Origin of the sequence: Aquimarina sp. RZ0, from assembly GCF_008370685.1 — a bacterium.
Classification (GTDB): Bacteria; Bacteroidota; Bacteroidia; order Flavobacteriales; family Flavobacteriaceae; genus Aquimarina.
Map to the genome: position 1 here is coordinate 173,014 of NZ_VTZU01000001.1, position 81,198 is coordinate 254,211.

Genomic DNA, 81,198 nt, shown 5'->3' on the forward strand with positions numbered 1-81,198 from the left:
AGAAAATACGGTAGCAGCCTGGGATAAGAGAATGGTACAGGTAGATACTATGTACGCTACTGATGATATATTAATGAATTTCACCTCTAATCACGATGAAAACTCTTGGAATGGTACTGTTCAGGAAAGAATGGGAGATGCCAAAGAGATGTTTGCCGCATTATCCTATCTGAGCCCGGGAATGCCATTGATTTATTCCGGGCAGGAATATGATATGGATAAACGTTTACTTTTCTTTGAAAAAGACACGATCATAAAAAAGAAAGGAGTATTTTTTTCTTTATATGAAAAACTAGGAAAACTTAAAAATGAAAACCCGGCATTACACGGAGGTAAAAATGCAGCAGCATATACACGTATTAAAACTTCTCAGGATGAAAAAATAGTAGCATTTCTAAGAGAAAAAGAAGGAAATAAAATACTATTTGTTGCTAATATGACAAAAGAATCAGTAAAATTTACGGCAGAATATGAAGGCAAATTCAGAGACTATCTTTCTGGAGAATATATTAAAGGGTTAAGGGATCAAGAATGTATACTTGATCCATGGCAGTACTTAATTTTGATTGAAGAATAGAAACCATTTATGGATTTATGTAAGAGTGGCTTATGTATATAAGCTGCTTTTTTTTAGAAATCTCCAATTTATCAGGCATGGATGGTATGTGAAAAACATATTTTTAAACAGGGAAATATCTCTATTTTTTACGGGTAAATCGCATCTGAGTATCTAGGTTTTTTAGTACATTAGAGATATATTTTTTTTTGTATAAGTAATTGAAAATTAATGTATTTTAAAACCAGGTAAATATGAATTCTCTTAAAACTTTTTTGTCGATTTTTTTTATTGCTTTTAGTATAATTATATCAAATGCTCAAGTAAAAATAGGTCAGGGGGTGACCTCTCCAGAAGATTGGATTAATTATAATACTACAGGTATCTATGTCGATGTAGATACAAAGTCTTGTGGATTTACGACAACACCACATTACCTGATAACATTAGAATCGGTCACTAATAAGGGGAGTCATTGGTATATATCCGGTGTTCCATCTCTATATAATGTAACACCTACAGGGTTTAGAGTATATATAAGATGGACAGATGCTCCTTCTGACCTTCCTACTGTTGGACCTTATCCTAATCCATTAAGAGCTAGTACTGCAAAGGATAGAGATTGGGTAATACGATGGACTGGTATAGAAATGAGGGATTGTAACCCATCTAGGGAAACATTAAGGACGGTAAACCAAATATTCTCAGGACCTAATGGACCCGAAGGTGATATAACATCTAAAGATATAGAATCAGAAACGTCTACTGTAAATAACCTAAAAATATACCCTAATCCTAGTCAGGATAGATTGATTATACAATATTCAGGTGCTGTTGAAAAAAGTGAAATATATGATTTAAACTCCAGGTTACTCAACGTTTCTAAAACAAACTCGATTGATATCAAAAAATTACCGAAGGGAAATTACCTTGTAAAAATTTATGATATTGATGGCACCATAATTACCAAGCAGTTTATGAAATAACTTAAAGAATTCATCTTGATTTTTCTATTTCCTAAAAAATGGCTAAAATTATTCGTCCATAGTCGTCACTTTTTTGGTTTGTAGACGAAAAAAAGTGCCTTATCTGGTAAAATTTCAACTCATTTTCAGTTAAAAATAAAAAGCCAAGATGAGCTCAAATAGTGATTCTCGATAATTTTTCACGAAGAATATAACTTTTAATACACTTTCAGAAATAAGATATCTATTCTTATTTCTGAAAGTTATTTTTTTAATTTTAAATATTCCCCAAAATAGATTTACTTACGATTATTCCTAAAAAGGAAAATGTGAGTACTTAGATCTATTGCTTTACTAATTGAGATTTGTATTTTCCTAAGACGGATACAATATAAACTCCTGGATTTATTTTACTAATATCAATAGTTTGCTGACTGTCTTTGCTTTTAACCTTTTGTTCTATTACTTTTTTACCAGTAATGTCATAAATAGATATGATATCATTCAATACAACCTTATTTATTAGTAGAGTATTTTGTGCAGGGTTAGGATAGGTAGTAATATCCGAACCTGTATCATTAGCTCTGGAATTTTCAATAGGTCTAATTGCCCATTTTTGATTATTGTTACTAGGATTAAATGACCATAACTGGACATCAGCATTGATTTGTCCATTTTTTATATCCAAACCTCTATGGAGGCAGTAATCTGGCTTAATAGCATATATGCCTTCGCTATTTTGTTCTATCTTCCATCGTAGTGCATTCGCTGTCGTATGCGCCATAGATCCATTATTACAGGCATTATTTACAATGCGTAAATAACGTTTTGTTCCTACATTTTTGATTGTATAAAAGTTATTACCCTTGTGCTCAAAACTCCATTGTTGATCCTTAAATTTTTTTGCATTGTACATTTTTACCTTATGATCATTCCAGGAGGGAGCGATTAAATTTTGACTGGTTTTACTGGAAACGATATTATAAATACCATCAGGTATAAGTTGGGAGTTTGGAGGTGGAGGAGGATTGTTTCCAAATTCAAATGCCCCTACGTCAATGGATGAATCTCTTACATTACCGTCAAAATCTAAATTTGGAGCATTCATTCTTGTACCTGCGTCGATAGCTGGTGAATTCGGCTTTAATCTAAAATTACCATCATCAGCATTTATAAATAGTGGGTTTACGCCAACCAAATTGTTTGAAGCAGTTCTTCTTCCATGTTGAAGTTTTAAATCACCATTTTTATTTTTGTAAAGAAGATTATTTCTAAAAACCATATTGTAAGATCTTGGAAAACTTAATAAAATCCCAAAACGGTTATTGTTATAGCAAGTGTTATTAGATATTCGTACGTCACGTATGACACCATTTCCAGCAGGGTGATCATATACCATTAATCCGTCTTCAGTGTTATTATAAAAAACATTATTGTAAATGTCTATGTCAAAAATATCTCCTTTACCTTCTGTCATTAATGCCATTCCCTGTCCTACACAATTTCTAACAATGTTATTAAAGACCTTAATTTTTTTTGCAAAGGGTTTAGAGAAATTTAAAATGCCAGCAGCATCAATATAAATACCTCTTCTGGTTAAATCGTGTAAATAGTTATCGGATATAACACCATTTTGTACTCCTAATTTTACATCAATTCCTTCTCCACCATTTATAGGGTCTCCGCCATTAAAAATTTCATTTCCAGAAATCACAAATCCGTTAACACCATTTGATAATGTAATACATTCATTGTATCCTCCATTACAAGCTTTTTCTACCTTGTTATTTAGGATTTTCAAATCTCTAATGTTATTAAAATCTCCGGGATTAGACCTCCATGGTACTCCCCATGCAGAAATTCCTGAAGCTAATGTATTAAACGTATGATTATTTTTGATAATAATATCTGATGCAGGTCCTTCTACATAAATTCCTTCACCACGACCATTTCCCTGGACGTTTTGTATTCTTAAACCAGAAATCTCTATATGACTACTTTTTAATATGAGGAGAGAATTACCGTCAATAATTGCTTTATGTTCATCTCCTCGAAATGCTTTGAATACAATTTTCTTTGCGCTGGTTCCGCTTCGTTTAATTGTTGTTTTATTCCTATAGATTCCTCTTTTAATAAAGACAATGTCACCTGGATTAACAATATTTGCGGCTTTTTGAATTGTTTTGAATGGTCGAATTGCTGTTCCTGGATTTTGGTCAGATCCATTTGGTGAGACATAATAATTTTTGGCGAATAATACTGGGGAGAATCCCAAAATCAGAAGAATTAGTAATAATCTCTTGGTGTTTTTTTTAATTTTCATTTTTGTGAGTTTGTTGGTAGTTTGGGTTAAAAGTTTAGTTTTTGGGTATTATAATTTTGATATAATAAGATTTAAATTTAGTAAAAATTTATTCTTGTCTTTTTAGTAATATAGGATAGTAATATGTTTAACTAGTATTCGTATGTCTTTTGGTAGAGTTCGTTTTTTTAAATGTTTTTTTTTGGGGTAAAATCCCGTATTTTTTGATTTTATTCGTGGCAAAATTATCATGAAAAATCTAATATTTTACTATGAATGTAATGATCATTTTGTTTGCAATACGAATTGCTGTGAAAAAAAATTTTAGGAGGTCAAGTTGGTTTTTGAGCCTGAGAATTGAGTTTGAAAGATTTATAAGAAAAATAACAGTGAATACTGATATGTCATAGCGCAAAGGATCCTGCACATTTATTTTGCGTTAGTTTCTGATGGATTTGAATATTAAATCTAAAGGAAAAACATATTTTTATAAATAGAAACATCAATTTTAGGATCTTATTATACGAATGTTTTTCTATGTATTAGAAATTAAGATATTAGGGGATTTTTCTTTTTAGATGCGAATTACAAATTTAGTAAGAGGCGATCTAAAAAGATCACCTCTCTTGTTCATGGAGCTTAGGGCGTCTAGGATACTACTATCCACAGCATAAAAATCGTATCAAATCGTATTTTGAGGATACTAAAATTTAATAATTTTTTCCTGAAAGTTTATTGACTTTCCTTTGATATTCAAAAAATAAATGCCAGATCTGAAATCATACAAATCCAGCACAAATTGATCAGATAAGACTACTTTTTTGTTAAGGATTATTTTGCCATTGATAGCTGTTATTGTGATGGAGACATCTCCAAGGTTATGATTTGTCTTAATCGTCAGGATATTCTCTGTAGGATTAGGAAATATTTTGAAATCTTCAATTTCGCTAAAATCATCTACGCTAAGTGTTTGGCAATTCGCTAAAGTTGGATCTGTATTAGGGGGGAAGGTAAAATCTTCTACCTGATCATATCTGCTATCACTAGTACCCTGAGAAGCATTTAGTCCTACACCTCTTGCAGCAAAAACTTCCCAAATCATACATTGATCAACTCCTCCTGTTAATGCCTGATCTGATGCCAAAATAGCATTCCTGCCATCTACAAAACCTGGGTCGCAGGATAAAAGTTTAACACCATCCGTAACTACCTGGATTACTTTATTATTTCCACCTGTACCATTGTACAAATCAGAATCAAAACCATATTTTTCAATATATTTCCAGGTTAAATCCCATAAAATTGAAGACCAGATGGATCCAATACCATGAGGGATAGAAAAAGTATCTTCATCATTAGTATCTGCATAGGTAACTGGATTCAACGTTGTATTAGTTGTGTATGGAAAAGGACGAATTCCTTTAGCATCTGCATCCTGTCCAAGAATAAAAGTTCCCACCCCTCTCACCATTTCTGGGGTATCTGTAGGTGTCATAGTTAACATCAGTCCGTACCAGTCAGACCATCCTTCGCCCATCTGCTCCGGACCACTTAAACACTCTGAATTGGATGCGCCTCCTGTTAAACGAATTGTTAATCCGTGAACATATTCATGAACTAATACCAGATTGTCTAAACCGCTATCAAATAAGTTATCTTTCGGTAAGGTCATATTAATTGTTTCTCCATTAATAAGAGCATCAATAATGGCTTCACCTTGAGTCTGATTTATTAAGAAAGAGGGAATAACAGTAGTAACCCCCAGAAAAACAGCTTCTTGAGAAGAAGGTTGTCCTGGAGTGTCGTTTACCACTATGGCAGCAATTGCTCCGGCTTGCTCAACGGCATATACTTTTGCATCAAATTCACATGCAGAAGTTTCGCGGATAACGGCTATTTTACCAGTAAGTTCTGCAGTGTTTACAAGGGTGTCACAAGCATCATGTGTGTCAGTAGAGTTGCCTTGATCGTTAGTATCTTCTACTAATACCAGATCAGCCGTAATGTCTGTAGAAAAAGACAGTCCAAAATTAGAAGGAGCAACTGAGTAGGTGCCAGATAAACTTCCTGAGTTTATAACCACCTCATCTTTTCTTTTATACCAGGAACTTAATATAATATCTGGGCTTGTGCCATCTGGTGGAACCCGAATCGAAGCACCATTTTCTGCGATACCTAAAGCATTTATTGCAAGTACAAAATCATTATCAGCACCTCCATTTCCGTAATTATTTTCCTGAAAATTACCACTTGCCTCATCAAAACCATATTGGTATAAAATATCGTGAGCTATATTTACAGCATAGAATGTATTTGTAATAGATGCATTAGCGTCATTTGTTAGATCTTCACTTCCAGAGTATGGAAAATTAAAATTTAGTGTAGCTCCTCCATCTGGAGAAAAGTCATTATCATCCATAGCATGTGCATTGTTCCCTCTGGTTATAGTAAATTCAGCTCCGTCGACCCATTAGTATCGTGCCATCCAAAGGGTGATGCGATATTGTTTGAAGGATCAGAAACTAACTGTGTGCTGCCGTGATTGGGACTTTCAGTAGGAAAAGGAAAAACATTATATTGTGATCCATTCCCAAAAGTATAAACAGGTTTTTTAGGTAATTCACGGTTCTTTTTGACTGAGGCAGGCACAAATTTTACATGGTTATCAAAATCGCAATGCAAAGTCCAGTTCTTTACATCGATTACCTCTCCAGAGATCGCATCTACACGTATGCTATACCAATTTTCTGTTTTAGAAGAATGAATACTAAAATCCCAGGCTAGTTGCAAGCTGTTATTGATTTTCTGAAAAACTAATTTTACAGGGATCTCCTTTTTAGAAATTTTTCCATTCGAAAATATATATTGATTTTTGCTTTTTGATGTCTGCATTTTTAGATCAGAAACCTCGCCTAATTTAAGATGTACTGCGGCATTTTTTATAGCAGATATCGGTTGAATTTGAGGAGTAAAATTTGTACCTTTTGCAGCGATATCAGATACAAAGCTATTCGAAAAATAAAAAATTGAAGTATCCTTAATAGCTATCCCGGATATCGCATTTTTAATTTCGATACCTTTATAGGTTTGTTGCAGATAAACGTGGGTTAAGTTTGTTTTTTTTGAATAATATGATTCATTAATTCTAACATCTTTAATATCCTGATCTGTAAATTGGTATTTGTTTTTATTCTGAAGCAGCCATTCCTGAATTAATGATTGGTATTTGTTTTCTGAAGAATTGTCTTGTGATGATACCAGAATAGGTATCATAATGAAAACAAAAAGCAGTAGTTTTAAAACGTTATTTTTTTTCATATTGAGTCAGATTTATGTGATGTTATGACAGCGCAACAAACAATTATATAAGAACGTTTTGAGCGTATAAGTTTTAAACCTTTAATGATGTTAGTTAAATTTAAAAAACATAGACCATCAACTGATATCAATACATAGTTTATAAACACTGTCTTTAGAAGTATTTGTTAATTAAATAACTAAAAATCATTTTTTTGATTTTAAACAGTTTGTAATGGGAAACTAATACGATTTGTGATTAAAAAATTCGTATAAATTCATTGAATTATTTTTTCTTTATGCAAGGCAAAAAAATCAAGCATAGCCATAGCTACGGTTTATTTTTTAAACGAAGTAGAAAGGAAAAAGAAACGATGAATATGCGAAATTTTTAGTTATAAATCGTATAAATAATTCTTACAATTTTTAAAAATGATATTACAAAACACTATACTGCAAACAATCACCTTGTAAGCATTGTTGAGTTCTAAAATCATCTGATAGTAAGATACCACCATTTTTTACGATTAATCCTACCGTAGGTCTGGCAAACTCTTCGAGATATCTAGGGAGATCTAAATGATTAAGATTTACTATAAGGTAATGCGCTCTGTCAATAGAATCATCAAAAACCCCTGGTATTTGGAAAGATGCGCCAGAGTGATAGGCTAAATCAGAAGTAGCTCTGCATGCAAGGTATTTCAATTTTTGATAAGACTCAAAGAACATTTCTCCTAGTTTTTCGTTAGGAAATTCAATTACAATATTAATGTCTTTACACGTTCTTTCTAAGCATTCTTCGGGGATACCTAATGTTAAAATTTTTCCACCTTTTGCGGAGACTAGATTTTTTAATGCATTAATATATGCATCATACTTCACTTCATTGTTGATATTAAATCGAATGAAATGATACCGTCTTTTTAAAGGATCTGTATTGTTTTTATAAGCTTTTGTATGAGTGAGGTTCTCTGATTTCTCATTGAAATTGTTTTCAGTAGTACAGGAAATTTGCAAAAAAAATACCAGTGCAAGTACTAAGATGTTTTTAGAATTTTTTAATAACATGTTTATAGGTTTTAAAATTAATATTGGTAAAGGTTCTAAAAATGCGAAGTCGATTGAATTGTTACGTTTAACTTTTTTTATTTCCTAAAAAATGGCTGAAATTCGTCTATATTTCGTTACTTTTTTTGTCTGTAGTGCTACTATAGACTATAAAAAGCACCTCATCTGATCAGATTTCAACTCATTTTCGGTTAAAATAAAAAGTCAAGATGAGTTCGTATATTTCTATTTTAAATTAAGTAATTAAAACCGCTTTTTTTTCCTTATTCTGCAAAAATCTTAACTAAAATATAGTAGGATCGTATATTTTTTGTCGGTAATACTCGAATTTATCAACCGAAAACGTTTTAGTTTTTAGTTAGATTAGGTTATTAAAGCCAATAACGATAGCTTTGATTCCAATGACAAAGAAGGTTAAAAATATCGCCGTACTTACATCTGGAGGAGATGCTCCCGGAATGAATGCTGCAATTCGGGCAGTTGTAAGAGCTTGCAGCTATTACAAGGTAAATTGTTTTGGAATCTATAAAGGGTACGAAGGTCTGATACATAATGAGATTGAAGAACTAAATGCACGTTCAGTAAGGAATATAATCAATAAAGGAGGTACTTTTCTTAAATCTGCTCGTTCTAAGGAATTTAGAACTGAAGAAGGAAGGAAAAAAGCGTTTGATAATCTAGTTAAAAATAATATTGATGCCCTTATTGTAATAGGTGGAGATGGTAGTTTTACTGGCGCATTAAAATTATCAGAAGAGTATGGTTTTCCTGTTGTAGGGATTCCGGGTACTATTGATAATGATATTAATGGTACTGATTATACCATTGGTTATGATACCGCTCTAAATACTGTAGTAGAAGCTATTGATAAAATTAGAGATACAGCGAGTTCTCATAACCGATTATTTTTGATAGAAGTAATGGGCAGAGATGCAGGAGATATTGCTCTCAACTCAGGGATTGGCGCAGGAGCAGAAGAGATATTAATCCCAGAAGAAGATATGGGAGTAGATAGGCTTATAGAATCTCTTAGGAAGAGTAAAAAAACGGGTAAAACCTCTAGTATAATTGTCATTGCTGAAGGTGATAAGTCAGGTAAAAATATTTTTGAACTTGGAGAATATGTAGAAGAAAATCTTGAAGAAGATTATGAGGTGAGAGTATCTGTTCTCGGACATATACAAAGAGGAGGATCCCCTAGTTGTTATGACAGAGTATTAGCAAGTAAATTAGGAGTAGGGGCAGTAGAGGCATTGCTAGAGGGCAAAAGTGAGGTAATGGTAGGCATTGTACATAAAACAGTTACCATCGTGCCATTAACAACAGCGCTGGAAAAAAGGATTCATAAGCACGATCAATTAATTAAAGTTGCTGATATAACTTCAGTATAATTATAACCACGTTTTTTTTAAATCAAAAAACAACTAAATTATTAAATATGAGTACGTTAAAAATTGGAATTAACGGTTTCGGTAGAATTGGAAGAATTGCATTTAGAATCGCTTCTAAACGTGAGAATGTAGAAATAGTAGCAATTAATGATTTGTTAGATGTAGAGCATTTGGCATATTTGTTAGAATATGATTCCGTACACGGAAAATATGATGGTACGATCGAGGTAAAAAATGGAAACCTTATCGTAAATGGAAAAGAAATTCGTATTACTGCAGAACGTAATCCGGAAGAATTAAAATGGGATGCAGCAGGTGTTGATGTAGTAATGGATTGTACAGGTATCTTTACTACGCTGGATAAAGCAGATGCACATATCAAAGCAGGAGCAAAAAAAGTAGTAATCTCAGCACCTTCTGCTGATGCTCCTATGTTTGTTATGGGAGTTAACCATACGGAAGCAAAAGCAACGGATACAATTGTATCTAATGCCTCTTGTACGACAAACTGCCTAGCTCCAATCGCTAAAGTTATTAATGATAATTTTGGGATTGAAGAAGGATTAATGACAACAGTACACGCTGCTACTGCTACGCAAGCTGTTGTAGATGCTCCATCCAAAAAAGATTTTAGAGGAGGACGATCTGCCTTAAATAATATCATTCCATCATCTACAGGAGCGGCTAAAGCTGTTGGTAAAGTAATTCCTGAATTGAATGGTAAGCTTACGGGTATGGCTTTTAGAGTACCTACGGCGGATGTTTCTGTGGTTGATCTTACTGTAAGAACCAAGAAATCAGTTTCTTATGATGAATTAAAAGCAGTTGTTAAAAAAGCATCAGAAAATGAACTAAAAGGAGTTTTGGCATATACAGAAGAAGCTGTAGTATCTCAAGATTTTGTTGGAGAAGCGCATACATCAACTTTTGATGCTAATGCAGGTATTGCACTTAATGATAATTTCTTCAAACTCGTATCTTGGTATGATAATGAGTATGGATATTCTTCTAAGTTAGTAGATCTATCTACTTATGTAGGAAATCTATAAGAGATATAAAACAATATGCCTCGATGTTTTTATCGAGGCTTTTTTCTTTGTAACACTCACACATAAATAATTTTCAAATGATTTTATTAGCTGACGGCGGTTCTACTAAATGTGATTGGATTCTTCTGGATAACGCAGGAGAGATTGTGTTTAAAACTCGTACAGAAGGTTTAAATCCAGCTGTATTTAGTAAACCTTTATTAGAAGAGAGATTGCGAGATAATAAAGAACTCGCTTCTTATAAAACCAAGATAGATACAGTGCATTTTTATGGAGCTGGTTGTGGGACAGATAAACCTACTGAAATGCTCACAAAGGTTTTTGAAAATTATTTTCCTAATGCAGCAGTAGTTGTGAAAGAAGATATGGTTGCTGCAGTATATGCTGCGACAACAGAGCCAGGAATTGTTTGTATTCTGGGAACTGGATCAAATAGTTGTTATTTTAATGGAGATGAAATAGAAATGACTGTGGATTCTTTGGGTTATATCCTTATGGATGAAGCAAGTGGTAATTATTTCGGGAAAAGACTGATACGAGATTATTATTATAAAAGAATGCCTCCAGAAGTTGCGGCAGAATTTGAGAAGCGTTTTGATTTATCTTCTGATACCATAAAAGAAAATCTATACAAGAAGGAAAATCCAAATACATATTTAGCTTCTTTTGCAGAATTTATTTTTACAAGTGAGCGGAATGGATATTTTTATAAGATTATAACAGAAGGTATCCAGGAATTTGTAGAAACCAGAGTTTTATGCTTTCCAGAAGCACAAAATGTACCTGTTCATTTTATAGGATCGATTGCATATTTTAGTGAAGATATTATCAGAGCAGCTGTATGGCCTTATCACCTTACCGTGGGTAATATAGTAAGAAGACCAATTGATGGTATTATTGATTATTACCGAAATGATGTGATTAATAAAAAACCGAATAAAGTCTGATTTTAGCGTTATATAGATTGAAATATAATGTTTTATAAGAAAGACGTCTTGTCTTTATCAATGATAATATTCAAGAATTATAATTTTTTTTGTGTCTTTTGATTTCCATAAGCTGGGTACAAAAAAATAGGCTCCTTTAAAATCATTATAGTCACACCCAATGTAGAAATCATCATCATCTTCAATAATATTTTCGCAAATATGATGTTGCATTCTTGCATTCCAAAAATCTTGATTCTCTTCTTTTTCTAACCAATCAATCGTATCACGCTCCGAGATAACTCCGATTTGGATGTCTTCTTTTTCTAATAATTCTGAGACTTCAGTTTCTTTAAGGTGTTTGATGAACTTTTGACTAATGATTTCTTCTTTCCATATTTTCTTGGAATTCCAATTCATTAGATATTTTATATTTTTTTTGTTTTCTTTCAATGTTGATAATTTTAGGGAGGTTATTAGTAAGAATTATGATTCGTTGATTGTGTAATTAAGTGTAACTCTGGTGCCTTTTTGAGGAACTGAACTGATAAAAATTCTACCGTTGATGTAATTCATGCGTTCCTTCATAAAAAATAAACCCATTCCTCCTTCAGCATTATTTTTAGGTTTTGATGGAATTTTAGAGATATCAAACCCTTTGCCATTATCATCTATGACAATACTGAGCACAGATTCTGAAATTTGTACTGAAACAAATATGTAACCGGATTTAGCATACTTTATTGCGTTGTTTACAGCTTCTTGTGTTACTCTGTATAAATTTGTTTCTACAAGAGAATTGAGTCTCAATTCAGAGTTTGTTTTGTTTTCGAAAAGAACATTTTTACCAGTTAACTTAGAAAGTTCCTGGACCATTTTCTGGAGTGCGATACAGATGCCATAATCTTTTAATTCTGGAGGGGTAAGATTAAATGTAGCCATCCTAATACCCTGAATAAGATCTTTGGACAGCTGCTTCAAGCCATCAATTTTTTGTTTTGTTTTTTCTATATTATCGGTGTTTATAGATTCTATATTGAATTTTAAGGCAGTAAGCATCTGACCAATACTATCATGAATTTCTTTTGCAATTCGTTTTCGTTCCTCTTCTTGTGCCTCTACAATCAGGCTGGCATTGGATTTCTGTAATTCCTCTTTCTGCTGATACTTAATAGCAGTCAGTCGTTCTACTTCCTGTTGTGCTTCTTTTCTTGTAGAGATATCAGAGCAAAGTACAAGCCTTTCTGAAGTATTAGATTCTCTAAAAACAGTAAGAATAGAAACATCAAGCCAAACTTTTTTGCCAGAAATAAATTCAAATTCAAACTCTTCATTAAATACTCCACCTTTATTCTGAGCAATTAATTGAAGTAGTCTATTTTTCTGAACTTCATTTAGATCCATTAATTCTGCCAGGTTTTTTTGTGTATATCCCTGATTGATATTTAGTAATTTACCAAAACGCTCTCCGAGACTCCTTACCGTTCCACGCTCGTCTACTCGTGCATATAATAGAGTTTGATCAATAGCCTTGGTGAGTGATATTAACTCTTGCACATTTTCATTTTGAGCTTTTCTTAGCATTTCTGCATGAGCAGCCATATCATTTGCATTTTGCTGGGATATTAAAAGATTAGAGATTGTTTTTTTTATACTTAGGGCAATTGGTCTAAAAAGAAGAAAGAACTCAGAAATAAGAATAAGAATAATAAGACTAAATACAAAATATTCTATTTTTTTAAGGCTTGATATTTTTTCTTTCGCTTCTTTCTCATACCGAAATACAATCGCATCCATCTGATCAAGAAAAAGAGGTTCTGTAGCGATTACAGATGTAAGATGGGGTCTTAGAAGCTCAGGATTTATAGAATCCTTTTTTGTTAATCTGAGGACTTGTAAACTATTTTTGTATATGGTTTCAAAATAAGGCTGTAAGACAAGAAACATTCTCTTAATTTCTGTGCTATCATTTCTTCCTTTTTGTATAGAATCATTGTAGTTTTTAAGATTTCTATGAGAACTCTTCCATAGCTTAATAGTATTTTCTAATGCCGCTAGATATTGCGCTTTTGATTTTTGATTTTTTACATAAGAAAGTAACAAGATTTCTTTGGATAATTTCTGACTGAGCATCCGCTGTCTGCCAGATATATTGATAATTTTAGAATCATCGATTTGAGAATTCAGATACCTTTGTATAAAAAATTGCCCTCCAATTGTAAACAATCCAATTGCGCCAAGCGCAATAATATAAATCTTACTGAGACGGTTAAAAGTTTGATGATCTAGAGATTCCCTTTTATTCAATATATTAAGATTAAGATAATGCTTGTTGAATTAAATGTAACCCTTTTTCTGAATATGGAAGTGCCAACGCAGCGGCATGCCCTTTTTCTGACATTTTATTCCAGGTTTTTTGTAAAATAGAGATTACTTTTTCTTCTGTATGTTTCCCTATAAAATCTTGATAATAAAATTGTAGAAAAACAAGACAAATTACGTCTTCTAGTGTTTGAGTATCCGTATCTTTTTTGAGTTTCTTTTTTTGTAGTAAAAAAGATACCCGATCAATAGTTTCTGTATCATAGCCTACTTCTTCTAGTATTTCTGAAGCTTTTGAAGCGTGAAATTTTTTGAGTTCTTTTCTCCATGTGAGATACCCTATACGATCCATGGGGTAACTGTCACGTGGTATTTCCCATCTGCATATATGTTGAGAACGTGCAGCAAGTCTTAAAGCATCAGGAGCATCGGGAAGAAAACTATCTAGTATCTGACTCATGCGTTGCCCGTAGATCAATTCTTTGGAAATCGATTTTTCATTCACAATTTCCTGATTGGGATCGTTACTATTAGCTTTGTCAAAAAGTTGAAAAGCTTGTTCTAGTTTTGTAGCTGGCATAAAAATGGTTGATTTAGCTACAAAGTTAAAAATAAAAAGATGTGTTTGAGGAAAGTTTATTATTTCATTTAATAAATATCAACATGTTTTTCTTCTATCATAAAGAACATATCCAGAGTAGTGCCTAAATCTTTAGAAATTCCGGAAAACGACAAGATTAATGAAGATTCCTGAGTTATACTACTGCTGTTTTAAAAAAAACAAATAAAAAGTGGGGATAGCCCTGCTTACAAAATTCTTAGTTTGTTACACATACCTTAACCAAAACCAACTAGAGAATATCTACAGGAGAAATCTCCGGATCCGGTAAACGGAAAAGCAATAAGACAATCTCTTCTGGTTCTGCAGGGTTGTGCAAAGCCTCCACGGTTGATTTTTTTTTGATTTTTAGTCAATGGCGTTCCTAGGTTTTTAAGTTTTGTTACCATAATGAATTATATGACATAAATATGACATTTTTTTTTAAAAGCAGATAAATCATCGATCCAAAAACGATTGATGGCAGCACCACAAGGTTCACAAGGACAGTCCTTATATGACCAACAAGGCTGAAACACCGGGCATCCACTTGAACGACCCCCATGAATAGATTGTTGCGTTTTTTTAGAGATTAGTGTAAGCCCTTCTAAGTTTAAAATGTTTTTTTTCATTGTGTAATTATTTAATAATAGTATAGAATATAGGTTGTTAAAGAATAGGAAAAAACAATTTTATGGAGTTTGGGTATGAATATGTATATGAATGAATTAATTACAGTGATCGCTGGTGATTCATAAGTTAGTTGTATGCTTGTATGAAGATTTATTATATATTCACCTGCCTTTAAACATAGGTGTTAAGGAATCTCATAGAGATTAATTTTTTTCTAAAAGTAGTGATTAAAAAAGGCTATATTATTTTGTAAGAAAGCTGGTTTTTTACGACTACTTTTGCTAATCCATCATAAAAACCATTACAATGAAAAAAACAACCTTATTAGTAGTATGTACAGTATTGATTTCTGTAATAGGAACAGCACAAAAAGCAACAGATTTAATAAATGAGTCTATAGTGGCAATAGGAGGTAAACAGAATTTTTATAATCTGGCAAATGTAAATTATGATCTAGAATATCGTACACCACCAGGAGATAATGCCATTACACTGCTAGCACATGAAACCTATGCTTTTGATGGAGAACTCTCCCACTCAATTTATAAAGAACACAGTTTAACCGGAGCAAACGGAAAAGTAATAGAAGGGTATGATGGGACGGATGCCTGGGTAACTTTTGACGGGGTGATTTCTGCCGATGAGAAAGCAAATGGAGTGGCGCGTTTTTTAAGAAAAACGAATTACTACTGGTTTGCTATGTTTTTTAAATTAGCAGATCAAGGTGTAAATCACGAATTGTTAGAAGATCAAAAAGTTAATGGAGTTGATTATCATCGTGTAAAAATTACTTTTGGAGATAAAGTAGGGGATGCACAGGATACGTATGTAGTATATATTAACAAAGAAACAAAGGTAATAGATCAGTTTTTATTTACAGTTGTAGGTTTTGGAATAACAGACCCATTCCTAATGACCTTTGAATATGAAACAATAGATGGCATTAAAATACCATCAAAAAGAAAATATATCCAGGCAGATTGGGAAGGAAAAGTACTTGGAAAAGAATATACGCATACTAATTGGACGAATATTAAATTTAATACAGCGATAGATAAAAGTATTTTTAAAAAACCTGCTCAATAAGGTTTTTTATATGTTTTATAATTAGTAGTATACAATACTATTTTTTTAAGCCTTAGCAGTTGATAATTGTTAAGGTTTTTTTATCAAGATTAGCGAGTGACTACATGTGGATTTGTGCTCGGGATATGTTTGTATATTGTTAAAATTAAAGGATCGTGTTAGATCTAATATTTGTAAAAAAGTAGTACTGTTTAAAAAAAAATTAAATATTAAAAAAACTATTGTCATCATTCGGTGGTTTTGGTTTTTTGACGGTAGTAGAAGTATTGGTTATTGTTTTGGGTTTTGATGTAGTAGGAGGTGGGGTTACTTTTTTATTAGTAGGTTTTTCAATTGTTTTTTGAGCGTGAACAGGCGTTGTTTTAGCTGGAAATTCTTTTTTAGAGGTCGCTACTGTTTTTGAAGCAGTATTGCTCTCATTTTGATTAGGATCCTCACCACGTAGCATCATTTCGTCTTCTTTTTTAAAGGCTAGCATCTCGTCCAAAGTAAAATGACGGATAGGGACATCTATAAAGTCTTTTAGTGACTCGATATCATATTTTTGGTATATTTTTTCTAATAAATGTAAAGCTTCTTGTTTAGTAGCATAGCGTTGTTTATGAACTTTTTGAGGTTCTATTGGATAATCAATTTTCCATTTATTACGAGATATCCATGAGAAATTAACAATGTATGCATTAGTATCATCTTGTTGAATTTTTATGTAGTTTCCTAAGATTGGAGACATATGATCTAAAAAACCTAATAATTCTTTTGAATTATATTCTTTAACTATAGCGTCTATTTCTTTATTTTTATCTAAAACGATTGCTTTCATAATAATTGTTTTAAATTTCTGTGTTTGGAGCGTTTTCTGGTAAAACCAAAGCCTTTTTTAAAAAATCTTTTGCATAAGAAGACATAAAGGTTCTGCTTAAGTTATGTGATTTTAGAGATAAATAACCAATACTGCCAGGGATTTCGATCAGGTTTTTTATCAAACTACCTATACCATTATATTTACTTAAATCTTGCTCATCCATTAAATTTTTGTTGTTTTTGTCAATTAACAAATAATGCCGATTGATACTTTGAATAAAATCACTCAGTTTAGACCTTAATTCAATAAATTCAATAACTCCTATACCAAATGTGTGAATATGACTTTGAAAAGATGCATTAAAATCGTTAATGTAAGAAATGTTCTTTTTTATTACATTGTTTTTATCTAATTGTATAAGTTGACTTAATAATAACAAAAGAATTTCAGGGTAATTGGTTTGAGTATTTGTAGATGTATTTCCACTGATTATAAGGTTTTCTAATTTAGAGATAAAGCTATTATAGTTTTTGGAACTATTTCTACTGTTATACGGATCATTACTAGTAATAACTTCTGATTTTTTAACATTATTCTCAAACTTTTTAAATTGTTTAAATTTTCTGTTATTAGGCTCTAACTCAGTATTTTCAATATTTTTAAGAATTTTAATATCGCTTACAAGGAAAGCTTCAAGAATGTTGAGTAAATAACTACTACTAGGCGTATGTCCTGTATAAAAAATGTCGAGAATTGAATTAACCCAATCAAAACCTATCTCTATTCCTAAATCATCATATAGTTTTTTAAACCAATATAGTGCACTATTTTCAACTAAGTCTTCAAAAAAATTCCTATCAGGATCTTGTTGTATTTCATTTAGTTGATTTGCTATTCTACTTTCTAGTTTAACATATACTGGTGTGGAAAAGTCTTTGACGTTAATTAATTTTCTTTTAAAATTATGAAGCACTGAAGAATTTGATTTATTTATAACAGAAATACTCAATTTTGAAGATAGACTTATGACTCTAAAAATATTTGCTAATTGTCTCCAAATTTTAATTAAATCTTCAATATTAAATTTATCATCCTTTAACTTTTTAAAGCTTTCAAGAAAAGTTTCAAAATCTAAATCATTAAAATATTGTTTAGCTTTTTTAAAATATATTCTTTTTTTAAACTTTTCTATTTGTTCTGCAAGTTTTATAACAGAATGATCGGCAATAACTCTTGCCGTTAAATCGTAATCATTATAAACGTTATAAATCTCGCAATCGTCATGGAGTTTACTTTCATCAACTTGATGAGAATCATTAAAAAAAGGAGTGTTTAAATACATAATACTTTTAATAGACCAACTATCTGGAAAATTAGATCTGTTATTAATCACCTTTGTAAACTCATTAATAACATTACCTCCATGAGAATGACCAATTAGATGAATGTATACATCTCTAGAATGCCAATTTAGAAATGTCTTGTCTTCTTTTAGTATTAAATCCGCCAATATATTAGCAGCTTTTGTCCTTTCTTCATCACTATTATCTCCAGACCAAGTAAATTTACTATCTTCTACATAGACTAAATTGTCATACTCTATTGAAGGGAATTGTAATTGTATATTTTTCTTTATATCTATGACTTCTTTATAAAACCCATTCCCCGTTTCTCTGTCGTTATAATAATCTCCACTATTAGCATTAACATTAGAGGTGAAATGAAGATTAATAGGGTCAGTAGTACCTGGTACTAATAAAATTAAATTGATAGGGTTTAATGCATTAACAAGAGGCAAGGAAAAAGATACTTCTTGTCCTGTCTCTAAAAGAGTTCCTTTTGGAGATTGAGTGATTGGAGAATTTGTAGTATCGATATCCATTTATTTGCTTGTTTTATAGAGATTTATAAGAGTTCTACTTATTATTTATCAAATTATACAATTGAACTGTTTTCTTCTTCCTCTTCTATAGAATGGGTAATAGCTTTAATCTTTACATAGGTTTTATCATTTAAATTACCTCCAGTAGATATTAGGTCTTGACCAGTATATGGTAAACCATCATTTACATAGGTTTCTCCATTTTCAAAATTTGGACTAGCACCTTTAATATTAGTAATTACATAAATCCCATCTCCATTTTCTTTATAATTATCTATCATCTCATAATGATTTATTTGATCGGCTAAATCTAATTCTACTGTTTTTGTGTTAGCTTTGGCATTGGCTTGAATTACAATATATAATTCGGTATCAATGTCTACTGCACTTTCCATAAATTCTTTTTTATCAGTATCTGCTACAAAGATTCTCAGTATTCGAGGTTCTAGATTTGTATCATCCCTTGGATCGCTACGACCAGTACCAGAATTGATTCCTGCACCTGTAAGATTACTATTTTCATCGTTTTCATCATCTTCTTCCTTAATTTCTCTAATCACATTCGTAAAAACCTCTCCTTTAGGACCCCCATCAGCTACATAACTTAACCCATCCATTGATGTGTTTAGAGTTGTTAGGTTATTGGATAGTTTATTTAGAGATCCACTGTACTTAGCGCCAATTTTTCCCAAATATTTATTTTTTAAACCATCTATAAAACCTCCAAAATCTCCAACTGATTTTAATGTTAATGATGCCTTATCAATATCTTTCTGAAGATCGGTAGATTCTTCTTCGTATTTTTTTAATTTTTCGTAATACCCTAATTCTGTAAGTTCTTCATCTATTTTAGTTTGTAGTTGACCATTTAAACTCGATCTTACATTTTTAACCGAAACCTTGGCTTTATCTTTTGCACTATTCTTTACCCCAGTCGCCATTACAGTACCTACAGTATCTAGCAATCGTAATGCATTTTGAGCATTTTCATTTTTGTCTAGTCCTATTGTTTTACTTGTATTGGCTAATGTTTCTAGATGTTCTTTGGCAGTTAGTACTGCCTTACTGTTTGTGTTTTTTGTACCTACTTGATTTTGGCCAGAAGCAGTATTACTTACCGAAGGCGTTACTTGGGGAGTATTACTTTTAGGAATTGGTACTTCTCTAATCGTAACTGTGGGTGTGATCTCTGCATTGATAAAATCTTCATAGGCTTTAATAGCATCATTGGTTGCTTGGTCGTAGAGAACAGCATTTCGTTTTTCCTCTTCTGCATTTTGCAGGTCTATTTCATCTTTATCCAGATTTATTACAGTTGCTGTTTCTACTTCCTCCTTGGGCGGTTTATATGTTGTGCCAGTAATTTTAGCGTCTATTTTTTTTCTGAGTTCGGTAATTTCCTCTTCTAGGTCTTCAACTGTATTGTCAGTTTCTTTTTTTAATTGGTTTAGTTTTTGAACCTGGGTATCTAATGTAGTCGCAAGATTTGCGGCTTGTGTATTTTCTAATACAGGTTTTAATCCATCGAATGCCGCTGTCATTCCTTCTGTTACATCTTTTAGGGTTTCAGTAGTTTTTTTCACCACACTATTGACAGCGCTATTAATTTTTGCTTTTGCTTTATCTACAATATTTGGTTTTTTGTTTGCTGGTGGAACTGTTTTAACCGGATCAAACTTAAAAGCGATTTTGCCACCATGTGTACATTGTAGAAAGCTATCTTCTACAAGTGGGGTTTTTTTTTCAGTATTAATCGTTTTTTCTGCTGTTAGCTCCCATTCGCTTGCAATTACAGGAACGCATACCCCACACATTTTACCAACATCACAACTAGGGAAGGGTACTATGTTTGCTCCTGAGATTTTATCTGCTTTTGTAGTAACAGGATTCCCATCAATAAACACACTTTTGGTCATAGATTGGATAACAGAGGGAGTTTCTCCACCACCAGATTTGTCACACACAATAGAAATCCCTGTGTGCGCAACCCGTACTTCTTTTGTCTCTGTAGCCATGATCTTAGCTTTTATTTATAATTAAGAGGTATTCTTGTTATATCTGTAAATAATTATCTGATTCTGGATTCTTCTTTACAGCATCTATAGGTTCTTTTTTTATGGGTGCTTTTTTTTGGATTTCTACTTTTGTTTCTGATTGTTTTATGAGTTCCTTTTTTTCTTGAGGAGCCGCTGTTTCTTTAGTTAGGCCTTCATTTTCTTCTTCTACAAAAGGATCTTCACCTCTAAGCATCATTTCTTCTTCTTTTTTGAATTCGATCATTTCATCCAAGGTAAAATCTTGAATAGGAACTTCTGTAAATCCTAGAACATTGTCAATATGTCCAACTTCATATAATTCTCTAATGATGGCAACACATTGTCCTTTGGTGGCGTAGCATTGTTTGTGAATTTCTCTTAATTTTATTGGATAATCTATTTTCCATAAGAAAGGACTAATTGGATATAAGTATATTTTATATTTAGAAATAATGTTTTCGTAAAGTTTGATTTCTGTGTATTTATTATTAGATAAATAATTTAATGTATCATCTAATTCTTCATAAGTTTTTTTTTTATCCTTAATGTTAATATTATTAGCAATATCCTTAATAAATACTTTCATTTTTAATATCTATTTGAATTAGGAGATAAAGTAATTAAAATTTGAAGTCCTTTTACTGTTTGTTTTTCAATTTCAAAGAATTTGTCTTCATATTCATTGTATAATTGATTTATTTTATCATAGTCGTCTAATGTTTTTTGTAATTTCTTTAATTTTACCCAAGAGACAGGATCACTTTCAGATAAACTTCTAAAAGGATGAACCGTCCTTTCATTCCATATTTTTTGCTTTTTTGCTTTTAATTCTTCAATTTCTTTTTTTTTAGCAGGATGTTGAGGGTTAAATTTAAACTCAATTACAAACCAGGATCTAAAACCATTTTTATATCTATTAGGTTTGTAAGTATTAAAATAAACTATCAAATCAGAAAGCTCTTCTTTAAAAAATCTATGATTGTTTCTGTCGTTCACCCATTTTTTGAAAAGATCTGTTGTTACTGCATCTTGTAGTTTGCCTTTTGAGTAATTTTTGAAAAAATTAAAAAAAGATTTTTTAAGAAAAGATTCTGTAGCATTTAATATGTGCCCTGCATAGCTTATAAGCTTTTCTATCGGTTCTAATATTTCTCTAACAGTTAAGTGGTAGTCATAAAATATTTGAGGGACTAAACCATCTGCTTGTAAGATTTTATAAATATCTTCGGGGTCTACTGGGTCATATCTTCGAATTTTTCGTTGCTCTTGATTTTTTAAATGAATAACAGGCTCTCTAAAGCCTTGAACAAAACTTATTTTTATTCCTGCTTTGCAAAACCATTTAATGAAATAGTCTATATCTAATGGTTTGCTTTTAATAGTAGTAACCCCATTTTTTGTAAATCTTGATTCTTCATAAAGTATTTGAGAAGTAGCTAGACCGTTATGTACTTCTGGGGTGACACGATCAACTTTAAATAATATTTTTCCTCCAATATCTAAATTAGAGTTTTCATAGAACTCCGCACAAGCTATTAAAGGATTATTGCCATAAGTGTGCGCGATACTATTATCTCCTCCCTCCCAATAAACATTTAGGTTTGCACCTCCTCTTTTTATAATTAGGATTTGATCTTTACAAGGAATTCTCTCACCAGAAAAGGAAACATCAAAAGCTAACCTTATTTCTTCTTCATCTTTGTCAAACCAAGAAAATTTTGGTTTTAATGTCTCATTAGAATTAAATATTCCTCCTGGCGACCTTCCTTTAAAGATTAATTCTTTTTTACCATCTAAAGTGGGTTTACCATCTAGTCGGTATACATAAAATGTACAGCTACGTATGGTTGGGTCATCATAATAGCATATCAAAGTTTTTTCTTTTCCAACTTCTATAATTGTCTCCTTAGGTGGAGCAGAGTTTGTTATTACAGATTTAACAGAATTTGACATTTAATTGATTTTATAGATGTTATTCCCAATAGGCTCTAAGTGTATATTTTTTATCTTCATCTTTTCCATCTCCAGTTCCACCAGCTCCTCCAGTACCACCTTCACCATTTTTATCATCATCATTCTCATCTTCTTTTTTATTCTTCTTTGGTTTCTTCGGTTTTACATTGGTGACCACGTCACCAGGAGGCAAACCATCTGCCACAAAGCTCATACCATCCATAGATACATTTAGCAATCCTAAGTTTTGACCTGCTTTTGCTATAGCAGCATCATATTTACCACCGATTTTACCAGCGTACTTTTCCTTTAAACCGTCAATATACCCACCAAAATCATCCATTCTTCCTAGATATTTTTCGGCTTTGTCCATATCTTCCTGTAATTCTGTAGATTCAGCTTGGACTTTGTCGATTTTCTTTTGCGCTTTATCATATCCTAGTTTTTGTAATTTCTCATCAAATTCGTTCTGGATTTTGGTGTTTACTTTGACTTTGGAGCGATTAATATTTTTGTCAATAGCACCTTGTGCTTTATCCTTAGCAGTATTTGTTAGGATTTTGGAGACTTCTCCTTTATCAGGAATAGGAGCAGGTCCAGCTTGAGATGGAATATATAGACTATATAATAGCGATAATGCTTTTTTACTATCTTCTCCGTTATCAAAACTAGCATCTTTATTTATGGTAGTCACCTGTTCTGTCATACTGCCGTATTCTGTAGCAGCGATATTTTCTAGATTTTCTTGTTCGATTTTTTTCTGATCCAACCAATTTTCAAGCGGCCCTTTATCCGACATCATAGGAATACCCATTTCCCCACTAGGCTCTGCATCCAGATTCATAAGACTCGCTGTGTTAATCTCGGTATTAAAATGACTTTCTAGCGCATTTATAGAATCCTGAATCCCTTGCCCTATAAAGGCTTGATCTTCTGGGTTTATATCGGCAGTAGCAACGCCAAAAATTCCTGTGTCTTCTAAACTGGGGATTTCAATTCCGTTAATCGTATCAGAAATTTTGGATTTAAGCTCAGGTACTTTTTGTTCTAAAGAGGCTAGTTGCTCGTCTAGCTGTTCTTTAGAAAGATTTGCCTGATCGAGTGCTCCTTTTGCTCCGGTAATCATATTTTGCATAGCAGGAGTATCAAATAGTTGCCCTATAGGTTTTAAGCCATCCAGTGCTGTTCCAATTTCTGTTGAAATACCTTCCGTTACCTTTTTCGCCATATTAGCGGCTTTATTGGCAACTCCATTTATTTTTGCCTTAGCCTTATCCACCATATTAGGCTTTTTAGGTCCCATAATTTCAGATTTCGCCGCAGGAGGCTCAAAGGATACGATTCCTCCACCTGTGGTACATACAAAATCACTATGTTCTACTAACGGAATAAATTTCTCAGAATTCACGGTAGGCTCCGCTATGTCAACCCAATTGGTTAATGCTGGAACACAAGCGCTAATTAAGGGATTGTCGCATTTAGAAAATGGTGGGATATTTGTGACAGGTATTTTATCCATTTCAGTTAGGATCGGTTTACCTCCAATCGTAACCGTTTTAGTAGTTGATTTCATTGCAATCAACTCTTTGCCCGCTTTACACTTATCACATTTTATAGTAAACCCTTCGTGTGAGATCCGTTTCTCTATCATAGCTGGTTCAGCTCCTTGTGGAGGTGGTGTTGGCTTCTGTGACATACTTACATAGCTTTTAATTTGCTGATTTGCCGATAGCTATAGATTCCTGGTATTTCTATATTTAATAATAATGTAGCCTCTTCTACAATATTATGATCATTTAAATCGATAGCTTCAAAATAGTCGCCTTCTATTTTTATATTATACCTATGAACATCAAAAAGATTACTGATCAGTGCTGATGCGCTTTTTTCATCAAACCGTGGAGTATCTATATTTCCGGATCTTACTATTTGATACCCCAGCGTTTCTTCATTCATTGCTATAACCTTAGTATCCATGCGAAATGGTAATGCTGTAGTATCAAAAAAATCATATAGTACTTTTTGTTGTTTAATGGAATTCTCTGCCAATAAGTTATATTGATATATCGGTGGGAATAATAAGGAGGCAACTTCAGATTTCTTTACCAGGTTTAAAAATTCTACATGATCATTAATAATGGAATCTACTCCTTCAATAAATTCATCAACATTCTCAAGACTGTCTTTGTTAGTCTTTTTGAAAATAGTCTTATGATCATACCATTCTTCAGAAATTTCTCCACGGTTTACAATAGAAATGATATCTCCGTGCGCATCTGTATATAGTACTAATTTGTTTTGCAAGTTTGCAAGTTGATCTTCTATATCTAGGATATCTTCTTTATTGCTTTGCTCTCTTTCGAGAACCTCTATTGAAAAAAGATACCCAACAGGGTCTTTTCTTATAAATGATTTTTTGATTTTAGTCTGAATTCTATTTTCTATAGGTTCTTCGGGAGATTTTATATATCTATATGTATCGATTTCATATAGTACAGAATATTCATTCTTATAAAAGTCAATATCTTTTTTTGGTATAGTATTCATAATTAGTTAATATTTACCTTACCTCCTAGTACTTTAACTCTGGCACCGTTTAACAAACTGGTAGCTGCCCCCGTTAAATTAAGAACTCCTGCAGTAATTACGGTTAGAATTGCACCGCTTTGGATGTTTGTCATAACGGAACCGGTTATAGCTACTCTTTTTCCGAAAATGCTAACGCTTTTAGATCCATTTATAGTTGCTTTAGATCCAGCTTTGACTTTTAGATCATTACCAGCATCCATTTTGATATTAGCGCCTGCGCTAGAGGTAATATTTGTCGCTGCGGTAGAGGAGATGTTATTCCCTGCATTGACTGTAAGATCATTACTGGCTTCCATTACAATATCTGTAGAGTTAAAGGTAATCTTATTAGGAGCATTAATTGTAATTTCGCCATTACCACCCATAACAATCGTATTACCGCTAGGATCAGCAATGGTGACGCTACCATCAGCGTCATTAAGTGTTACCTGATTGCCACTACGGGTTTTAATAGCTTTAAGGTGGTTATTACCACTCTTAAAACTTTCTGGTACAGAAGAGGCATTCGTTACGCTCCCTTGTACGATAGGTGATTCTGCATTTCCTCCTTCATGACCCACAATGACTTCATCTCCTTTTTCTGGTACAAAATACATTCCTTGTCCTGGTCCACCGGCAAGACTCGCTTGTCTGATCCAGGGAGAAGTTTCTCCTGTTTCTTTTTGCCATGCATATTGTATTTTAACGCGTCCCATCCCTTCCGGATCTACATTGTCTACAACAACAGCGGTTTGTGATTTACTTTTAGGAAAAGCTTTTACAGAAGTTTTAGGATATATATCTGTATCTGCTGTTACTGCTTCAAAAGTATTTTCATAACGCCCATTTTCACTGCAGGTATGTGTTATTTTAGTAACTCTGTATTTGCCATAAGAGGATGCTTCTCCTTCAATAATAATAGTACTTCCCAGGCTAATAGCCGGATTACTACTTTTTCCTTTAATTTTTACCTGATTGACTTCATTTGCCAGTTTTTGTTTGATTACTTGTTCGTCTATCCTGGATTTCATCTGTGGATCATCGTGAGCACTGACAAAAACCTGCGTTTCTTTTTGGTATAACCGATTACTTTTTTGGTTGACTACAGAAATCAATCCCTTATTCCCAGAAGCTAACTCTTTGGTTTTAACTTCATGAAATGAATCATTTAGGTAATCATTAGTGAAATACTTAAAATTATTGGGGATCGCTTCCATATTCATGGATAACTCTAATAGATCATATCCATAGCGCAGGGTAACCGATTCCTTGTCTTCGGGTTTGCCAAATATCAGTTGGGTTCCGTTATAATAAAACCACTCTCCATATTGAGCCGCTAATCGACTGGCATATTGAAAAGAACTTTCTTCTTGCTGTACGCTATAATGAATTGGGACAGATAATTTAGGTGTAAATTGACAGTGTAGCGCTCCCTTGTCATAGCCTGTAAATGTTTTTTCTAAAATTTCGGAGATCCCAATATCTTTATGAGAAGCGTAATGAGGGCCGTCATCTGCAATAATACTGCAACTTTTCCCAATAATATGAACGAGATCTCCGGTGCTTTGATAGAATCCTTTTACAGTATTGATTGTAGTAACAATACCTTTAAATTCTAATATTTCGTTATCATCAAAACCATTGACGGACTGAATCTTTAATAAAAAGATTTCTCCTAAAAAATTAATACTTTCTCCTGAGATGTCTGAAGACGAGGTTTCCAAAACATCTTTTCTGCAAATAAGCTCAAAATTATGATGATCATCGATTTCCTGATATAATCTCAGATTTTTAAAAGCAGGTATGAATTCACTGCCTATATAAATCTGTATGTGTGTATCTGTAGCCATATCTTAGAATTACGAATTAAGTAGTTGTATGTTGATTCTAATTGCGAATCAATTACTGTCTTGTGCCAATTAAACTACTACTGTAATAGGTATTATAATTCTAAAAGTGGAAGAATGGGAGTAGTATGTGGATTAATGTTGTTTTAAGAGGGATGTTTGTAAAAAAATATGTTGATGCCATACTATATTCGAATTCTCCCAGTAAGGAAGTGCCTTTTTACTCAATCCCTTAAAATAAAAGCGATACTATTACCCATTAAAGTTTGTTCTTTTTCGTTAATATTTCAAAATGAAAAGAAGTTGTAGACTATGGTTATCATAATTTTGTTTAAGGCGTTTTTTCGTTTTATTATGAGCTAATTCAGATCAGAATGTAGTTAGAGAAAATTGATATTCCTCAAAAAAAAAATCTGCTTTTTATAACAAAAGCAGACGTTAATTATAGTTTTATATGTTGAATTCATTTTGCGTAGTGGTTTTCAACCGAAAAGTTTGACTTTTTACAATAATGAAGTAGTTTTTTTAGCATAACCATGCTACGGTTAAAAGAACCAGCAAAATTAGCGCGCAAAATGTAAATTTTGTAGGTCAAATCATTACTCAATATGAGTTCGTTGTATATCATTCGGCAAAACCGACATACACAAAATCATCTTCAATTTTTACAGGGTAGGTAGCAATAGGAGGGAGGTCACCATTTAGGTTTTCTCCACTTTCCAGAGAGAATGTTTTTTTATGGAGAGGACAGGCAACCTTAGGTATTCCATTGTGATCACCAATCATTCCTCTGCTAAGTACCATTTCATTTTTTTCAGGTGATAAGTTTTGGCAAGCATACCATGTGTTTAATCTGCTAAAATTAAATATGGCAATTTGTAAATCTTTGTATTTAACACAAGCTCCTCCATCTTTTGGAAAGGCATTAACTGATGCAGCCTTAAACCAAATTTTCACATCATCTAATTTGATAGTTTTATATTTTTTTAGAATTTCTTCCATTTTATTTTAAATTATAAACTGTTTTGTTATTTCCAAGGTTCTGGCATTTTTTGTTCTCTCAGAGGAACAAAAACAATGTTATCATCTTCTTCTTCACTATTAACAAAATGGTTAAACCGTTTCATTATTTCAGGATCATTGATTGCTTGAGTCCACTCACATTTAAACTTATTAACTAAAGTTTTCATTTCTTTTTCTAAATCTTCGGCAATACCGAGCTTATCATCGATGATCACTTCTTTTAAATAATCCAATCCCCCTTCCAGACGTTCTTGCCAGGCTGCTGTTCTTTGTAATGGTTTTGCTGTACGCATGTAGAACATTAAGTAACGATCTAAGTATTTAATTACAGTTTCGTTGTCAATTTGTTCAGCAAACAATTCTGCATGTCGTGGTGTCGCTCCACCGTTTCCACCAACATATAGATTCCATCCGCCTTCAACAGCGATTAAACCAAAATCTTTTCCACGGGCTTCAGCACATTCACGGATACATCCTGAGACTCCTCCTTTAATTTTATGAGGTGCGCGAATTCCCCGATAACGATTCTCTAGTTCAATTCCAAAACTTACACTTTCATCCATTCCATAACGACACCATGTTGAACCAACACATGTTTTTACGGTTCTTAATGATTTGCCATACGCGTGACCACTTTCAAAACCATGGTTAATCAGATCTTTCCAAATTAGTGGTAATTGTTTTATGGTAGCACCAAATAAATCGATACGTACACCACCAGTTACTTTAGTATATAAATCATATTTTTTAGCAATTTCTCCAAGGGCAATAAGTTTTTCCGGAGTAATTTCTCCACCCGGAACACGAGGAACAACAGAATAGGTTCCATTGCGCTGAATATTTGCTAAGAAGCGATCGTTAGAATCTTGAATGGCATATTCTTCATTTGCAGTATCAGCATTAATTGTAGCCATTAGAGAAGCTATAAGTGGTTTGCACAATTCGCATCCGTGACCTCCATTTCCATGATTATCTAATACTTCATCGAATTTGGTGTATCCTTTTACCTGAATAATTTTATATAAATCTTGTCTGCTTAGCTCAAAATGCTCACAAACACCATCTTTGATCTCAATACCTAAGGATTTTAGCGTGGCATTAGTTAAATCGGTAATCATGGGTTTACAACCACCACATCCTGTTCCAGCCTTAGTACAACTAATAACTCCGGCAACATCGGTAGCTTCTCCGCTTTCGATAGCACCACAAATTTGGCCTTTAGTTACACTTTCACAAGAACAAATTTGAGCTCCGTCAGGTAAATCCATAACATCACCTAACAAGCCTCCATCATCACCTCCGCGGCTACCAAGAATTAGATCTTCTGGTTGTTCGGGAAGTTTCATCCCGTTGATATAAATTTGGAATAAAGAATTATAATCTGAGGAATCACCAATTAAAATTCCACCCAAAAGTTTTTTACCGTCTTTAGAAACATTTATTTTTTTATAAATTCCGCTACGTTTATTTTCGAATGTAATTTCATCAATTTCTTCTTTCGCTTCATTAAGTGCATCGCCAAAACTAGCTACTTCGGTACCAATTAGTTTTAATTGAGTTGACATATCAATAGTGCCTGGCATTTCTGCATCACCACCGATAATTTGTTGTACTGCAACTTCTGCCATGTCATAGCCCGGAGCAACTAAACCATAAATCATGCTATTGAGCAGAGCACATTCACCGATAGCAAATATACTTTTATCAGAAGTTTGCATTTGTTGATTTACAAGTATACCTCCACGAGTTCCAACGTCTAATCCACATTCTCTTGCTACCTCATCGCGAGGGCGAATCCCGGCAGAAACGACAAGCATATCTACTTTTAACTCTGTATTATCAATATATTGTAAACCTTCTATAGCATTATCTCCCTGAATGAATTGAGTTTGTTTTGAAAGATGAACTTGTAAACCTAAGTTTTCGATTTTAGCTTGTAACATATCACTAGCACCTTTATCCAATTGTCTCGGCATTAATCTTGGTGCAAATTCTACAACGTGAGCGTTTAACCCCAGGTTTTTAACTGCATTTGCAGCTTCTAGGCCTAATAAACCTCCTCCAAGCACTGCAGCTTCTGTTTTTCCCTGCGCTTTTAGCTTTTTGGCATATGCTTCTGTAGCTTCCAGATCTTCAATAGTTCTATATACAAAAACCCCCTCTTTGTCCACTCCTTGTATAGGCGGAACAAATGCTGATGAACCCGTAGCAAATATTAAATAATCATATTGATATATGTCTCCGCGATGATTTGCAACCGTTTTTTGTACTCTGTTAATCTCAGTAATCATTTCTGATGTATGAAGTTCTATGTTATTTTCTTCATACCAGTTCGCAGAAGACATACTTAAATCTTCTGCTGTTTTCCCTGCATAAAATTCACTTAAATGAACACGGTCATAAGCTCTTCTGGGCTCTTCTCCAAAAACAGTAAGCTTGTATTCACTAAATTTTTCTGTGGCTGCAAATTTTTCGCAAAATTTATAACCTACCATCCCGTTACCGATAACTATTACCTTCTTCATGAGTTACGTATTTAGACTTCAAAATTAAGTATAAATACGTATTTAAGTAATAAGAATTATGTAATTATTGGGGTTTCAAATTATGAATTTCAGAATAATACATATAAAAGCCTGCAAAATTATTTTTGCAGGCTTTTAGGGTAACATATATGTAAATGAGTGTGGGTGTATTTGCTTATTCGGTTGGTTTAGGACTCCATTTTAAGAAGTTAGGCTTTACAACCAGCATTGCCCACCCCCAATTTTGCAGACCACTTGGGTTTGTAACTCCTTTAAGAACTTCCATGCTGTCTGAAGCAAACATTTGAGAATATCCTATTTTTAAGGTAGCATATGGTAGTATTTTTTGGGTAAATACTAAGTCAAGTTCTGTACCAAGATATTTATCATCTGTGGTTGCTATATCTTCTGCAGCAGAGAAATAGTGAATTTTAGCTAATAAACTGGATTTAGCTCCGGTTTTTACAACTGCTTTGGCATAGATGTCCTGTAGACCAACACTATTCGCATGATTGCCTACAAAAAAGTAATCCATATATCCATTAAATTTATGGTTTGTTCCAAAAATTGGGAAGAAAGATTTTATTTCTCCATCACTACCTCCATTATCATCACCACTTAAAATTTCCCCTCCAAGACCAAATAGTGTCTTGCCAGGTTTATAAGTAACTTCTAGTGAAGCATTATAGGCTGATAAATCGACAGTTTCTGTAAATTTACCAGTTTGACCGTATAGGTTAACGGCAAATTTTAGACCTTTTGCAGGTTTAGCTACCAAATGCGTTCCAAAAGTTTGTCGGTTTACAGTACCATCAATGGGTGTTTGTCCAGCGTCACCCCCTAAGTTTTGGTATGAATTATTTACAAAAAGTAAACTACCTGAAAATTTCTCCCAGTCTTTATGCAACCAGGCATATGCCATTCCTTTATAGTCAAATACGGCTCTTGCATTGCCTCCGTTGTTAGGGTCAAAAAGAGTATTCACTCTGCTTACACCATTTTGATTAAAAGAGAGACCTACATCAAGTTTTAAACCGCTGTCATTATTATATTGTATAAGAGCGGCATCATGAAATCTTCCCTGCATCGCCCAATCTAATCCGCCCAGAATTCTCTGATCATCATAAGAAAGAGCTTGTCGTCCTATCTTTGTAGACCATCCACTGGCAAATTTAAAATTAATCCAGGTCTGTGCTAATGAGAAGCTATTATTGACGTCAGCAGCTGCTATTTGCGGAGTATCTCCCCAAACACTTACGTCCTGTACGCTAAAATATGCTGAAAATTTTTCAGCTTTGTATCCAAATTTTAATCTAGAACGTTGCTGAACAAATAAAGAACCGTCTGCTCCCGAAGGAATCAAGTTTCCGAAACCGTGAGAATATTCTAAACGTGGTCTGATATCAGCATCAATACTTAATTCCTGAGCTTTTCCCTTAAAAAATAATACAGATAGTAGTATTAATAGTTGTAACTTATTTTTCATCTCTTAAATTTTGTTTTTCATATAAGTGTTGTACTTATTTTTGTTCTGAAATTCTTTTTCAATTAATCCTATTAGCCTTTGGAATAATTTATGACACAAAACTAAGTATTAATACGTATTATTTGTGTTTTTTTTAAGCAAAAATACGTAAATTTACTTGGAGAATTATTAAATTTATATGTGTATTTTTGAAGTATTCATATCTTTGACCGTTGAAAGGTCTGATTTGTATGTGTTTCTATAAAATAATACGTAGTAAGATAAATATATGATAAGTATAGTATTAGTAGATGATCACTTTTTAGTGAGAGATGGTATTAGATCTCTTTTGGAAGATGAAGAGCAATATAAGGTTATTGGGGAAGCATCAGATGGAAAAGAGGCAATTAAAGTAATAGAATCATTACAACCAGATATTATAATTTGTGATATCAGAATGCCCGAAATGTCTGGTATAGAAACTGTTCAGAAATTAACAGCTTTGTCTGTTTCTTCTAAAAAGATTATGCTTTCTATGCATGATTCTGACGAATACATATTGCAATCTATCAATGCTGGTGCTGATGGCTATTTGCTAAAAGATGCGGGCAAAGAAGAGTTTCTGAAAGCTTTGGCTACTGTAAGTAAAGGAGGAAAGTATTTTAGTGGTGATGTGTCGTCGATACTAGTGAAAAAATTGTTGAAGGAAGGTGGCTCTAGTATAGTCCAAGATGAGGTTGTGAAAGCTAAAAGTAATGGAATTACTCCAAAATCTAACCCTTTTGATCTTACAAAAAGAGAGATTCAAATACTAAAGTTGGCGGTTTCTGGAATGACAAATAAAGATATAGCAACAGAATTAGATATTAGCAAACGTACAACAGAGGTGCATCGTTTTAATCTAATGAAAAAGATGAAAGTTAAGAATGTTTTGGAGCTTAGTAATAAGGCTAGAGAATCAGGATTGATTCCCTAGCGGCCTTTTTTAGTGCTGATAAGTGTTTCAGTTATTTGATATGCCTTCGTATAAACCTGTTATTTTATTAAAGGATTTGGTAAGTTGATTTGTGGTATTAAATACTTCTTGTAACTGAAAACCATTATTCAATAATTTGTTTTGATTTGTTTGAAACCTTTCCCACAAAGACATTACTGTGCCAAGCTCTTCTTCAATATCAGTAGAGTTGTGATTGCTTATTAATAGACTACCTATTGCGGTATCAAATTCTTTGTAGACCGTATTCAAAGTTTTTTTAAAAACTTCATTTTCTTGTGTAAACATAGCAGAAGCTGTATAATAAAGACATAACCGTTGAGAAAGCATTCGTTGCCTGCCAGAAACATTAATTATGTTGACCAGGTCTTTGTTTTTGTTTTTGAAGAATTGATTGTTGTAATTAAAGTTGTTTTCAATATTAGAAACCACTTCATTACAGGCTTTTAGTAAAGGAGTATTTAGTTTTATAATTTGTGAGGCGTTAGGAAAATCCGGAGTAGTATTAATTAAGGTTTTGAATTCAGTCCATAATTTCTCTACTTTTTTTAGAGATAGTTTTACTGTGGTGCTCGATGCGTTTGTTGATAAAATTTGTAATTGCTTTTCAAAAATGAACTTACTCGAATTTAATTCTTTTTTAATTTCAGGGTCATTAATCCCTTTAGTAATCAATAGATAAGCCTTAGACATTTTTTGAGATAGCATCCGTTGCTTTCCGGATATGTTTATCGCTTTTCCGTAGGTTATGGAGCCAAATTGTTGTGTTTGGCAGTGTGTCTTTTTAGGACTAAATGCAATAAATAAAATAATTGAAACAAAGGAAATTTTCTTTTTCATAGCTGCGTAATTTCAAATTTGTTAAAAAAATATTCAGGGGATCCTTCTTTTATTAATACCAATGATAGATTGATGCTAAAGTTAGATGTGGGTTTACGATAAAAAAGGGTGTTGTAAGTAAAAATACTTATTTATTTTAGATATCCAAATGATCATAGATAGTAAACTTCTTTATGAAAAGTATTTTTTGACGTTTTATCTAGCTGGCAACAACAGTGATCGAATTATGGTTATTTTTTATTTTTATTGTTAAATAATTGATAATTAGATATTTGTTAATTTTTTGTTACGAAATTTTCAAATTTACAAGGCTTATTTTCTTAAATATTCAATTTATATTAAGAGATATTTGTTAGAATGTAATTCAACTTAAAAATAAGTATTTAATTTTAAAAACTAAGTATTATTACTTATTTTTGCTTTGTTCTATTAGCGGAATTGTATAAAAAATTAAATTATGAAAACAATGAATTTTAAAATATGGTTAGTCTTTCTTGCTGTTATTACAATATCATGTGGAGGAGAAAAGAAAAAAGAATTAGCGTCTAGTAATAAGGAATCAAAGGATGAGAGTTCAAAGTTGCTTATCGAAAAACCACAATTGACTTTTGGTTTTATAAAATTAACAGATATGGCTCCGTTAGCGATCGCAAAAGAAAAAGGTTTTTTTGAAGATGAAGGGCTTTTTGTTTCTGTAGAAGCGCAATCAAACTGGAAAAATGTATTAGACCGAGTGATTGATGGTCAGCTAGATGGTTCTCATATGTTGGCAGGGCAGCCTATCGCAGCAGGAGCAGGTTTTGGAAGGCAGGCAGAATTGGTGACTCCATTCTCGATGGATTTGAATGGTAATGGGATTACTGTTTCTAATGATGTGTGGTCAAAAATGAAACCCAATGTAGCTAAGGGAGCAGATGGAAAACCAATACATCCGATATCTGCAAAAGCACTTAAGCCAGTCATAGAATCTTATAAAAATGAAGGTAAGGCTTTTAAGATGGGTATGGTTTTTCCGGTTTCTACTCATAATTATGAAATAAGATACTGGTTAGCAGCAGCAGGAATCAATCCGGGGATGTATTCTAAAGATAATATTCAAGGTCAGATTGATGCAGAAGTGTTATTGTCTGTAACACCACCACCTCAAATGCCGGCAACCCTGGAAGCAGGAACTATATATGGGTATTGTGTAGGAGAGCCTTGGAATCAGCAAGCCGTGTTCAAAGGTATTGGTGTTCCTGTAACTACGAATTATGATATCTGGAAAAACAATCCGGAAAAAGTATTTGTAATGACTAAGAAATTTGTAGAACAATATCCTAATACTGCAACTGCTGTAACTAAAGCATTGATACGAGCAGGAAAATGGCTGGATACTCCGGGAAATCGTCCTGAGGCTGTAAAGATATTGTCTATGCCAGAGTATGTGGGTGCCGATGAGGTAGTAATAGCAAATTCAATGACCGGAACATTCGAATTTGAAAAAGGAGATAAAAGAGAAATGCCAGATTTTAATGTGTTTTATAGATATGATGCAACATATCCGTTTTACTCTGATGGGATTTGGTTTTTGACGCAGATGAGACGTTGGGGACAAATTCCAGATAGTAAACCTGCGGCTTGGTATGATAAAACAATTAAGGATATATATAGACCAGATATCTGGACCAAAGCAGCAAATATGCTTGTAGAAGAAGGACATTTAGAAGCATCAGAATTACCAAAAACCGACGGTTATAAGCCGGCAACTACAGATTTTATAGATGGTAATAAATATGATGCCAAGGATCCGGTGGGATATATTAATAGTTTTAGTATTGGAAATAAGGAAAATGCAGAAGGAGTTTCTAGCATTGAGTAATAAAAGGTAAAGGTTTTTTTATTACGCTTTGGCTTAAAAAAATAACTTAATAGTATTCGATAGTTATATATAGCTACAATCATAGGTGTGTATGCAATTGAAGAAGAATAAATGTAAACATGAAAGATAAATCTATACATATTCTCAATTTTGTAGGATTGGGTTTTTTTGAACCGGCTATTAGATTAGCTGCTGGTGAAGAAGTGAAAAAGAATTTAATTGCACTATTTAGAAAGGTGTTATTACCTGTTTTATCTGTGGGGTTATTTTTATTGTTGTGGCACTCTGGAGCCATGGTTTTATATACAATAGAAAAAGATGCAAGAATCGAAAAAGCGTTGACCGAAAGAGGTCAGGAAGCTGCTGATTTAGAAAGAGCTTGTATCGAATCTAATGGTAAAGACTGTAAGATATCTACACTGCCAACACCTTCTCAGGTTTGGTCTGCGTATCAGTCTTTGCTGGCAGATCACTCTATTATTAGTGGGAAAAAAGCAGCGTTTTTGGAGAAAGTATCTGCTACAAATGAAAAACGGATAGCAGATGGGTTAGATCCGATTACATATACAGGAAGACCTTCATTTGTGGATCAGATATGGACAAGTCTTAAAACAGTTTTTGCCGGATTTTTGTTAGCACTCTTTATTGCAGTTCCCATTGGTATCATGTTGGGACTAAGCGATACACTAAGATCCTCTGTTAATTGGTTGATACAGATATTTAAACCAGTTTCTCCTGTAGTTTGGTTATTATTAGTTACTATGATTGTAGTGACAGTTAGTAAAGGTTCTGATGGTGATAGTGCATTTACAATATCATTTATTAGTGTTGGTCTTTGTTCAATGTGGGCAACATTGGTTAATACTACAATGGGCGTGTCTAGCGTGGATAAAGATTACATTAATGTGGCCAAAGTTTTAAACCTTAGCATGAGTCAAAAAGTGTTTAAGATAATTTTGCCATCATCTTTTCCTTTGATATTTACTGGATTAAGAATTACGCTTTCTGTGGCCTGGATGGTATTAATTGCAATAGAATTATTGGCGCAGAGCCCTGGACTAGGTTCTTTTGTATGGGAAGAATTTCAAAATGGTTCAAGTGAATCTAATTCTAAAATAATTGTCGCCATGTTTGTTATCGGTATTATTGGATTCTTATTAGATAGAATTATGCTAACAATACAGAAGTTTGTAACATTTACAGAGGAAACAGTATAAAAATATATAGGATTATGGCGTATATCGAATTAAGAAATGTATCTAAATCTTTTGGAAGCGGAAAAGATAAAACTCAGGTTTTGTCTAATATAAATCTGAAAATTGAAGAAGGAGAATTTGTAGCTATCGTAGGATTCACCGGTAGCGGTAAAACTACTTTGGTCAATCTTATATCGGGTTTATTGATGCCAGATGAAGGACAGGTGTTATTCAAAGGGGAGCCTGTTACGGGGCCTAGCCACGAACGCGGGGTGATTTTTCAGAATTATTCATTATTACCTTGGCTTAATGTTAGGAATAATGTAGGGATGGCAGTAAAAGAAGCTTTTAAGAAAATGTCAAAAAAGGAAAGAAATAAACGAGTTGAAGATTATGTAGAAATGGTGAATCTTTCTCCGGCAATAGGAAAGCTGCCAAAAGAGCTTTCTGGAGGTATGCGTCAGCGGGTTTCTGTGACCAGAGCCTTGTCTATGAGTCCTGATGTCATTTTGATGGATGAACCACTAAGTGCTTTGGATGCTTTGACCAGAGGTAATCTGCAACAGGAGATTTTAAAGATTTGGGAAAAGGATAAGAAAACGGCCTTACTTATTACCAATGATGTAGACGAAGGGATTTTAATGGCAGATCGTATTATTCCTTTAAAACCAGGACCTAAAGCTACGCTTGGACCAGAGTATGAAATAAGTTTAGAAAGACCTAGAGATAAGACTGCTTTAAATCATAATGATGAGTACAAGAAATTAAGGAATAGTATCATAGAATACCTTATACAGATAGGAGAGCAAAGAGCTTCTAAAAAGGAAACTGCATATATATTGCCAGAGATCAAACCTCGGATTAAACCAACTCCTTTTAAAAGATTTAGTTTTAGTTAAAAATATGCATATGGAAACAACAACAGAGAAACCAAAATTAAGAAGATCGGATAATGGGTTATTTGCGGATAAATACATGTTGGATATTTCTCAATTAACTAAAATCTATCCAACGCCAAAAGGTGATTATGTAGTTTTAGATGATCTTGATCTAAAGGTAAAACATGAAGAGTTTATCTCTATTATTGGGCATTCTGGTTGTGGTAAGTCTACATTACTTACAATGATAGCAGGTCTTAATCCTATTTCCAGAGGAACTATTGTGGTAAATAATCAAACTATAAAAGGACCTGGACCAGATCGGGGAGTTATATTTCAATCTCCCAGTTTATTACCCTGGATGAGTGCTTATGATAATGTAATGCTAGGTGTGAAGCAAGTATTTGCACACGGAACTAAAAAAGACAGGGATGATATTGTAAAATATTATTTGTCTAAGGTTGGTCTGGAAGATGCTATGCATAAAAAGGCAAAAGAATTATCTCAAGGTATGCAGCAACGTGTCGGTATTGCGAGAGCTTTTGCATTAAAACCAAAGGTTTTGTTGTTAGATGAGCCCTTTGGTATGTTGGATTCTTTAACGCGAGGAGAATTACAGGATGTTCTTATAGAGGTCTGGAATCAAGAGAAGATTACAGCGATAATGATAACCCATGATGTAGATGAATCTATATTTCTTGCTGATAGAGTGATTATGATGACTAGTGGACCGCGAGCCAGGGTAGGAGACATTTTGGAAATTGATTTTGAACGCCCTCGATTGCGAAAAGATGTGTTAGATCATCCGGATTATTATAAATATAGAGAACATTTAATTAATTTTCTTGAGCATTAACAATCCAATATAAAATTAAATTTACTCGATAATCGAGATTTAAATGCTCTGAGGCTTGCCTCGAAATCAAAACGTTTTTTCAATAAATGCCTCGGGCTTGTCCCAGGTAGTTTACTTTGTGAACAAAAAAAACGATGCTATTAAAAAATAGCATCGTTTTTTTTTTTTTTTTTGTTAGATATATTTTAGTCTTAATAAGTGTCTGTTATGGTAAGTTTGGAGGTTATTATTATAGGTAAAAATATGCTAATGATTATACTCTTTATAGAATCTAAATTATTAAATATTCAATTTGATTAAAGATTTTTTTGCTATAGTATAAATTTTAATCGTGAAATGGATTTTTTTAGGGGTATAATGTCATTTTTATATGTTTTATACATAAATTTGTATCGTTTTATAGGGGTAAAATGTTTGTTATGTTATTTTTTTTGATCAAATACCCTATAAAATTAGGGGTTTGGTTTTTTTTAAAAATTTTAATAAAACAAAGAAAAGTTATGAATATAGAAGAATTAATAACTGTATCGATTACAGAATTTTTAGATATAGAGGTGCATAGAGATACAGGGAATCTTGATTTTTCATCTAAAATTGAAATAGTAAAAAAACGTATTATTAATAAAGTAAAAAATAGTCCAGATTCTTATGGAATGGTAAAGGACACTAATGGATATGAATATGAAATGTTTTTTAGCAGTAATCCTAATGATATGATTAAAATTGATGGTTGGATTCCTATAGATACTAGTAGAATAGAGCAGGCTGATAAGATTGATGAATATATAGAAATAGGATTATTAAGAAAGATAGGAAGTTCATTAAGCTAACAAACATTAGTTATTGATTTTTTTCAATATAAATCTAATCTAATTAGATTTATTTAAATAAGAGTATAAGGTATAACCCAAAACAAATATGATAATGAAAGTAGATGAATTAATTACCGAAGCTATTACAGAATTTTTAGATGTAGAAATAAACCGAGATAGTAGTGAGCTTAATTTTGCTTCCAAAATAGGAATTGTACAAAAAAGAATGGCTCAGAAAGTTAAGAACAACCCTAAATCATACGGAATGATAGATGCTTCTCAAAAGTATGAGTATGAAATGTTTTTTACGAGTAACCCAAATGATATGATTAAGATTGATGGTTGGATTCCTATAGATACAGGAAAGATTGAAAAAGCAGAAAAAATCAATGAATATATAGAAATAGGGTTGCTGAGAAAAATAAAACAAGCAGCAGCTTAGTTAGGAAATAATGTGTGTTGTTTTTGTTATGATTTAATTCTTAAGCATATATTTCTTCTGGGATAACTAGATTCACATTTGAATCGTTGGTTTCATACTTCTGAGATGTGTTTTTGTTTAATAACTGATATAGAGATGAATAGGATAGCTCTCTTATTATGATGACACGCAAGCTTTAAAAGAAATATTATTTCGATATATATATGTAGGTATGTGTTCATTTAAAGGAATCTCTTTAAATGAATACGTACCTTTTCTTATGTTCCCTGAAAATGTTTATTCTTACATTGATATCGATTACAAAAAAAATAGATAATGCCATTTCCGGTTTAGATTTGGAAATAAAAGTAAGTATAAATTTTTCCAAGCTAAAATGACAAGGCAATTACATAATTTTTATAAGTTGCTATTGAGTTGTATAGATGTTGGCATCACCCCAAACGTTGAGACTGGGAATATCCGAATCATACGAGGCTTGTCAAAAAACCAAATTGAAAATGGTATAAATTAAACCGTAATCACTGATACAGATCGATCCGTGTTAATTGTTTTTGTAGTAAAAATATTGGTTATATGTTAAAATTTAAATAATTTCTTAACTATTCAGTCTTATTTGTGTGGATATTGTTTTTATGGGTTTTAGGTTAATGATGAATATTTTTTTTTGAGTGAGCGAAGACACTACAAATTTTAGGATATTTTTAATAGTAGAAGATTCATGTTTATTTTTATTTAAATTGTTTCTGTGTTATTTGTGAATATCGTAATAATAAGGTTTGTTACTTAATTAGTAGACTTTAGAATTATTTTTTTAAGTATTTATACTTAGTTTTGGACTCGATTTAAGTATTTCTCATGTTAAATACTAAAAATTTGATAAACTTAAAACTACGTAATTATGAATACCAATGGCATGTCTACCTCATTGAGGTTATTAAATTTTAAGAGTCTTCCAATCAGAACATTTTGGATTACTTCAATAGCTTTTTTTCTATGTTTTTTTGCCTGGTTTGGTATCGTGCCTTTTATGCCGGATGTAGTAAAGGATTTGGGATTGACTCCTGACCAAAAATGGAATTCTATAATTGTTGCAGTTTCGGGAACTGTATTTGCAAGATTAATTATAGGAAAGTTATGTGATAAGTATGGACCACGTATTTGTTATACCTGGTTATTGACTTTGGGAGCCATTCCGGTTATCTTACTTGGTTTTGTTCAGACACCTTTACAATTTATTATTTGTAGACTATTTATAGGTTTTATAGGGGCATCTTTTGTAATTACACAATTTCATACTTCTATTATGTTTGCTCCCAATATTGTTGGTACTGCAAATGCAACATCAGCCGGATGGGGTAATTTAGGTGGAGGAGCAAATCGTTTGGGTATGCCATTGATTGCGGCAGCTGTTATCAGTTTTGGTGTGGCAGAGACCGAAGCCTGGAGATACAGTATGATTATTGCTGGTGTTGTTTGCTTCTTGATGGGAATTGTATATTTCTTCTTTACACAGGATACTCCTAATGGAAATTATACCGAGTTAAAAGCTACCGGAGAATTACCGCAAGCAAAAAAAGATGAGATAAGTTTTCTGAATGCTATAAAAGATTATAGAGTTTGGATATTATTCGTGGTATATGCAGCTTGTTTCGGGATGGAGCTTACCGTATATGGGACAATGGATGATTATCTTCAGAATACATTTCAGTTAGAACGTACTACGGCAGGTAATCTTGTATTATCATTCGCATTGATGAATATTTTTGCCAGAACGTTGGGTGGTTTTTTTGGTGACAAATTTGGAAAATTAAAAGGACTGCGAGGTCGAGTTTTATTTTTGGCAGTGATCTTAGGTGTTGAAGGGCTTATGCTATCTTTATTCTCTGGAATGACAGGGCTCACCTTTGGGATTATCTTTTTAGTAGGATTTAGTCTTACTGTACAGATGGCAGAAGGAGCGACTTTTTCTGTTGTTCCTTTTATAAATAGAAAAGCAATAGGTTCTATTTCTGGTATCGTAGGAGCAGGAGGAAATGTGGGAGCTTTTGTTGCAGCGATGGTCCTAAAATCAAAGTCAGCAATAGCCGAGAAAACTGCAATTGCAGAGAGTCAAGGTTTAGGACAAGAAGCAATTGATGCTGCTCAGGCTGTAGCTTCGTCAGAGGCTGTATCCAGTGGATATTTTATTATTGGAATCTTTGTGGTTTTTACAGCGATAATATCTCTGGCAATTAAATTTTCGACAGAAGATGAAAAAGCGACAGAAAAAGAAATGAAAAATATTCCTGCTTATAATTAAAATATAAAAAATAGTGTTTCAACTCTTAAAGAATCAGTAGCTTTAAGTGTTTTACCTACCAGTTATGATTTCTCATAACTGTTTTTTTTTAGTATGACTCATAGAAATCATCTTTACTTTTTCTATTTCCTAAAAAAGTGCCTCATCTGGTCAAATTTTAACTCAATTTCGGTTAAACATAAAAAGTAAAGACGCGTTCCATATTATCCAACCTGATTTCTATATAATAAAAGGTCTCTTTTTTTTGTCTAATACGATTTACAACTAAAAATTTCGCATATTCATCGTTTCTTTTTCCTTTCTACTTCGTTTAAAAAATAAACCGTAGCTATAGCTATGCTTGATTTTTTTGCCTTGCATAAAGAAAAAATAATTCAATGAATTTATACGAATTTTTTAATCACAAATCGTATAAACAGTAAATTATAGATTTTTATTTGAGCACGTTAAAACAAGATTGATGTAAAAATCATGTCAGGTCGATTTCGGTAATAAAGGAAGATTGTACCGAGAACCCTATTTTTTGCACAATAATAGAGATTTAAATGTCGGTTGGATTGCTCTGAGATAGTTTGTTGAAATGCATTAACTTGACATTGTTGTTACATTTTTACTTCGAAAACAACTAGTACTAATAATTTCCTTTCAAGTGAACACCTCAATAAAACTCGTGTGAAATCTATTCTCTTTATCATCAAAAAATAGTTGATTTTATATGTATAGTGAATTCAAAAAAGTTTATACCATTTCATTGTATCGGTTAGTAGTTTTTGAGTTTTTAAGCAGGGGGACGACACTTATAATGATTCCCATCAGGAGAGCAATATAGATCCAATTGGGCACAGGAAAGGGATCTCCTTTTGCATAGGAATGTAATCCGGAAAGGTAGTAGTTTACTCCAAAAAAAGTCATAAGGATACTGGCTAATGCAAAAAAACTACAGACGTTGTAGAGGTATATGTAATTTTTGGGAAATATAATCCGTATGTGTAGTACAAATGAGTAGATGATGACACTAATTAATGCCCAGGTTTCTTTAGGATCCCAGCCCCAATACCTTCCCCAGGATTCATTTGCCCAGATACCCCCCAGAAAAGTACCAATAGTAAGCATATACAGACCAAGAGTGCTTGTAAGTTGATTTATTGTCGTGAGTTCTTGTATAGTTTCTTGTACTTTTTTATTATCTCTAAAAATACTAATAGACATCATTATTAAGACAATCAAAGCAAGTAAAGACCCTAATGCAAGAAAACCATAACTTCCGGTAATGACTGCTACATGTATTATTAGCCAGTAGGATTTAAGTACTGGAACCAGATTAGTTATTTCGGGATTCATTAGGCTTCCATGAGCAATACCAAGTAGACACATCGCTAAGATCGAAGCTACGGCTGGAGCAAATGAATTTTTCTTTGAAAAAACTAACCCTGCCAGCACAGTTACACAGGATATAAAAACACTGGCTTCATACCCATTACTCCAAGGGGCATGCCCAGAGATATAAGATCTTAAAACAATTCCAAAAACGTGAAATAAAAAAATACCAATTAGTAAAAAAATGGTAATTCTAATCGCTTTTTTGATTTTTCTTTCTCCGTGACCAAAAATATTTATGAAACTTAAGATGAGTAATACTATTCCCAGCAAAGTATATGCGATCATAGACTTAAAAAAAACAGAATTTTTGTTAAACCACAGTTCCCAATCGACCTTAGCAGAACTTAGAATGAGCTCTTTTTCATTTTTTGTCTGGAACCCTTTCAGAAGCTCTATTGTCTCATTTGCTTTATTCCAATTTTTTATCTTGGTTGCCTGACTAAGTTGTGATAAGTAGGTGGGAATGATTTTATCAAAAAAAAGTTGATCGTCATTCTCAAATATTGTATTGATATCTGTTGGAGCAAACCATTTTTTATCAGGATCACCAGTTTTTGGAAATATCTTTAAAAATTGCCCGTTAAAAACCCCCCATACGATATTAATACGCTCATCTATTTTTATAATGTTTTTATCAAAAACACTTCTTTTTCCTGGGGCTTTGGCAAAAGCATCAGCGACTAGTTGTTTGAGCTTATAGTTTCCTTGAAAATCAAAGAATTGAGATGCTGATGTGTATCCGTTGGTGTTTATACGTAGTAGATGTCTAAGTTCTGCGATGGATTTTTTTTCAATTTTGATAAACTCAATCAGTTGCCAGGAATCTGCTTTGTATTGCATGCCTAGAAATACCTGAGTAGGGGAAAGCTTTTTTTTCTGGTGATGCTTATCAATATAGGTAAAAGAACTTTTTCCGTATATTTTACGAAGCAACTCCAGAGATAATGTATGTATGGGTTTGATTCGCCCCTGAAAATCCTGTACTTGTATTCTTGCAAAATTTTCAGCGTGGGTATCATCAATCCATTGTCGTTCTATCAATTCATAGGGCTGAAGATGATGTAGCTGCTGTGCTGAAATATGCGGTATGCATATGAATAATATCCATAAAAGCTTGTATGTGAAAAGATGTTTCATTTTAATGTTTTTAATAAAAATCCAAAATGAGAACTTTTCCATATCAGACTCAAGAGCATTCCTAATCCTAATAAACCATACCCTATATAGGTGACCAGAGTTCCCCAATAATCATTATTGACCGAGAGTATCGTCCCACTTTCATCAGGTAAATATGCAGATTGAAAAAAGCGATACCCTCTGTAATCAAGAACATTATTCATAAAAATAGTATAATTGGACAGTTTGTTTTTTTCTTGTATTTGTAAATCGCTATAAAATGCAGAAGGGCTATCAGAACCAGGGTAACGCTCTAAGGTAAAATCCTTTAAATATAGAGAGAAAGGTAGTTGAATAGGTTTTGAACCATATCGCAGACTTATATGTAAATCATTAATGAATGTGGTACTGAAAGGATTCATATATCCTCGCCCACCGAATAATGTAATTTCTTTATTTTCTTCTCCAGAACGGATCGTAAGAATAATTGCAGATTCCGGATTTTTTTCGCTCGGATTTTTTTCTGTAGAAATGATTTCGAGATATTTATTTTCTGTAATTTCCTTAAAGACAATAGGAGTGTTGTTGATAGTGCTTAATGCTTTGAATTGTATTGGAACCAAACTATCTTTTGGGTAAGAACTAGCTTTGTTTAGGAGCATTGAGAAATAATCAGTTTCTTTTGGGAAAGAAGCAAGCCATTCGTTATTTTTCTCAGTAATAAAAATATCTTTTTTTGATTTACCAGACGCATCAAAAGCAATTGGTATTCCATAAATGGTTTCTCTTGTGCCTCGTTTGATAAAAAAGTCTCTTCTTTGATCATCATCTGCAATTACAATATGTAGATATGTCTTTCCCTTAGTAGTATCTTTTAGACGGTACTGAGCTCTGGGGATATATTTTTTTAATTCTATTTTGATCTGTTTTTTGTCTAAATCAAAAGTTTCGTTAATGTGATTAAAACCCAGTTCGCTCATTAATAAGGGAGTGCTCAAAAAGCTTTGAGTTATAGCACCATTACTAGCTGTTAGTTGTAGATAGCTATCAATAGATATCATTCGGTTACTGGATTCATTTTCTTTGATCGTCATCAGTGCTTCTTGCCCTCTGTATTTAGTGATACCAGCACCTAGGATAATGATGATAAAAGCAATATGAAATAGGAAAACAGGTGCTTTATCCCAGCTAAAAAGGTTGTATTTAGCAATATTTCCTAAAAAGTTAATACCTAAAAAAAGAATGAGTATTTCAAACCACTTAGCATTATATATAAGGGCTTTTGCAGTTTCTGTACCATAATCGTTTTCTATAAATGTAGCAATTCCCATAGCTGTAGCAAAAACCAACAGCAATAATCCACTAATGCGATTAGAGAAAATTATATATAAAAGATGTGTCAAATAAAAATGTATTAAAAGTTATTTTTTCATTCCTGTTTTGACCCATTTCTTGATTACTTCGATCGCACAACTGTCAATTTTTGTTCCTTTACGATACGGCATGGCAATATAACCTTGGCTATGCGTAATAGAACCTATTAATTGCCCGCTATTCGCCATTTTTTTTAAACTTGGATAATCAAATATCTTATTTCTAGAAGCCTTCTTTTTGTAAACATCGGGTGCATGACAAGCAAAACAGTGAATTTCAATTAAACCAGAAACTTGATTGGTATAGGTTATATCATCAGGCGTATAACATGGTTTTTCAACTTTTCCGTTGCAAGAATAGTGTACTAAAAATGAAGCTAAAATGATTATTTTGATAAAGTGTATTTTTGATTTCATTTTTTATATTTTAAAAATGGTTACTTTATTACTTTTTAATCGTATTATATTTTTTTTTCATATTTAGAAATTCCTCTTCACTAAGCGGTTGGTATTTCTTTTTGTTTGAAAAGGGGTCTTCTCCACCTTTCAGGTAAGCTTGTATTTTTTCTAAGGATATGGTATCTTTGATTTTCTGAGCTACCTTATAAATATGATTTCCATGAAAATCGTGGCATTGGAGACAGGTACTCCATTGCTTATTGGCGATAAGGTCTTTATGAGGAATGTCTATTGGATCGTTTTTTACTTCCAGATCATAGTGGCAGTTCACACAAAATGTAGCATCATTAAGTACTATTCTCGTATCGTTGTGTTCTTGATGGCAGGTTTCACATTCTGTAACATTAATAGTGGCAATTGCATCCTTAAAACGTGGTTCCAGAAAACGATGTGTAGGATGTCTGTCATTGGGGCGATCATGACATTGCAGACATTTTTTATTATCTACATTTTCGGTTCCAAAATCAGCTTTTGTTTTCCGGGCGCCAAAGGTGTAAGCTATGTTAGACTGTAACTGCTGAAGCAGATTTCCTTTTGCATCTGTATGGCATGAATTACACGACAATCCTTCATGACCTGTATTGAGTGGTCCTAAGCTTAAGAAATTTTCTGATTGTTTTAGCGGAAGAATGCTGTATATGACAACTCCGATAGCAATTCCTATCAGAGAACCAATATATTGTCTTTTTCGTAAAGGATTTTTGTTTAACATAAAGAAGTTAATCTTTTAAGAAACTAATGCTTACTTTATCTGTGGTCGGGAAGCTTACACAAGTTAATATGTTGCCTTCTTCTACTTCCTGATCAGATAAAAGGTGACCGTCGATCATTTTTACCTCACCAGAAACACGTCTGGCTTTACAACTATTACACATGCCGGATCTGCAAGAGTACGGAAGCATAATATTATTAGCCATAGCAGCTTGTAGGATCGTTTTATCACCAGAAATACTTAAGGTATGTTTTTTGTCGTCCTGATAGATGGTTACAGTGCTCACAAGATCTTTGGCATCACTGGAAGTGATAAAATTACTGCTAAAAGCTTCTAGCATTATCTTTTTACGTGTGATACCTTTATGAGCTAGTATTTCTTTAGCTTTATCCATGAATCCTTGTGGACCACACATCATATACTTTCCTTCTTCATAAGGTAGTCCGCGTTTTTTTAAAATCTCATCAATCAATTCTTGATTAAGAAGATCTTGATGATAATTAGCAAGTTCTGTTTCTTTTTTTTCGAGTATATGTTCAATAGTAAGTCTGTTTGGGTACAAGCGCTCTAAATCTTCCAGCGCTTTTTTAAAAATGATAGATTGCTCATTTCTGTTAGCATATATTAAAATGATACTGGATAAAGGTTCTTTTTCTAAAACCGTTTTAATTATTGAAAATATTGGAGTTATCCCACTACCGCCGGCAAAAAGAACATACTTTAATTGTGTTTTTTTATTTGGGACTATAAAAAAACTTCCGGCGGGTTTATCAACTTCTATTTTTTGACCCGTTTTTAGTGTGTCACAGATATAATTGGAGACTATTCCTTCTTGTACTTTTTTTACAGTAATTCTTAAAAATTTATCTGATACGGGGCTGCTGCTAAAAGAGTATGCTCTTTTTTCAATTTTATCTTTAATAGGAATTTTTACCGTTAGAAATTGACCGGCTTTGTACTTAATTTTATTAAAGAGTCCTCCGTTTTTTAAAACGATACTAACGGTATCTTCTGTTTCTTGAATTATTTCTTTAACGGTTAATAACATAATTAAAGAGTTTTATTATTTGTAATAAAATACGATCCCTATATGGAAAAACATTAAAAATGTAATGATTATAGATAGCGCTACGTGAGTAATCATCCAGGACTGAAAAATCCAATCTTTCTGACTTTTTATGATATCAAGATTAATAGTACCTAAAATCATATTAATAAAAAATATGTAGGATAGTAATGCCAGGTATCCATATCCAAATTCCATTGCATGTACATAAAAAAATAAGGGAGAGGTAATGCCCACCCATTTGTGTAAAGAAGTAAATCGTACAGCATATATCCTTAATCTTTTAAAAGCTCTGGTTATGGTGAGTATCCATTGAAATATAATAAACGCTCCAACAAATACTCCGGACCAACGCTTATAATTCTCATCAAGTTGCAATTCATAGAGCCATTGCCATCTAAGTTCTAGAAGATACTGAACGATGAATACGGTAAATATAGTAAATCCTATAATTAAAAAGTTATACTCTTTTTTCACAATATATGATGATTGTTTTTTTAGTTAGCTGCCAATCCCTCAGTTTCCTTGTCCTCAGTTACATTATCTGCGAGAAGTAACTTTTCCAAGCTTTTGTAAGAGGTTAGTTTTCTAACACTGTCAACAAATGTTTCTGCAGTAGGTAGGTAAAAACCCTTAGAAGGCCATTTGTTTCCAATAGTTGGTTTTGTGCTATCAATTTTAAATTCTGAAATTTCCTTTAGATATGCATTATAGATTGCTTTTGTTCCGTTTCTATAAGCGTTGATAACACCGATAGCTTCTTTATAAGACAATGAGTCCGATGGATATTGCCAGGTAGTAGCTCCCATAACATCACCAAGCTTCCAGTCTGTTTTAGTTGTGTTTTCGTGGTCATTATGGCAATTGACACAAGGAGCTGCAACTGCTAAGTCTGCAAACATTGAAGTATATAATTTTTGATCTTCTTCAAAAAAGTGTTGTGGCTCTTGGGTGGCTTTTATCTTTTTAAAAAGAGCTGCCTGTTTTCCTTGAAACTTATTAGAAGCATTGATAGGAAAATCCGATCCCAGATATAGCCCTAATGGAATATCACTCTTTCTTATATCAGAAGAGATTCCCCTTAAAAATAAGGCAGGTAAAGGCCCTGCTTCTACATCGTCATCTTGCCAGTCTTCATCAAATTTTAACCCTTGTTTTTTTCCTGCACCCACAATCCCTTTAGTATAGAGAGTGCGGGTAATATCATTTTCTTCAGCAATTAATGTCAGTATTTCTGCTACGGCAAATACTTTATCAGAGGCTGCAGTAGATGGAGTCTCTTCTGGGACTCCTCCACAAGATTGTAGTGCAATAGAGATTATAGCCACTAACAAGAAAAATACTCTTTTTGTTTTCAGGTAATTCATAACGATTTGATTTTATTGATCTTTTTTTAAAAAATTCAGTAATGCTTAAAAATTATGCAACATTTTCATAAGCAGCCGTCTTCATTACCGTAGCCATTACATTATAAGTATCTGCCCAGGCTGTTTTTACTTCTTCAGTAAAATCCTCACCAAGTCCGGCAGCAAGTGTATCTAGTAATGCCGCTCCAACAGTATCATAGTGAGAAGCCTCTACTTTGTATTCTACATGCCTTTTTCCTAAATTTTCTAATATAGGAATGAGTTTGTCTAAATTATTAAGCCCAGCAACAGCAGATGATAACATTGTCATCAATTTATTGCCTTGACCTTTCATTGCTTCTGTATTACTTGCTGGGAATAAACTTTTAAGAGCAGGATCTAGTTCAAAAAGTTTATTATAAAAAATTTCTGCTGCTGTTTCTGCGATTGGGGCAACTTTGGCAAAGGAGTTTTGTACTAATTCGATTGTCTTTTTTTCCATGATTCCAAATTATTAGTTTTACGTTAATAATAAGTATTAATACTTAATTTTGAACCAAATATATTTGAATTTGACTTCAATTACAAATAGTGAATATTCAGTTAAAATGAATTATAGCCCTTTTTAAATCAACAAAATATGGTTTCATTGATAATAATAATTGTTTTTTAATAAATTACTTGACTATTTGATAATATTAACGATTTTAATGGTGGAGACTCGTAAAAATAAGTATTTTCAGATATTTTTTAAAAACCTTAAAAATTTTAGTTTCTACTAGATCTTAACTATAAGAATAACACTTAGCTATCATTATGTTTCCTGTTTTAACTTTCAGGTTTTGTGTTTTTTTTAGCTTTAACCCCCTTTGTATAGTGAGTTTTACGAGTTTTGTTCTTTTGAATATTGATGAGTCAAAGTGCTGTTTTATTTCGAATTCTTCTTTTTACAAGTATTCTTTTATGGATTTCGTAATTAACTTTATTATTTCATTAGTTATTATATTTAGAATGTATTTTTTTAAGTAATAATACTTAATTTTGAAAAATGTAAACTGGTATTCAAGAATAGTATATGACAGCATTGAAATCTTATAAAACTACCTGTTCGTATTGCGGTGTGGGTTGCGGTATTTTAGCTAAAAAAGATGTGAAAGGAGTAATTACGGTAGAAGGAGATCCCGATCATCCTGTAAATAAAGGAATGTTATGTTCCAAGGGGATGAATCTGCATCACGTGGTTCAGGACAAGAGTGATCGAATTTTATATCCCGAAATGAGATGGAGTAAAGGGCATGAACGTCAGCGTGTATCTTGGGATCAGGCGATGGATAGAGCAACAGCTGTTTTTAATACCATTATAAAGAAATACGGCCCTGATAGTGTTGGATTCTATGTTTCGGGACAATGCCTGACAGAAGAATACTACCTGGTCAATAAATTATCTAAAGGTTTCATAGGTACTAATAATCTAGATACAAATTCCAGGTTATGTATGAGTTCTGCTGTAGTTGGATATAAACAAGCTGTAGGAGAAGATAGTGTCCCTATTGCGTATGAAGATATTGAGCTAGCTGATTGTTTTATGATTGCCGGAGCTAATCCAGCCTGGTGTCACCCGATTTTGTTCAGAAGAATTGAAGCGCATAAAGAACAAAACCCTAATACTAAAATTATTGTAGTTGATCCCAGAAAAACTCAATCTTGTGATATTGCTGATTTACATTTACAAATTGTACCAGGTACTGATGTTGTATTATATAATGCAATAGCAAAACGTTTGATTGACAGAAAGAAAATAGATAAAAACTTTATAGTAAATCACACAGATAATTATGAAGATCTTAAAGCATCATTAAGTAAAACATCTTTAAGTGAAGCAGCAAATATTTGTGGAGTAGAAGTTGCTGATATAAAAAAAGCGGTATCGTATATAAGTAATGCCAAAGGTTTTATAACACTTTGGGCAATGGGATTGAATCAGAGCTCTATTGGGGTAAATAAAAATAATGCATTACTAAATTTATCTTTACTTACCGGACATATTGGTAAACCAGGTTCTGGACCATTTTCATTAACAGGACAGCCTAATGCCATGGGCGGTAGAGAAGTAGGAGGTATGGCGAACCTATTAGCGGCGCATCGAGATTTGAATAATGAAGAACATAGAAGAGAAGTTGCTAATTTCTGGGGGGGTAAAGAAATATCCGGTAAACCAGGATTAACCGCTACAGAAATGTTTGATGCCTTAGAAAGTGGAAAACTAAAGGCGGTTTGGATCATTTGCACCAATCCACTGGTAAGTCTTCCTAATGCAAATAAGGTAGAAAAAGCATTAAAGAATGCTAAATTTGTAATTGTTCAGGATATTTCACATCGTTCAGAAACATTAGAATATGCAGATTTGGTATTCCCCGCTGCTGGTTGGGCAGAGAAAGAAGGGACAATGACTAATAGCGAACGACGTATTACGTATCTCAATAAGGTTGTCGAACCGCCGGGTGAAGCACTTCCAGATGTAGAAATTTTATGGAGATTTGCTCAGAGAATGGGCTACAGGGGATTTGATTATACCGCTGCAGAAGAAGTTTACAAAGAACATTGTGTGTTGACAAAAGGGACAAATATTGATATTTCAGGTTTGACCTATGATCGATTAAAAATAGAAGGAAGTTTTCAGTGGCCAGTTCCGGATGCAAACCACTCCGGGACACCGCGTTTGTTTGGAGATAAACAATTCTACACAGATACTGGGAATGCAAAATTTGTAGTTCCCAGATTTACCAAACCAACATCAGAATTGCTGTCTACTAAACACCCGTTAATATTAACGACAGGAAGAGTTCGTGATCAATGGCATACCAGAACAAAAACTGGCAAAGTAAACAGGTTGTTAACCCATATTCCACATCCATTTCTTGAAATCAATCAAGTAGACGCTTTTTTACGAAAACTAAAAGATGGAGATGTTGCGGTCGTAGAGAGCAAGAGAGGAAAAGTGCAGGTAAAAGTAAAAGTATGTGATACTATAGGAAAAGGTGTTGTGTTTTTGCCAATGCATTGGGGAAAAGTATTAGGTAATGATTATGGTAGAGCAAATAACCTGACTACCAGTATTATTGATCCTATATCAAAAGAACCAGATTTTAAATTTTCTGCTGTTGAAGTTTCAAAATTTGTAAAACCAAAACAGAAAATATGTGTCATAGGAGCTGGTACAGCAGCCTATCGATTTATACAAACGTATAGAGAGTATAATACAGAAGATGAAATTAAGGTTTTTTCTAAAGAACCTTACCCATTTTATAATCGTGTATTGTTACCAGAATATGTTAGTGAAGAATTAACCTGGGAGCAGTTGCAGAAGATGAGAGAAGGAAGTATGGAGTCTCTCAGTGTAACTTTGTCGATAAGTAATCCTGTAGAGGAAATCAATCGGCAAGAGAAATATATCATAGATAGTAAAGGAGATAAACACGAGTATGATATTGTTTTGATGGCTACAGGAAGTCGTGCATTTGTGCCCAAAGAAGTGCCGATCCATTTACCAGGAAGATTTACAATGCGTGATCGAGGAGATGCAGATAAATTGAAAACATATTTGGATCAAACAGGACTACCAGAAAACCAGCAACATGTTGCTATTGTGGGAGGAGGATTACTAGGATTAGAACTAGCGGCAGCATTGCGTAAAAAAGGGGTGAAAATCACTATTGTACAAAGAGGGAATCGATTAATGGAGCGTCAGCTTGATATTGTAGCGAGTAGGCTCCTGGCAGAAGATGTTCGCGAGAAAGGAATTCAGATTCATTTTGATAATGAGGTAGATACAGTGTTTAACCAAGAGTCTAGTTCTTTATTAGTAAACCTAAAATCCGGAAAGTCTTTTACTTGTAATGCCGTGGTATATTCTATAGGAACAATTCCTAATATAGATTTAGCAAAAGCAATTGGTGTCGATTGTCGACGAGGTATTTTGGTAAATCAGTATTTGCAATCTAGTGATCCTAGTATTTTTGCTGTTGGAGAAATTGCAGAATTCGAAGGGAATTTATATGGTATTACAGCAGCAGCAGAACAGCAGGCAGATATTGTAGCAAAATATTTATTAGGAGATTTTAGTGCGATTTATAGAGGGTCTGTATTTATGAATATATTAAAATTCGAAGATCTAGACTTGTGTAGTATTGGTAATATTGATATGCCGGGAAATGATCCTTCTTATGAAGAAGTTATTTTTATGGATGTTGGAAAACGCTTTTATAAAAAATGTATTGTAAAAAATGATTGGCTGGTAGGAGCAATTCTTATGGGGGACAAGAGTGAATTTGCAGATTTTAAAAGATTGATAGAGGAGAAGATCGAATTATCCGAGAAAAGGGATGAATTATTAAGATCTTCGAAGCCTGGTGAACCAGTATTAGGTAAATTAATTTGTTCTTGTAGTCAGGTAGGAGAAGGGAATCTTATAGACGCTATAAAATCCGGATGTGAAGATTTTTCAGAACTATGTGTCAAAACCGGAGCAGGATTAGGATGTGGTAGTTGTAAGCCCGAGGTAAAAGAAGTGTTAAACAGTGTAATGCAATTAGCTTAGTTATGGAAGAGTTTATGCACAGAGTAAATATTAAAGGAGGAATATTATCTCCTAGTGAATTACAGCGAATCATAAATGAGGCTTTGGCTTTAGAATTGGATACATTTCATTTTGGATCCAGACAGGATGTTATCTTTCCTGATAAAAATGAAAAAAATAATGTGGTTGCAGAGCATACATCTTTTAATCCGTCTTTTTTTTCACCAGAAACAGAACAAAATATCAGTTGCTCTTATGTTTCTATAGATATTTTTAATTCTACCGTTTGGCTAAGAGGAACTACTTATTTATACATTCTTGAAGAGTTTAGGTATAAGCCTACCTTAAAGATTAATATAGTAGATCCACAACAGCAGATGGTATCGCTATTTTATGGAGACCTTAACTTTATAGCCTCTGATCATGAAGATTATTGGTATCTGTTTTTGAGGTTGCCAGGATGGGAAGAGGTATTTTACCCAGTATTAATATTTACCTGGGATATTGCTAAAGTTGCTCAGGAGATTGAAAAAATTTATCAAAAAGTAGCGGATGTAGAGGAACTTTTTCAATTTCTTAATGAAAATATAGACACTAATAACAGAGTTATAGAAAAACCATTACGAGTTTATTTTAAGCCATTTCCATATTATGAAGGTATGAATAAGATGGGGATCAATCAATATTGGTTGGGGTTATACTGGAGAAATAATAAGTATGATCTTAAATTTCTTAAAACACTTTGCGAATTTTGTATAGAATATCGAATCGGAAAAATATGTCTGACACCCTGGAAATCCTTTGTTATAAAAGGTATTCCTAAAGATTGTAAATTAGTATTAGAAAAGCTTTTGGGGCAATTTGGTATTAATGTTCGTCATTCTGCACTAGAATTAAACTGGCATTTACCTGTAGGAAATCAAAGAGCACTGGATCTAAAGAAGTTTCTGGTCATGAATTTTGATCAAAATGATATTAGTACATATGGGATGACTTTTACTATAAATATGGCAAATAATAAAACGAGATATTTTACTTCTGTGGTAATAGAAGAAAATAAAACTCCAGAAGCCATAAAGGATTTTGTAGTAAGACCTACATACAATGTTTTATACGCTAATAATTTTGATCCTAATAGTAGAATTTATAAGGTATATGCCCAGGATATTGATCAAATGGATCTACCTGGTGTTTTATTAGAGCTTACTAAGACCTATTTTCAGAATTTAGGAGAGATGTCAGATGATAATTTTGAAGGAATTTCTTCCAAAAAGGAAAAAATTGAAATTGAAGTATATCAATGTAGTGAATGCCAGACAGTCTATGACCCTTCTATTGGGGATGAAATATCGGGAATACCTATAGGTACTGAGTTTTTAGATTTGCCAGAGGTATATGAATGTGCTCTTTGTGGAGCGTCTAAAGATTATTTTCAGAAAATGATCTTAGAAGTAGTTTAAAAGCCTTGACAAGCAAATTATAAAAGAAAAAAACCTTTTGATTTTTTATGTGATTTAGTCATTATGAAAATTTCTATTAGGTATTCTAATATCTTCTTGTACATACATATCTACAATTGTTCTTACTTTACTAGAAAATTGAGCGTGCCTGTATTGCAATTGTAATGTGTCTTTAGTCAAATAAGTAATCTGAAAATAGGTATAGTTTTTCTCAATTCCCATTAATTCAGGGAGTTGTTCGCTTTTTAATTTAATGAAATAGTGACCTTCTTTGTTTTGAATAATACTCCAGTTTGCTATTAGGGAATCTCCACAATTATGTTGCTCTCCATTATTATCCTTCATGGTCATATCCGGCAAGTATGTGGCTCTATACGAAAGAAAACAACCTGCCATATTCATTCTATGGCCATCATTATATCGCTTGGCAATTTTCCAGATTTTCCCTTTATCCCCAGCTAGAAGTAGCATCGTATTTTCAGGAATTTGATAAGGTTCTTTCTTGGATGGAGTACAAGAAAAGAATAGTAAAAAGAGTAGTAGCGGTACTACAAGATGTAAACTTTTCATTTCTTAGTTTTTTAGTAAAACAGGTAATCAAAAATTATTCCTATTACCGGCTAGTTAATCTCTTAATTTACTATCGATACGTTTTCCTTCGTCAAAGTACTGAAATTGAAGGTTTTTAATCTTCTGAATTAATCGTTGAGCTCAATCCATTAGTCAGGAATTAGGGTAGATAATCATAAAAAATAGTAATTATTTTAGTAATTTATGTCTAAGTTTACCCCAAATTAAAAACGTTGATTATCAAAGAATCTGGATATTCTAAGAGTTTTATGACGATACGATCCTATAAAATAGAGGATAGAGAATCATTAATGAAAATTTTTAAAAGTAATACGCCTAAATTTTTTGATAGAGAAGAGCTTCAGGATTTTCAGGAATATTTAGATCAGAGAGGAGATACCTATTTAACGATATTATATAAAGGAAAAATCATTGGAGGAACAGGGTATTACGTAAAAGAAAGTGACGCATCAGGACGAATTAGCTGGATATTCTTTCACCCTGATTATTCAGGACAGGGATTTGGAAAGAGGGTAGTCGTATATTGTTTAGATATTTTGAGAGCTGATCCAATAGTCAAAAAACTGGTTATCAATACTTCTCAATTCGCATGTAGATTTTTTGAAAAATTTGGTTATGAATTGGTAAAGATTGAAAAAGATTATTGGGGAACCGGACTGGATCTCTATCTAATGGAAAAAGGATTATGATGCTGTTTTTGACTAAAAATGTATCGAGATTTGACCAAATAATACCATTTGTTGTTTGAATTTATGTAAAATAATTTTTTATTCCAGAAAATTCAAAGGATAAATAAAATGAATCACTTTTTGAGAAATGTAATAATGAACCCAATGTTATGAGTGAGGAAACTAATGAAGTGCAGGGTGAATTTCGGCTCTTTTTCAAGAGATAAAAAAATCAAGGTGTGGCATTAAAAGTTATGTTTTTACCTCTTTAATTACTAAAAGTGGTTCAGGTTATTAGTAGCTGATTTGGTAATTGATGCGCTATACATTATAAAAATAAAAGCAGCTATAGCTTATATGAAAACAGCAACAGTAAGAGAATTAAAAAAAGAACTAGGGAGTATATCACAAGAAGAATTGGTAGAACTTTGTATTCGATTGTCCAAATTTAAAAAGGAAAATAAAGAACTGCTCACATATCTGTTATATGAGGCATCTAATGAAGAAAGATATATAGCAGAAGTCAAACAAGAGATCGGAGCATTATTTCTGGAAATCAACACGAATAATTTTTATTATATAAAAAAGAGTGTTCGTAAGATTTTGCGTATTACAAGAAAGTATATTCGATATTCGGGGAAAAAAGAAACTGAAGTAGAACTATTGATTTTTTTCTGTTCAGAACTGAAGAATATTAAACCTTCAATCCAGGAAAATACTGCGCTTTTTAATTTATATACTCGTCAACTCATAGGAATAAGAAAAGTAATGTCTGTACTGCACGAAGATTTACAATATGATTTTGAAATGATGCTACAGGATATCTAATACTATTTCTCAAATGAAGTTAGCTGCTGAAATCATTTCTTTTTGTTTCACACTTCAAAACAAAACACTTAAATATCTTGAAACTTCCAAGTAAGTGATCTGGAAAAGTTTTGTGTCATTTATCCCCCTCCCCCTATTAATTTTAATGTATATTCTAATTGGGTGTCTTTTCCCATTTTAAGATCCTCTACAGTAAAAGGAACTTTGCGATCAGGAGGAACTCCAGAACCTTTGGGGATATCTGTATTCTTGATATATGATGTGATCTTCGTTAAGAAAATCACCATAGTGATCTTAGAATTCGGTAACTCATAATGTACAGGAAAATCTCCAGTATGAGAATAATAACCACTACCAGTTTCTTCTCCTATTAAAAGAATATTCGGGTCGTTTTTTGTCAATAGGGCAAATGTGGAACCGGCGGCATATGTTGCTCCTCCAATTAAGGTATACACATTGCCTTTAAATCTATTTTTATCAGGAACCATAAGTGCTTCCAGATCATCAAAATTTAATTGCCATCCATCATAGGTAGGGTGCGGATAGAATTGAGTTTTGAAAAAATCTTTTTCATTAAGATATGTTTTGGTAACATATTGTTTTTCTGGGACTTCTATAGTAGTAACATAGGTATTGGCTCTTTGCTTATATGGATTTTGAGTTATAAGAGAAAACAGTTGTATAACATTAGGGCGGAAACCTCCATCATTATCTCGTATATCTATTATCAGATTTTTTATTTTGTTCTTGTCTATTTCTCTAAATATTTTTGTTAATCGAGATTTAAAAGCATTGAATTCCATACTAAAAGAATTAATAACCAACACGGCAGTCTTTAGCTTATCTTTATAATATATGTAAGGTTCTTTGTTATGAATATGTTTTGAAAAAAAATCAACTTTATCTTCTTGATGATGATATGAAGTAACATAAGAATTTCTGTTTAGATTTCTTTTTTTTACCGTTGTAAAACTTTCTGCTGGTAGTATTATGGATTTTTCAGTGCCATTAGGTTCTATATATTCAATTGTGAATTCCTTTTGTATGCCGAATTCATACAGGTGAAATAATCCAAATTTTAATTCGATATCTCTATATTTTCTGGTCAGGATGTATCCATCAGTAGGAGTATATTTCCTGAATTTCTCCAGAATTTGTGGCATTTCAATCGTATTAATCTTACTTATTTTTGATCCAATAGGTATCCCAAAATCATGAGTGTCCGTATAAAATTCTGTATTTATAATTTTTAGAATTAATGGGAAATAATATTGATGAGTTTCTATTGCTTTTGAAGGAAACAATAATAAGTTGCCATCTTTAATATGGTTTGTTACAACTAGTATTTTTTTTAACAGTTCTGTGTCAGAAATCTCTTTGGGTAGTGATTGTTCGGTATGCTTAAAGGTTGAATCTAATTTTCTCTTATCAATATAATCATAAAGCGCCGGATGCCCTTTCAATAGGATGTTTTGTAGAATTTTGAAATCTTCTCGCGCTTGAGTATTTGTTAGTTTTCTCTGACCATAAAAGGTTGATGAAATTATCAAAAAAAAGACAATGCACAGACTGCGATTCATTCTATTATTATTTTTTTAAATATAATATTTAGACCACTTCAAAAGAAAAATGTTATAAAAAGCACTCGATGAGAGAAATTTTTAATCAGAAATCTTCAAAAAGCGTATCATCAATACTATATATAGACGTAGATAAAAGGTATATGTTGCTTTTTATACGATTTGTGATTAAAAAATTCGTATAAATTCATTGAATTATTTTTTCTTTATGCAAGGCAAAAAAATCAAGCATAGCTATAGCTACGGTTTATTTTTTAAACGAAGTAGAAAGGAAAAAGAAACGATGAATATGCGAAATTTTTAGTTATAAATCGTATTATATGATTCTTCTGCTGTTATTTATCAAAAAAAAACGGATCCATGCAGGATGTGGATCCGTTTTTTTTAGAAGAAAATGATTTTTATTAATTTAGTTTTCTTAAGTTTTTCTGTATTTTCTTAATAGCAGATTCGATTGATTTTTCGGGTTCAATTACATTATACTCACCCCAAAAAGCAGGATCAGAGAATCCAGATGCTTCATCACTAATCACCACAGAAGATTTTAGACGGTCTTTTGCTTTCAGACTTTCTTTTTCTATATTTTTCTTCCAATCCGTAACAGCCATTTCAATATTTAATTTATAGGTAGAATTAAATAACTTTCTTTTCCAGTTTACCTTAAAGGTTAAATCAATCCTTCCATATCCATAATACCACTTACCATCTTTTTCCCGGTAATCAATGTTGTAGCTAGCTTCAGTAGGATATACTTTTGCTCTGCTAGGCTTTTTTCTAACAAATAATTTGCTAGCCTCATCTCTATCTTCCAGATTAAGACTAAAAATAGCTTTGGTCAATGCTAATGTTTCTGAATCTACATAGACTTTACCATAATATAAAAGATCTGCCTTAGAAGGTCTTTGTTTAAAGTTTAGTACATATAAATAACGATCATTAATTTTTGTAGATTTATCAAAACTAAATTCATATGTTTCTAACATGTTTTCTGTAAAAAGAAGCTCAGGGTTCTTCATCACATCAATGTATAGTGTACTTGATGGACCTCCCTGTAATTTTAGTGTAAGGGTATCTAATTTCTTATAATCTGTACTTTTTCTGGCACGATATAATTTCATGATATCGTCTTTACTTGATTTATAAGGGTTTTTATATACATCAACTACTGCTTCTGAAAGAGATACATATGTTCTTCTTTTCTTAATAGTTTCTCTATAGAAAGCAGTCATTATAGTAGGATCATTAAGATAGTTGATACCTCTGTTTTTCATTACGGCACGCATGATTGCATTAGGGTTCTTAGGGTCAATGTTGACCTCTGATAACTCTGTGACAGATAAGTTTAACTTAATTGTCACTTTTTCGCCCTTTATAGAGGAAAGTGCAATGACCTTGTCATTATATCCTAAAAAAGAAACAGTTACTTCGCCATCTGAAATGTTTTTAGGAATTTTTATAAGAAACTTACCTTCATCATTAGTAATGGTCGAGATGTTTGTTTCATTAAGCGTAATGGATGCGGATATTAGAGGTTTGTTAGATTCACTATCCACAACAATACCTTTATATTCGTCATAATTCGTAGGGTTTTGTACATCCGTATCCTGAAAAAGGGCTAATGCTTGCATATTACAGATATATCCAAGACTTAAAAATACGAATAACAAATAGGTCAGATTAATTTTGTTTGAATGGGTACTTTTTTTGTCCATAACTTATTTTTAAAGTTTATTTTTTTTTGTATACCACTTTGGTTTAAAGCTACTTATACAAGATATGAAATATATTGAAGAACTTTATTGTAAAAAAGTTAAAATATTCAGGATACTTTTGTTTTTTGAGTATTATGACAAAAAATGTTATTAATTCAATAATTAAAAGTCAACTATTCTGTTTTTTTCTCATTATCATGTTAATTATGTGTTTTTATTGCGAGAAAAGTAGTTTGCAAAATCGATACGTAAGGCTATACTTACTCGTGAAATTAAAATAATTTCATTTTCAGTACACTATATTTTTAATGATATCTAGTATGATCTCCAAACCAATTCTTAAGTTTTATATTTAAGATTTCTGTTGTAAACGGTTTCGTAATATAATCATCTAAACCTTTGGCAATAAATCTTTCTGCATCTCCTGGTAATGCATTAGAGGTAATGGCAATAATCGGAGGGACTTTTTTATATTCTTTACGGATATGTTTGCTAGTTTCTACTCCATCTAATTCTGGAAGGTTAATATCCATTAAGATCAGGTCGTATACATTATCTTCATATATTTCTAATGCCTCCATACCAGTTTTTGCCACCTCAGTGGTGCAGCCCAGATAACTAAGGATTTGTTTAGAAACGAGAATATTTGTTTCAGAATCTTCTACCAATAAAACATGAAGATTGAATTTTTGGTCAATGGTTTTGTCAAAAGTTTTTTCGAGAATTATGGGAGTACTTGGTATGTGTGTCTTAAAAGTAAACCAAAAATTACTTCCTTTTCCAATCTCACTTTCCACCCCTAATTTACCATCCATAAGATCTACCAGCTTTTTGCAAATAGTAAGTCCTAAACCGCTGCCTTCTCCCACAATTGAAGTGTCATGATATATCTGACTGAAACGATTAAATAAGGCTTCCTGATCTTTTTTGGTAATACCAATACCAGAATCAATAACTTCTATTTTTATAACAACATCATTATTTTTTTGAGAAACAAGCGATGTTTTTATATTGATAGTTCCTTTATTGGTGAATTTAATTGCATTGCCAATAAGGTTGGATATGATCTGTATAAGCCTGTTATAATCTGCAAAAACATATTCTGGTACGTTATCTGAAAATTCTGAGAGTAAATTGATTTCTTTTGCTTTGCTATTTGCAAGAAACAAATCCACACTTTGATTCACTAATTTTTTTAACCGTATTGTTTTTGGGTATAAGCTGAATTTGCCAGCTTCTATTTTAGAAAGATCAAGTATTTGGTTTAGGATATCTAACAAATTCATCGATGATTGATGAATTGTACTTACGTATTCTTTTTGTAACTCATTTAAATCTGTATTTTTAAAAAGCAAATCAATCATTCCAATTACCCCAACCATCGGTGTTCTGATTTCATGACTCATATTAGCCAGAAAATCTTGTTTAAATTTTGAAGCTAGCATGATTTGTTTATTTTTTTCCTTGAGTTTATCCAGGTTGCGACCACCATACATAGCAAATAATCCAAGAAATAAAGGTGCTGTATCAATTATGTAGTGTATCGGATGTTTTTTTTGTACAAACATAATAGATCTTATAGAGAATTCAAGTTTAAGATTAAGGATGTCAATACTGGTTGCAACTATCGGAAATATAAACCCAAATAATACACCGTACAGGGTATATTTGGATGCTTCAGATTTGATCCATGAGTTTCTATTCATAGACAGCAGTTTGAATGAGATTGTTATCTTAGTTAATTATCTGATAAGATATGCTTGGGGTCTTATAAAGATATTTGCTTAAATATAAGCTTTTTTTAGAAACAGGAACTTATAGTTTGCAACAAACTACCCTCCAATAGCAATCATACTACGATTTTTAGTATGTAAATTGGGGTTTTGTATTTTATCAGGAGTATCCATACCTCCCCGGGTTGCGAATTTATGATGCAAGGCCTTTTTAATTGTGGGGAGTATTGATTGATTGGCTCTTAATGGTTTTAATAAAGAAAATTCTTCTTCGGAAAACAAACAGTTTTTTAACTTACCATCTGCCGTAAGCCTTATTCTGTTACAGGTATCACAAAATGGATTCGTCACAGAACTAATGATAGCAAAACTCCCCAAATATCCATTTATTTTATAATTTCTGGAAGTATCATTTGGTGCATCATTAAGACGCTTGAGTTGAAGAGGAAATACATAATTTACTTTATCCAGAATGTCTTGATAGGTTACTAATTTGTCCATATTCCACTCATTGCCATCAAAAGGCATGAATTCAATAAAGCGGATTGTGATATTTTGATTTTTGGTTAGCTTAATAAAGTCTATGATTTCTGTATCATTAAAACCTTTTATCAAAACAATATTTAATTTTACGCTAAAGCCTTCTTTTTGAAAAAGCTGAATGGTATTCCATACTTTCTCAAATTCATCACGCCGGGTAATTTTTTTGAACTTGTCTCGATATAGGGAATCGATGCTTATGGTAATGGTTTTTACATTGGCTTCTTTAAGAATTGGGAGAAATCGATCTGCTAAAATACCATTGGTGGTTATCCCGATCTCTACCGCTAAGCTTGACAGTTTTTTTAGGATAAGAGGGAAATCTTTTCTAACCATAGGTTCCCCACCAGTTAATCGTATTTTGGTAACACCCAATGCCACGAATTGCTGGGCAATAGTATAGATTTCATCCGTTGTCATAAGATGCTCTCTTGGCGTTAACATAATCCCATCTGCTGGCATACAATACGTACATCTAAGATTACATTTTTCTGTTAATGAAATTCTCAGATAGGTATGTGTACGTCCAAAAGTATCTGTTAGTGTAGTGTCCTTCTCCATATTCAGAATAATAATTTATGTTTGATTAGTATCGTGTTTAGCACCTTTCAAAATCCTGAATGTATGCAATATCGAAGGAAAAATAGCCTCCATGGATTCTTTGGCTCCATTAGTTGACCCTGGCAGGGCAAGTACTATCGATTCTCCTATAACACCAGCTACACTTCTGGAGAGCATGGCATAGGGCATTCTGTTTTGTCCATAATTCCTTATAGCTTCTTCTATTCCAGGGATTCTGCGATCTATCAACGGAATTATAGCTTCGGGGGTAACATCGCGAGGCGATAGTCCCGTTCCTCCTGTAAAGAGGATTAGATCCATATCAGCCTGATGCATTTTCTTTACCTGTTCCTGTATTTGATCAATTTCATCAGGAATGATGATATAGGTATCTACGACTACGCCGCATTCTTCGAGTTTTGATATAATGGCTTTTCCTGCTTTATCTTTTTTATGACCTGCAGAAATAGAATCAGAGCAGACAACAACTCCGGCTTTGTACGATATTCCACGATCCGTAAATGTCGATTTACCACCGTGTTTATGAAGAAGTTTGATTGTCTGAATTTCTACATTCTTATCAATAGGTTTTAGCATATCATACATTGTGAGTGCCACTACAGAAGCACCGTGCATAGCTTCTACCTCTACACCTGTTTTATAAATCGTTTTTACTGTCATTTCAATAACTATTTCCAGCGTATTTATTTTATAATTAACACTGGTAAACTCAACAGGTAACGGATGACAATCCGGTATCATATCACTGGTTCTTTTTACAGCAAATAGTCCAGCAGTCTTTGCCATTTCAAAGACATCACCTTTTGGGATGTTTTTTGAAATAATAGCTTCAATAGTTTCTACAGCGCCTACTTTTACAATTGCTTGTGCTACTGCGGTACGCAGCGTATTATTTTTGTGAGTGATGTCTACCATATTTTAACTATTTACTTTCCAGACATGTGTTTCATCTTCAAAAATCTCTTTTCCAAATATGGGAACTTCTTTTTTTATTTCTTCTACAAGAAATTCCAAAGCTTTAAAAGCTTCTTTTCTATGTGGAGAAGATACAAAGACAAATAAGCAGATTTCGCCAGCTTTTACTATCCCCATACTGTGGTAAATATGCATACAGGTAAGATCAAATTTTTGGAAAGTAGTTTCTCTGATCTCATGGAATTTATTTTCTGCCATTTCGGTATATGCAGAATACTCAATTGCCTGTACAATTTTACCATGTATTTGATCAGCTCTAACCTGTCCTAAAAATATATCGTGTGCACCGATACTTGTCTTTGTTTGGTGCTTTTCTATCGAATTAGCAATAAAAGCAGGACTGATCGAACCTTCTACAAATACTGTTTTTCTTTTGTTCATTTTTTTTTCATTTTTAACCTCCAGAAAAAGGAGGGAGTAGTGCTATTTCATTCGCAGATGTCAATAACATATCGGATGTTGAGATTTGTTTATCAACGACTATATTAAATGACAGACCTTGTAAGTTTATGTATGTATCTTTTAAGAAAATTTCTAATTGAGCTACTTTGCATTGATCAGGGACCGCAATAAGTTCCTCGTTACAATCAGTTATTTCTGAAATCATACCAAAATATAAAATCTTTAATTTCATGCAATTGCTTCTTTATATTGTTGAGGAGTATTTATATTTTTAAGGTGAAATGATTTATCTTCTTCTATTATTATAGTTTGAACCTGTAAGGAAGAAAGTAACTTTTGTAATTTTAATTGTTTCTTCTGTATACAATCCAGAAACAGACTGGAAAGTGATTTTTTGTAGATCCCTATTAAGGGATTGTTCTCATAATGAATAATATCTTTTTTTGGTTTAAAATGCTTCATTAATTTTTCTAATGAATATTTTTTAATAAAAGGAATATCACAACTCAGAATTAAATTATTTTCTGTTTTAGTGTGTGATAAAGCTGTGTAAATTCCTCCGATAGGTCCACAATCAGTTATAGAATCGACAATACAGGGGTAACCAAACTGATGATATCCAGTATGATTAGTGATAATTAAAATTTTATTTGTCAAAGTTTTTACTTCATTTATAATATGACTTATAAATGGATCACCATCAAGTTTCATTAGTCCTTTTTCCTGTCCCATTCTGCTGCTTTTTCCTCCAGCAAGTATAATGGCAGTAATACTGTGGTCTTTTGAATTCATAGCTGGTATTCTTTAAGTTGTTTATCTAAAAAATCCCAACAATTTTTATTTATTTTTTCAAAAGAATGAATCATTTCTAAACCATACTCGGTAATAAAAGTTCCACCACCACCACTTCCGCCAGTATTAGTAATAACAATAGGACTGGCAGCATTTTTATTAATAGAATTCACCAAATTCCAAGCTTTTTTATACGACATCCCTAGTGTTTTGGCCGCTTTAGAAAGCGAACCTTCATCGATAATGGTTTTCAGAATTTTGATTCTTCCTTCCCCCAGAAATACGCCTTCTTCACCTTCTATCCAAATTCTGCTTTTTATGGTATACATGATGTTTCGTTATTTCCTGAAAGATATAACGAAAAATAATAATAGCATATATTTTTCAAAATTTTTATGATTTTTTTAAAAAATGAGAGACATATCGGGTATACCGAAAAAAGAAAGTTGATTTATTATAAAATCATTCAAGCTATGAAGGAAGTAAGATTGTCTCAACTTCATTTCCTTTTGAAACTTTGTTGATCGCTTCGGGTATATAAACCAGGGCGTTTGCAATTGCATAGGTATAGAGCATTGCAGAACTTTGCCCTTCAAGAATTTCGACCTGCTCATTATGCACTTTTGCTTTTAAAAACTGTGCTCGATCTCCTTTTTTAATAAAATCAGTAGTAATAATTTTCATAGTCCTTGTCAATCCGGTATTGAATGTACCCAGCATTTTTTCTATGACCGGTAGCACATAAATATAGAAACATGTCAGTGAAGAGGCTGGATTCCCTGGAAGTGCAAAAATTAGTGACGAACCATTTTTTCCAAAAAACAATGGTTTACCCGGTTTTTGCTTTATTTTATAAAATAATTCTTCTGTATTTAATTCTTGCAGTGCTTGTTTTACAAAATCATAATCACCAACGGATATCCCACCACTAATTAGTACCAAATCATTACTTTGTATCGCTTCTTGTATCGTTTTTTTGGTTTTTTGATATTCATCCTGAACTTTATATTTGGTGATATTTTTAATAGACAATTGTTCTAAAACAGCTTCTAATTGAATAGAATTACTTTCATATATTTTACCATCATAAAGTGCTTCTCCGGGAGCAACCAGTTCATTACCTGTAGTGATAATAGCAACCTTAGGCGGTACATAGACATCAACTTTGTTAATACCTAAGCCTGCCAGAAATCCTATGGCAGCAGGAGTTAATGTAGTTCCTTTTACAAGTGCACAATCTCCTTTTTTGATTTGTTCACCTACAGGTCTTATATTTTGATTTTTATGTATTTCTTTGTTTATAATTATTGTATCATCTGATCTGGATACGTGTTCTTGTATAACGATAGTGTCTGCATCATCAGGAACTCTGGCTCCCGTAAAAATTCTGACCCCTTGCCCAGGTTTTAACCTATAATTGGCAGTATCTCCAGCTTTAACTTCTCCAATAATTTGATAAACATTAGTGTTTTCCGGATGCATCAGTAGTGCATATCCATCCATTGCTGATTGACGAAAAGGGGGCATATGCATAGGAGATGCGATATCTTTACTGAGGGTTAGTTTTTTAGCATTTTTTAGAAAAACATTTTTAGAAACCGGTGCATAATGTATTGAAGAAATTATGAACAACGCTTCGGGAACAGAAATCATACGTATTATTTTTCTCCAAAAATATTGTTTTGAAGAAAAGAAACCTAGAATTTCAAAATAATTGAAATTTTATTTAGAGTATGCATAAAAAAACACGGCAATTTTACTTGCCGTGTAACCATATAAAACCTTACTTTTTTATGATTGAGTTAACCTTTAAAAACTATTTTTCTTAGTTTATATCCTTCTATTTTTATAAAATATGTCTTAGGGTCTACATAATTATGAATGAATTCATCAATCAGACCATGTTCTAATAATCTTCCTGTGAGGGTATAAAGATTGTATTTTATACCTTCTGGCACTTCTTTTATGTCTTCAAATGTTTGAAGCCCTGTATTTTGTTGACACGTTGAATCAGCTAAAAACCGATCAATAAATGTTATTTTACCTTTTCTGTCACCTTCTAAGGTTACTGTTGCAGTTTCGTCTACATCAAGTATACCTGTTCCTGAAATATCCCCAAGGATAATTAAACAAGCATTTCTAATTTTAATTCGAGCTCCATTTTCAAGATGTAAACTTTCTGTAATAAAAATTACACCTTCTTCTGTGTTTTCATCTAAACCATTAATTATGGTATTTTCTGTTACTGACATTAACTTATAAGAAATGTCTATTTTTACATTAGCAAATGTTGCGCTGGTAAAAAATAATGTTAATAAAGGTAAAAATATTTTCATAAAGTTCAGCTTTTAAGATTAAATTGTATTTTAAATTTAGTAGGTTAAAACCTACTTTTGTTGGTTTTTTATCGTTTAAAAACGCTTAATCAACGACAAGATACGTGTTTTTTATGTCAAAACCGTAGTTTTCAAATTTTATTTACCTGCTTATTTACTACTTTTTTTAGAAAATATCTCTTTATGCCCAATGGATACTGGATTCTCAACAAATGTTAAAATTTATATTTTTTACAAAAAAAATAAGTGTAATTTTCACACTTATAAGGGAATATACTAATCCTCTGAATTTTTAGTTTTTATTTTAGAATTTAAATAGTAGTTTAAAATTATTTAGTTCTAAATTTGATAATTAATGATGCGCCAACTATTATTATTTTTTCAGAAATTCAGCATTTGGTTCAAGGCTTTGCTTAGAGAGTTGATTAATAATCTTATTAGCTTATTTTTTATTCTTGCATTATATTTGGCGCTTTGGCATTTTCCTCAAACTACAGACTTATTGTTGATTCTTAATCAAGCAGATGCTTTTTTATTAGAAGTGCCTTTATATTTTGGATTTCTAGCAGTTTCGGCATTTTTGATCTGGAATGTTCCTAAATATTTTTATTATCATAATTATAAGGACATATCTCTTAAAAATCTTATAGGTTTTATTCCTAATCAACATTATAGGTTTCAACAAAAGAATACTTCTGTCAATTATGCATATATGGTCAAGGTTCATATGCGAAAAATTGTTCCCAGAATACTTGCTATTTTATTATTGACAATTTCGGCATTAAGTATTCTTAATGCTATGGAAATGTTTGGCTTAGAAAATGTTTACACCAGACTGTTAAATCCAGTGAATACGTTAATTCTAATTATCTTTTTATTACTGTTATTATCAGAACCTAAGTTGTTTATTTTTTTTAAAGATATTTTTAACAGGACTCCTAAAAAGAGAATTGTTCTTATAATGTTATCCATAGGACTGGTGCTGCTTATTTTGTCATTAGGGACTCTTAATACACAGGCAGAAAAGGATTTAGGTAAGTTGTTTCTTGCTAATAGTGCGTTAGCATTGTTGTTTGCTACTTTATCGTTTAATAGTTACCATTTTTTGAAAGAATTTCCTAAGAAATTATTTTATGGAACAATTCTGACAGCTGGTTTTTTAATTTTAATAGCGTTTCTGGTTTTCAATTTTTATCCGGATCTGGCAAGTAATATAAATCCATTATCTATTTTGGTATTTTCATTACTGAGTCTTTTTATGATCATTTTTATTTTGATTTTGGTAGGTAAAAAAATAAAGTTACCCTTATTTACTATTGTTTTTATACTAGCTGTTTTTTCTGCCAGATTTTTCTCAGATACATTAGATCATTACCATCTTAATTTCAAAACAAGTGAGGTAGAGCGATCTCCTATGGATCAATATATGTATCATTGGATAAAAAGCAGAGAGGATAATATCAAGAATCATCGTGGTGTTTTTCCTGTTATATTAGTTTCGGCAGAAGGAGGAGGTTCTCGAGCAGGATTATGGTCTTTTTTAGTACATAGCTATTTATATGAAAAGTCTGAAGGTGCTTATTTTAAGGAGAATTTACTTTCGTTAACAGGTGCTTCGGGAGGAGGAGTGGGAAATACTATGTTTTTTGCAGAAGCGCAAAATGCAAATTTGAATGCCGTAAAACCAAATTTTAAGATTCATAAAAAAGGGGAACATCCAGATATAAAATATAAAGCAAGTGCTATTTATAAGAAGAATTTTTTATCAGTAGCATTATTGTCATTATTGGGGAGAGATTTGTTTAAAGAGGTCACAGGTTTGTTTACTTTTAAAAATAGAGGTCAATTATTAGAAGAACAATGGAATAAAGCAAATAGAGAATATTTTCACAATTCGGATGTGCAAATACCTTTGGAGAAAGATTTTTTATCTTTTTATGATCATGTTTATCATAAAAATAAGTTTATTGATACTTTACAGATACCTCCTTTATTATTTATAAATACAACACATACCCAAACCGGAAGCTATAATATGATAAGTCCGGTTACATACACTAATATTAGAGCGTTTACGGGGATTGATGATTTTTTAGATAATTTACAATCAAGTCACCCTAATAAGTCTATTTCACTTTCTACAGCAATGCGTATTAATGCCAGCTTTCCTTTTATTACACCTGTGGGAGAAGTTAAGAATACTAAAAAATCGGCTGCATATGTAGCAGATCAATATGCAGATGCAGGATATTATGATAATTTGGGAGGTAGGGTTTCTAAAGGTGTTGAAGAAGTTTTTATGCGAGTGATGAATGATCATTTTCCTTTTCTAAAAGAAAAAATAAAAATCAAACACCTTATTATAACTAACGAGAAAATTAATAAAAGAGCAAAAACCGAAAACCAGTTATTAGCTCCATTAGCAACATTAAAAAATACAAGATCCGGGCATACTCAGGAAATTATGGAAATATTAGGTGATGATTATGTGATTGAATTAAAACAAACCAAAATAATACCATCTTCAGCAAAGTTACTATCAAAAAATGCAAACAAGCAACAACTCGAAATAAAACCAGTATTGCCATTAGGCCGATATTTGTCTACAATTGCAATTCGTTCTATGGAAGCCAGACTACAGGAAATAAGTAAACAATTAGATACAATTTTAGAAATTAATTAAGACAGTTGTCCTTTTTTTTTGTATTTTTGTCAAAACCAAAAAATAACCTCAATTATGGGAGCAGTATCGCCATTAGATTTCGAAGGCCTTGAAAATAAAGGTTTATTGCGTTATCTTAATATAAATATACCATTACGTAATGTTTATGATTTTATTGAATTATCAAGGAATGGTATAGATAAAAATTCGTTACTGCATCTTGCCAAAACTATTGATTTTGATATTAGTGAATTAGCTCATGTATTGCATTTGTCAGAACGTACAATTCAGCGCTATGAATCTAATAGAAAGCTAAGCACAGAAGCTAGTGCCAAAGCCTTACAATTAGCTAAGCTTTATGCAAAAGGAGAAAATGTTTTTGGAGATTTAGATCGTTTCAAACGATGGATGGAGCACCCTAATATTGCATTAGCTACAAAAAAACCAAAAGAACTTTTAGATACGACGTTTGGATTTCAGTTATTAAATGAAGAATTAGTCCGTATAGAGCATGGAATTTTTGCATAATGTTGGTATACAGAATAGCCAAACAAAAATATATTAAAGATCTTACCGGAATAGGGGCAAAAACTGTTGGAGGTCGATGGAATCCAAAAGGTGTTGCCGTACTATATACCAGTACCTCTGCGGCACTTTCTGTATTAGAAGTACTAGCTCATTTACCAGTAGCTTACTTTCCAGATGATATGTCTGTGGCTACTATAGAAATACCAGATGAATTAGTTTCTTCTATTGATATAAAAGAACTTCCACGAGATTGGGATAAAATTCCACCATCAACAGGTATTCAACATTTTGCGATGAACTGGATTTCAGAAAATATATCTGTAGGCTTAAAAGTACCCAGTATTATTGTGCCTAAAGAGCAAAACCTTCTTATCAATCCGTTACATCCTGATTTTGATTTGGTAAAACTAATAGAGATAGGACCATTTAGTTTTGATACCAGATTACTAAAATGACGTTATAATCACTAACTATTCGTAATTTTTTGTTAATTAATCACTTGTGTACATATGTTTTTTGCTTTTATTCAATGAGTTAATTTTAATTTTACTCCTGCTTACGTTAAATATTAATAAAGAATTTCTTACATTTTTACATTTTGCATAACTTGCAAGGTTTAATATACGTAATAAATCTTCAGTTTTTACGTCATATTATGGTAGACTAATTTTAATTTAATAAAAAAATGAGTACGAAAATGAAAAAATTGTATTTTTTTGTTGCATTCGTAATTACTTTCGTCAGTTGTAAGAATGAGGCAAAAAAAGAAAAAGAACAGGAGTCCGATGCTATCGCTGAGGTAGAAAAAATTCCGGGTATTGTTTTAGAAAATATGGATAAGGAAGTTAACCCGAAAGAAGATTTTTATAACTATGTTAATGGTAACTGGATGAAGAATACAGAAATTCCGGATGACCGAACAAGTTGGGGCGGTTTTGGGGTATTACGTAAATCTACAGATCAAGATGTACTGGGGATTCTGGCAAAAGCAAAGCAAAGCAAAAAATATACTACAGAAACAGATCAAGCAAAGGCACTAGCTATTTTTGATTCTAAGCTGGATACAGTTGCTAGAAATAAAGCAGGTATCACACCATTGCAGCCAGCATTAAATGATATTGCAACCATAAAAAATCTAGAAGATTTACAAACAGTACTTGCTAAAAACGCTGCAGTTTCTTCTCCTTTTATAGGTATTGGGGTGCAAGCAGATCTGAATAACAGTGCCATGAATGCAGTGTATTTAGGTCAGAGTGGTTTAGGTTTGCCTGATAGAGATTATTATCTGGATCAAGATGAAAAATCCAAAGAAATCAGAGAAAAATATGTAGAACACATTGCGAGAATGTTGCAAATACTAGGAGACTCTGCAGCTGATGCTAAGGTTGCAGCAAATAAGATCCTAACGATGGAAACAAAATTGGCTACACCTAGATTGGATAAAGTAGAAAGTAGAGATGCTAGAAATTATAATAACCCCAGAACATTAGAAGAAACTGACAAAATTTTATCTTCTATTGATCTTACTAAGATGATTAGCGAATTGGGAATTACTAAAAAATTTGATACCATTATAGTAGCACATTTACGTTATACAAAATCATTAGATGGTTTTTTAAAAAAGACACCTATTGAAGATTTAAAAACATTAGTCAGATGGACTACTTTTAATAACGTTACAGGACAATTGACTACTGATATAGAAAAGGCTAATTGGGATTTTTATAGCAAATATCTAAGAGGCCAAAAAGTACAACGCCCGGCAGATGAGAGAGCATTGGCAGTAGTTAATAATACAGTAGGAGAAGCTTTGGGGCAATTATATGTAGATGAAAAATTTCCACCAGAAGCTAAAACCAAGGCAGAGAAAATGATTTCTAATGTTATTGAAGCTTATAAAGCACGTATTGAGAAGTTGGATTGGATGGGAAATGAGACAAAGAAAAAAGCTATAGAAAAGTTAGAGAAGTTTACTATCAAAATAGGGTACCCAGACAAGTGGGAAGATTACTCTAAGATGGAGGTGTCTGCTGATAGATCTTATTTTGAGAATATGACAGCGGTAGGTAAATGGGCCAGAGAAAAGAATTATGAAGAAATAGGAGAACCCGTGGATAAAAGTAAATGGGGAATGTCACCACAAACAGTTAATGCTTATTTTAACCCGCGTAATAATGAAATTGTTTTTCCGGCAGCTATATTACAACCGCCTTTTTATAATTATACTGCGGATGAAGCTGTTAATTATGGAGGTATTGGTGCTGTAATAGGTCACGAGATTTCGCACGCTTTTGATGATTCCGGAGCTCGGTTTGATGCAGATGGAAATTTAAAAAATTGGTGGACAGAAGAGGATCTCAAAGCTTTTACAGAACGAGGAAGTGCGCTGGCGGAGCAATATGACAATATAGAAGTATTGGATAGTGTATACATCAACGGGAAGTTTACACTAGGAGAAAATATTGGAGATTTAGGTGGGGTTTTAGGTGCCTATGATGGGTTACAGATGCATTTGGCAGAAAAAGGGAGACCAGACGATATAGATGGTTTTACGGCAGAGCAACGATTTTTTATGTCCTGGGCTACTGTATGGAGAACCAAGGTGAGGGAGGATGCATTAAGAACCCAGATCAAAACCGATCCACATTCTCCGGGAAAAACAAGAGCAATACAACCTTTACTTAATGTACAGGCATTTTATGATGCTTTTGATATAAAAGAAGGAGATAAAATGTATTTGGTTCCAGAGAAACGAGTAAGTATCTGGTAATACTTAATACTATTTCTTAGAAATAGTTTCGTAAATTTGACACATATAAAGCCTGTAAAATTCGTTTTTACAGGCTTTCTTTATTGAACTCATCTAGAGAGAAATGCTTTGGCCTATAAAATTTACTGTTGCACGCTAATTTTATTCGCTTTCAGGTTTAATACCTCGAGGCTTGCCTCGTTAATTATACGATTTGTGATTAAAAAATTCGTATAAATTCATTGAATTATTTTTTCTTTATGCAAGGCAAAAAAATCAAGCATAGCTATAGCTACGGTTTATTTTTTAAACGAAGTAGAAAGGAAAAAGAAACGATGAATATGCGAAATTTTTAGTTATAAATCGTATTATTACTATTTTGTGACTCGATGTCACAAAATAGTAAATATATCCATAAGAGTCATAATGTTACAGTTTTGCTGTATCATTTGTTGAGTAGTGCTAATTATAGAAGAGTAGTATTGACTGATTCAGTAGATAAGGTTTTAGTCGAAGTTTGTAAAGCTATAAGTGATAGATATGAGATTCATTTTTTGGAAATAGGTACAGATAAGAATCATGTTCATTTTTTGATTCAGAGTGTTCCGTCATATAGCGTTACAAAAATTGTTACCACGGTAAAAAGTTTGATAGCAGGGGAAGTTTTTCGACGTTGCCCGGAGGTGAAAAAACAATTATGGGGAGGCGAATTTTGGGGCAAGGGGTATTTTGTTAATACAGTTGGTCAACATGGCACAGAACAAATGATAGCAAAATATGTCAAAAATCAAGGGATTGAAGAAGAGTATAAGGTTTTGAAAAAAGATAATCAGCTAAAATTATTTTAATGCCTCGTGGGCTTGCCCCGAGGATTATTTACTGTTTTTTTTAACCGTAGTTATGGCTGCGCTGAAAAAAAACTATTTCATTATAGCACAAAAGCGAAACTTTTCGGTTGAAAACCACTGCTCAAGATGCGTTCATTTTATGGCTCTAGTTTTTCAAAAAGAATATACTACCATTTTTCAACTTGAGCTTACTGTGTGAAACAATATCTTTTCATCTAATCATTCAGAATAAAAGCTGACTGTTTTGATTATACTACATTTTCTTTGTTTTAAAATCGCTGTTCAGATAAGTTCACTTTACAAAACAACATGTCATAAAAAAGAAAAAAGCATTTTATACTATTAAACTACCTATATGAGTTTAGTCATTATTTTAGACTTTTTTCCCCTATAAGTATTGTATTGGTTCCTAGAATATTTTCGTAGGAAGTAAATACAAGCTGAGAAGCAAAAGTTGATTTTAAGTCATTTAATTTATCTTTTTCTTTAAGGTAAATTCCAGCATTAAAAAGTATATAACCTTGTGGTTTTAGAAGAGAAATTAATTTTTCCCAAAGCGCTATTTCATAAAAAGCTTGAGGTACTGTATTATCTATAAAAATATCGATAATTATAAGTTCATAGGTATTTTTACAAGTATCCACATAAGTCAAAGCGTCATCACATATAATTTCAAGACTATGATTTGGGATGATATTGAATTCTTGTGCTGCAATGTTAATAATTACAGGGTCAATCTCAATTGCTGTAATCTTTCCAATATGTTTAAAGTCTTCTCTAAGAGATTGTATAACACTACCGCCGCCTAGCCCTAAAAGTAAAATTTCTGAAGATGAAGAAATATTAATTTTTGATAAACTATAACTAAGTATCTTTTGTAGTGTGCCATAGGAATAGTTTGCATTTTTAGTATCTAATACTTTTTTTCCATTTATCCATGTAATTTCAAGAGAACCATTAATTCTTGATTTTGTTTTTTTAGTTACAGGCCATAGGTAGCTCAGCAGTTGTTTCATGCTTTATGATTAGCTTTGTTCTTATTTAATATATACCTATATAAAAAATAAGCATACAGAAAAAGCCGCAAATTATGAATGCTAATTTCTAAGAATTCACGGTTTATTGTTTTTATAAAAAGTATTATAATGCTATAGCTGCAGTTTCTGCAATAGCAGGGTTATTTTCTACTGTACTGCTGCTTACTCCAATTGCTCCAATAATTTCATCTTTTTCATTTTTAATAGAAACATCTCTAGGAAAAGTAATGAATGTTCTATAGTGAATATTGGACTTCCTGATAGGGATAGTTCTCCTATTGCAACCAGTATTCATACTATAAGATTGCGCTGTTTTTACTTTTTTAAGAGAAATATCCAGCGATCCTAACCAAGCTCCGTCCATAGGTACAAATGCAACTAGGTTTGCCACAGAATTAACAATAGATATATTCCTTTTAGTATTTACATCAATTGACTTTTTTTTGACAGCCATTATAATCTTTTTTGATTGTTCTAAATTGATATTCAATGTGTAATCTATTTTTAGGGTAAAAAAGTGTAAACCAATTCAAATAACAAACGACAATATCACGAATAATTAATATTCACAAGGTGAATTATTTCATAAAGTATACATAAAATTTTAAGGCGTAACATCAAATGATTGCTCAGCAATGTGGTATGTTGCTCTAAGTCGTTCCAGAATCCTGTGTTTGTATAATATTTTAATGAATACCAGTCATAAATTGGGGGTTGTACAGCATCATTTTTCTTGTCCAAATTTATCCGCTAGTAATTCCCAGAGTTCTTTGTTTTCCCGATCGTATCCTAATGCCCATATTCCAATTCCTGCTATATTTTTACTTTTCATCCAATCATATTTAGAAGAAAGCGACAAGCTGTCATCAAACCAGATTTGTTTATCTTTTCCCTGTGTGTCTTTGTATACTACATAAGCCGTAGCACTGTTAGCATCGTATGTAGGTGTTAGTCGTAATGAATTGATCTTTTTCTTTATCTGATCGTAGGTATAGTGATTCGTAAATTTGATCACTTTACCTGGAATTGATTCTGTATTTGTTTGCCATTCTCCACCATAATAGGGGAGGCCTACAATTAGTTTGCTGGGTTGGACTCCCTGTTCTATGTAGTAATTAACAGAATGCTCTAAACTGTTTTTACCCCAGGTAGTGCTGCTTTTTAAAGGAGCTATGGGACCTGCATGATGACTAAAACTTCCATAATAATCATATCCCATCATAGTATAAAAATTAATATAGGGATCAATTGTTTTAATATCAAAAATTCTATTTCCATCCACAGCATATAATGCCAGAGAGATTTGATATTTACTATTATCATTGCGCAACTTCGTAGATAGATTTACAAGAAAGTTACTGAATTCTTGTTTATTCTTTTTGGAAACTCCTTCAAAATCTATATTTACACCATCAGCATCTCTCAATTTTAGCAGCGCGCTTACACTATCAATAAGAGTTTCCTGAGCTTTTGGGTTTGCTAAAAAAGTAGCATTATTTTTGGCTCCAAAATTAGTTACAGACAAAAATACTTTACAATTATTTGCTTTGGCACTGTCTACAAGGTTTGTGGTTTTCCACTGATGTATTTCGTGATAGCTTCCCGTTCTGGGATTTATAGTATATGAGAAATATGAAATACCCCACAATAGAGAAAAGTCGTAATTTTTGTAAGCAGATCCTTCTGAATACATATGCCATCCGAAAGTTTTATAATCTTTATGACGACGATACCCGGACTCGTGCTTATAATGTTTTTTTAATTCATTAACGCTATCCCATTGTGCTTCTGTTTTGAGATTTATATCACTAGATTTTATATTTTTTCTAAAATCTGAAGTGCCGTATGATTTTGTTATATCTGTAGTATCGGGAGTGATTACGATTTTTTTATTTTTCTGATCCGTAGCACAGCTAATCAGGATAAGAGGGAGTAGTAAAAGTATTTTATTTTTCATAAAAGTAGATATGAAACAAACAACTATATAGTGTTTATTTAAGGTTTTTAAATTATCAATATCTAAGATATGCAAAATATGATACCATTTCCGATTTAAAAATTCCCTATTCAAAGTTATTGTTTTGTATAGAAATATTTTCAATGCATATATGGAAGTGATTTATACTTTTTTTAATTCGCTTACTTTGAATAATGCTGAATAATGTACTCTAATCAGAATTACTTTTTAAAACTTATTATATGTATTCGTTAGGCATTTTGGAGATAAGATTCGTTAGTTCGAGTGCTTCGACTTTAGGAGAAGTGTATCGAGAATAGAATTTTAATCCAAAAAAAGCTGTTCTTGATACATTTTGTCTTCATTTCAATTAGACAAAACATTACTATTGACGTATTCTTTAACTCGTCAGTTGATACATTGGATAAAATTTTTATTGGCTGTCTCGAATTGACTCTTTTTTAATATAATTATTTCTAAATGTACAACAGGTTATATGTATCTACGGTTATAAAAAATGCTTGATTTTATCAACTATTTCATTTTTTTTGATGTGACCAAACCAGGAATGTAGCAATTCACTTTTATCATTAAACAGGGCAAATGTAGGAGTACCTTTAAATTGATTACTAGTAAATGTTAAGGATATTTCTGGTAGCTTTTTTAGGTAATTACTAACTTGTAGACGTATGAGTTCTTGTTTATCGATGCTATAGGTTAGAAAATTAGAGTATAGACTGCAAATATTAGCAGTTACTTCTTCTAATTGAGAAACTTCCATTTTTTTATCCATAATAATAGGAAATTCGGGTTGAATTTGAAGTGTTTCATATCCATATTCCTGAAGTGCTTTTTTCGTGTGCCCCACCAATGTTCCTTTTTCTACTAAACCCGTAGTGTTTTGGGATGTATTCAATTCAAAATCTTCAAAAGCTGTTGAGAGTGCTATAATGCCAATGTCATCTTTGTACTTTTTGTATAATTGATTAAAGGTTGGCAATGCGTATAAGAAGCAACCGGGACAATTAACCTGAAACATTAATAATAAGTTAAGTTTTCTTGAAATAAATTGGCCTTGTATCTTTTTTCCTTGATACAAATGAAGTGGAGTACTTTTCATATGTTTAAAAACGACATTAGATAGGTGTTATATTTCCTTATTTTTTAAGTCGAAAAGAAAAAGGAATGTTTACACAGAGATATGATTCTGTTGTAGTTGTCGGATTTGTATTTCTTATAAAAATATTTTTTATAAATCAAAAAAAATCCAATCACAGTGCTGCGATCGGATTTTTATATTTTGATTTGTTATTTATTAGCTATTAAGCATTACTGGCATAACAAGCATCGTCACACTTTCTCCTTCATCTAATCCATCTATGGGTGTGAGTATCCCAGCGCGATTGGGTAAAGACATTTCTACCTGTACATCATCTGCATTAAGATTATTTAGCATTTCGCTTAAAAAACGAGAGTTAAAACCAATTTGCATGTCATCTCCCTGATAATCACAAGTAAGTCGTTCTTCAGCTTTGTTAGAATAGTCAATATCTTCTGCGGATACATTTAGTTCTGCTCCAGCTATTTTTAGACGTATCTGATGCGTAGTTTTATTGGAGAAAATAGAAACTCTACGTACAGAGTTTAAAAATTGTGAGCGAGGAATCGTTAGCTTATTAGGATTTTCTTTGGGGATTACTGCTTCATAATTAGGATATTTTCCATCAATTAGCCTACAGATCAATTGCGTTTCATCAAAAGTAAATTTAGCATTCGATTCATTGTACTCGATCAATACTTCAGAATCACTACCAGCGAGAATACCTTTTAAAAGATTTAATGGTTTTTTTGGCATTATAAATTCTGCTGCTTGAGAAGCTTTTACGTCCTCCCGAGAATATTTAACTAACTTATGTGCATCTGTCGCTACAAAGGTAAGACTTTCTGTAGAAAATTGAAAAAACACACCACTCATCACGGGGCGTAAATCATCATTACCTGTTGCAAAAATCGTCTTACTTATAGCAGTAGCCAGAATATCTCCTAACAAAGAGGTTGCACTTGGATCTTCTAATTCTACCGCTTTCGGAAATTCTTCTCCATCGGCATATGCTAGTGCATATTTACCATGGTTAGAACTGATTTCAATGGTATTATTATTCCCTACAACAAAAGTTAGGGGTTGTTCAGGAAAAGTTTTTAATGTTTCTAACAATAACTTTGCCGGTATTGCAATGATTCCTTCATCAGATGACTCTACATCCAGTTTTGCAGAAATAGTAGTTTCTAAATCTGATGCAGAGACCATTAAGGCGTTATTATCTAATTCGAATAAAAAGTTATCTAGAATCGGTAAAGTGTTGCTACTATTAATAACTCCACCTAATACTTGAAGTTGTTTTAGTAAGTATGAACTGGATACTATGAATTTCACCCGTTTAATTTTTTTTGATTAGACTGTAATAAAACAGTTGCTATAAAATTATAACTACGCAAATATAATTGTAATCTGCAAGGATTTTGGTATGCCAAAAACTATAGTTATTAACAAAGCTGTAATAGTTATTGACGATGTTTTTGCAAGAAAAGCTTATTGGGCTCATTGTATGATATTTCTGATAAAAAGTAAAAAAGACAACATTATAGGATTAAATCATTTAAGCCAAAGGCGCAATTTGATTTAATCCGCTGTTGTACTATGCGTTTTTTTTTTTTTTT

The 81,198-nt window shown here is 32.5% G+C and carries 69 protein-coding genes (1 of these 69 only partly in view); 23 read left to right on the plus strand and 46 right to left on the minus strand.

Features of this window, described 5'->3' with window-relative positions; genetic code table 11:
- Together F0000_RS00550 and F0000_RS00555 are read left to right on the plus strand one after the other, a co-directional pair.
- Window positions 1–577, plus strand: partial view of an alpha-amylase family glycosyl hydrolase gene (locus F0000_RS00550; protein ID WP_149622740.1) — the end only. Its footprint begins 812 nt before the window's first position; 577 of the gene's 1,389 nt are visible here — the last part of the coding sequence; its start codon lies off the left edge, out of view; it ends in the stop codon at window positions 575–577.
- Between the two features lie 233 nt (window positions 578–810).
- Window positions 811–1,542, plus strand: a complete 732-nt coding sequence (locus F0000_RS00555) for a T9SS type A sorting domain-containing protein (protein ID WP_149622741.1) — start codon at window positions 811–813, stop codon at window positions 1,540–1,542.
- A gap of 322 nt (window positions 1,543–1,864) precedes the next feature.
- Here F0000_RS00555 and F0000_RS00560 read toward each other — a convergent pair whose 3' ends face one another.
- From F0000_RS00560 to F0000_RS00575, 4 genes are all read right to left on the minus strand, one after another.
- Window positions 1,865–3,844, minus strand: coding sequence for a T9SS type A sorting domain-containing protein (locus tag F0000_RS00560; protein WP_149622742.1), 1,980 nt, complete (start codon window positions 3,842–3,844; stop codon window positions 1,865–1,867).
- Between the two features lie 682 nt (window positions 3,845–4,526).
- Window positions 4,527–6,242: a M36 family metallopeptidase gene (locus tag F0000_RS28540; RefSeq protein ID WP_149622743.1), complete on the minus strand. Its 1,716-nt coding sequence runs from the start codon at window positions 6,240–6,242 to the stop codon at window positions 4,527–4,529.
- A 23-nt stretch (window positions 6,243–6,265) separates the two neighbouring features.
- Entirely contained in the window at window positions 6,266–7,141 is an 876-nt protein-coding gene (locus F0000_RS28545; RefSeq protein WP_149622744.1) for a M36 family metallopeptidase, read from the minus strand.
- A gap of 417 nt (window positions 7,142–7,558) precedes the next feature.
- Window positions 7,559–8,188 (minus strand): DUF1330 domain-containing protein, encoded by a 630-nt coding sequence (locus F0000_RS00575; RefSeq protein ID WP_149622745.1) that lies wholly within the window; start codon window positions 8,186–8,188, stop codon window positions 7,559–7,561.
- Window positions 8,189–8,589: 401 nt separating this feature from the next.
- Between F0000_RS00575 and pfkA the strand changes: the two genes are divergently transcribed.
- The 3 genes from pfkA to F0000_RS00590 all read left to right on the plus strand — a co-directional run bounded on the left by pfkA (window position 8,590) and on the right by F0000_RS00590 (window position 11,575).
- Window positions 8,590–9,579 carry a 6-phosphofructokinase gene (pfkA, locus tag F0000_RS00580; protein WP_149622746.1) on the plus strand — a complete coding sequence of 330 codons (990 nt, stop codon included), beginning with the start codon at window positions 8,590–8,592 and terminating at the stop codon, window positions 9,577–9,579.
- A 47-nt stretch (window positions 9,580–9,626) separates the two neighbouring features.
- Window positions 9,627–10,628 (plus strand): type I glyceraldehyde-3-phosphate dehydrogenase, encoded by a 1,002-nt coding sequence (gene gap, locus F0000_RS00585; RefSeq protein ID WP_149622747.1) that lies wholly within the window; start codon window positions 9,627–9,629, stop codon window positions 10,626–10,628.
- A gap of 77 nt (window positions 10,629–10,705) precedes the next feature.
- Window positions 10,706–11,575, plus strand: coding sequence for an N-acetylglucosamine kinase (locus tag F0000_RS00590; RefSeq protein WP_149622748.1), 870 nt, complete (start codon window positions 10,706–10,708; stop codon window positions 11,573–11,575).
- Between the two features lie 57 nt (window positions 11,576–11,632).
- On the opposite strand, the gene F0000_RS00595 is transcribed toward F0000_RS00590, so the two are convergent.
- From F0000_RS00595 to F0000_RS00610, 5 genes are all read right to left on the minus strand, one after another.
- Window positions 11,633–11,974 (minus strand): hypothetical protein, encoded by a 342-nt coding sequence (locus F0000_RS00595; protein ID WP_149622749.1) that lies wholly within the window; start codon window positions 11,972–11,974, stop codon window positions 11,633–11,635.
- A 66-nt stretch (window positions 11,975–12,040) separates the two neighbouring features.
- On the minus strand, window positions 12,041–13,861 hold the full coding sequence (locus F0000_RS00600) for an ATP-binding protein (protein WP_149622750.1): 1,821 nt from the start codon (window positions 13,859–13,861) through the stop codon (window positions 12,041–12,043).
- A gap of 10 nt (window positions 13,862–13,871) precedes the next feature.
- On the minus strand, window positions 13,872–14,456 hold the full coding sequence (locus tag F0000_RS00605; RefSeq protein WP_149622751.1) for a DUF4202 domain-containing protein: 585 nt from the start codon (window positions 14,454–14,456) through the stop codon (window positions 13,872–13,874).
- Between the two features lie 257 nt (window positions 14,457–14,713).
- Window positions 14,714–14,884, minus strand: a complete 171-nt coding sequence (locus tag F0000_RS27570; protein WP_188111984.1) for a hypothetical protein — start codon at window positions 14,882–14,884, stop codon at window positions 14,714–14,716.
- Window positions 14,885–14,890: 6 nt separating this feature from the next.
- Entirely contained in the window at window positions 14,891–15,106 is a 216-nt protein-coding gene (locus F0000_RS00610; protein ID WP_149622752.1) for a hypothetical protein, read from the minus strand.
- 307 nt (window positions 15,107–15,413) lie between these two features.
- On the opposite strand from F0000_RS00610, the gene F0000_RS00615 reads away from it, so the two are divergent.
- Entirely contained in the window at window positions 15,414–16,193 is a 780-nt protein-coding gene (locus F0000_RS00615) for a DUF6503 family protein (RefSeq protein WP_149622753.1), read from the plus strand.
- Window positions 16,194–16,395: 202 nt separating this feature from the next.
- Here the strand turns inward: F0000_RS00615 and F0000_RS00620 are convergent, their stop codons facing one another.
- From F0000_RS00620 to F0000_RS00670, 11 genes are all read right to left on the minus strand, one after another.
- Window positions 16,396–17,013: a hypothetical protein gene (locus F0000_RS00620; protein WP_149622754.1), complete on the minus strand. Its 618-nt coding sequence runs from the start codon at window positions 17,011–17,013 to the stop codon at window positions 16,396–16,398.
- Window positions 17,014–17,023: 10 nt separating this feature from the next.
- Window positions 17,024–18,877 (minus strand): hypothetical protein, encoded by a 1,854-nt coding sequence (locus F0000_RS00625; protein WP_149622755.1) that lies wholly within the window; start codon window positions 18,875–18,877, stop codon window positions 17,024–17,026.
- Between the two features lie 53 nt (window positions 18,878–18,930).
- Window positions 18,931–20,892: a DUF4280 domain-containing protein gene (locus tag F0000_RS00630; protein ID WP_149622756.1), complete on the minus strand. Its 1,962-nt coding sequence runs from the start codon at window positions 20,890–20,892 to the stop codon at window positions 18,931–18,933.
- 37 nt (window positions 20,893–20,929) lie between these two features.
- Window positions 20,930–21,499: a hypothetical protein gene (locus F0000_RS00635; protein ID WP_149622757.1), complete on the minus strand. Its 570-nt coding sequence runs from the start codon at window positions 21,497–21,499 to the stop codon at window positions 20,930–20,932.
- A gap of 2 nt (window positions 21,500–21,501) precedes the next feature.
- Complete coding sequence (locus F0000_RS00640) at window positions 21,502–22,866, minus strand: hypothetical protein (protein ID WP_149622758.1); 1,365 nt, start codon at window positions 22,864–22,866, stop codon at window positions 21,502–21,504.
- A 19-nt stretch (window positions 22,867–22,885) separates the two neighbouring features.
- Entirely contained in the window at window positions 22,886–24,562 is a 1,677-nt protein-coding gene (locus F0000_RS00645; protein ID WP_149622759.1) for a PAAR-like protein, read from the minus strand.
- A 2-nt stretch (window positions 24,563–24,564) separates the two neighbouring features.
- Entirely contained in the window at window positions 24,565–25,413 is an 849-nt protein-coding gene (locus F0000_RS00650; protein ID WP_149622760.1) for a hypothetical protein, read from the minus strand.
- 2 nt (window positions 25,414–25,415) lie between these two features.
- Window positions 25,416–27,284: a type VI secretion system Vgr family protein gene (locus tag F0000_RS00655; protein ID WP_149622761.1), complete on the minus strand. Its 1,869-nt coding sequence runs from the start codon at window positions 27,282–27,284 to the stop codon at window positions 25,416–25,418.
- A gap of 621 nt (window positions 27,285–27,905) precedes the next feature.
- The gene (gene nirD / locus F0000_RS00660) at window positions 27,906–28,283 is read right to left on the minus strand and encodes a nitrite reductase small subunit NirD (RefSeq protein ID WP_149622762.1); all 378 of its coding nucleotides are present in this window, start codon (window positions 28,281–28,283) and stop codon (window positions 27,906–27,908) included.
- A 26-nt stretch (window positions 28,284–28,309) separates the two neighbouring features.
- Window positions 28,310–30,829 (minus strand): nitrite reductase large subunit NirB, encoded by a 2,520-nt coding sequence (gene nirB / locus F0000_RS00665; RefSeq protein WP_149622763.1) that lies wholly within the window; start codon window positions 30,827–30,829, stop codon window positions 28,310–28,312.
- 175 nt (window positions 30,830–31,004) lie between these two features.
- Window positions 31,005–32,315 carry an alginate export family protein gene (locus F0000_RS00670; RefSeq protein ID WP_149622764.1) on the minus strand — a complete coding sequence of 437 codons (1,311 nt, stop codon included), beginning with the start codon at window positions 32,313–32,315 and terminating at the stop codon, window positions 31,005–31,007.
- Between the two features lie 268 nt (window positions 32,316–32,583).
- Here F0000_RS00670 and F0000_RS00675 point away from each other — a divergent pair, with 268 nt between their 5' ends.
- Window positions 32,584–33,270: a response regulator transcription factor gene (locus tag F0000_RS00675; protein ID WP_149622765.1), complete on the plus strand. Its 687-nt coding sequence runs from the start codon at window positions 32,584–32,586 to the stop codon at window positions 33,268–33,270.
- A gap of 27 nt (window positions 33,271–33,297) precedes the next feature.
- Here the strand turns inward: F0000_RS00675 and F0000_RS00680 are convergent, their stop codons facing one another.
- The gene (locus tag F0000_RS00680; protein WP_149622766.1) at window positions 33,298–34,128 is read right to left on the minus strand and encodes a type IV pili methyl-accepting chemotaxis transducer N-terminal domain-containing protein; all 831 of its coding nucleotides are present in this window, start codon (window positions 34,126–34,128) and stop codon (window positions 33,298–33,300) included.
- A gap of 457 nt (window positions 34,129–34,585) precedes the next feature.
- Here F0000_RS00680 and F0000_RS00685 point away from each other — a divergent pair, with 457 nt between their 5' ends.
- From F0000_RS00685 to F0000_RS00715, 7 genes are all read left to right on the plus strand, one after another.
- Window positions 34,586–35,989 (plus strand): CmpA/NrtA family ABC transporter substrate-binding protein, encoded by a 1,404-nt coding sequence (locus F0000_RS00685; protein WP_149622767.1) that lies wholly within the window; start codon window positions 34,586–34,588, stop codon window positions 35,987–35,989.
- A 119-nt stretch (window positions 35,990–36,108) separates the two neighbouring features.
- The gene (locus F0000_RS00690) at window positions 36,109–37,206 is read left to right on the plus strand and encodes an ABC transporter permease (RefSeq protein ID WP_149622768.1); all 1,098 of its coding nucleotides are present in this window, start codon (window positions 36,109–36,111) and stop codon (window positions 37,204–37,206) included.
- A 14-nt stretch (window positions 37,207–37,220) separates the two neighbouring features.
- Window positions 37,221–38,084 (plus strand): ABC transporter ATP-binding protein, encoded by an 864-nt coding sequence (locus F0000_RS00695; RefSeq protein ID WP_188111985.1) that lies wholly within the window; start codon window positions 37,221–37,223, stop codon window positions 38,082–38,084.
- Between the two features lie 10 nt (window positions 38,085–38,094).
- Window positions 38,095–38,919 carry an ABC transporter ATP-binding protein gene (locus tag F0000_RS00700; RefSeq protein WP_149622770.1) on the plus strand — a complete coding sequence of 275 codons (825 nt, stop codon included), beginning with the start codon at window positions 38,095–38,097 and terminating at the stop codon, window positions 38,917–38,919.
- 500 nt (window positions 38,920–39,419) lie between these two features.
- Entirely contained in the window at window positions 39,420–39,749 is a 330-nt protein-coding gene (locus F0000_RS00705; RefSeq protein WP_149622771.1) for a hypothetical protein, read from the plus strand.
- 94 nt (window positions 39,750–39,843) lie between these two features.
- A complete protein-coding gene (locus F0000_RS00710; RefSeq protein ID WP_149622772.1) occupies window positions 39,844–40,173 on the plus strand; it encodes a hypothetical protein in 330 nt (109 codons plus the stop codon).
- A gap of 898 nt (window positions 40,174–41,071) precedes the next feature.
- Window positions 41,072–42,472 (plus strand): MFS transporter, encoded by a 1,401-nt coding sequence (locus F0000_RS00715; RefSeq protein ID WP_149622773.1) that lies wholly within the window; start codon window positions 41,072–41,074, stop codon window positions 42,470–42,472.
- A 738-nt stretch (window positions 42,473–43,210) separates the two neighbouring features.
- Here F0000_RS00715 and F0000_RS00720 read toward each other — a convergent pair.
- The 8 genes from F0000_RS00720 to F0000_RS00755 are packed head-to-tail and all read right to left on the minus strand — an operon-like array spanning window position 43,211 to window position 50,426.
- The gene (locus F0000_RS00720) at window positions 43,211–44,989 is read right to left on the minus strand and encodes a cytochrome c biogenesis protein (protein ID WP_149622774.1); all 1,779 of its coding nucleotides are present in this window, start codon (window positions 44,987–44,989) and stop codon (window positions 43,211–43,213) included.
- Window positions 44,986–46,371, minus strand: a complete 1,386-nt coding sequence (locus tag F0000_RS00725) for a cytochrome c biogenesis protein ResB (RefSeq protein ID WP_255452582.1) — start codon at window positions 46,369–46,371, stop codon at window positions 44,986–44,988. Before F0000_RS00725 ends, F0000_RS00720 begins: the two co-directional genes overlap by 4 nt.
- 18 nt (window positions 46,372–46,389) lie before the next feature.
- Window positions 46,390–46,758, minus strand: a complete 369-nt coding sequence (locus F0000_RS00730) for a hypothetical protein (protein WP_149622775.1) — start codon at window positions 46,756–46,758, stop codon at window positions 46,390–46,392.
- Window positions 46,759–46,786: 28 nt separating this feature from the next.
- Window positions 46,787–47,512 (minus strand): cytochrome c3 family protein, encoded by a 726-nt coding sequence (locus tag F0000_RS00735; RefSeq protein WP_149622776.1) that lies wholly within the window; start codon window positions 47,510–47,512, stop codon window positions 46,787–46,789.
- Window positions 47,513–47,519: 7 nt separating this feature from the next.
- Window positions 47,520–48,560 (minus strand): ferredoxin--NADP reductase, encoded by a 1,041-nt coding sequence (locus F0000_RS00740; RefSeq protein ID WP_149622777.1) that lies wholly within the window; start codon window positions 48,558–48,560, stop codon window positions 47,520–47,522.
- Between the two features lie 15 nt (window positions 48,561–48,575).
- The gene (locus F0000_RS00745; RefSeq protein WP_149622778.1) at window positions 48,576–49,055 is read right to left on the minus strand and encodes a hypothetical protein; all 480 of its coding nucleotides are present in this window, start codon (window positions 49,053–49,055) and stop codon (window positions 48,576–48,578) included.
- A gap of 20 nt (window positions 49,056–49,075) precedes the next feature.
- A complete protein-coding gene (locus tag F0000_RS00750; protein ID WP_149622779.1) occupies window positions 49,076–49,945 on the minus strand; it encodes a DUF3365 domain-containing protein in 870 nt (289 codons plus the stop codon).
- A gap of 52 nt (window positions 49,946–49,997) precedes the next feature.
- On the minus strand, window positions 49,998–50,426 hold the full coding sequence (locus F0000_RS00755) for a globin family protein (protein WP_149622780.1): 429 nt from the start codon (window positions 50,424–50,426) through the stop codon (window positions 49,998–50,000).
- Window positions 50,427–50,999: 573 nt separating this feature from the next.
- Between F0000_RS00755 and F0000_RS00760 the strand changes: the two genes are divergently transcribed.
- Window positions 51,000–54,521 (plus strand): nitrate reductase, encoded by a 3,522-nt coding sequence (locus tag F0000_RS00760; RefSeq protein WP_149622781.1) that lies wholly within the window; start codon window positions 51,000–51,002, stop codon window positions 54,519–54,521.
- A gap of 2 nt (window positions 54,522–54,523) precedes the next feature.
- The gene (locus tag F0000_RS00765) at window positions 54,524–55,960 is read left to right on the plus strand and encodes a rubredoxin (RefSeq protein WP_149622782.1); all 1,437 of its coding nucleotides are present in this window, start codon (window positions 54,524–54,526) and stop codon (window positions 55,958–55,960) included.
- Between the two features lie 54 nt (window positions 55,961–56,014).
- Here the strand turns inward: F0000_RS00765 and F0000_RS00770 are convergent, their stop codons facing one another.
- Window positions 56,015–56,530 (minus strand): lipocalin family protein, encoded by a 516-nt coding sequence (locus F0000_RS00770; RefSeq protein ID WP_149622783.1) that lies wholly within the window; start codon window positions 56,528–56,530, stop codon window positions 56,015–56,017.
- Between the two features lie 233 nt (window positions 56,531–56,763).
- Here F0000_RS00770 and F0000_RS00775 point away from each other — a divergent pair, with 233 nt between their 5' ends.
- Together F0000_RS00775 and F0000_RS00780 are read left to right on the plus strand one after the other, a co-directional pair.
- Window positions 56,764–57,240, plus strand: a complete 477-nt coding sequence (locus F0000_RS00775) for a GNAT family N-acetyltransferase (RefSeq protein ID WP_149622784.1) — start codon at window positions 56,764–56,766, stop codon at window positions 57,238–57,240.
- A gap of 336 nt (window positions 57,241–57,576) precedes the next feature.
- On the plus strand, window positions 57,577–58,047 hold the full coding sequence (locus F0000_RS00780) for a hypothetical protein (protein WP_149622785.1): 471 nt from the start codon (window positions 57,577–57,579) through the stop codon (window positions 58,045–58,047).
- 119 nt (window positions 58,048–58,166) lie between these two features.
- Here the strand turns inward: F0000_RS00780 and F0000_RS00785 are convergent, their stop codons facing one another.
- The 11 genes from F0000_RS00785 to F0000_RS00835 all read right to left on the minus strand — a co-directional run bounded on the left by F0000_RS00785 (window position 58,167) and on the right by F0000_RS00835 (window position 68,699).
- A complete protein-coding gene (locus F0000_RS00785) occupies window positions 58,167–59,627 on the minus strand; it encodes a S41 family peptidase (protein WP_149622786.1) in 1,461 nt (486 codons plus the stop codon).
- A 404-nt stretch (window positions 59,628–60,031) separates the two neighbouring features.
- Window positions 60,032–61,339, minus strand: a complete 1,308-nt coding sequence (locus F0000_RS00790; RefSeq protein ID WP_149622787.1) for a carboxypeptidase-like regulatory domain-containing protein — start codon at window positions 61,337–61,339, stop codon at window positions 60,032–60,034.
- A 305-nt stretch (window positions 61,340–61,644) separates the two neighbouring features.
- On the minus strand, window positions 61,645–63,045 hold the full coding sequence (locus F0000_RS00795) for an ATP-binding protein (RefSeq protein ID WP_149622788.1): 1,401 nt from the start codon (window positions 63,043–63,045) through the stop codon (window positions 61,645–61,647).
- A gap of 126 nt (window positions 63,046–63,171) precedes the next feature.
- Window positions 63,172–64,173, minus strand: coding sequence for a GTP 3',8-cyclase MoaA (gene moaA, locus F0000_RS00800; RefSeq protein ID WP_149622789.1), 1,002 nt, complete (start codon window positions 64,171–64,173; stop codon window positions 63,172–63,174).
- A gap of 15 nt (window positions 64,174–64,188) precedes the next feature.
- On the minus strand, window positions 64,189–65,109 hold the full coding sequence (gene moaCB, locus F0000_RS00805) for a bifunctional molybdenum cofactor biosynthesis protein MoaC/MoaB (protein WP_149622790.1): 921 nt from the start codon (window positions 65,107–65,109) through the stop codon (window positions 64,189–64,191).
- 3 nt (window positions 65,110–65,112) lie between these two features.
- Complete coding sequence (locus F0000_RS00810) at window positions 65,113–65,550, minus strand: molybdenum cofactor biosynthesis protein MoaE (protein ID WP_149622791.1); 438 nt, start codon at window positions 65,548–65,550, stop codon at window positions 65,113–65,115.
- A 13-nt stretch (window positions 65,551–65,563) separates the two neighbouring features.
- Window positions 65,564–65,803, minus strand: coding sequence for a MoaD/ThiS family protein (locus tag F0000_RS00815; protein ID WP_149622792.1), 240 nt, complete (start codon window positions 65,801–65,803; stop codon window positions 65,564–65,566).
- A complete protein-coding gene (locus F0000_RS00820; protein WP_149622793.1) occupies window positions 65,800–66,363 on the minus strand; it encodes a molybdenum cofactor guanylyltransferase in 564 nt (187 codons plus the stop codon). Before F0000_RS00820 ends, F0000_RS00815 begins: the two co-directional genes overlap by 4 nt.
- A complete protein-coding gene (locus F0000_RS00825) occupies window positions 66,360–66,692 on the minus strand; it encodes a winged helix-turn-helix domain-containing protein (protein WP_149622794.1) in 333 nt (110 codons plus the stop codon). Before F0000_RS00825 ends, F0000_RS00820 begins: the two co-directional genes overlap by 4 nt.
- 142 nt (window positions 66,693–66,834) lie before the next feature.
- Complete coding sequence (glp, locus tag F0000_RS00830; RefSeq protein ID WP_149622795.1) at window positions 66,835–68,016, minus strand: gephyrin-like molybdotransferase Glp; 1,182 nt, start codon at window positions 68,014–68,016, stop codon at window positions 66,835–66,837.
- Between the two features lie 149 nt (window positions 68,017–68,165).
- Window positions 68,166–68,699 (minus strand): hypothetical protein, encoded by a 534-nt coding sequence (locus F0000_RS00835; protein WP_149622796.1) that lies wholly within the window; start codon window positions 68,697–68,699, stop codon window positions 68,166–68,168.
- Between the two features lie 355 nt (window positions 68,700–69,054).
- Here F0000_RS00835 and F0000_RS00840 point away from each other — a divergent pair, with 355 nt between their 5' ends.
- The 5 genes from F0000_RS00840 to tnpA all read left to right on the plus strand — a co-directional run bounded on the left by F0000_RS00840 (window position 69,055) and on the right by tnpA (window position 75,486).
- Window positions 69,055–71,382 (plus strand): patatin-like phospholipase family protein, encoded by a 2,328-nt coding sequence (locus F0000_RS00840; RefSeq protein ID WP_149622797.1) that lies wholly within the window; start codon window positions 69,055–69,057, stop codon window positions 71,380–71,382.
- A gap of 54 nt (window positions 71,383–71,436) precedes the next feature.
- A complete protein-coding gene (locus F0000_RS00845) occupies window positions 71,437–71,889 on the plus strand; it encodes an antitoxin Xre/MbcA/ParS toxin-binding domain-containing protein (RefSeq protein ID WP_149622798.1) in 453 nt (150 codons plus the stop codon).
- Window positions 71,889–72,344, plus strand: a complete 456-nt coding sequence (locus tag F0000_RS00850; protein WP_149622799.1) for an RES family NAD+ phosphorylase — start codon at window positions 71,889–71,891, stop codon at window positions 72,342–72,344. Before F0000_RS00845 ends, F0000_RS00850 begins: the two co-directional genes overlap by 1 nt.
- Before the next feature lie 242 nt (window positions 72,345–72,586).
- Window positions 72,587–74,659 carry a M13 family metallopeptidase gene (locus tag F0000_RS00855; RefSeq protein WP_149622800.1) on the plus strand — a complete coding sequence of 691 codons (2,073 nt, stop codon included), beginning with the start codon at window positions 72,587–72,589 and terminating at the stop codon, window positions 74,657–74,659.
- A gap of 368 nt (window positions 74,660–75,027) precedes the next feature.
- Window positions 75,028–75,486: an IS200/IS605 family transposase gene (gene tnpA / locus F0000_RS00860; RefSeq protein ID WP_149622801.1), complete on the plus strand. Its 459-nt coding sequence runs from the start codon at window positions 75,028–75,030 to the stop codon at window positions 75,484–75,486.
- A gap of 368 nt (window positions 75,487–75,854) precedes the next feature.
- On the opposite strand, the gene F0000_RS00865 is transcribed toward tnpA, so the two are convergent.
- From F0000_RS00865 to dnaN, 5 genes are all read right to left on the minus strand, one after another.
- A complete protein-coding gene (locus F0000_RS00865; protein ID WP_149622802.1) occupies window positions 75,855–76,502 on the minus strand; it encodes a spermidine synthase in 648 nt (215 codons plus the stop codon).
- Window positions 76,503–76,626: 124 nt separating this feature from the next.
- Entirely contained in the window at window positions 76,627–77,013 is a 387-nt protein-coding gene (locus F0000_RS00870; RefSeq protein ID WP_255452583.1) for a heme-binding protein, read from the minus strand.
- 234 nt (window positions 77,014–77,247) lie between these two features.
- A complete protein-coding gene (locus tag F0000_RS00875; protein ID WP_149622804.1) occupies window positions 77,248–78,480 on the minus strand; it encodes a glycoside hydrolase family 18 protein in 1,233 nt (410 codons plus the stop codon).
- Between the two features lie 508 nt (window positions 78,481–78,988).
- A complete protein-coding gene (locus F0000_RS00880) occupies window positions 78,989–79,600 on the minus strand; it encodes a hypothetical protein (protein ID WP_149622805.1) in 612 nt (203 codons plus the stop codon).
- A 195-nt stretch (window positions 79,601–79,795) separates the two neighbouring features.
- Window positions 79,796–80,914 carry a DNA polymerase III subunit beta gene (dnaN, locus tag F0000_RS00885; protein WP_149622806.1) on the minus strand — a complete coding sequence of 373 codons (1,119 nt, stop codon included), beginning with the start codon at window positions 80,912–80,914 and terminating at the stop codon, window positions 79,796–79,798.
- Window positions 80,915–81,198 lie beyond the last annotated feature (284 nt).

Bases quoted from the DNA above. Each gene is read 5' to 3' on its own strand.
- F0000_RS00645 (WP_149622759.1), bottom strand. From the start codon at position 24,562: ATGTCACAGAAGCCAACACCACCTCCACAAGGAGCTGAACCAGCTATG.
- F0000_RS00675 (WP_149622765.1), top strand. From the start codon at position 32,584: ATGATAAGTATAGTATTAGTAGATGATCACTTTTTAGTGAGAGATGGT.
- F0000_RS00705 (WP_149622771.1), top strand. From the start codon at position 39,420: ATGAATATAGAAGAATTAATAACTGTATCGATTACAGAATTTTTAGAT.
- F0000_RS00690 (WP_149622768.1), top strand. From the start codon at position 36,109: ATGAAAGATAAATCTATACATATTCTCAATTTTGTAGGATTGGGTTTT.
- F0000_RS00880 (WP_149622805.1), bottom strand. From the start codon at position 79,600: ATGAAAAGTACTCCACTTCATTTGTATCAAGGAAAAAAGATACAAGGC.
- F0000_RS00670 (WP_149622764.1), bottom strand. From the start codon at position 32,315: ATGAAAAATAAGTTACAACTATTAATACTACTATCTGTATTATTTTTT.
- F0000_RS00815 (WP_149622792.1), bottom strand. From the start codon at position 65,803: ATGAAATTAAAGATTTTATATTTTGGTATGATTTCAGAAATAACTGAT.
- F0000_RS00810 (WP_149622791.1), bottom strand. From the start codon at position 65,550: ATGAACAAAAGAAAAACAGTATTTGTAGAAGGTTCGATCAGTCCTGCT.
- F0000_RS00865 (WP_149622802.1), bottom strand. From the start codon at position 76,502: ATGAAACAACTGCTGAGCTACCTATGGCCTGTAACTAAAAAAACAAAA.
- F0000_RS28540 (WP_149622743.1), bottom strand. From the start codon at position 6,242: ATGGATGATAATGACTTTTCTCCAGATGGAGGAGCTACACTAAATTTT.
- F0000_RS00760 (WP_149622781.1), top strand. From the start codon at position 51,000: ATGACAGCATTGAAATCTTATAAAACTACCTGTTCGTATTGCGGTGTG.
- F0000_RS00740 (WP_149622777.1), bottom strand. From the start codon at position 48,560: ATGTTATTAACCGTTAAAGAAATAATTCAAGAAACAGAAGATACCGTT.
- F0000_RS00875 (WP_149622804.1), bottom strand. From the start codon at position 78,480: ATGAAAAATAAAATACTTTTACTACTCCCTCTTATCCTGATTAGCTGT.
- nirB (WP_149622763.1), bottom strand. From the start codon at position 30,829: ATGAAGAAGGTAATAGTTATCGGTAACGGGATGGTAGGTTATAAATTT.
- F0000_RS00710 (WP_149622772.1), top strand. From the start codon at position 39,844: ATGAAAGTAGATGAATTAATTACCGAAGCTATTACAGAATTTTTAGAT.
- F0000_RS00790 (WP_149622787.1), bottom strand. From the start codon at position 61,339: ATGGACAAAAAAAGTACCCATTCAAACAAAATTAATCTGACCTATTTG.
- F0000_RS00755 (WP_149622780.1), bottom strand. From the start codon at position 50,426: ATGGAAAAAAAGACAATCGAATTAGTACAAAACTCCTTTGCCAAAGTT.
- F0000_RS00785 (WP_149622786.1), bottom strand. From the start codon at position 59,627: ATGAATCGCAGTCTGTGCATTGTCTTTTTTTTGATAATTTCATCAACC.
- tnpA (WP_149622801.1), top strand. From the start codon at position 75,028: ATGTCACAAAATAGTAAATATATCCATAAGAGTCATAATGTTACAGTT.
- gap (WP_149622747.1), top strand. From the start codon at position 9,627: ATGAGTACGTTAAAAATTGGAATTAACGGTTTCGGTAGAATTGGAAGA.
- F0000_RS00630 (WP_149622756.1), bottom strand. From the start codon at position 20,892: ATGGCTACAGAGACAAAAGAAGTACGGGTTGCGCACACAGGGATTTCT.
- F0000_RS00855 (WP_149622800.1), top strand. From the start codon at position 72,587: ATGAAAAAATTGTATTTTTTTGTTGCATTCGTAATTACTTTCGTCAGT.
- F0000_RS00850 (WP_149622799.1), top strand. From the start codon at position 71,889: ATGTTGGTATACAGAATAGCCAAACAAAAATATATTAAAGATCTTACC.
- F0000_RS27570 (WP_188111984.1), bottom strand. From the start codon at position 14,884: ATGGTAACAAAACTTAAAAACCTAGGAACGCCATTGACTAAAAATCAA.
- F0000_RS00750 (WP_149622779.1), bottom strand. From the start codon at position 49,945: ATGAATTACCTGAAAACAAAAAGAGTATTTTTCTTGTTAGTGGCTATA.
- F0000_RS00610 (WP_149622752.1), bottom strand. From the start codon at position 15,106: ATGAAAAAAAACATTTTAAACTTAGAAGGGCTTACACTAATCTCTAAA.
- F0000_RS00795 (WP_149622788.1), bottom strand. From the start codon at position 63,045: ATGAATAGAAACTCATGGATCAAATCTGAAGCATCCAAATATACCCTG.
- F0000_RS00700 (WP_149622770.1), top strand. From the start codon at position 38,095: ATGGAAACAACAACAGAGAAACCAAAATTAAGAAGATCGGATAATGGG.
- F0000_RS00825 (WP_149622794.1), bottom strand. From the start codon at position 66,692: ATGTATACCATAAAAAGCAGAATTTGGATAGAAGGTGAAGAAGGCGTA.
- F0000_RS00720 (WP_149622774.1), bottom strand. From the start codon at position 44,989: ATGAAACATCTTTTCACATACAAGCTTTTATGGATATTATTCATATGC.
- F0000_RS00620 (WP_149622754.1), bottom strand. From the start codon at position 17,013: ATGAAAGCAATCGTTTTAGATAAAAATAAAGAAATAGACGCTATAGTT.
- F0000_RS00615 (WP_149622753.1), top strand. From the start codon at position 15,414: ATGAAAAAAACAACCTTATTAGTAGTATGTACAGTATTGATTTCTGTA.
- pfkA (WP_149622746.1), top strand. From the start codon at position 8,590: ATGACAAAGAAGGTTAAAAATATCGCCGTACTTACATCTGGAGGAGAT.
- F0000_RS00685 (WP_149622767.1), top strand. From the start codon at position 34,586: ATGAAAACAATGAATTTTAAAATATGGTTAGTCTTTCTTGCTGTTATT.
- F0000_RS00635 (WP_149622757.1), bottom strand. From the start codon at position 21,499: ATGAAAGTATTTATTAAGGATATTGCTAATAATATTAACATTAAGGAT.
- F0000_RS00780 (WP_149622785.1), top strand. From the start codon at position 57,577: ATGAAAACAGCAACAGTAAGAGAATTAAAAAAAGAACTAGGGAGTATA.
- F0000_RS00715 (WP_149622773.1), top strand. From the start codon at position 41,072: ATGAATACCAATGGCATGTCTACCTCATTGAGGTTATTAAATTTTAAG.
- F0000_RS00605 (WP_149622751.1), bottom strand. From the start codon at position 14,456: ATGCCAGCTACAAAACTAGAACAAGCTTTTCAACTTTTTGACAAAGCT.
- nirD (WP_149622762.1), bottom strand. From the start codon at position 28,283: ATGGAAGAAATTCTAAAAAAATATAAAACTATCAAATTAGATGATGTG.
- F0000_RS00730 (WP_149622775.1), bottom strand. From the start codon at position 46,758: ATGAAATCAAAAATACACTTTATCAAAATAATCATTTTAGCTTCATTT.
- F0000_RS00595 (WP_149622749.1), bottom strand. From the start codon at position 11,974: ATGAATTGGAATTCCAAGAAAATATGGAAAGAAGAAATCATTAGTCAA.
- F0000_RS28545 (WP_149622744.1), bottom strand. From the start codon at position 7,141: ATGAAAAAAAATAACGTTTTAAAACTACTGCTTTTTGTTTTCATTATG.
- F0000_RS00555 (WP_149622741.1), top strand. From the start codon at position 811: ATGAATTCTCTTAAAACTTTTTTGTCGATTTTTTTTATTGCTTTTAGT.
- F0000_RS00765 (WP_149622782.1), top strand. From the start codon at position 54,524: ATGGAAGAGTTTATGCACAGAGTAAATATTAAAGGAGGAATATTATCT.
- F0000_RS00770 (WP_149622783.1), bottom strand. From the start codon at position 56,530: ATGAAAAGTTTACATCTTGTAGTACCGCTACTACTCTTTTTACTATTC.
- F0000_RS00560 (WP_149622742.1), bottom strand. From the start codon at position 3,844: ATGAAAATTAAAAAAAACACCAAGAGATTATTACTAATTCTTCTGATT.
- moaA (WP_149622789.1), bottom strand. From the start codon at position 64,173: ATGGAGAAGGACACTACACTAACAGATACTTTTGGACGTACACATACC.
- glp (WP_149622795.1), bottom strand. From the start codon at position 68,016: ATGATTTCTGTTCCCGAAGCGTTGTTCATAATTTCTTCAATACATTAT.
- F0000_RS00625 (WP_149622755.1), bottom strand. From the start codon at position 18,877: ATGGATATCGATACTACAAATTCTCCAATCACTCAATCTCCAAAAGGA.
- F0000_RS00820 (WP_149622793.1), bottom strand. From the start codon at position 66,363: ATGAATTCAAAAGACCACAGTATTACTGCCATTATACTTGCTGGAGGA.
- F0000_RS00650 (WP_149622760.1), bottom strand. From the start codon at position 25,413: ATGAATACTATACCAAAAAAAGATATTGACTTTTATAAGAATGAATAT.
- F0000_RS00735 (WP_149622776.1), bottom strand. From the start codon at position 47,512: ATGTTAAACAAAAATCCTTTACGAAAAAGACAATATATTGGTTCTCTG.
- F0000_RS00695 (WP_188111985.1), top strand. From the start codon at position 37,221: ATGGCGTATATCGAATTAAGAAATGTATCTAAATCTTTTGGAAGCGGA.
- F0000_RS00680 (WP_149622766.1), bottom strand. From the start codon at position 34,128: ATGAAAAAGAAAATTTCCTTTGTTTCAATTATTTTATTTATTGCATTT.
- moaCB (WP_149622790.1), bottom strand. From the start codon at position 65,109: ATGGTAGACATCACTCACAAAAATAATACGCTGCGTACCGCAGTAGCA.
- F0000_RS00835 (WP_149622796.1), bottom strand. From the start codon at position 68,699: ATGAAAATATTTTTACCTTTATTAACATTATTTTTTACCAGCGCAACA.
- F0000_RS00845 (WP_149622798.1), top strand. From the start codon at position 71,437: ATGGGAGCAGTATCGCCATTAGATTTCGAAGGCCTTGAAAATAAAGGT.
- F0000_RS00640 (WP_149622758.1), bottom strand. From the start codon at position 22,866: ATGTCAAATTCTGTTAAATCTGTAATAACAAACTCTGCTCCACCTAAG.
- F0000_RS00590 (WP_149622748.1), top strand. From the start codon at position 10,706: ATGATTTTATTAGCTGACGGCGGTTCTACTAAATGTGATTGGATTCTT.
- F0000_RS00655 (WP_149622761.1), bottom strand. From the start codon at position 27,284: ATGGCTACAGATACACACATACAGATTTATATAGGCAGTGAATTCATA.
- F0000_RS00575 (WP_149622745.1), bottom strand. From the start codon at position 8,188: ATGTTATTAAAAAATTCTAAAAACATCTTAGTACTTGCACTGGTATTT.
- F0000_RS00840 (WP_149622797.1), top strand. From the start codon at position 69,055: ATGATGCGCCAACTATTATTATTTTTTCAGAAATTCAGCATTTGGTTC.